We start from the raw sequence: 95520 nt of genomic DNA, 5'->3' as shown, positions 1-95520 counted from the left end.
TGGGTCGACGCGGCCAAGGTGTTACCGGTCATCGAGGGAACGGTCATCCGCCTGGAGGTCGAGCACCTGCCCAGCGGCGCGACCCCGAAGCCGGTGTGGCTGTGGTGGTCCGGCGTCGACGCCACCGCCGACGATGTCGATCGGCTCTGGCAGACGTTCCTGCGCCGCTTCGACATCGAGCACACGTTCCGCCTGTTCAAGCAGACCCTCGGCTGGACCTGCCCGAAGGTCCGCACCCCGCAGGCCGCCGACCGATGGACCTGGCTGATCCTGGCCGCCTACACGCAGCTGCGTCTGGCCCGCGCCCTGGCCGTCGATCTGCGCCGGCCCTGGGAGAAACCAGTACCACCACAGCGTCTGTCACCCGCCCGCGTCCGCCGAGGATTTCGGCACCTCCGCGCCAAAGCCACCTGCCCGGCCAGCGCACCGAAATCATCCCGGCCAGGACCAGGGCGGCCAATCGGCCGCCGCAACAGCCACCCCACCCCACGCCACGACGTCCACACCGCATCCGGCGCGACCAGCACCTCGACAGGCAAGGCGAAAACGAAACCGAAGTTGACCCGCAAACCACGCCCAGGCCAAACAGGTTAAAGATCAAGCTAGCCACCCGTCACGGTCGCGGCCATCGCCAACCCGCTGGTCCAAGGACGACCAAGTCCGTGGTACCGGCCCGGCAGATGCCTCACCTGCTTTGCGTCGCCACCTCCGCCGTCGCGGCCGGCCACCTGGCCCCCAACGGCCGGCGGTCGGACCCGTCTCGCCGGACGTTGGAGGACGTCCTCGCGAGGCCGCACAGTTCGTCCAGGACAATCTGGCTCGCGGCGGTGAGAGCTGGTCGGCTGCGCACGGCCGCATAGACGTGGCGGCTCAACGGTCGGCGCAGCGGGCGGGTGTCGACGTGGTAGCGACGGTCGACGGCAAGCTCGGGCAGGAGCGACACGGACAGGCCGGCTTCGACATGCGCCAGAAGCAGCTCGTAGCTGGCGAAGCGGCCAGCCACCACCGGCTCGAAGCCGACCTGCCGGCAGGTGCTCGTCACCAGGTTCGACAGGTACGTGCCGGGCATGTCGATGGACCACGCAGCATCGGCGAAGTCGGCCAGGTCCGCCGGTTCGTCCGATGCGACCTGCGACCGTGGCAGCACGAGCACAATGGCATCGGTGAGCAGAGGGATGTTGTGCACGTCAGGATGCAGCGGCATGGACCCGTCGATGAAGTCCGCCGTCACGATGATGTCGTAGTCGCCGCGGCGCAGGGCCGGTTGGCTGGCCTGCGGATCGAGTTCGGCGACCTCGAGCTCGATCCTGGGATGTGTCTTCCGGAGCCGGGCGGCGAGCGGAATGACGACGGCCTGTACGGCGCTGGAGAAAGCCGCGAGGCGTACCGGTCCCGTCGGTTGTCCGGAGAGGCCCCGCAAGTCCACCTCGGCGGCCTTGATCTGGTCGAGGATGATGCGGGCGTGTCGGGCGAGCGTGCGCCCGGCAGGCGTGAGCTGTACGCGGCGGCCGGTGCGCCGCAGGAGTTCGGTGTGGGTCTCCGCCTCCAGGACCGCCAGCTGCGCCGACACTGCCGACGGACTCATGTGCAGGGCCGCGGCGACGGCCCGCATGGTGCCGAGGCCGTCCAGCAGGCTGAGCATCTCCAGGCGCGCCGTGTTCAGCCGCATCGGAAACTCCTTGTACGCAATTTCCGCACAGCGTAGCCAGAAACCTCAGCTTTTCGCGTATAACGAACGGCCCTATCGTGAGGCGTATGACGCTGACTACGGAGCGGAGTACCGCCGAACAGTTCTGGTCTGACGTCGACCGCCATCTGGTGCGCTACGGCGGTCCGTTCACTCCCGAGATCATCGAGCGCGCGGCCGGCAGCTTCGTGTACACCGCCGACGGCCGGCAGATCCTGGACTTCACCTCAGGTCAGATGAGCGCCATTCTCGGCCACTGTCATCCCGCGATCGTCCACACGGTGCAGCGGGAAATCGCCAGCCTGGACCATCTGTTCAGCGGCATGCTGTCGCGCCCGGTCGTCGACCTCGCGCGCCGGCTCGCCGAATCCCTCCCCCCGCCACTCGAGAAGGCGCTGCTGCTGACGACCGGCGCCGAGTCGAACGAGGCGGCCATTCGGATGGCGAAGCTCGTGACGGGCAAACACGAGGTCGTCGCCTTCGCCAAGTCGTGGCACGGCATGACGCACGCCGCGGCCGCCGCAACCTACAGCGCCGGCCACCGGGGCTACGGGCCTACACCGCCGGGAAACTTCGCGATCCCCACGCCCAACCCGTACCGCCCCGACTTCACCACCTCCGACGGCGAGTTTGACTGGCAGCGGCAGCTCGACTACGGCTTCGCCCTCGTCGATGCCCAGTCGTCGGGGAGCCTCGCGGCGTGCATCGTCGAGCCGATCCTCAGCTCGGGCGGCATCATCGAGCCACCGCCGGGCTACTTCGCCGCCCTGGCGCGCAAGTGCCACGAGCGTGGCATGCTGCTGATCGTCGACGAGGCGCAGACCGGTCTGTGCCGCACCGGCACGTGGTACGCCTTCCAACGCGACGGCATCGTGCCCGACATCCTCACGCTCTCCAAGACGCTGGGCGCCGGCCTACCGCTCGCCGCGGTGATCACGACCGAAGAGATCGAACAACGGGCACACGAGCGGGGTTACCTCTTCTACACCACACACGTGTCCGACCCCCTCGTCGCCGCCGTCGGCAACACCGTGCTCGACGTCCTCCAACAGGAGCAGATGGACATACGGGCACGGGATCTGGGCGAGTTCCTACGCGCCGGCCTGCTTGACATCAGGGACCGGCACGACGTGGTGGGAGACGTACGGGGGCGCGGCCTGATGCAGGGGATCGAACTCGTCCTCGACCGGGAAACGCGTGAAGGCTCGGACGTCCTCGGTGCCCAGGTCACCCGCCGCTGCCTCGAACTCGGCCTTCACATGAACGTCGTGCAACTACCCGGCATGGGAAGCACCTTCCGGATCGCCCCGCCCCTCACCACGACGCGAGAGGAACTGGCCCTCGGTCTGGAAATCCTGGACCAGGCGATCGGCGAGGCGGCGCCGGCCTGACCGGCCGCGTCACCCGTTCCCGTCGGCGCTGACGGCGTCACCTGGCCGCCGACGCACATCGGATCGAGTGAGGCGTCGGGCGTCAGCACCTACCACGGCATGGATAACGATCATCGATGCTCAATGATCCGCGACGATGCACGACGTCGTTAGAATTATCCGGGTGGGAGCCGCGCCGAATCGCCGCCGACGCCGACTCGTCCTTCCCGCGCTGCTGTTCGTCGTCGGCGCACTGGCCCTCGCCCTCGTCTCCGAGTTGAGCAGTTCGCCGCTGGAGCGGGTGCTCGCGGCATTGCCGGCCTGGGTGTCGGTCGCCGTCGTGTCGGGGCTGCTGGCGGCGGGGACCGCCGCGACAATCGCGTACGAGCGGCTGTCCGGCGATGCCGACGGACATCGGGCGGAGGCGACCCCGCGGGTGCAGAATCGCAGGGCACTGACCAGAACGACGACGGTCGTGGCGATGGTGGCGGCGGGTGCCGGCGGCGGCGCGGTGGCAGGGCCGCCGGTGGTCGCATGGGTGTCGGACTCGATCGCGGCAGCAAGCGGTCCCCAGTGGTCGGCCGAGGTGCTCTACTCGCTGCAGGAAAGGGCGACGCACCCGGTGTCGCTGGGTCGGGACGGAACCACACTCGCGGCGGGCTTCCACGACGGGACCGTCATCGTCTGGGACGTCGGGACGCGGGCCAGGTTCGTCCTGCGCGCCTGCAGTGGGCTGGCCGCCCTGGCCCTGTCGCCGGACGGCGGGACGTTGGCGGTGGTCGGCTACAGCCACTCCCTGGAGTGCCCTGGCAGTCACTTCAGCCTGTGGGACGTTGACGCGCAGGCCAAGCTCGGCGGGTGGCAGGTCCCGACCGTCATCCCGGCCACGGTGGCGTTCAGCTCGGACGGGAGGGTGCTCGCCTTCGGGGGCGAGGAAGCTGCGGCGCGCTGGTCTGCCTCCCGGTTTCCGGTGGAATCGTCGAGGGGCGGGCCCGCGTCATCCTGGACATGTCCGAGGCCGATCTCGCACCAGGCGACATCCTGGTCACCGCCTACACCGACCCGAGCTGGTCACCCCTGTTCGTCGCGGTTGAGGGGTTGGTGACGGAGGCGGGCGGCCTCATGACCCACGGGGCCGTGGTCGCCCGGGAGTACGGCCTGCCCGCCGTCGTCGGTGTGGAGCATGCGACCACGCTGATCCGGGATGGGCAGCGGATTCGCGTGCACGGAACCGACGGGTACGTCGAGATCCTGCCCTGAATCCCGTCGGCCGAGATGGTTGTCCGAGCTTGCCAAAGGCTCCGGCCAGCGACATGAGCGGCATGGACTTCTGACGAACGCTGACTTCGATCACGAGCGCCCGGAGCGGTCGGGCGGCGACCGCCCGTGGACGGGGACGTCACGGACGGTGCCGCGCGAACGGCACCCCCACGTGACCTCCAACGTCCACGGCGGCCGGTGACCGTTGCCGAAGTACGAGTACGGCGAGTCACCCGTGCGGGTCGCCGAGGATCACACCCGGTGCAGGTCAGTGACGGTGGTCGAGCAGCGCGTCGGCGAGCTTTTCGGGGTCGATCCCGTTGACCGCCCGGAGCTGGTCGAACAGGTCCCGGGGGATGGCGGAGAACCCGCTGACCGCGCCGGCCATCCCGGTCGCGATCGCGCCGATGGTGTCGGTGTCCCCGCCGAGGTTCGCCGCCAGCACGGCGCAGCGCACCGGGTCCGCGTCCGAGCGGACCAGCAGACCGACCGCGGCGGGCACCGTCTCGGCGGTCGCCACGCCGCCACCGACCAGGTCGTAGAGGTCCGCGAGGAAGTCGACGTCGTCCCCGGGCTGCCGCGCCAGGTCGGCGGCCCACCGGGCGCGGCGGACCACCGAGGGGCTGACCACCTGCTCGCCCCGGGTCGCGCCGAGCCGGCCCGCCTCGTACCCGACCTCCAGCGCCTCGGCCAGCCGGGTGGGCCGGTCGGCCGAGTCAGGCGCCTCGACAGCGGCGCTGATGGTGCCCGCGACGAGGCTGGCGCCACTGATTGCCACGCTGGTGTGGTGGGACATCAGCGAGGCGGCCACCACTCCGTCGACCAGCGCGTCGAGTCGCTCGCTGCGGTGCAGCAGGCCGACCGGGGCGATCCGCATCGCGGCGCCGTTGGTCTCCCCGCCCTTGCCGGTCTCCGCCGGGTCGGCCCCCTCCCGGAGCCGCCGGATCGCCTGGGCCGAACTGGGGCCGAGGAAGTTACCCTCGCTCGCCCCCACCCGGTCGGCCCACTCGACGAGGTGCCGGGCGACCACGGCGGTGTCCACGGTGCCGCCTGCGGCGAGGATCGCCTCGGCAAGCATGTACGTCTGCTGCGTGTCGTCGGTGACCTGGCCGGCGACGAAGCCGTCCACCACGAAGTGGCCGTCCGGGCCGGGGAGGAAACGGTCGATCCAGCCGAAGGTCGACACGACCCGCTGGCGTGGCCACAGCTCGCCGGGCATGCCCATGGCGTCGCCGAGCGCGACCCCGGCTAGGCAGCCCCGTGCCCGATCCGCCGTGGTCACGGTGTCCAGCGTCGCTCGGTCGGTCATGTCGGGTACTCCATTCATCGGTTCTACAGTGGTCACAACGATCCCCACCCCGTCAGCCGAGCCCAGACGACCACGCCGACCACCACGGCGGTCAGCGCGGTTATGGCGGGATCACGCCAGGTCGGACGCAGGATGGTCAGCGCGGTGGGTTGCCGGGTGATGCCGTAGCCGCGGTTGAGCATCGCGGCGGCCAGCTCCTCGGACATCCGGATGCCGGTGGAGAAGAGCGGCACCATGATGGTGGTGTAGGCGCGAATCGCACCGATCATCCCGCCGTCGATCTTCGCGCCCCGGGCCCGCTGGGCATCCAGTACCTGGTTGGCCCGGTGCTGCATGGTCGGGACGAACCGCAGGGCGGTCATCACGATGAAGACCACCGGAAACGGCAGCCGGGCCATGCGCATCAGGGCGACGAAGTGCTCCACCGGCGTACTGACGATCAGCGCGGCGGTCAGGCACACCATGGTGAGGATCCGCAGTCCCAGATTGGCGCCGTGGGCCAGGCCGCCGACGGTCAACGGCAGGCCGTCACCGAACCAGAGGTGCACCAGCACCCGGGCGGAGGATGACGAGCCGAAGTCACCGGGACCCCGACTGAGCGCCGCGAAGACCAGAATCAGGACGACGACCGGGGCCAGGGGCGCCAGCAGCTTGCCCACCTGCCGCCCCGGCACGCCCAGCGCGGGCAGGAGCAGCAGCGAGCCGACGGCCAGCAGCGCGTTGGGCAGCGGGTGGGCGAACTGGAAGGTCAACACCACCGCGACCACGAAGACGAGGAGTTTGGTGCGGACGTCCATCCGGTGGAAGAAGCTCGTGCCGGGCCGGTACTCGAGGAACATCAGGCCTCCTCCCACAGTTCGACGAACGCTTCCACGGTGGTGACCGGGGGCAGCCCGAGCCGCCGGGCCAGGCGGGTCACCTGGGGGGCGACGAGTTGGGTCCCGGCGAGCAGCTCCTCGTCGGCGAAGAGGTCGGCCACCGGGAGGTCGGCGCGGAGCCGCCCAGCATCGAACACCAGCGCCCGATGCGCGTACTCGGCGACCAGGGGCATGTCGTGAGTGACCATCAGGATGGTCCGGCCGGCCCGGTTCAACTCGCGGACCAGGTCCATGATCGCCCGCGCGCCGCGCCAGTCCTGGCCGGTCGTCGGCTCGTCGACGATGAGGATCCGGGGCTCCAGGGCCAGGACGCTGGCCACCGCCAGCCGCTGCCGCTGCCCCTTACCGAGCCGGAACGGGTGGTGGTCGAGGTGGGCGCGCATGCCCACCAGGTCGAGCACCTCGCGTACCTTCTCCTCGATCCGGTCGTCCGCCCAGCCCGCGTTGCGCAGCCCGAACGCGACCTCGTCGCGGACGGTCGGGGCGAAGATCTGGTGGTCCGGATTCTGGAAGACGTATCCGACGTCGGTGGCCAGGTCGCTGACCGAGCGGTCGCCGGTGGGGCGGCCGTACACCCGCAGCTGGCCGGCAGTGGGACGGAGCAGGCCGTTGAGGTGCCGGGCGAAGGTTGTCTTCCCGGCGCCGTTACGGCCGAGCAGGGCGACGAACTCACCTTCCCGGACCCGGACGTCCACGTCGGACAGGGCCTGGACCCCGGAGGGGTAGCGGTGGCCGAGGCCGGTCGCCTCGATCACGACGGCCGCGTCCGCCGCAACCGCAGGCTGCGGTGCCTGGGCGCTGGTGCGTGCCCGGGCGGTGACCGGCAGCCGGTCCTGGAGCACGGCGACCGCCTCGTCCAGGGTCACCGCCGTCCGGTCGGCGGGCAGCCGGCCGGCCCGCTGGAGCGCGTGGCAGACGGTGGTCACCTGCGGTGGTCGCAGTCCCACCGCCTCGGCCCGTTCCGCGGCGGCGAAGAACTCCGCCGGTGGGCCGTCGTGTACGAGGGCACCGTCGTGCAGGACGATCAGCCGGTCGGCCCACTGCGCCACGAGTTCCGGCTCGTGCTCGACCAGGACCACGGTCCGGTCCCGGTCGGCGGCGGCCTGCTCCACCACCGCGAACACCTGGGCCGTACCGGCCGGGTCCAGTTCGCTGGTCGGCTCGTCGAGCACGAGGATCTCCGGAGCCATGGCCAGGATGCCGGCGATGGCCAGCCGCTGCTGCTGCCCACCGGACATCTGCCCGGTGTCCCGGTCGGCCAGCTCGCCGAGGCCGACCGCGTCGAGGGCCCGGCGGGCCCGGTCGAGCACCTCGGTGCGGGGCAGCCCGAGGTTCGCCGGGCCGACCGCCGCGTCGTCCAGCGCGAGCCGGCCGGTGATCTGCGACTCCGGGTCCTGCATGACCAGGCCGACGTGCCGGACCAGGTCGACCACGTCGTGTTCGACGGTGTCCAGGCCGACCGCGGTCAGGTACCCGTGCATCTCGCCGTCGTGATGGTGCGGGATGAGCCCGTTGAACATCATCAACAGGGTGGTCTTCCCGGCCCCGGTGGCGCCCATGACGGCGACCCGCTCGCCGCGCCGGATCTGGAAGGAGACGTCGGTGAGCTGACGCTCGGTGGCCGACCGGTACCGGAAGCCGACGCCGTCGGCGCGCAGTACGGCGTCCGGGTCGCCGGTGCCCCGCGACTCGCCGCCGGCGGCTCGGGTCAGTCCTCGGGTGGTCATGGTGCCTCCTCGGTCAGGTCGGCGACCACGCTCACCGGCAGCGAATCGGGGAAGGCGGCACGGACCGTGGTCAGGTCGGTCGGGCGGCAGCTCACCAGGACGCACGCCGACGGGCCGGCGGAGCGGTCGACCGGTACGGGATGGTCGGTCCGCCAGTCGACGGTGAGCCCGGCGCTGGCCGCGAGCTGCGGCACCTCCCAGGCCAGGCCCTTGGAGCCCACCGGAAGCGCGTCGTGGACGACGCCGCTGTCGAGCAGGGCCCGCAGGTCGGCGAGGCCGACCAGGTCGGGGTGGCCGGGGACGACCCGGTCCCGGGGCGCCGAGCGGGGCAGGCCCAGGCAGACCACCACGTCCCCCGAGCGGGAGGCCCCGGGGCGCAGCGCCCCGTGAGCCGCCTCGCCGAGGACGGTCACCCCGATACCGGTGGCGACGGTGGGGACGTTGTCCTCGGTCGTACCGGTGACCCGGCCGGCGTCGAGGCCGACCTCGGCGGCGAGCGCGACGACCGCGGCGATCATCTCCCGGCCCTGCGGGTCGGCCTCCACGCAGAGCGTGTTGACCACGAGGGTCGGGGTGGCTCCGGCGCAGAGCACCTCCAGCAACGGCACGCGGGTGGCGAAGTGCGCGGTGGTCGACGCCGGTACGGCCACCGTGTCGTGCGGCTTCGGGCCGATGCCGCCCACGGAGTCGCAGGCGACGACCAGGCAGCTGTCGGTGAGGTCGAGTACGGTGAGGTCCCGGATTCGCCGGACGCCGCGTACCGCGCCGGTCATCTGGTCTCCTCCTCTGCGAGGCCGGCGGAGCGCAGGGCCCGGGTCGCGGCGGCAGCGACCAGGATGTTGATCGCCGACCCGACGGTGAGCGGCAGCACGAGCGCGGCGAAGAGTCCGACGCCGCCGATCGGGATCATGATGGCGGCGCCGCCGACCCCGTTGAGCACGATGCCGACGACGATCGCGAGCCAGATGTTCACCCGGCGGGCCAGCAGGCCGAAGATCGCCACGAAGACGGCCATCTCGGCCGCGACCAGCAGGTGGACGGGGAGGCCGAGCGGGAAACCGGTGGTCAGGGCGGAGAGCAGGTGCCCGAGCGCCCCGACGATGGACCCTTCGAGCGGGCTGAACGCGGCGGCGGCGAGGAAGGCGGGCGCGGAGTCGAGCGCCACCGTGCCGGTCGGGCTGGGCAGCTTGATGAACGCGCCGACGGCGCTGAGCGCGACGAGGATGGCGATGCGGGCGATCCGGCGGGGGGTGAAGAAGCGCGCGGCACCGCGACGGCGTTCGACCCGCCGGGCTTCGGCATTGCTCGGGCCGGTTTCTTTCTGCGCTCGGAGACCGTCACGAGGTTCGTTCGGACCGTGCGTGATGTTTCGCTCGCTGCGCTCGCTCATGGGGGAACCTCCGGTCAGCTTTCGGTGGTGGGGGGTGTGTGCGGAGAACGGGCCGCCTCGAGGTCGAGGTCGGTGCGGATGGTGAACCGATCGGCGCGCAGGACGCTCTTGACGTACTCGACTGCGCGATCGGCGGCGTCGTAGGTGACCCGTTCGACCAGGAAGGCGGGGGCGCCGACCCTCTGGTCGAGGCAGGTCGCCTCGAAGTCGTCGAGGACGGTGGCGGTGAGCTGCTCGTGCCCGCGTACCGGCTGGATGCCGAAGGCGCGCAGCGAGTCGTAGAGCGACCGGTCGTTCAGGTCGACGCCGAGCAGGGGGGCGCACCGGTCGGCGGAGAGCCACACCGTCTCCAGCGACACCGGGCTGCCGTCGAGGGAACGGACCCGGCGCAGCTCGATCACCGTGTCCGGGCCGTCGGCGACCCGGAGGACCTCGCAGAGCCGGGCGGAGGGACGGACGGCGCCCATGGCGAGGACCTTCGAGCGGACCCGGTGCCCGCGCCGGGCCAGCTCGGCGGAGAACCCGTGCAGGAACCGCATGTCGTGCTCGACCCGGGGTTCGGCCACGTACGTGCCGTCGCCCTGCCGCCGGTTGACGAGCCCGTCGCGTTCGAGGCGGGTCAGCGCCTCGCGGACCGTGGCCCGGCTCACGCCCAACTGCTCGGCCATGGCCCGTTCGGTGGGCAGCCGGCTGCCCGGGGGGAGGTCGGAGCCGCCGAGCCGCTGCCGCAACGCCTCGTAGACCTGGTAGTACGCGGGTACCGGCCGGGTCTCGTCGACGACGACATCGCTGATGTCGGCGGGCTCGTACATGATCACCTCGAACATTGGGCGGTTATTGGTCCTGGACGGTAGACCAATAACCGCCCAATGACAATGGCCTGGTCAAGGTGCGTCTGGTGGAGTGACCCCGCGACGGACTCCCCGACTCGTCCGGGTGGCCGATGCGCGGGCCCGGCCGGGGGTTTGCTCCTGGTCGACCGCGCCCGGCGGGTGCGGTTTCGAGGCCGACTGCCGGACCTTCCGGGTCGCACTGCGCGAGCGGTCGCGAAACCGGGTCCGGGTGGCGCCACCGGCGGCCTTGACCCTGGCCACGATCCGGCGAGGTTCGTGAACCAGCCACCCGGAGGCATCCGGGCCTCCCATAGACGTACGCGTTTACGCGAGCGCCAGGCGCAACCGATCCACGGCAATGTCGTTCCAGGAAGCCCAGATGACAGCTCTGACCCGCGAGCAGGGTGTGGCGGCCGGTCTTGACCGGCGCCCTGGTCCCGGCAGGGTTGGCCACAGCCGCGACGCCGGCAAGTGCCGCGAGCACCAACCGGATCTGACTCTGCAACAAGTCGACGACCTGCTCGTCGACCCTGGAGTTCCCCTGTCGTGGCGGGTTCTCCGGCAATCCGGTGGGCCGGGCAGTGTTGGAGCATCACGCTCGCCGCCGGCAGCACCGATGTACGACTACCACCTGGGCGGCAAGGACAAGGCCGCCCCCGGTCGGGTCACCAACCCGGTGGGCGCTCCTGGTCAGGGCACGAGGCGGAGGACAGGAGACCCACCGCGCCCGTCACCGCGAGGTGGCGGGCGGTCTCGGCTCGGATGCCCTCGGCGGCGAGCACTTCCCGCTGCTCCCCCGTGTAGCCGATGCAGTCGAGAAAGACCACGTCGGCTCCGCCCGCGGTGACCCTTCGTCCGGCGGCTGCCACCTCGTCGAGGCCAGCCGTGTAGGGGTCCACGGCTGCCGCGACGACCGGGCGGCCCAGGCGCCCCTCCCACCGCTGCCGGATGTCCGTCAACTGCTCCGGCACGGGGCACAGGACACCCAACCGCCCCTCACCGACGAGCCGCACCATGAGGTCGTGGGCGAGGTCCTCCGCGTGGAGCACCGGCACCGACGCCGGACCGTGCTCGACGCGGCCGGTACACAGCACGAGGACGGCCCCACAGTGATCGGCTACGCAACGCCGGAGAGCGCCGTCAAGCGCCGGGGCGATGCTCGTCGCGCCGAGGCGGACGCGCGAACCGTCCCGCAGGCGGGAGACAAGGGTACGCTCTCCGCCGCGTGGTTCGAGCCGGGCGATGCCTTCCGCGTCGAGGAGGTCCAACGCGCCGTGTTCGACCCAGTCGACGCCGGAGAGGGCGGCCTCGACATCGGGGATCAGGTCGACGCGGGGGGCCTGGCCGATCGTGACGAGACCAAGCGTCGGCCTTACGCTGCGCGCCCCGCCGTCAGCCGGTTCGTGCATCACGCCACCTTCTCGGGCAGGTCGGCAGCCGCGACGCCACGCTCGACGATGCGGCGCCGCACGGCCCGGTCGACCCGCGCGGTGGGGTCGGCGATCGGGATCGCAGCGAGGAGCGCCTTGGTGTAGGGGTGCTGAGGCGCCGTGAAGATCTGCTCGACGCTGCCCTGCTCGACGACGCGGCCCTGGCTCATGACGACGATCTCGTCGGCCATCATCTCGACGACGGACAGATCGTGCGAGATGAAGACGTACGTGAGCCCGAGGTCCCGCTGCAACCGCTTCATGAGGTCGAGCACCTGGGCCTGAACCGACACGTCGAGTGCCGACACGGGCTCGTCGCAGACGACGAGGCTCGGGTTGAGGATGAGGGCCCGTGCGATGCCGATCCGCTGGCGCTGGCCTCCGGAGAACTCGTGCGGGAAGCGGTTGATGTCCTCCTCCCGCAGGCCCACCGTCTCGAGGACCTCGACGATGCGGGCGCGGATCGCCGCGTCGTCAAGGTCCGTGTGCAACCGCAGCGGCTCGGCGAGGGCCCGGTGGATCGTCCACCGTGGGTCGAGCGAGGCGTACGTGTCCTGGAAGACGATCTGCATCTCGGAGCGGAGGCGACGCAGCTCGTCGTCACTCGCCGCGAGGAGGTCGGCCCCGTTGAAGGTCACCGCCCCCGACGTCGGCTCGTGCAGGCGCAGCAGGGCTCGACCGGTCGTCGACTTGCCCGAACCGGACTCGCCCACGATGGCGAGCGTGCGGCCACGGCGGACCCGGAAGGACACGCCGTCGACGGCTTTGATGGCGTCGGCCGTACGTCCCAGACGGCGGCGTCGCCCGGTGAAGATCTTCGTCAGGTCGGTGACCTCGAGCAGCACCGGCGCGTCGTCGTCGGATGCCGTGGGAGCCTCCGTGCCTGCCTCGACGCGAACCGGCCCCGAGCCGTCGGGCGCCGCGCTCTCCTCGGCGAGCGCCTCGACCGCCTCGATGACGTGCTCGTTGGCGGAGGGGATGAAGCTGAGCAGCCGCTTCGTGTAGTCGGCCTGTGGCGCGGCGAAAAGCTGCTCCGTCGTCGCCGTCTCCTGCAGTTCACCGCCGTACATCACGGCGACCCGCTGGCAGGTCTGGGCGACGACGCCGAGGTCGTGCGTGATGAGCAGGACCGCCGTCCCGTGCTGTTCCTGCAGGTCCATGATGAGGTCGAGGATCTGTAGCTGGGTCGTGACGTCGAGCGCGGTCGTCGGCTCGTCGGCGATGAGCAGCTTCGGCTCACACGCCATGGCCATGGCGATCATGACTCGCTGGCGCATTCCACCGGACAGCTCGTGCGGGTACCCGGCGAGGACGCGTGCGGTGTTGCGGATCCCCACCATGTCGAGCAGTTGGCCCGCCCGGTCCGCCGCCTGCCGTCGGCCGAGGCGCATGTGCTGGCGCAACGGTTCGGTGAGCTGGTCGCGGATCGTGAAGACCGGGTTGAGCGCGGTCATCGGCTCCTGGAAGATCGTCGCGATGTCCTTGCCGCGGATCCCGCGCATCTGCCGGTCCGACAGCGCGGCGAGGTCGCGCCCGTCGAAGCGGATGTGCCCGCCGGTGATGTGCGCCTGCCGCGCCGGCAGCAGTCCCGTGATCGACATGGCGGTGACGCTCTTGCCCGAGCCCGACTCGCCGACCAGCCCGACCATCTCGCCGCGCGCGATGGTCAGGTCGAGGCCCCGGACCGGGTGGATCGGGCCGCGGGACGTGTCGATCCGGATCGAGAGGTTCTCGATCGACAGCAGGGTCTCAGCCATGTCCGTGCTCCTTGTTCCGTGTGCCGCTGGGCTCGGTCGCGCGCGCCCGCTCAGGCGTCCGCGGGGACCTTTCCACTCGTCTGCAGGTGGGTGGCCGGGCCGTAGAGGCTCTCGAGGAGCGCCGCCTGGGCCTCGTCGTGGAAGGACACCGCACCCGCGGTGAAGCCCTTGGCGACCTCGACGGCGAAGCGCGCGGCCAGTGCGATGTCGACCTCGTGGCTCGCGCCGGTCGCGCAGCCGGCGACGGGTGTCACCGTGGTGATGGCGACACCGACGACGGGCGCGTCCGTCGCGACGGCCGGCTGGAGGATCGAGTTGAGGTGGTGCAGGCCGTTGCCGTACGGCGTGATGTCCTGCGTCGACAGCGGGAAGACGACGGCGGGCTCCCCCGAGACGGTCTCCAGGACGCTGACGAGGTCGGCGCTCGCGGGGAGGATGTAGCCGGCGCGGACCGTCGGGGAGATCGCGATGCCGCGGTGGTTGATGAGGCGGTTGCCCTTCGTGGTGTCGATGGACAGGACGGCGTCCATCTCCGATGTGACCTCGTGTTCGTTCATCGCGGTGATGTCGACGGGCGAGTCCATGAAGGGCACGGGGTCGTGTGGGCGGGTCGGTGCGTCGGGGCAGATGTGCGTCGAGATGACGACGTCGCCGGGCAGGATGTCGCCGCGGGCGTGCATCGCGAGGAGCTTGGCGGCCGTGGCGACGGCGGCGGTGGCCCCGTCACCGTCGGACACGTAGCCGATGAGTTCCGGGCGGGCGCCGAGGCCGCCGAGGCGCCCGACGACACCGAGCGTCGGGGCGTCGCCGCCGACGGTCCTGCCGCGGCTGCCCGGGACGGTGACGCGGAGGAAGTCGGTCGAGCCACGCTCGCCCGCCACCGTCTCGACGGTGATCGAGCAGGCGTCGTCGCCGAGGGTGCGCAGGTGCCCGGCGACGAGCTTGCCCGACGCGTCGGGACGGTCGAGGAGGTCGAGGGCCGTAAGGACGTGGGACAGCACGGTTATTCGCTTTCGACAGCGGTCTCGGCGACGCCGAGGTACCGGAGGGTGGTCAGGGCATAGGTCTTCGCGGCGAGGACGACGTCGGCGACGGGTGCCTTCTCGTCGAAGCCGTGGATGGTGGCCAGCTCTGCCGGCCCGTACTGGAGCACGGGGATGCCGTGGCTGCGGAAGGTGCGGGCGTCGGAGGACGCCCACTGGAGCACACCCTCGGCGGTGGGGTCCCCGGTCAGTTCGCGTAGGGCCGCGACGAGTTCGGCGACGATGGGGTCGCTCGGCAGCGTCCAGTTCGGCTCGCTGCGGAAGCCGATCGGCTCGATCGTCGCCTCGATGCCCGCCTCGGCGAGCAGCTCGTCGACCCGGGCGAGGACCTCGGCCCGCGACAACCCGATCGGCACACGGGTGTCGACGTCGACGACGCACCGGTCCGCGACGACGTTGGAGGAGGTGCCGCCGTGGATCGTGCCGATGTTGACGGTGACGTGTTCGAAGACGGCACCGATGCCGGGACCGTAGCCCTCGCGTTCCTCGGCGAACGTCTTGGACCTCTCGATGAGGTCGCGCACGTCCTCAGGCGCCGACGGCTTCATGTCCCAGAGCTGCTGCAGGGCGATGACGGCCCTGGCCGCGAGGAGGTTCGCGCTGAGGCCGTGCAGCGGCTGGAGGCTGCCGTGTCCCGGCTTGCCGTCGATCGTCAGACGGAACCAGTTGCTGCCCTTCTGGCCGATCGTCGGGTGCGTGCGTTCGGCGGGCTCGGCGATGATCGCGCCGGTCGCGCCGTCGAGGACCCCCTGGTCGAGGAGCCAGTCCGCCCCGCGCGAGCCGCCCTGCTCCTCGTCGGGGACCGCCGCGAGCGACAGCTTCCCGGCGAGCGGGACGCCGAGGCGGTGGAGGACGACGAGCGTGTGGATGACGCCGGCGAGACCGGCCTTCATGTCGCTCGCCCCGCGACCGCGGAGATAACCGTCGACGATGTCACCCGCGAAGGGGGGAAACGTCCAGCGGTTGAGGTCACCGACGGGGACGACGTCGGTGTGGCCGGCGAGCACCAGGTGGCGCGCCGTCGTGGGATCGCCGTCCACCGCGGCGTTGCTCGCGGCACGGTGGACGACGATGCTGAGGCGACCATCGCCCGCGTCGTGGACCTCGGGGTCGAGGCCCTGGGCGCGCAGGTGGTCGGCGATGAAGGTGCCGACGTCCGTGCAGTCCCCCGGAGGGTTCTCGCTCGGGATCCGGATGAGGTCTCCGGCGAGCGTCAGCAGTTCGTCCCGAGTGCGCTCGATCTCGTCGAGGACCCGGGTCTCCCAGGCGGGGGATGTCGTGGTCAAGTCGGGCTCCAGGTGTCGTGTTCGCCTGCGGGGAGTCGGATTCGCGGTGGTGTGGAGGAGGAGGCGGCCGCCGGCGTCGGGATGGCGGCGGCCCGGCGGCACGCCTCTCCCCGGCGTCAGCCCTTGTTGCTCAGCTGGAAGAAGCGGATGATCCCGTCGGGGTACGACGTGTACCCCTGCACGCCCGCCCGCTGCGCGACGACGATGTTGTACTCGTAGAGGTACGCCCACGGCGCCTGGGTGTTGATGATCTCCTGCGCCTTGCCGTACAGATCGTTCCGGACCTTCTGGTCCGTCTCGGTCGAGGCCTGCTTCCAGAGGTTGTCGACCTCGGGGCTGTTGAAGTTGACGTAGTTGCTCGTGCCGTCACTCGTCAGCAGGAGGCCGAGGTGGTAGCCCGGGTCGTTGACGAAGGAGGTCCAGCGGCTGATGTAGGCCTGCACCTTCTTCGTGGCGAGCGCCTCGAGGAACTGCGGGCGCGCCATCTTGTTGATGTTCATCGTCACGCCGATCTTCGCCAGCTCGGCCTGGATGAGCACGGCGTCGTCCGACCAGTCCTCGAAGCCGCTGCCGAGGGTGAAGTCGAAGCTGAAGCCGTTGGGGTAGCCGGCCTCCGCGAGGAGCGCCTTCGCCTTGCCGAGGTCGTACGAGTAGACATAGCCGGCGTCGGTGAAGCCCGGGGTCGAGCTGGCCACGGACGAGCGCATGGGCGACGCCTGTCCCTTCATGACGTCGCTGATGAGCTTGTCGTACGGAATCGCGTACGAGACGGCCTGACGGACCTTCGGGTTGTCGAACGGCTTGACGGCGTTGTTCATCCCGAAGAAGAGGATCTTGTTGCTGGCCCGGGAGTCGATGGCGACGCCGGACTGCTTCGACAGCGTGTCGACGTCCTTCGCGGGCACCTCGAGTGCGATGTCGACCTCGCCCTTGGTGAGGAGCTGCACGCGGTTGCTCGCCTCGCCGATGAACTTCGTGTTGATCTTGCGCAGGGCCGGCTTCTCACCCCAGTAGGTGTCGTTGCGCTCGAGCACGGCCTCGGTCGCCGGGTCCCACTTCGTCAGCCGGTAGGGGCCGGAGCCCGCGGTGTGCGTGTCGAGCCACTTGCTGCCGCCCTCGGCGTTGACCTTGTCGATGTTGATGATCGAGAACGAGTACATCGGCAGGATCTGGAGGAAGAGGTGGTTCGGCGCCTTGAGGTCGATCTTCACCGTCTGCGAGTCGACCGCGGTCACGGTGTCGATGCCGGCCATGCCGTACAGGAAGCTCGCCGAACTCGACTTCTTGATGAAGTCGAACGTCTTGACGACGTCGTCGGAGTCGAGCGCCGAGCCGTCCTCGAACTTCACGCCCGGCCGCATGGTGAAGGTGTAGCTCTTCGAGTCGGTACTCACCTTCCACGACTCGGCCAGCATCGGCACGATCGTGTCCGTCTTGGCGGTCGGCTTGCCGTCGACCGTCGTGCGGTCGTACGTGACCAGTTGGTCGTAGGCGGCCACGACGAACGTGTCGGAGGTGACGTCGTTGGCCTCGGCGGGGTTGAGGGTCTTGCCGCCTTCGGAGTAGGCGGCGACGAGGGTGTCCTTGGCGGTCCCATCGGCCTGCGAGGAGTCGCCCTGGTTGGCGTTGGCTCCACAGCCGGCTGCGACGAAGATGACGGCGACCGCGGCGGCCAGGGTGGCGCTGCGCTTCACGCTGTTCTCCTTCAGGTCAGGGTGGGGGTTGGGGTGGGCGGATGGGCTGGCGTCCGTGGCAGGTCCGCACCGGGTCATCGGCTCGTCCGCAGGCGTGGGTCGAGGACGTCGCGAAGGCCGTCGCCGATCAGGTTGAAGCCGAGAATCGAGGTGGCGATGGCGATACCGGGGAAGACGGTCATCCACCACTCGCCGCTGATGATGTAGCCACGGCCGTCCGAGATCATGACGCCCCATTCCGGCGTCGGCGGCTGCGCGCCGAGGCCGATGAAGCTGAGCGAGGCGGCCGTGAGGATCGCGTAGCCCATCCCGAGGGTCGCTCGGACGAGGATCGGGGCAACGGTGTTCGGGACGATGTGCCGGATGAGGATCGTCCGGTCACGCAGACCCAGGGCGCGCCCCGCCTCGACGAAGTCACGCTCACGGAGCGAGCGGGTCTGGCTGTAGACGATGCGGGCGAACTCGGGGATGCCGACGACGCCCACGGCGACCATCGCGCTCGCCAGGCCCGGGCCGAGGGCGGCGGCGATCGCCATGGCCAGCACGAGCGACGGGAAGGCGAGGAGCACATCCATCACCCGCATGAGCACCGCGCTCACCGCGCCGCCGACGAAGCCGGAGATGGCACCGATCGGGACACCGACGAGAAGCGAGATCCCGACGGCGATGAGCCCGGTCCAGAGAGAGATGCGCCCGCCGGCGAGAACCCGGGCGAGGATGTCGCGGCCGAAGTTGTCCGTGCCGAAGAGGTGCGCGCCGGAGGGGGGTTCGAGAAGCCCTCCGGCTCCGGTCTCGGTGGGCGAGTACGGCAGCAGGTCGGCCACCAGGGCGCCGATGGTCCAGATCGCGATGAAGACGAGACCGACCATCGCCAGGCGGTTGCGGACCAGGAGGCGCCAGGCGGTGGTGGGCCTGGCGGTCGCCCGGTCGGACGACGCGACCCGGTTGCCCCGCGCGGTCGCGGACACGGTGGTGTCAGGCATTCTCGATCCTCGGGTCCAGGCGGCCGTTGAACAGATCGACGCAGAGGTTGACCGTCAGGTAGATGACCGCGGCGAGCAGGGTGAAGGCCTGGACCGGCGCATAGTCGGTCGCGAGTACGGACTGGACGACATAGGCGCCGATGCCGGGCCAACTGAAGACCGTCTCGGTGATGACCGCGCCACCGAGGAGTTGGCCGAACTGGAGGCCGACGACGGTGACGATGACGGGGGCGGCGTTCTTCAGCGCGTGCTTGAGGATGACCTTGGCCGGCGGCAGGCCCTTGGAGCGAGCGGTCCGTACGTAGTCCTGGTTGATCACCTCGAGCATCTCGGACCGGGTCATCCGGGCGATGATCGCCGTGCTCCCGGTCGCGAGGCACATGGCCGGCCAGATGATGTGGGCCAGCGACGACTTGAGCGCGATGACGTCACCGGTCAGGAGCGAGTCGAGGACGTAGAGCCCCGTGATCGACGTCGGTGGGTTCACGTCCTGGGCGATGCGGCCCAGCGGGGCCGGCTCCCACCCGAGCTTGTTGTAGAAGACGAAGATCACGATGAGGGCGAGCCAGAAGAGCGGCATCGACGCCCCGACCAGCGAAAAGATGCGGCTGGCGTGGTCGATGGGCCGGTCGCGGCGCGTCGCGCTGACGACGCCGATCGGGACCCCCACGAGCAGCGAGATGAGGATCGCCGCGATGGCGAGCTCGACCGTCGCCGGCAGCCGGGAGGCGAAGTCCGCGAGGACCGGCTGCCCGGTGTGCCAGGCGAAGCCGAAGTCTCCGGCGAAGAGGCCGCGCACGTAGGAGAAGAACTGGGCGACCAGGGGCTGGTCGAGGCCCATCTCGGCACGGATCTTCTCGACGGTCGCCGGGTCAGCCTGCTCCCCGGCGAGCGTCCGGGCCGGGTCACCGGGCAGGACGCGCGTGAGAAGGAAGATGCAGAGCACGACACCGAGCAGCGCCGGGATCATCGCGAGGACTCGTCGCACCACGTGGTTCACGGCCACCTCCAATCTGCGCTTTGTTGGGTCTGACCTGGTCTCGGCGCCACCCAGGATTCGTCCGCCCCGCACCCCTGCGCAATACCTTCTCTGTATATGAGAGGGCATCTCGAACTGGATCGGAGTGCGGTAGGTTCACACACGTCCCACCCATCCCGGAGGACCCATGTCAGACAACGGCGCCCGCCCCCGCTCGCCGCTCCAGACCGTGGACCGCGCCCTGGAGGTCCTTCTGTCGTTCACCGAGCGGCGTCGCGACTGGGGCGTCATGGAGCTTGCCGAAGCCTTCGCCATCGACAAGTCGACCGCACAGCGGATCCTTGCCGCGCTCGCCGCGCGCGGCTTCCTCAACGCCGATCCGGTGACCCGGCGCTACAGCCTCGGGCCGACGATGTGGCGAATGGCCGCCGTCTGGGAGCGCACGGGAGGACTGGCCGCCCTGGCCCAACGGGTGGTCGAGCCGCTCGCCTTCCAGACCGATCGCACCGCCATCTTCGCCGTCCCGGACGGGCTCCACGTCCGTTGCGTCGCCGCCGTCAACGGCGGCGAACCGCTGCGCAGTCATCCGCTCGTCGGCGAGTTGTACCCGGCCAACGCGGGAGCCACCTCCCGCGCCTACTTCGCCTTCCTCGACAGCAACGAACGACGCGCCCTCATCTCCGGTCGCGTCTTCGCGACCTTCACGGAGCTGACGAAGGTCGGCGAGCACGAGGTCGAACGGCTCTTCGTCGAGACCGTTGCGCAGGGCTACGCCTACTCGGAGGGCGAATACGACTACGCCACCAGGGCGCTCGCCGTTCCCATCATGCTCAGAGGGCGGCCCGTCGGCTCGCTCAGCCTCGGCGAGAGCAAGTATCCGGCGCGTCCGGACGACATCCGGGACCACCTGCCCGCACTACAGGCCGCCGCGGAGCAACTGTCCGCCCTGCTCGACAACCGGGCGAACTCGGCCGCCGCAGCCCGGCAGACCACGACGGTCCGATCCCACTGAACGCCGCGCCGACCAGCCGGACCGGCCGCATCGAGGAGACACCATGACCCAGGGCCACCAGAGCCTCCTGCTCCTGTCCAATTCGACGGCCCCGGGCCGGGCCTATCTGGAGCATGCGCGCGACGCGATCCTCCAGGCACTCGACGGCCGGCGCTCCATCGTGTTCGTCCCCTTCGCACTGGCGGACCACGACGGCTACACCGACACGGTCCGTCGGGCCATGGAGCCACTCGGCATCACCGTCCGAGGAGCACACGAGGGCACGCCACGCGACGTCGTCGCCGACGCCGAGGCAGTCTTCGTCGGCGGCGGCAACACCTTCCGTCTCGTCAAGGCGATCCACGAGCTCGACCTGATCAGCGTCGTGCGCACCCGGGTGTCCGAGGGCATGCCCTACATCGGGTCGAGTGCCGGCACCAACGTCGCGACGCCGAGCCTGCGTACGACGAACGACATGCCCATCGTCCAACCGCCGTCCTTCGAGACCTTCGGCCTCGTGCCCTTCCAGATCAACCCCCACTACCTCGACCCGGACCCGGCCTCGACGCACCAGGGTGAGACCCGGGAGGAGCGGCTCACACAGTTCCTCGAGGAGAACGACGTCCCGGTACTCGCCATGCGCGAGGGCACCTGGCTGCGGGTGAGCAACAGTTCGATGCGGCTCGACGGCGTGGCCGCGGGAGGGCGGGTCTTCTGCCGCGCATCCGAGCCGGTCGAGGTTGCGAGCGGCGCCGACGTGAGCTGGCTCGCCGAGAGAGTGGCTTCGTTCGACGTCGGCCGCTGAGGGCGAACAGTCGGACCTCCTGGAGATCTACGGGACGCGCCTCCGGTCCGCGCCGTCGGACCTGAGACGGCCGGCACGGCCGGCGTGCGGGGCTGGCGGTGCCTTCGCCGGGGAGTGCGGCATCAGGCGGCCCAGGGCCGCCGCGAAGATCACCAACGACCTCGACGTGCCGCTCGTCGCAGCCGGGGACGGGCTCACACCCCGTCCGGGCCAGCCGGAGTCTGCTGGGCCTTGAGGGCGGACGTGAACGCTTGGACCGTGGGATGGCGCGTTGCTCCCCGCCGCACGGTGGTGAAGATCTGTCTTCTGGGACGGCCGTGGAGCGGGTGCGAGACCACGTTGTGACGCTCACCCGCACCTGACAGGTCGGGAAGCAGGGCGGCTGCGAGGCCGTTCTCGACGAGTCGCAGGTGGATCTGCAGGTCCGTGGAGGTGTAGCGGACGTCGGGCTCGAACCCCGCCTGTCGGCATGCCGCCGTTGCCCATTCCCGGGCGGTGCTGCCGACGGGCTCCATCACGAACGGACGCGACGCCAGTTCGGGCAACGACCGCTCGCTCCACACGGCTGGCGTGATGAGCCGAAGTTCGTCGGTGAGCAGGTCGCGCCGCTCGGTCTCCCGGGCCCGCGGCAGGGGGTGGTCGGGATACTCCTCGCCGAGGACGATGTCGAACTCGCCGGCTACGAGGGCGGGATGAGCGACCTCGGGCTCGAGCTCGGTCACCTCGACCCGCAGCCTCGGGTGTTGCTGCGCGAGCTGGGTGAGGGCGTACGGCACGAGCCTGAGGACTGCGGTCTGGAAGGCGGCGACCCGCAGCGTGCCGACGGTCTCGTTCATGGACTGGGCGAGTGCGGCCTGAGTGCGTTCCATCTCCTCCAGCAGCAGCTCGGTGTGGGCGACGAGGAGGTCGGCCTGGGCGGTCAGCCGGACCCGGCGACCGGCTGGCTCGAGGAGGCGTACCCCGGTCTCCTTCTCCAGCGCGGCGAGCTGCTGGGAGACCGCGGACGGGCTGTAGGACAGCGCCTCCGCGACCGCGGTGATGGTGCCTCGACGGGCGAGCTCGCGCAGCAGTCGTAGGCGTCGAAGGTCAAGCATCGAGCCTCCCGAAGCATCAGGTTTGCTTCACATTATCTTGCTGCTTTCCGCGCTGGACCTGTTGAGTCGTGGTGGGGACGATGGTCCGCATGATGTCGTGGTACCGGTCGCCGGCCGCTCGTGACTGGATCAGCTCGTTCGCGCCGAGTGACGCGTACGCGTTCCACCGGTCGTTGCCGGGGTATACGCCCACGCCGCTGGTTCCGGTCCCCGACCTGGCCGGCGAGCTCGGGGTCGGGCGGGTACTGGTGAAGGACGAGTCGTCGCGACTCGGGCTGCCGGCGTTCAAGGTGCTCGGTGCCTCCTGGGCCTGCCGCCAGGTGCTTCAGCAACGCCCCGGCGCCACGCTGGTGACCGCGACCGATGGCAACCACGGTCGTGCCGTCGCCCGCATGGCGGCTCAGTTCGGTGTCGGGGCGACCGTGTTCGTGCCGGAGGTGATGCTGCCGGAAACCGCCGCCCGCATCACCGCCGAGGGCGCGAAAGTCGTGTGGGTGGACGGCGACTACGACGCCACGGTGCGCCGGGCAGCCGAGTTCGCCGACGAGCATCCCGACCGGGCACTGGTCCAGGACACCGCCTGGGACGGCTACGAGCAGGTGCCTGCCTGGATCGTGGAGGGCTACCAGACGCTGCTGGAAGAGGTCGACGCCCAACTCGAGGGGCCACCGGACCTGGTGGCGGTCCCGGTCGGGGTCGGGTCGCTGGCTGAGGCGGTCGTGCGGCACCACCGACGCCCGGGCACCGCGCATCCGAGCGTGCTCTCGGTCGAACCCGACGCCGCAGCATGCGTGCTGGCCAGCCTGACCGCAGGCCGACCCGTGACGGTGCCGACCGCGGCGACGGTGATGGCCGGCCTGAACTGCGGCACCATGTCTCGCTCCGCCTGGCCGGTGCTGCGCGCAGGCTGCGACGCAGCCGTGGCCGTCGGCGACGACGAGGCGCTCCGCGCCGTCGACGACCTCGGCCGGCTCGGTGTCTCCTCAGGACCGAGCGGCGCGGCCACCCTGGCCGGCGTCCGGGCCGTCCTCACCGACCCGCACCGGCGTGCCGCCCTCGACCTCGGCCACGACGCCGTAGTCGTCCTGCTCAGTACGGAAGGACCCGTTCGATGACCCGTACCGTCCGGATCAACCGCGACCGGCTCTGGGCCTCCCTGATGCAACTGAAGGAGATCGGCGCCTACCACGACGAGGCGACCGGGCTGCGCGGAGTCCGGCGTCTGGCGCTGACCGACGCTGACGCCGAAGCCCGCCGCCGCTGCGTGCAGTGGATGCGCGAGGCCGGGCTCGAGGTGCGGGTCGACCGCATCGGCAACGTCTACGCCACCCGCCCGGGCCGCGACCGGTCCCTGCCGTGCGTGCTGATGGGCTCCCACATCGACACCGTCGCCACCGGCGGAGCCTTTGACGGCACCCTCGGCGTGCTGGGCGGCATCGAGGTGATGCGCACCCTCAACGACGCCGGCGTCGAGACCCTGCGCGACATCGAGGTCGGATTCTTCACCGAGGAGGAAGGCGTCCGGTTCGGCACCGACATGCTCGGCTCGGCCGTGACAGCCGGACGCATCCCGCTCGACCACGCCCACACGCTCACCGACGGGGACGGCAGGACCGTCAAGGAAGAACTCGTTCGCATCGGATTCGACGGCGACGCACACGAACGGCGTGCCATCCCGTACGCCTACCTCGAGTGCCACATTGAGCAAGGCCCCATCCTCGCCGATGCCGGCGTCGACATCGGCATCGTCGAGGGCGTTCAGTCCATCTCCTGGCAGCGGCTCACCATCCGCGGTGAGGCCGCCCACGCCGGCACCACCCCCATCGAGTCCCGGCACGATGCCGGCCTGGTCGCAGCCCATGTCGTGGTCGAGGCCCGACGGATGTGCGACAGCGGCGACTTCGGGCAGCTTCGCGCCACCATCGGGAACTTCGACATCGGCGAAGGCCAGACCAACGTCATCCCGCACCAGGCCACCCTGACCATCGACCTGCGCAACCCCGACAACGACCACATGACCTCCGCCGAGCAGCACCTCGCCGGCTACGTCGACAGGCTCGCCGCCCACCACGGCGTCCAGGTCGGTTGGGAACGGATGGCCAGGACCGCCGTCGTCCCTTTCCACCCCGGCGTCCGGGAGGTGCTCGCCACCACCGCCGACGACCTCGGTCTGCCGTACGTGCGCACCATGTCCGGCGCCGGCCACGACGCCCAGGAGATCTCCGCGATCTGCCCCACCGCCATGGTGTTCGTCGCCGGCGAGAACGGCGGCATCAGCCACACGCCCCGCGAGTACTCCAACCCCACGGCCTGCGGCAACGGCACCGATGTCCTCGCCAACGCCGTACTCCGACTGGCGGACCAGCCATGACCGTCCTGGACCCGCTCGACGCCCTTCTGCGCACCGACCCGGTCAACCCCGGCCTCGACCCGGAAGGGAACCTGGCGGTCCGAGTCAACGACACGTAGCCGGGATCAGCCATGCCGCGAACGTGGTTGGCCTCGCGGTCTCCGCGAGGGGGCCACGGTCCGGCGGGGCGCCGGTGACCCGGCCGGGCCGCCCGCGGTGCGGGAGGCCGGACCGGGTCACCGGACCCACGTCATTTGACGACCGAGCGCAACCGGCCGTACAGCGTCTCCGACATCGAGATCGCCGTGGCCAGGTCCGGTTCGCAGATCTCCAGGTAGTGGCTTCCGCGGGCCACGTAGAGCTGGTACTGCCGCACGGTGAAGTCCCCGGCGGGCTGGTTGACCGCCGTGACGGTTCCCGTGCCCTCGTCGCAGGTCCAGCCGACCGCCACGACGGCCGACGCCGCCGCGATCGAGCAACTGTCCGCGACGAGCTGGTCGAACTGCTGCTGCGTCAGGCCGGTGAACGTGATGGTCGACTGCAGCCCGTACGTCGCGGCCCCGTCCAGCGCCGGCACGGGCACCTCGGCCAGGGTGATCCTGGTGCCGACCTTCAGCGACCGCCAGGTCATGCTGCCGGACGCGCAGGTGCCCGCGGCCTCGCGGAGCCGGGCGAGATCCAGCCCCTCGGGCAGTTCCTCGACGGTCGCGGTGAACCTGCCCGTGGCGCCAATGTCGGCGTCGCGCCGGCTGCCGACCTGGATCCAGCCGCCGGCGGCCCGGCTCTGCTCGCCGATCGCCAGTTGCAGGGAGCCCAGGCAGGCCACCGGCGAAACGGTCACGTCGGGGTCGGGCTCGAACAACTTGCCCGCGTCGGCCAACGACATCTCCACGAGTTCGGTACCCGCGGGGTGGTCGGCCTTGGGCAGCAGGACCTCACGGAGGCGCTCGTCCGACAGCGCCGGCACGGCCGGGCCGGCCGCCGCTGCCGCCAGCGTCGTCCGCTCGGCTTCGGCGGCGCGGTGGTTTCCCACCACGACGATCAGCACAGCCGCCACCAGCAGCAGCGCTGCGCCGGCCGCCGTCAGGGCACGACGAGTTGTCAGCATGGCACGCCTCCGTTTGCTAGGTGTTTCTGCTGTCAAGGAACAGCAGTACCGCACCAGAGGCATCGATCGCTATACATGAGTCAAGTGGATTTTTGCTGACCAGAGCCGCCCGCGACATCTCTGGCCAATCGGCACGTGTCGCAACGACCCGAGTCCGCGACCCCGGTTCCGGCGACACTCCGGCGACGCGGACGATCCCGCCGGTCGGACTCGCCGCACCGCGGCTGGGCTGCGGGATTCCAGGAGGCCCTGGGTTGCCGGCGTCCACCACGACCGGCCTCCCGCACCGGATCGCGGGACCATACGCTCACTCCGCCCATATTCGACATCCGTCGGACGGCCACCGGTCACTGGGCGGCCGGACGGGCAACGCGCGGCCGGAAACGACTAGCGTCGTCCCCTCTGTCCGTGTTGCTCCCCGAGGCCGGGTCGCCGACACCGTGGTGCCGGACTGTCCGCACTCTACGAGTACCTGCCGCAGCGGCACGCCCTCCGGCGGCTGACGCCGGATCCGGGCGCCGACCGGCTGGCCCGGATCGCGCCGCAGTTCACGCCCGCCGGCTCCGCCCGGACCGCCGGCGAGCCCGACGCCGCTCTCGCCTCCGGCGGGCTCGACGTCGAGGCGGTGCCGCTCTGGCTGTTCGTGGTCGCGGAGCTGCGCCGGGCCAGGGCCCGGTACGGGCTGCGCGGGTACCGGTTCTGCGCCATCGAGACCGGCCACCTCGCCCAGAACCTGCTGCTCGCCGCGACGGCCCTGGGCCGCTCCGCCGCCCCGCTCGGCGGATTCTTCGACGACGAGCTCAATCACCTGCTGCTGCTCGACGGGCTGGACTCCAGCGCCTTCTACGCCCTCACCCTCGGGTGAGAGCGGCACCCCACGCGACACGCCGCACCAGCCTACCCGGCCCGGAGGGAGCGTTCCACCAGCTCAGTGGCCTCCCGCGCCGAGGCCCGGGGCGGTGCCGAGACGCGCCACGGCTGCCGCTGCCGGTGGGTCACCGCGCCGGCGCCGTACCCGTTGGTCTGGTCGCGGCCCTGGTGCCGTTCGCCACGAGGCAGGGACCGGTTCTCGACGGGAGGCGGCCGGCCGCGTACGGTGCGGGCGTGGTGGTGCGAGTGCGCGTCGGTGGTGGTGACCGCGAGGTCGGGCGGGACAGGGTCGAGGTGGCGGCCCGGGTCCACGGACGGCTGAGAGGCGGCCGGTGAACACCACCCGCCGGGACCGCACGTGAACCGGCCGCCCCGCGTCGGCCCCGCCGCCGTCGTGTTCGACCTCGACGGCACCCTGGTCGACACGATGACGATCGCTCCCACCGTGTACGCCGACACGATCCGCGCCCTCGGCGGGCCGGACGTCTCGCCGGCCACGGTCGTCTCCACCTGGCACATCGGGGCCACGCCGGTGGTGCTGGCCCATTTCCTGCAACGGCCCGTCACCGCCCCCGACCTCGAGTGCTTCCACCGCCATTTCGAGGCGGTGGTCGCGGACGTACGACCGTTCCCCGGCGTGCTCGACCTGGCCGACGACCTCCACCGGGCCGGCTGCCGGCTCGGCATCTTCACCGCCGCCCCACGGCGGAGCACGGCCCTCGTGCTGGCCCACACGGGGCTCGACCGGCTGTTCCCGGTCGTGGTCTGTGGTGACGAGGTCCCCGCGCCGAAGCCCGCGCCGGACGGGCTGTGGCTGGCCTGCCGCCGCCTGGGCGTCGACGTCGCCGAGACCGCGTACGTCGGCGACGCGGCGGTGGACCTCGCGTGCGCGGAGGCGGCGGGAGCACTGGCGGTGCACGCCCGCTGGTGCGACACCTCCCCGGCTTCGGCGGACGTCCCGGCGGTGGCCCACCGACCCGCCCAGGTCCTCGACCTGCTCGCGGTGACGGCTGGCTGACGCGGGAGGCCACGAGTGCGCGTCAGCATGGCGACCAGCGCCGGCAGGCCCGGCCAGCCGAACGAGGACTTCGTCGGCGCCGTTCCCGGCGCCGCTGTGCTGCTGGACGGCGCCGGCATCCCGGGAACCGAGTCGATCTGTTCCCACGGTGTCGCCTGGTACACGCACCGTCTCGGCGGCGCGCTGCTCGGCCTGCTGTCGCGTGACGACGGGCGAGAACTCGCGGCGATCCTCGCCACCGCGATCGGCGAGACAGCCGCCGATCACCGCGGCACCTGCGACATCACGAACCCCAGCAGCCCGCAGGCGACCGTGGCGATCGTCCGCGCCCACCGGGGCCGCCTGGACCATCTCCTGCTCGCGGACTCCTTCCTCGTCCTCGACCAGGTCCGCGGCGGCCCGCAGGTCATCACCGACGAGCGCGAGGTCACCGCCAGGCGCACCTGCTCGGCGCCCCTGGACGGCGTTCCCGGAGGAACCCCGGAGTACGACCGCATCCGGGACTCCTGCGTCGAGGCACTGCGCGCTCGCCGGAACCAGCCGGGCGGCTACTGGATCGCCAAGGACGATCCGCACGCGGCGGAGGAGGCGGTGACCGGCAGCCGACCGCTTCATGACCTGGGCGGCGTCGCGCTGCTCAGCAACGGCGCCAGCCGCATCGTCAGCCCGTACGGCCTGATCGACTGGCCCGGCGTACTGGGCCTGCTCGGCGCGCACGGGCCGGCCGAGATCATCCGCCGTGTCCGGCAGGCCGAGGCCCGCACCTCCGGAGGCCCCGACGCTCGGGTCCCTGACGACGCCACCGTCGCGCACTGCACCCACCTGCCGCGCTCGGAGGGGGCCGAGGGAACGCCGACGGGACATCCGGACCGGGGCTGAGCGGTCCGGCAGGAGCGCCGCGTTCCATGCTCCGGGCGAACACCTGGTCCGACCATGACCGCAGCGGCTTGAATGGGGACATGTGGGCCAGCAGGGACGGGCGGAACTGGCGGATCGGCACCGCCGCCGACGTGGACTGGATCGCCGGCCACACCACCGACGGTGTCTCGATCACCACCGCCATCCCGCCGGTCTTCGACGCCTACGCCACCACCTACCAGGCCGACGACACCACCACCGCCGCCGCCTACGAGCGCGCCCTCGTCGATGACCTTATCTCGCACACCGCCCGACAGCCCTGGTGGCTGGCGTACCTCGACACCGGCGCCCACGACGTCGTCTTTCCCCTCGCGCCCAGGGTGTCGCTCTACTGGAACTGGCCCTACGTGCTGGTCGAGGCCGGCCCCGAGCAGGCCCTCGGCTGGCGAACCGGTCACATGCGCCACGGCCTCGGATCGCTGCCCGACCTGTTCTTCCCGGCCGACCGGTCGTGGCTGGTCTCCGCACTCTGGGACGACACCTGGACCTGCGTCGGCGGCCCGGATCCGCTGATCGGCAGCCTCCAGCGCAACCCCCTGGCCAACGCCCGCCGCGTCGAACCCGACCAGGACGCGTTACCACCGGGACTCACCCGTGAATGACCCCTGGCCGATCCCGCCTGCCAGCGTTCACGGAACGAGATCCGGCAGCCAGCAACAGTGGGGAGACCCAGCACGGGGAGTCGCCACGGAAACTCGTCCACGGAAACGGCGGCGTTCGCACGAATTGCCTCCCGGACGAAGTCCCGCCAGAATCGCCATGAGCGCGGCGGGAACGTGGTGAACACCCTTCGTCATGTCACAGCGGGCTGTGCCGCCCCGCCGGAGTTCGAGCCCCTGCCCTACGGTGTTGGGGGCGCGTAGCGCGCTGTCCGCAACATGGCACTGCCGGCCGTCGGATGTCGAGCGAAACAGGGGTTCTCAAGTGCCGGCGGAAGGGTGAACACTGCCGGGGGCTGCCGTGTCACGGGGCGTACATCGTTGGTCTACAGGAAGGCTCGGTCGGGTGTTCAGTCGTGTCGCCATCGTCAACCGCGGAGAGGCCGCCATGCGGCTCATCCACGCCGTACGGGACCTGGCCGCGGAGACCGGTGCCCGGATCGAGACCGTCGCCCTGCACACCGACGTCGACCGCACGGCCACCTTCGTCCGCGAGGCGGACCTGTCCTACGACCTCGGTCCCGCGTCCGCGCGCCCGTACCTCGACCTGAAGGCGCTGGAGCGCGCGCTGGTGGAGACCGGGGCCGACGCCGCCTGGGTCGGCTGGGGCTTCGTCGCGGAGGACCCGGCGTTCGCGGAGCTGTGCGAGAAGGTCGGCGTCACCTTCGTCGGCCCGAGCGCGGAGGCCATGCGCAAGCTCGGTGACAAGATCGGCGCGAAGCTGATCGCCGAGGAGGTCGGCGTGCCGGTCGCGCCGTGGAGCCGCGGCGCGGTCGAGACCCTGGACGCGGCCCTGGCGGCGGCGGCCGAGATCGGCTACCCGCTGATGCTGAAGGCGACCGCGGGCGGCGGCGGGCGCGGCATCCGCGTGATCACGAACGAGGCCGAACTCGCCGACGCCTACGAGCGCACCAGCCAGGAGGCCGCGCGGGCGTTCGGCAGCGGCGTCGTGTTCCTGGAGCGCCTGGTCACCGGCGCCCGGCACGTCGAGGTGCAGGTGATCGCGGACGGGGAGGGCACGGCGTGGGCGCTTGGTGTCCGTGACTGCTCGGTGCAGCGGCGCAACCAGAAGGTCATCGAGGAGTCCGCGTCGCCGGTGCTCAGCCCCGCGCAGGCGGCCGAGCTCAAGGCGTCGGCCGAACGGCTGGCCGTCGCCGTCGGCTACCGCGGCGCGGCGACCGTCGAGTTCCTCTACCACCCCGGTGACCGGCTGTTCGCGTTCCTCGAGGTCAACACCCGCCTGCAGGTCGAGCACCCGATCACCGAGGCGACCACTGGGTTCGACCTGGTCAAGGCGCAGCTGCACGTGGCCTCGGGCGGACGGCTCGAAGGCGAGCCGCCGGTGGAGCGCGGACACGCCGTCGAGGCCCGACTGAACGCCGAGGACCCCGACCGCGACTTCGCGCCCTCCCCGGGCCGGATCGCGCGGCTGGACCTGCCCGCCGGGCCCGGCATCCGGGTGGACACCGGCGTCAGCGAGGGCGACACCATCCCCGCCGACTTCGACTCGATGATCGCCAAGATCATCGCGTACGGCCGCGACCGCGACGAGGCGCTCGGCAGGCTGCGCCGGGCGATGGCGCAGACCACGGTGATCATCGAGGGCGGCGCGACCAACAAGAGCTTCGTGCTCGACCTGCTCGACCAGCCCGAGGTGATCGACGCCAGCGCGGACACCGGCTGGATCGACCGCGTCCGCGGCGAGGGCAGGCTCGTCTCGCACCGGCACTCCGCCGTCGCGCTGGCGGCCGCCGCCATCGAGGCGTACGAGGAGGAGGAACGCGCGGAGCGGCAGCGGCTGCTGTCGACGGCGTTCGGTGGGCGCCCACAGGTCCAGCACAAGAGCGGCCGACCGCTGGACCTCAAGCTGCGGGGCGTCGGCTACCGCGTGCGGGTCGCGCGGGTCGGCGCGCACCGGTTCCGCGTCGGCATCGAAGCGGGTGACGACGTCCGTACCGCCGACGTCGAGCTCGACCGCTTCGACCGGCACACCGGGCAGGTCGTCGTCAACGGCACCCGGTACCGCCTGCTCACCGGCACGCACGGGCCGATCCACCTGGTCGAGGTGGACGGGGTGACGCACCGGGTCAGCCGCGACGAGGGCGGCGTGGTGCGCTCCCCGGCGCCGGCGCTGGTCGTCGCCACGCCGCTCGAGGTCGGCGCCGAGGTCGAGGCGGGCGCGCCGGTGCTGGTGCTGGAGAGCATGAAGATGGAGACGGTGCTGCGGGCGCCGTTCCGGGCGCGGCTGAGGGAATGCGCCGTGTCCGTGGGCAGCCAGGTGGAGACCGGCGCCCCGCTGCTGCGGCTGGAGCCGCTCGCCGACGACGCCGACGACGCCGACGACACCTCGGCCGCCGGGTCCGTCGAGCTGGACCTGCCCGCCGTGCCCGGGGAGGTGCCGGCTCGGGAGCGCATCACGCGCGGCCAGGAGGACCTGCGCAGCCTGCTGCTGGGCTTCGACATCGACCCGCACGACGATCGCCGGACGCTCGACGACTACCTCGCCGCGCGCCGGGCGGCCACCGAGGACGGCCACCGGCCGCTGGCCGAGGAGCTCGACCTCGTCGACGTGTTCGCCGACCTCGCCGAGCTGAGCCGCAACCGGCCGGCGGGCGAGGACGTCGGTGGCGAAGGGCACGTGCACAGCGCCCGCGAGTACTTCCACACCTACCTCCAGAGCCTCGACGTCGAGCGGGCCGGGCTGCCGGAGGCGTTCCAGGCCAAGCTCGCCCGGGCGCTCGGGCACTACGGCGTCACCGATCTGGAGCGCTCCCCCGAGCTCGAAGCCGCGGTGTTCCGCATCTTCCTCGCCCAGCAACGCGCGTCCGCCGACGCGACGGTCGTCGCGGCGTTGCTGCGCTCGTGGCTGCGGGAGCCGCCGCCGGACGAGGTGCTGCGTGAGCCGGCCGGCCTCGCGCTGGAGCGGCTGGTGGCCGCGACGCAGGTCCGCTTCCCCGTGGTCGCCGACCTCGCGCGCGGCGTGGTCTTCGCCTGGTTCGGCCAGCCGTTGCTGCGCCGCAACCGCGCCCGCGTCTACGCGAACGTCCGCAAGCACCTGCGCCACCTGGACGCGCACCCGGACGCGCCGGACCGCGCCGAACGCGTCGGCGAGATGGTGCGCAGCACCGAACCGCTGGTGCGGCTGCTCGGCCAGCGGCTCGTCCGCGACTCCCTGGACCACGCGGTCATGCTGGAGGTGCTGACCCGCCGGTACTACGGGAACAAGGATCTGACCAGCGTCCGCACCAGCGAGGTCGCGGGCTGCACCTTCGTGGTCGCCGAGCGCGCGGGCTCGTGCGTGGTCTCCGCCGCGGTGAGATTCGAAGCGCTGGGCAGCGCGCTGCGCGGGCTCGCGGAGCTGGCGGGTGGCGAGGACGCCGTCGACGCCGACATCTATCTCGCCTGGGAGAGGCAGCCGGAGGACTCGGACGCGATGGCGGCGGCGCTGCACGAGGTCGTCAGCGCGCACCCGCTGCCGAGCCGGGTCCGCCGGGTCACCACAACCGTCGCGGGCCGCAGTGGCGCGGTGATGCACCACCACTTCACCTTCCGGCCGTCGACCACGGGGATGACCGAGGAGCGGCTGATCCGGGGCCTGCACCCGTACATCGCGCAGCGGATGCAGCTGGAGCGGCTGCGCAAGTTCGACCTCACCCGGCTGCCGTCGTCGGACGAGGAGGTCTACCTCTTCCGGTGCGTGGCGCAGGAGAACCCGTCGGACGACCGCCTGGTCGCGTTCGCGCAGGTGCGTGACCTGACCGCACTGCGGGAGCACGACGGCAGGCTGGTCGCGCTGCCGACGGCCGAGGACGTCGTCGCCACCTGCCTCGACTCGATCCGCCGTGCGCAGTCGCGGCGACCGTCGAAGAATCGCTTCAACACCAACCGGATCGTGGTCTACGTCTGGCCGCCGAGCGACCTCACCCGCGCGGAGCTGGAGATGATCGCCGGGCGCGTGCTGCCGACGACGGCGGGCGCCGGGCTGGAGGAGATCCTGTTCATCGCGCGGCAGCGTCACCGGACGACCGGCGAGCTGACCAAGATCGCCGTGCGGGTCTCCTTCGACGCCACCGGCGGCACCACGCTGACCGTCGGCCAGCCGTCGGACGAGCCGGTCGAGCCGCTCGACGGCTACCGGCAGAAGGTGCTGCGCGCGAGCAGCCGCAACACGGTGTACCCGTACGAGCTGACCGGCCTGCTCGGCGACTTCGTCGAGCACGACCTCGACGACGACCACGCGCTGGTGCCGGTCGACCGGCCGAAGGGCCGCAACACCGCGGCGATCGTCGCGGGCGTGGTCAGGACGCGTACCCGGCGGCACCCGCAGGGCGTCACCCGGGTCGTGCTGCTCGGCGACCCGACGAAGTCGCTCGGCGCGCTGTCGGAGCCGGAGTGCCGCCGGGTGATCGCCGCGCTGGACCTGGCCGAGCGGATGCGGGTGCCGCTGGAGTGGTACGCGCTGTCCGCCGGCGCCCGGATCTCGATGGAGTCCGGCACGGAGAACATGGACTGGGTGGCCGCGGCGCTCAAGCGGATCGTCGAGTTCACCCAGGACGGCGGCGAGATCAACATCGTGGTCGCGGGCATCACCGTCGGCGCGCAGCCGTACTGGAACGCCGAGGCGACGATGCTCATGCACACCAGGGGCATCCTGGTGATGACGCCGGACTCGGCGATGGTGCTCACCGGCAAGCAGTCGCTCGACTTCTCCGGCGGCGTGTCGGCCGAGGACAACTTCGGCATCGGCGGCTACGACCGGGTGATGGGGCCGAACGGGCAGGCGCAGTACTGGGCGCCGAACCTGACCGCCGCGCGGGACGTGCTGATGTCGTACTACGACCACACGTACGTCGCGCCCGGCGAGGCGGGGCCGCGGCGGGCGAAGACGACGGACCCCGTCGACCGTGACATCTCCGACTTCCCGCACGCCCTGGCGGGTAGCGACTTCACCACCGTCGGCGAGATCTTCTCGGCCGAGGCCAACCCGGACCGCAAGAAGCCGTTCGACATCCGGACCGTGATGCGGGCGCTCTCCGACCAGGACCACCCGGTGCTGGAACGCTGGGCGGGCATGGCCGACGCGGAGACCGTGGCGGTGCAGGACGTGCATCTCGGCGGCATGCCGGTGTGCCTGCTCGGCATCGAGTCACGGGCGGTGCCGCGGCGCGGCTTCCCGCCCACCGACGGCCCGGACACCTACACCGCGGGCACCCTGTTCCCGCGGTCGTCGAAGAAGGCCGCGCGGGCGATCAACGCGGCCAGCGGCAACCGGCCGCTGGTGGTGCTGGCGAACCTGTCGGGCTTCGACGGCTCGCCGGAGTCGATGCGGAAGCTGCAACTGGAGTACGGCGCCGAGATCGGCCGCGCCATCGTGAACTTCCGCGGGCCTATCGTGTTCTGCGTGATCTCCCGGTACCACGGCGGCGCGTTCGTGGTGTTCTCGAAGGCGCTGAACCCGAACATGACCGTCCTCGCGCTGGAGGGCTCGTTCGCCTCGGTGCTCGGCGGCGCCCCGGCCGCCGCGGTGGTGTTCTCCGGTGACGTCAACGCCCGCACCGCGGCCGACCCGCGCGTGCGGGACCTGGAGGCCCGCGTCGCGGCCGCCTCCGGCGCCGACCGCGCCGCGTTGACCGCGGAGCTCGACGAGCTCCGCGCGTCGGTCCGCGCGGAGAAGCTCGGCGAGGTGGCCACGGAGTTCGACCGCGTGCACAACATCCAGCGCGCCGTGGAGGTCGGCTCCGTCGACGCCGTCATCCGCGCCGCGGAACTGCGCCCACGGATCATCGAGGCCATCGAGTCCCGTTCGCGCTGACCCCATCCGTCGCCGGCCGTGGCGTTCGGCCCCGGCCGGCGCGTCCGCCAGGCGAGCGCACCGGTGCGCGGAAACCTCCGCGCACCGGTGCCCTCGCCGCCGTGGCCGAGGGACGTCGACACCCTGCGGCTGACCCGTCTCCACCGCTGGGCCGAGGTCGACATCGTCGAGATCGCACAGGCCGTCGGCGGGCTGATGTGCACCGGCCGAGCCCTGGGGCCCGTCCGGCAGCCTGCCGCAGCCAGAACCATCACGAGCCATCTTCATATTCCTATCGATCTCGATTAGGCTCTGACCCGTCCCGTAATGATCCACAATGGAGGCACCCGTGAGGAAGATGACCGTCCGCCGCAAGAGCTCGCTGCGCCTGCTGTCCGGTGCCCGTCGGCTCTGGATCGAGTGGTGCTGGTAGCAGCCGACACGGCGGGCGCTCCCGAGCGCCCGCCCCTGCGGCGATCGGCCCGGCCTTGACCGACGAGCCGGGCGGCTACGACTGCCACCGCGACCACGGGCCGTACGCCGGGGTCGCGGCCTTCCTCGGCCGAGTCGCCGCCGACCGCCCCCGCCTGGCGTCCCGCCACAGGGTCGAGCTGCACGCCATCGCCCCCGGGCTGGACGGCGCGGCACGACCGGCCGCCGAGGAGGAGCCGATCCGGTTCCATCCCGCCCGACGCACCGCCTACCTGGCCTACGGCGCGGCCGAGTTCGTGGCGTCCTGGGCAGACCGGCTCCGCCGCCCGGTCACGGTGCGGTTCACGCACGTCGGGAGCGCCGACGAAACCACCCGCGAGCTGCTGGAGACGCTGACCCGCCGACTCGGGCCGTCCCCCGTACGCCTCCACCTGCACGACGGTGGCCCCCGTCCGCCGGTGACGGCCGCCCCGACGCCGGAGACGATGCGCACGGCCCTGGGCGACAGCCTGGCCCGCGGCTTCTACCACCACGCGGCCCGAACCGCCCGACGCGGACGCGCCGCGGTGACCCCCGACGGCGACCTGCGGCACTGGTGGGCGTTCACCACCGGCCTGGCCACCGCCCTGGCGGCGCTGGACCGCGCCACCGAAGCCCTCGACCTCTACCACGAAGCGCGCGCCGCCACCGACAACCCCAAGATCGCCATGTCGGCCGCGTACGCCACCGCCATGCTGTACGCCCGGCACCTGCCGGCCGCCGACCAGGACCCGGCGCAGGCGCGGCACTGGCTGGAGAAGGCGCTCCACCTCGCCGCCGGGCTGGACGACCCGCGGCAGCGGGTGCTGTCCACCGTCTTCTACGAGCAGGGCCTGGCCCTGCTGGACAGCAGGGAAGGCGATCCCGCCGCCGCGCTACGGCTGATCGACGACGGGCTGGCCCGGTTGACCGAGGTGCTCGCCCCCGGCGAGCGCCCACAGGACCTGGCCCGGCTACGCCACAACCGGGCGCAGGTGCACCTCGCCCTGGGCGATCCGGCGCAGGCCCTGGCGGACCTCGACACCGTGATCGCCCACGACCCCGACAACTGCGAGTACTACGTGGACCGGGCCGCCCTGCACCGGGCGGCGGGGCGGCCACGGGCCGCGATCAGGGACTACGACACCGCGATCCGCCTGGGACCGCACCTGCCGGAGGCGTACTACAACCGGGCCGTGCTCCACCAGGAGCGGGGCCGTTCCGGGCGGGCGCGTGACGACCTGGAGCGCGTGCTGACGATCGACCCCGGGCATCTCGACGCCCGGATCGCCCTGGTCAACCTGCACGTCCGACGCGACGCGTTCGCACAGGCCGAGACGGACGCGCGAGCCGGGCTGGCGCTGGCCCCGCAGGAGCCCGCGCTGCTGTGCACCCTGGGGCTGATCCGCTCGGAGCGGGGCAGCCTCGCCGAGGCCGACCACCTGCTCAGCCAGGCGCTGGCCGGGGATCCGGAGCTGGTCGAGGCGTGGACGAACCGTGCCGCGATCCGGTTCGAACGCGGTGACGTGCCCGCCGCCCTGGCCGACCTGGACCGGGCGGTGGCGCTGTCGGCGGCACCTGTCCCCCGCTACAACCGAGGCACGGCGCTGATGCGGCTGGGACGGTGGGAAGAAGCCGCCCGGGACTTCACCCACGCGCTCACCCAGCCCGACCTGGACCGGTCGCTGCGACGCGACCTACGCGCGGAACTGGCCCGCTGCCATCGGGCCATGCCCCGATGACCGCCGGCCGGGGCGGAATCGGCGGAATCGACGAGCCCGTCGACCATGCGGCCTGATCGGGCACTATTGTCCCGGGATGACCCCGGTAACGCCGACGCCGCCCGCGACCACCGCGCTGCTCCACTACTACCTGCTGCAAGCGACCGGCGGGGATGACGCGACGGGGGCGGGGCTCCTGGTCGAGGAGTTCGTGCTGGACGACGACCTGTCGGCCGTACGGCTGCGCAGCGCCTGCTGGACGGCGGCGGACGCCGGCTGGTGGAGCTCGGCCGCGTTCGTGCGGGCAGTCCGCGCGGACCCGCGCCTGCGCTCCCGGTTGACGGCCGTGAACCGCCCCGGGGCGGAAGCGGCGTACGCCCGGCTCGGCGGCGGGGCGCTGCCGGACGAGGACGCGCTGCGCCGGCACTTCGGCGACGACGTCCCGTTGGGGGTCGGTGCACCGCTGCGGCTGGGCACCGGCCCGGCGGTTCACCGGGTGCTCTTCGCCGGTGAACCGGACGGCGACGCGATCGCCCGCCTGTCGGCGCTGCTGCGGCTCGGCGGCGCCTCGGGCACGGAGGCGACCGAGCCTGGCGTGGTCGGCACCGGCCGGCTGCGGGTCAACGACACGAACCACCTCTGGCAGCTCCGCCGGGTCGGCGGTGTCGCGTGGAGCATCGACGTGACGTCCGACCCGGCCGGTGGTGACGGGCTGCGCTGGGTGCTGCGCCAGGTCACCGACGTGGCCCGTTGCCACGGTCTGGTCCCCGCGACGATCGAGCGCCTCTCCTGACTACCCGAGGCCGCGGACTCGACCGGGAGACGCGCCCGGCGGGAGGTTGGCGCAGCGGAGGCCCTGGAAGGGTGTACGGGCCTCCGCTGCGTCGCGCGGCACCGTCAGTCGGCCAGGTTGACCCACACGTCGGTGACCCACAGGGGGTGGTTGCAGTTGGCCTGCGACCAGGTCGGGCCCGGCTGCAGCCACGGCCCGGTCCGGTAGGTGCCGTCGTTGCACCGCACGAGCACCTGGAACGCGGGCATGCCGTAGTTGCACCGGGCGATGCCGTAGTACCAGCCCATCTCGGCGAAGCAGCCCGCCGGCGGTTGGTGGACGCCGGCGGAGGCCGGGCTCGCGACGCCGACGAGGCCGCCCACGGCCATCGACGTGGTGGCCGCGCCGAGGGCGACGCGGCGGATGATCTTGGAAATGCTCATGTGGATGAACGTATCGATCGGCGCTGTCGCGCCGCTGTCACGCCGCTGTCGCGTCCGGTCGGCCCGCGTCGTCCGGCCGAGGAGGAGCCGGTGACGCGGTCCCGGGGTCGAACTGGTATCCACACCGTGGCGGGTCGAGTCGGGCCGCGGGCTTCGACGTCGTGTACGGGGTTCTCGACGGCGACCGGCGAGGGGAGGTCGAGTGGCGGGTCGGGTGTTGAGTCGACGCCTGGCGCCGGGCGGGGTCGATGGCACGTCCGACGTGGCCGGGCGCGGGTGGTCGCCGTGGCGGGTTGTCGTCGGGTTCGGGGTGGTCAGCCTCGCCGCGGACATGGTGTACGAGGGTGCCCGGTCGGTGTACGGGCCGCTGCTGGCCTCGTTGGGCGCCTCGGCGGTCGCGGTCGGGCTGGTTACCGGGGCCGGTGAGGCTGCGGCGTTGCTGCTGCGTCTGGTGTCCGGGCCGCTGGCGGACCGGACCCGCCGCTACTGGTCGTTGACGATCCTCGGGTACGCGTTGACCGCGCTCTGCGTGCCGCTGCTCGCCGTCACCCCGTTGCTGGGTGGCGCCGGCATGGCCGTGGCCGCGGCACTGATCGTCGCCGAACGGCTGGGCAAGGCGATTCGCAGCCCGGCCAAGTCGGCCCTGCTCGCCGACGCCGCCGCTCGCGTGGGACTGGGTCGGGGTCTGGGCGTGCACAAGGCACTGGACCAGGTCGGCGCCTTCGCGGGTCCGCTGCTCGTCGCAGGCGTCGTCGCGCTGGCCGCGGGGGCGCTGTGGCCGGGACTGGCCGCACTTGCCGTACCCGGGGCCGTCACCATGCTGCTGCTGGTCGTCGTGCGGGCCCGGGTGGCTGCCCCCGCAGCGGCCGATGCGCCCCAGGGCGATGCCGTACCGCGCCCGCCCGCCCGTCCAGCGGGCCGGGTGTCGCTGCCGGCCCGCTTCCACTGGTTCGCGGCGGCGATGGCGCTGTGCACCGCGGGTCTGGTGACGTTCGGGCTGATCGGTTTCCACCTCGTACGCGCCGGTGTCGTCGCGACCGCCACGGTGCCGCTGCTGTACGCGGCGGCGATGGGCGCGGGTGCGCTCGCCGCGCTGGTGACTGGCCTGGTCTACGACCGGGCCGGCCCGTGGGTGCTGGTGGTGCTTCCCGCGCTGATCGCTGCCGTGCCCGTTCTGACGTTCGGCGGAGGCCCACTGCTGGCGGCGGCCGGGGTGCTGGTCTGGGGCGCCGCCGTGGGTGTGCAGGACTCCACCGTCAAGGCTCTCGTGGCCGATCTCGTGCCCGCTGCGCGGCGAGCCACCGCGTACGGGGTGTTCGCCGCCGTGCAGGGTGCGGGCGCCCTGGCCGGTGGCGCTGCCGCGGGAGGACTGTACGAACACTCCGCGGCGAGCCTGGTGGTGGCCGTGGCGGTCTCGCAGGCCGCCGCGGCGACGGCACTCGTGGGCATCCTGGCAGGGATCCGCACCGCGCGCCGGGGCTGAGGGGCGCCTCGCCCTCGGAGCGTGGCACGCGGTGCACCGTGACGTCTCATTCCTCGACCCACTCGAGCAGGTCACCGGGCTGGCAGTCCAGCACCCGGCACATGGCTTCCAGGGTGCTGAAACGGACGGCCTTGGCACGACCGTTCTTCAGCACGGCAACGTTCGCCGGTGTGAGCCCGACGCGCTCGGCGAACTCACCGACGCTCATCTTGCGTTTCGCCAGTTCGACGTCGATGCGGACGACGATGGGCATCAGATCACCGCTTCCATGTCGGTGCGCAGCGTCGTGGCCTGCCGCAGCAGGGCGCGCATCACCACCATCAGGAGCCCCAGCACGGCGACACCCACCAGCATCAGGAACAGCAGGAGGGGCAGCCCGGGATCTGTCGCTCTGAAACCGACGTAGAGAAACACACCCAGTAGCACCACCCAGGCGGCGACGATCGCCCACACGATCGCGTTCACCCACCCCATGGAGGCGTCACTGAAGATGCGGTCGTTCCTGACCAGAGTGAGCAACTTCCAGGTGGACACGATCACGACCTGGATGCACAGCACCCAGAACACCGTGATGGCGGTCATCGGCCACCTGAGGTAGGCGAGGTCCGGGGATTCCTTGGCCATGTGCGCGAACTGGCCGGGCAGCGACATGGTCTGGAACAGGACCAGGATCCCGAACAGCAACACGAGGAAGACTCTGAGCGGGGCCACCGCTCGATGCTCGGTGAACATGCATCGACTATCGCTCGCAACCTATCGATTGTCAATCGGTTCGGCAGCCTCCAGCAGGAGACCCGCCGCAGCGGCGGCGGCCGGCACGGCGCCCGCGCGGCCCGGCGCGCATGCGGACAGGAGCCTCACCCCACTCGACGGGGAGACGCTCGACCATGTCGCCCGAAACCCGTTGAGGGGAAACAGAAATTGGCCACCACGAGAACATTGATCCACCCTCCCGCCCGACCGCTGGCACACTTCTTCGGGACAACGCCAGCGCGGTCGCGGCGAACTCCGTGACGTTGCCACCACGCTTCGTGCAACCATTTTGAATACGCGCACCCGCCCGGATCACGCCGAGCCCACCTCGGTTCACGTAGCGCAAACCCGCCCCGCCACGTCACGATCGATGTGACTGTGTCGACTCCCCCGGCTACTCTCGGTCGCACTGTTCAGGGTCTTGACAGGCCCTTATGCTCTAGCGGTGTTGATCTTTCGTCTCCGACCCGGGCGGCGGCCGTCACCCGGGTTCCCCACCACGGGAGCCCGGACCGTTGCCTGATGAATCTGCCCGCCGTCGAACATCGACGGGCGCCACCGGGTCGGACACGGCGCGGCTCGGCGGCGACAGACGGCGCCCGCACCGTCGGTCGGTACGTTTCCAGATCTGGTCGCTGCTGGTGGTGGCGTTCGCGACGCTCCTTCCGCTGTGGGCATTCGGCATGTACCTCACCGTCCCGGGTGCCGTGTCGACCAGCCAGAGCCAGCAACGGAATCTGGAGATCGGCGTGCCCACCGACGCGCTGGATTCTGCGCTGAGTGCGGAACGCAAAGCGTCGGTGGTGTATCTGGCAAACCGCGGCACGGGCCGATCCGCACTCGACAAAGCGCGCGCCGTCACGGACCAGGCCGCCGAGAAATTCCGCAGCGGCGCGATGGATGTGATTGGCAGGATCGGCGAGGGATCCGCCAATCAGTTGGCGCAGGAAATGGTTACCCGACTCGGGCAGTTGTCCGGTCAGCGATCGGCGATTGACAGTGGTACGGCAGCACCGGCGCAGGTCTTTTCCTACTACAACGCCGCCATCGACAACGGCATTCGCATCCTGAACTCCCTCACGGGTGTCGACGACAGGACGGTGCACAGTTCTGGTGAGGCGTTGTCCCGCCTCACCCGCTCCCGGGCGCTGCTGGAGGAAGTGGACGCCCGGGTGTCCGCCGCGATCGCCGCCGGCGTCCTCACCCGCGACGACTGGTACGCCCTGGTCACCAACATCGGCGCGGTCAACGGTTCGTACGCCACGGCGCTGCCCAACCTGCCTGCCGACGTTGCGGCGGAGTACAACAAGATCGCAAGCAGCGAGGCCATGAGTCGGCTGCGCACGCTGGAAGAGACCGTTGCGCAGACGCGGCCCGGCACCCGCATCAAGGTGACCGCGGCGGAATGGGACGCCGCGGCGAAGGCCGTGCTCGACGAGGTGCACGCCTTCGAACTCAGGACCGCCACGGTGTTGGGCACCAGCGCCGAGCCGATCGCCCGCCGGGTCCTGCTGCGGGCCGCCATCGCCACGGGGTTCGGTCTGCTCGGCGTCATCGCGCTGGTGAGCGTGTCGATTCGCATCGGCCGGACCCTGATCAGGGAGAGCACCCTGCTCCGCAACCGGATGGACGACGTCGCGACCGTACGGTTGCCGGAACTGGTACAGCGCCTTCGTGCCGGCACGGCCGCCGACCCCGACGAGTTCGCCGAGGGCCGAGCCTTCGATCGGCCCCGCACCAGGGAACTCGACGACCTGAGCGGCTCGTTCGACCGGGTCCATCGGGTTGCCATCGAGGCGGCCAGCGGCGAGGCGCAGCTCCGACAGGGCGTGTCCCGGGTGTTCGTCAATCTGGCGCGACGGAACCAGACGCTGCTGCACCGCCAGCTCAAGCTGCTGGATCAGATCGAGCGGCAGAGCAACGATCCCGACCAGCTTGCCCAGTTGTTCTCCCTGGACCACCTGGCCACCAGGATGCGCCGCCACGCCGAAAGCCTGATCATCCTGTCCGGTGAGGCGCCGGGCCGGGGATGGAGCAGCCCGGTGCCGCTGCAGGACGTGGTGCGCGCGGCGGTTACCGAGGTGGAGGACTACCCGCGGGTCACCGTTCACATGCCGCCGTCGGTGGGCATCGTCGGCCCGGTGGTTGCCGACCTCATCCACCTGCTCGCCGAGCTCATCGAGAACGCCGCACTGTACTCGCCCGCCGACACGCAGGTGCAGGTGCGGGGCATGAGGGCGGCCAACGGCTTCGTGGTCGAGGTCGAGGATGCCGGTGTGAGCATGAGCGACACCGTGATGGCGGAGCTGAACTCGCAGCTCGCGGACCCGCCGGAGTTCGACCTGACGGACGGAAGCCAGCTCGGGCTGTTCGTCGTCGGTCAGCTCGCCGCGCGGCAGGGCATCCGCGTCTCGCTGCGCGGCTCGCCCTACGGCGGCACCACGGCGATCGTGTTGCTGCCTCCCACCCTGCTCGCCGATGTCGACGCCGACAGCCCTGTCGAGCGGGTGCCGGTCGGGCGGCTCGCCGGAACCGACCCGCATCCCCCGCGACGGGGCGCGAACGCCACCAACCGCGCGTCCGAGGCGACGCGCCATCGCGGCGCGCCGGTGGCAGGCACGTCCGAGCTGCAAACGCCAGCGAGACCGGTGCTGGACCTGCCCGCGCTGAGCTTGCCGCCGGCCCCGCGCAATCCGGTGGAGGTCATTCCCGACATCGACCGGCCGGTGCTGCCCCGACGTTCCCGCCAGGCAGCAGCCGCCCCGCAGCCTCGGGCCGGTACCCGCCGCGCGGGGGCCACGCCCGCACGGCCCGAACCTGCGCACGACCGGAACCCCGAGGAGGTCCGGTCGCTGATGTCCGCCATCCAGCTGGGCTGGGACGGGATGCACCCCTCAACATCCAGAACCGATAATGACGCCGGCGTGAGTTTCGGTGCGCCGTCGTCCACACCCGCACGGGAGAGTGATCAGAATGACTGAGACGGCTGCGGACGCTGGCGGCCTCGCCTGGCTGCTGGACAGCTTCGCGGACCGCGCCCCCGCCGTCCGGCACGCAGTCATCCTGTCCGGTGACGGTCTCCTCGTGGCGCGTACCAGAAATCTGGATCGCAACGACGCCGACCACCTCAGTGCCGTCGCGGCTGGTTTCCACAGCCTCGCCAACGGGGCGGGCGACCACTTCGACTGCGGTGAGGTTCGCCGGACGGTGGTGGATCTGACTCGTGGCTTCCTGTTCGTGACGGCCGCCGGCGCCGGCGCCCGGTTGGCCGTCGTGGCTGAGCCCGACGCGGACGCGGGCCTGATCGCCTATGAGATGTCGATGCTGGTACGTCGGATGGGTGAGCACATGGCGATCCTTCCGAGGTACGAGAACGCCGCGTACGAGACCAGGTGACCTCTGATGGCGGCATGGCGGAGGTCGTCTGGAGGCAACGAGTGGCTCGACGACGAGGCAGGGCCCTTGGTGCGACTCTACGGCGTGACCTCTGGCAGGACCCACGCTGCGAAGATCTCTCTGGATCTGCTCAGTGTGATCGCCGCCGCCAGCGTCCATCCCGCCAGCACCCAGTATCTCGGCCCGGAGCATCTCGCGATCCTGCGGTTGTGCGCGCGGCCGACCGCCGTGGTCGAGGTCGGCGCCGATCTCGACCTGCCCCTGGGCGTGCTCCGCGTCCTGCTCGCCGATCTCCACGAGTTGGAACTGATCACCATTCGCCCGCCGAACCACGGCGCACTGCACGCCAGTGTGCACCTTCTGGAGGAACTGCTCGATGGTCTTCAGAGACTCTGAAACCCAGGCATCGGCGCAGGAGCCGGCCTCGCTGAAGATTCTCATCGCCGGCGGGTTCGGCAGTGGCAAGACCACGCTGGTCGGCTCGGTCAGCGAGGTGCGCCCGTTCCGTACGGAGGAGAGTCTCAGCGACCGGTCGGTCGGGGTCGATTCGACCGCGGGCGTCGAAGCCAAGCGAACCACCACCGTCGCCATGGACTTCGGGCGGATCACGCTCAGTCCGCGACTTGCCCTGTACCTGTTCGGCACCCCGGGTCAGGACCGGTTCTGGTTCATGTGGGACGAGCTGACGCGCGGCGCGCTGGGTGCCGTCGTCCTGGCAGACACCCGCCGGCTGCCCGACTCGTTTCCCGTCATCGACCACTTCGAACAGCGCGGCACACCCTTCGTGGTCGCCGTGAACTGTTTCGACGGCGCACCCAGGTATCTGCCGGAAGAGGTGTCCGACGCGCTGGAGCTACCGCCCTCGGTCCCGGTCGTCCTCTGTGACGCGCGGGACCGGGAGTCGACCAAGTACGTTCTCACCACCCTGGTCACCCACGTGCTCACCGCCAAGGCCCACGCCCACTGACCACCGTCCGCAGGGGCCCCGGCGCTGTGGGACCCACCTGCAACGGTGGCCGGGGTGGGCTGGGCGACCCTGTTCGGGAGGTGCCACCCCGGCCAGGAACCGGATCGGTAACACCGGCCCCTTCTCAGGGCGGCACCGAGCCGGATTCCGTTACCACCGGTCCACATCCCGGGAACCCAGGCCGCGGATCCGGCTCCCCGCCGGACCCGACGGCCGCCCCGCCCCGGCGCCCCCAAGGCTGCGGAGCCCCGCTCGGGCCGCCGATGCCACGTTGCCCGCTGGCCGGGGTGGGTCAGGCGCGGGCGGCTGGCTCGGCGGGCGTGGCGGTGGGGCCGTCACCCGATCCGCCGCCGGATGACTCGGGGTGTGGAGCCCGCGATGTCGTACGGGTGGACGCGCGCAGCCGGCGACCGATCACGGCGGCGTCCCGGCCGACCCAGCCGAGCAACGCGGATCCCCTGTTGCGCTGGAACGGCAGGCCGACGTAACACAGACCGGGCACCGGGCTCACGCCCTCGACGTGGACGGGCAGCCCGTCGGCCGGGTCGACGGCGCCGGGCACCCGCAGCCAGCCGAAGTCGGCGCGAAAGCCCGTCGCCCAGAGCACGACGGAAGGCGTCAGCTCCTGTCCGTCGGCCGTCCGCAGTGCTCGGCCCTGCGCGCCGGTCACGCGGCCGACGACCCGGACACCCCGTCGGCGCAGGGCGCGCGGACCGGTCCCGATCAGCGGGTCCCGCGCCCGGATCCGCCGCCCCAGCCAGCCCTCGGCGGGGGCCCGTACCAGCCCGAGGACGTCCAGCCAGGTGAAGATGTCGACGCCGAAGGGGCGCTGCGGAAGGACCGGCTGCCGCGTCCCGAGCGACAACGTGACGGACCGCGATGCCGCCAGCTCGGCGGCGATCTGCATGCCGGAGTTGCCGCCCCCCACCACCAGGACGGGGCCGTCGGGGAGGTCGGCGGGGCGCCGGTACTGGACGCTGTGCAACTGGACCAGTTCCGCGGCCAGGCCATCGCTCAGCGCCGGGACGTGGGGGACCTGGAAGGGGCCGGTCGCCACGACCACGGCACGCGCCGTGCGGACTCCGTCGGCCGTGACGGCCTCGAAGGCGCCCTCGGAGGTCCGACGCAGCAGCCGTACGGCCGCGCCGTGCTCGACGGGCAGGGCATGGTGTTCGGCATAGGCCGCCAGGTAGTCCGCCACCTCGTCCTTGCTGGGATAGTGGCCGGGCGGAGCGGGGAAGGGCAGGCCGGGCAGGGCGCTGTGCCGCGCCGGGGTGAACAGCCGCAGCGAGTCCCAACGGTTTCGCCACGCGTCCCCGACCCGCGTGCCCGCGTCCAGCAGACGGACGTCGAATCCGGCGCGGCGCAACTCGTACCCTGCGGCGAGACCGGCCTGGCCCGCACCGATGATGAGAATTTCTGTCACGGCACCCACGATTCCCCGGCGCCGGGCCCAGGGCTTGGACGAACCTGCTGACCCTCCCACCGCAGCCCCCGCAGCAGCTCGGACGGCGCCAGTCCGAACATGCTCCGGAACACCCTGGTCAGGTGGGAGGAGTCGGCGAAGCCGGCCTCGTGTGCGGCCTGCGTCAGGGACCCGCCCGACGACAACAGCAGCAGGGCCGTACGCAGCCGTTCCCACCGCACGTAGGCACGGAACGGCAGCCCCAGTTCCTGCCGGAACAGGTGCGACAGCCTGCTCTGCGACAGGTGCACGGCTCGCGCCACCTCGCTGAGCCCCACCCTGCCGGGCAGCAGGGTAGGGACAAGACTCACCGCCTCGGCCACGGCGGCGTGTCGCGGGCGCGCGGTCGGGATCTCGCCCCTCACCACGGACCGGATCACGGCGTCGATCGCCTCCGCCGACGAGACGTCGCCGGCCGGGGGTGGTGGATGCGGATCCAGCCGCCACCGCGCGGCCGAAGCGGATCGCGATTCGCCGCGGTCGAGCAGACGGCCGAGACTGGACACCGGGTCGATCAACGCGAGCAGGCCGTCCGCCGCGCCCCGGACGACGGCGTGCGCGGTGTTCGCCGGAATCAGCGCCGCACGGCAGGAATGGTCGGTGCCGTCGGCGCCCCGGAGCACCAGGACGGTGTCGCGGGCGACGAGCAGCTGCACCGCGTGGTGCGAATGCATCCCTGCCGCACCGATCTCGCCGCGGTAGTAGATCCGGCCCGGCGCCAGCCCCACCCACCCCCGCCACGTGGCGTTCAACTCACCTGCTCCTTGCGCGTCGCCGGCACGGGACCACGGTTGCCGGCGCCTCGTCGACGCAGCGAGCGTACGCTCGGCCGCCGACCGCTGACGGTCACGTTCATCGGACGGGACGGCAGAACCGGCGTGGCGTGAAGGGGGCTGCCAGGTGGCGGCGATCCTGGCCACGGGAAGCGGGCCGGTCAGGGCGCCGGATCGAGCTGTTCGAACCGGATACTGCGCAGGATCGAGACCATCGCCCGGCAGTACTCCGCCCAGTCGGCGAGGCTCGGGGTGGTGAGGCGTAGGACCAGGAGGTACGGCGCGTCGGGCAGGGGCACGACCGCCTGGGCGTAGGCGACCGGGACGACGGCCGGTTCCGGCCGCGCGCCGAGCCGCGTGGGGATCGGCGTGCCGGAACCGGCCAGCACGACCACCGCCGGACCACACGGCAGGTCACGTCGCTCCACCCGGTGGTACGGGCCCGCCTCGCGCTCGAACCGCGCGGCCAACTGCTCCGCGGCGAGGTTCGCGTCCAGCTGCTCCGTGGGTTCCAGGGCGGCCAGCAGGGAAGACACGCTTGCCTTGCCGTCAACCGCCACGCAGCTGAACCCGTAGTAGAGCAGCGGGTAGCGGCTCAACTCGACGACCTGCCGGTCGTACAGTGCGGCCAGCAACAGACGTTGGTCGGGGTCGCCGTGTGGCAGGACCCGGGCGGCGAGCTCGAACAGGGCCTGCCGGCGTTCGTCCGGGTCGGGGTGCATGGGCACCGCGTGGAACCAGGAGGGTACGGCGAATCTGACGCGGGGCAGCGCGGGCGGCGCCGTCTCGGTGGGCGTGCGCACTAGTGGGCCACCGCCTTCTTCGCCTCCTGCAACTGTTCCGCCTTTTCCTGCTGTGCGGCGTCGTCCTCGCCCGCGCCCAGGCTCCACGCCCGCTCCATGGCGGCCGGGATGTCGTACCAGCCGTCCTGCCAGTAGTCGTCGACGTGGTTGGCGATGTCCTCCTGCTGCATCGAGTTCGCGCTCGACTGCCAGCTTCCGTCGAAGAACGCCTCGGTCACGCCGCGACTGACGTCGTCGAGTCCCTCGAGGGCCGGCTGCATCAGCCTTCCGAGGCCGATGGTGACGGCTCCGGCGATGTCGAAGGTCAGATCCTGGGCGGACACGTCGCCGCCGCCGAACCAGGCGGTGCCGTGCAGAACGAGGGCGCCGACCCCGAGGATCGTGCTGGCACCCAGGCCGCTGCCGCCGATCATGATGAGCGCCCCGCCCAGCGGGGCGCCGATCACCGTCCCGGAGAGCAGGGTGCCGGCGCCGATCATGAGCAGCGACAGGATGCCGCTGCCCATGGCGATGTCGCCGAAGACGTCGCCCAGGTTGGCGATCCGGTTCGCGTTGTTCGTGATCCAGTCCCCGAGCGCGTCGAACGGCGCGCTCAGGTCGTCCAGGAGTTCCGTGAGCAGTCCAGGATCGCTGGCGGACTCGGCGAGCCGGCCGAGCTTCCTCGCGACCTCCGCCGACAACTCCTCGTGGTACCCCTTCAGGGTCTCGGCGCTCGCGACGATGTCGTCGTACTCGCCCTGTGCCGTCTCGAGCCGCCGGGTGGCGGCGTTGACCTTGGCTTGGGCGGCGGCGAGGTCCAGGTCGTTGTGGAAGAGCTGACCGACGAGGCTGAGCGCCGGGTCGTCCTCGGCCGCCTCCACCTTCTTCTTGGCCGCTGCGGCGTCCTGCTCGTAGGCGCGGGCCTTCGTCTGCAGCGTGACGAGGTCCTGCTTCCACTGCTGCAGCAGGTTCGCGGCACTGGTCATCGTGCTGGCGGCCTCGTCCAGCTTCTTCGGGAATCCGTGGAGGCGGTGGCGGAAACCCTCGGCCGCCTGGCCTTCCCAGCCGCCGACGTCACGAGCCACCGCGTCGATCTCACCCCTGGCCTCCTGCATCCTGCCGGCGGCGTACGTCAGGACGGCGGTGAAGGCCGCGACGTTCTCGGGGCTTCCGGGCGCAGGGTCGAAACCCAGGGCGGGGTAGTTCCCGGGTGCGAAGCCGAACCACTCGAGCATGCGTCAGCTCCCCTTCGGAGCCAGATCAGGCTCCGGCACGCCCTTGAAGTACTGGGCGTTGCCGAGGTCGGTCTGCGAGTACCGGTCGGCGGACAGCGTCAGTCTGTTCTGCATGCCCTGCATTCCCGCGGCCATCTTGTCGAGCGTGCTGCCCCAGCGGTCGACGAAGTCCTCGGCGGCGGCGTCCAGGTCCCCCGATCCGAGGTCGCCAGGGTCTCCCGACTTGAGTCGCTGCTCGGCTGCGTTGATGTCGCCCCTGATGCCCTCGATCCGCGTCCCCACGGACCGTAACGCGTCCACCTCGACCTTGAACCCGTCCAAACCGTCCATCCTCGCTCGACTGCCGCCATATGGTACGGCCACCGCTACGCCGGCCCGTTTCCGGATCATGACCGGCGCGCGAGGTCGGGACGCCGCCAACAGCGAAGCTCGAGCGGTGGTGCGGTGGCGAACTCGCAAGATCAGTGCAATATGATCTTGGGCCTGGTTCACGCCGGTGGACGCGCGCCCGGCATGCCTGCGTCCCCGCACCGTCAAGCATTCGAAGGAGAACCCTCTTGCGTCTTCGCGTGGCAAAGGTCGCGCTGCCGCTGGTCGCCGTCGCGCTGCTGTCCGCCTGCGGCGGTGGCCAGGACGACACCGGCGGCGACAGTGACACCGGCATCCCGAAGTCCCCGGAAGAGTCGTACGCGGCGATCATGAAGGCCATCTACGCCGGAGACTCGCAGCGGGTGTGCTCGCTGATGACTCCCGACGCCGCGGACAGGTTCATCGGGGAGATGAGGCGGTGGAAGGACGCCGAGGGCAGGACCTGCGAGGGAGTGGTGGACTCCTTCGCCAGCCGGCAGTCGGGTCCGCCGCCCACCGAGTGGGGCCCCACGATGTACGGCCAGGTCGAGTACCCCAACCAGTTCTTCGCGATGCTGGAGAACTGCCCGAAGGACGCGAACGGCGACTTCCAGCCGAACTTCGCCGCGGTGACCTGGAAGAAGCAGGACGGCGGCTGGATCGTCACAGAGTTCGACATCAGCACCGGCTGCGGAGGCTGAGGCCGCCGGCCGCCGGTGTCTGGGCCGCCGCACACGCGGGGACGCTGCCGGCCTGGACCTGTCCGGGGCCGACCGGGACGTCGGGCAGGAGCGCCGGCCTTCTCTCGTGCGAGCGGGCCGGTGCTCCTACCGTCCCTGGACGCGCTCGTCCATCATCCGGCGGGCGCGCAGGCCGGGGCCGGTGATGCCGCACGGCTCCCCCGGCACATCACCATGCCGGCCGGCGCCGACCGTCCCATCGCGGTCACGCCGCATGACAACCCGATCCGCCGCCCTCCCCGGCCGCAGGCGGGGCGGGGGATGGCGGGCGAATGGTCTGGACGGCCCGGCAGGGTCAGGGCAATACTGGCTGGCCGGTCCTTACGTGGCCGGCGCCCGGAGGGCAGGGGCGGGAAGTGGGATGAGAATGCTGCGTGGGCTCGGGATCGGCGAGAAGGACGAAGCGGTCTACGTGGAGCTGCTGCGCCGCCGCCGGGCGACCGTCGCGGATCTCACGGAGGCGTTGCAGATGGCGGCGCCGGCGGTGACAGCCGCGATGGCGCGACTGGTCGCGCTCGGCCTGGTCACCGGTGACGACGGCGGCCTGCACACCGTCGTACCACCCGACGTCGGGCTCGGCACCCTCATCGTCCAGCGTCAGGCCGCACTGCAACAGGTCCAGGGCAGGCTGGGGGAACTGGTGCAGGTGTACCGGACCGGGGCGACCTCCACCGTGGGTGAGGTGGAGGCGCTCACCACCCCGGAGGAGCTCGCCACCTGGATCGACAACATGGAGCGGGGCGCCAAACGGGAGATAATGGCGTTCTTCCGGCCTCCGTACGTGCTGGACGGCGACCTCGATGTCTCCACCGACGTGCCCGCCTACCGTTACGTCTACGAGCGCGCCGCCCTCGACGATCCGCGTACCCCCGCCGAGATCGGCAGGTTCCTCAAGAGCGGGTACGAGATCAGGATCGCTGCCGAGCTGCCCAGCAAGATGATCATCGTGGACCGGGAGACGGTGCTGCTGCCGATGCTGCCCGACCAGACGAGCGTCCATCCCGGGTTCCTCCTGGTACGGGGTCAGGCGCTGGTGCACCTGCTGGTGGCGCTCTTCGAGCGGGTCTGGCAGGCGGCCACGCCGTTGCGGCTCACCGCCACGGGTCTCGCCGAGGGGTCTCCCGCGTGGGACGACGTCGACGTCGCGCTGCTGACGTACCTGCTCTCCGGGATGCCGGACAAGACGGTGGCCAGCCGGCTCGGGACCAGCGAACGCACGGTGCAGCGCCGGATCCAGCGGCTGATGAAGCTGGCCGGGACCGACAGCCGCATGCAGTTGGCCTGGTACGCCGCCCGGTCGGGGCTCATCTCGCCCTGACCGGGAATGCCGGTCGTCCCCGCCCGCGGCGCGGGCGGGGACGACCGTGGGACGGTTATCCCCGCAGCTTGTAGGCGCGGGTCACGGTCTGCTCGACGGTGTTGCCGTCGGCGTCGGTGGCCTGCACCCGCAGGGAGACGAAACCGTTGGTGTCGGCCAGCGCCGGGCTCTTGACGGTGCCCTTGACGGTGGCACCACCCCCGGCGGTGACGGTCACCTGCTGCCAGGTGGCGCCGTCGTCGTAGGAGGCCCACAGCTTCGCCTCGCGGATCCGCGGGCCGGCCAGGCCCTTCGGGTACCAGAAGTCGAGGCTGATGTCGGCCGTCGACTGCGCCTGCACGCTGTTGTCGAGAGCGACGTCGAGGTCGTAACCGACCGACAGCACCGGCAGAAGCGCCCGGTCGCCGATCGGCTGGGAGTGGAACGTCCAGGCGGTGTTCACCTTGGTGGAGGTCGTCCACCACGGCTGGTCCCGCCGCACGTCCGTCACCACGCGGTACTCGGCACGCTCCGGCGTCATCGGGAAGGCCACCGCCGCGGCCGGAACGGACCCGAGCAACTGGCCGTCGCGGTACACGGCGGTCAGTTCCTTGTCGGTGTTGTTCGGCATCGTCCAGAACTGACCGGTCGCCGCGTCCAGGAGGCCGGTGGCGAGCACGACGCCCACGTCGCCGATCCGGACGGCTCCCTCCGGGTGGCCGGCGGGTATGGCGGACCGGACGACGGGCTTGTTCCATGCCCGGGTCAGCCGCTGCCCGGGCTGCAGCACCGACTGGGCCGTCTGCTGGAAGCCGGGCATCGACTCCCACACGCCGGCCGGTGCCATGAGCTCCCACGTCGGCCGGCCGGCGGTGACGTACTCGGTGAGGGACCTCGGCATGGTCGTCCGGATGAGGGTCATGACGATGAAGGACTGCAGCGGCGAGGTGAGGAACCGGGAGTAGCCCGCCTCGGTGCCGGGCGTCGAGGCGTGGAACGACGTGTCGACCGTGGCCAGTTCCTCGGCGCGGACCTGGTAGCGCTGGTCGGCAGAGATGCCGTGCTGGTACTTGAGCAGCTCGTAGGAGTACGGGCTCACCGCCGTCCCCTTGAGCTGGATCATGACGTCGCCGCGGCGGGCGAGACCGGCCAGTCGAGCGCCCTGCTCGCCGGAGAGGGTCATGGCCGGGATGGCGGTCGGCGTCTTCTGGTAGACGTCGGTACCCCACAGGGCGGGGATGTCGTTGTAGATGATGATCATGCCGGCGCCGGCCGCCACCGCGTTGTCGATCTGCTGCCGCGGAGAAAGCGAGTCGCTGCGCCGTACCAGCGCCAGCGCGCCCTTGACGGCCTTGCCCGCGTAGTCCTGCGGTCGTCCGATGCCGACGTCCACCACGCGCAGGACCTGGGTGCCGTCGAGGCGTGCGGAGCCGACCCAGCCGCCGACGTACTCCGGCGTGATCGGGAAGGCTCCGGGACTGACGAGTCGCGCCTCCAACGACGGCGCCGTCAGCGTCCAGGCCAGCCGGTGCTCGATGTTCTCGTCCTTGAGCTGCGACGGGATGGCGTGCAGCTTCGTGTGGCCGTTGAATTCGGTCTGAAGCCCGTACATGAGCGACTTGTCGTCCTTCAGCAGCGACATCCCCAGCCGGACGCGCTGCGGCTGGCTCGGCTTGGGCGTCTGGATGCCGACCTGGCTCGACTTGCTGCCGTCGAAGGTGATGGTGCGGTCGGAGTCGACGAGCACGCCTGATTCCGCGCCGTAGACGTGGTCCCGGAGCTGCAAATAGTCAGGGGTGAACCGGTAGGTACCCGATGCGAAGGCGTACTCGCCGCGGGGCAGCCTCAGCTCCAGGGTGCCCTCGGCGCCGAGGATGAAGTGGATGTCGGCGGGCCCGGGATTGTCGAGATCAAAGACCCAGATGCTGCTGTAGGTGGACGCCGGCGCCTTGCCGTCCAGGTCCGTCAGCTTCACGCTCACGTTGAAGCGCTCCGGGTCCCGGACGAAGCCGACCGCCGTCGTCACGACCGTCCCGCCGTCGGCGGAGGTGGCAGTGACGTGCGCGCCGTACGTCCCGACCGGCACCACGCCGCTGTTGGCGGTGACCGTCACGTCGGCCGTGCCACGGGCCGGAACGGTCACCGTGTCGGTGCCCAACGTCAGCGCCCCGGCCGGCAACTGCCCGTCGGAGCCCTTGGTCGCCAGCGCGAGGGTGACCGGCTGGTCGCCGTCGTTGAGGTAGGTGATCTGCTTGGCGACCGGGGCGGTCGACTCCCACGCCTGCAGGCCGAAGTCGACCACGCCGGGCCCGGACACCGGCTGCCGCACGGCGCGGCACACGTCGGTGCGGCCGGCGCCCTGGGCGTACACCGAGGTGTCCACCGTGGTCTTCGCCGTGCTGACGAGCTGGCCCTTCAGCCGCGCCGGAGTCCAGTCCGGGTGCTGCTGGGCCAGGATCGCGGCCGCACCCGCCACGTGCGGGGTGGCCATGGAGGTGCCGCTGGCGGCGGTGTAGTGGTCGCCCGCGGGGGTGCCCATGCTGGTGCCGGCCGCCCGGGCGGCGACGATGTTCGCGCCGGGGGCGGTGATCTCCGGCTTGAGTGCGCCGCTGGCGAGCGGGCCACGGCTGGAGAAGGAGGTGACCGCGTCGGCGCGGTCCACGGCGCCGACCGTCAGCGCCGACGCGGCGATGCCGGGCGAGCCGACAGTCGTCGCCCCGGGCCCGGAGTTCCCGGACGCGATGGTGAACAGCACGCCCGTCTCGGCCGTCAGCTGGTCGACCGCCTCGGACATCGGGTCGGCTCCGTCGCCGGCCGTGCCGCCCAGGCTCATCGAGACGACCTTCGCGCCCGAGTGGGCCGCCCAGTCCATCCCGGCGATGATCCACGACTCCTCGCCGCCACCCGCGTCGCTCAGCACCTTGCCGACGAGGAGTTGCGCGCCGGGCGCGACGCCCTTGTACCTGCCGCCGGAGGCCGCGCCCGTGCCGGCGATCGTGGCGGCGACGTGGGTGCCGTGCCCGTGGCCGTCCTGGACAGACTCACCCGGCACGAAGCTCTGGCTCTCAGCGATCTTGCCGGCCAGGTCCGGGTGGTTCAGGTCCGCGCCGGTGTCCAGCACGGCGACCTTCACGCCGGTGCCGTCGTATCCGGCGGCCCACGCGGCCGGCGCGCCGATCTGCGGCACGCTCTCGTCGAGCAGGGCGTTCACCTTGCCGTCCAGCCAGATCCGCTCGATGCCCCCGGCGAGCCGGGCCTTGGGGGTACGGGCCCTGGCGGTGTCGTCGTCGACGGCCTCCCAGAACGTGGCGGCCTGCTTCTTGTCAGCGGCGATGGCGGCGCCCCGGACGCTGGGCAGGCTCCGCTTCATCCGGCTGCCGGCGGGGGCGGCCGGTGCGGCCTTGCCCGCCGCCCGGGCCGGGTACTTCACGATCAGCGGGATCGACGTGGCGTGCGCGTCGTCGTAGCCCTGCGCGATCAGGCCCGTGACGTTGAACAGCCGCCTGTCCACCTGGCCGGACGCGATGAGCGGCTCGACAGCCAACGGCACGACGTACACGTCGGTGCCGACCGAGTAGGTGCGGAAGTTGCCGACCGGGCCGTCGTGCGGGGTGACGGTGATCGCCGGCTTGCCGCCCTGCGTCGTCACCGTGACCACGTCACCGGTCACGAGGGTGACCCGTGCCGCCTTCGACGGCGGTGGTACGGCGGCGGTTACCTCGCCGGCAGGCGCCGGCGGCTTGCCGTGCGCGCTCGCGCCGACGGTCGCGACGAGTGTCGCGGCGAGCGCGACGCCGAGCAGCGTCGATCTTCTTGTTCGCATTGACCTGGCCCTCCTTCTGCCGGTACCTGAGCTCCGTACCGGTGGGGCAAAGCTTCGTGAAGACGGGGGCGGCCGCGCTACGGCTGCGCCTGGCGAACACTGGACATGTCAGGTCGCCGCCACAGCCGATCGGAGGGTGCGCATACATCGCTACCGACCCGTGACCACCGTCGGCGGGCGCGCGGCGGCCGACGCGGCGGGGCGCTAGGGGCGTGGTTCTCGCCCGCGGGGCGGCGGTGGCGGGGTCGGTTCGCTGGGACGGACCCTCCAGGAGACGGCGTCCGTCGCGGCGATCCCGCCGAGGATGACGACGGCCACCACGGCGATCAGGATTGGCGGAAGGAACGCGACCACGGGCGCCAGCGCGACCAGCAGGAGCAGTCCGATCACCCGGGACAGGGCGACCCGGCTGAAGGACAGGTAGTCGAGTCGGGCCCGGCCGGCCAGGTAGATCGCCGGTCCGCAGAGGATGACGGCGGACCAGGCGAGGTTGGGCCCGGCGAACGGGTGGGTGATGATGATTTCGTCGCCGACCGAGCTGAGCACGATGCCGCCGGCCATGAGCAGGTGGGCGTACGAGGCGGACCGGCTGAACACCGCCGGCGTGGTGCTCGCCGCGATCACGGCCGGGAGCAGCAGCCCGGCCCGGTAGAAGTAGATCCGCCACAGCAGCGTGGTGATGGCGAACGTCAGCAGGAACGCGATCACCCGGTCCCGCTCGAAGCCGAGCGCGGCGAACTGTCCGCCGGCCGCCAGGATCGACTCACCGAACGCGACGATCATGATCTGCTGGTAGCGCTCGGCGAGATGCTCCGCGGAGACCGCCTGCGTGGTGATCCGGGCCGGACCGAGCCTGGGCAGCCGGAAGTCCAGCCGACTCATGACGTACCCGAGGACGGCGGCGACGAGCCAGATCACCACCCGGGTGTTGCCGTCGGTCAGCGCGCCCGCGATCCACAGCACTCCGGAGATGCAGGACCAGATGAACTGCTGCAGGGAGCCGATCGTCACCTCCTGGCCGTGCATCGCGACCGTGACGAACAGGGCGCGGCCGACCTGGATGAGGACGTAGGCGGCGGCGAAGATCATGCCGTCCTCGGCGAACGCCTTGGGCACCGCGCCCGCCATGATCAGGGTGCCGAGCATGATCGGGATGATCACGAGTTGGATCGCGGGCTGGGCGGGGTTGAGGCGGTTGGTGGTCCAGGCGGTGAAGACCCAGACCCACCAGAACGCGGCGAGCAGGATCCCGGTGTGCAGCGCGCCGAGCCAGGTGAGGTCGCTGAACAGGGTGTGGGACAGCCGGGTCAGCGCGAAGACGAAGATCACGTCGAAGAAGAGTTCGACGTAGGTGGCGCGCTGGGGCTCGGCGTGATCCCTCAGGAGGTCGCGCGGGTCGCCGGCGGTCATCGGCACGCCCGTTCCGTCGGTCCTGGCATACCTGCCATCAGTCGTACCGTGCGCCGCGCCGCCGTCGGCCTGGCTCACGCCGACGCATGTCGAACACCCGCGCCTCCCGCTCTCCGCAACCACTGCGGCGACCTGCATGCCGGGTGGGGTTGGCCTGTCCGGTCCTGTGCCGCGCGTCGACGGCCAGGTCCGGCGCGCCGGTGGAGGGGAAGTGCAGGCCACCCGGTGCAGGTCAGAAGGGTGTGACGTCCGACCGGAGGGCCTGCCGGTCAGGGTACATCGGACGGATCGGCCGGCACGGCGCGATTGACAGCATCCGATGGCTCGGCGTCGGGGAGGGTGGGAGCGTCGGTGGGGTAGAGGCCGGCGACGAAGCCGTACACCTGGTCGCCGGACCGGGGGATCTGGGCGAACCGGCGGGCGAGCTCCTGGACCTGCGCCCAGAAGTTGCGTACCTCCTCGACGGGAATACGGGCGTGCACGAGTGTGCACCGCAGGTCGTCGGCCGCGTGGGCGGCAGCCGACTCGGCGGTCGCCTGCGCGAGCCCGTTGATGGCGGCCACGACCTGCTTGTCCTCGCTGTGGCTGAGCACGCCGACGTAGAACGTACGGGCGGCCCGGCCGTAGTACCGCTCCTCGATCGCCCGAACACGGCGGGTACGGACCACGCGCAGGAGACCGACGTCGACGAGAAGGTTCACGTGGTAGGCGATGCTGCTCTTGGGGCGGTCGACCGCCTGGGCCATCTCGGTGACCGTGGCGGCCCGTTCGAGGAGCAGCTCCAGGAGCGTGGCGCGCAGCGGGTCGGCCAGCGCCCGCAGCTGCTCGGGCGCGGTGACCACGAGCATCTCTTCGAGGTCGTAGTCCGGGATCCGCTCATTGACCGACATTTCTCGACCGTTCTAAAATTGTGGATCGTTTGATCCTCGCCGTCCGATGTCAGGAGTGTAGAGATGGCCGAAGTCGTGCTGTTCCACCACGTGCAGGGGCTCACCGACGGGATGCGCGCGTTCGCCGAGCAGCTACGCGCCGGCGGACACACGGTGCACACGCCGGACCTGTTCGACGGCGAACGACCGGCGACCCTCGAGGACGGGCTCGCGCTCACCCGGCGCATCGGAGGTGAGGTGCTCGACGAGCGCGCCGACCGAGCCGTGGCCGACCTCCCCGGAGAGCTGGTCTATGCCGGCTTCTCCTTCGGTGCCGGCACGGCCCAGCGGATGGCCCAGACCCGGCCCGGCGCGCGCGGCGCGCTGCTCTACGAAGCCTGCCTTCCGATCACCGGTGAGTGGGCCGTCGGGCCGTGGCCCACCGGGGTCCCGGTGCAGATCCACGGCATGGACAAGGACCCGTTCTTCGCGCTGGAGGGCGACATCGACGCCGCACGCGAGCTGGTCGCGACGGTCGGAGCCGACCTGGGCGAGCTGTGCGTCTACCCGGGCGACCAGCACCTGTTCGCCGACAGCTCGCTGCCGTCGTACGACGCGGAGGCGACGGCGCTGGTGGTGCGGCGATCGCGGCAGTTCCTCGACCGGGTGGGCTGACCCGCGACGGGCTCAGCCCTGCCCGCCCCGGCACAGCGTCGACGGGCCGTCGGGCGCGCTGTCCCGGTACGCCTCCGAGTCCAGGACCGGCGCGTAACCCAGGTCGCGCCGGGCCGCGTCGAGGTCGAAGACCGCCCGGGTGTTCGCCGAGGTGATGGTGTACGCCCCGAAGCGGACGTCGGCCCGCAGCGCGCGGCGTACCGCCTGGCCCAGGTCCGCCGGGCCGAGCCAGGCGTCGAACCAGCCGTGCGTCGGCGGCACGGGACGGCAGCCGCCGAGGCGCAGACAGACCACGGAGAGGGCACCCGAGTCCGCGTACACCCGGGCGGCGGCCTCGCCGAAGACCTTGGTGGCGCCGTAGCGGCAGCACGGGTGGGGTGGCCACGAGTCGCGTATCGGACCGGGCGCGGGCCGGGCGGCCGGTGGGTGGTAGCCGCCGAGGACGTGGACGGAGCTGGCGAGCACCACCCGGCGTACGCCCGCCTCCGCGGCCGCCGCCAGGAGCCGGGTCGGCACCTCGACGTTGGGGCCGTGCAGCCGGTCCCAGCCCTCGTTCGGCCGCGGGTTCCCGGCCAGGTGCACGACCGCGTCCACCCCGGCGCAGAGCCGCTCGGCGAACCCCCGGTCGGCGAGGTCGCCGGGCACCACCTCCGCCGGCCCGACCGGCTGCGGGGCGCGCAGGTCGGTCAGCCGCAGCTGGCCGGCTCGTGCCGGGTCGGCGTCGGCAGCGTGCGTACCCCCACCGAGGTGACCGCGGCCCGGGACGCCGGCGCGCAGTTCCTCGTCACGCCCACCACCCGGGTCGAGGTGCTCGCGCAGGCGAAGGCGGCCGGGCTGCCGGTGGTCTGCGGCGCGTTCACCCCCACCGAGGTCGACGTCGCCTGGTCGTCCGGCGCCGCCATGGTCAAGCTCTTCCCGGCCGGCGTCGCCGGCCCGCCGTACCTCCGAGAACTGCTCGCCCCGCTGCCCGACGTGCCGCTCGCGCCGACCGGCGGCGTGCGGCCGGAGTCGGTGGCCGAGTGGGCGGCGGCCGGAGCGGTCGCCGTCGGTGCGGGCGGCGTCCTGGTCGACGCCGCCGAGGTCGCCGTCGGCGACTGGGCGGCGCTGCGGCGCCGCGCCCGGGCGTTCCTCTCGGCCGCCGCAGCCGCGCACTGGCCCGACAGGCAGGGCGACGGCCGTCGAAGGTGATCAGGCGGTGGGCGGGGCGACCGCGGGGTAGCCGTACAGGTCGAGCACCCGACCCCGGGCCGCGTGCAGCCGGTCCACCACCACGCTCATAAAGCGGGTGGTGAGCTGCCGGCCGAACGCGTCGTCGGACTCCATCAGCCGGCGCACCCCCGGGGCGGTGAACTCCACCGCCGTGCTGCGCTGCGCCGCCACCGCCCCAAACTGCCAGCGGTACGGCGGGAACAGCCACGACCACCCGAGCACCCCGCCCGGACCGATCGTCTCGATCTCCACGTCGCCCCGGCCGGGCACCGGAAAGTCGAGCGCCACCTGGCCGGCACGGACCAGCCAGAACCGCTCCGCCGGTTGGTCGGCCCGGAACAGCCGGTGCCCGGGGTGCCACACCACCGGCCGGGCGTATCCGGCCAGCCGGGGCAGCCACGGCTCGGGCAGGCCGGCGAGGAACGGGTGCGCGCGGAGCACGTCGAGTGTCGTCATGCGGGTGCCCCCTTCGTCGGGAGGACGCGGCGGTGGCGCGGGCCCTGCGACGGTCGGTCGTCCTACCTCCCAGTACACCGCGCCGTGACCGTAGGCGACAGGGCCGTTGGTCCCGGGCCGCGCGGGCGAACTGCCCTGGTCGGCCCGTCACCGGCGGAGCCAGGGTGGAACCGGGACGAAGCGCCGGAACGGCGCCGCGGCAGGGCGGAGGGTGACGTGGGAACGTCCGGGGAACGGCGAGGACGGGGGCCCAGCCGTGCCCGTTGACACCTCGACCAGGCCGGCGACCGGGCTCGGTTCGGCGGAGGCCGCCGCCCGCCTGCGCACCGACGGCCCGAACGCGGCGGTCGCGCCGCCCCGCCGGCACCTGGCCACCCGGGTCCTGCACCAGCTCACCGACCCGCTGGTGGCGCTGCTGCTGGCCGCCGCCGTGGTCACCGCCGTGCTGCGGGACTACCCGGACACCGCCGTGATCGTGCTGGTCGTGCTGGTGAACACCGCCATCGGTGTGGTGCAGGAGGTCCGCGCCGACCGCGCGATCGCCGCGCTGGACCAGCTCGCGGCGCCCACCGCCCGGGTCGTCCGCGACGGGCGGGACCTGGTCCTGCCCGCCGCCGACCTGGTTCGGGGCGACCTGGTGCGGGTCGAGGCCGGCGACGTGGTCCCCGCCGACCTGCTCCTGGCCGAGGCCGCCCGGCTGACCCTCGACGAGTCGGCGTTGACCGGCGAGTCGGTGCCCGTGGGCCGGGCCGCCGGCGAGGAGGCCAGCGCGGGCACGGTGGTCACCACCGGCCGGGCCACCGGCACGGTGGTGCGCACCGGCGCGGCGAGCGCGCTCGGCCGGATCACGGCCCTGGTGGCGTCCACCCGGCCCGCCGCCACCCCGTTGCAGCGCCGTCTCGCCGGGCTCGGCCGGATCCTCGGCTTCGCCGCGGTGGTGCTCTCCGGGCTGGTGTTCGTCGTGGGCGTGGTCGGCGGGCGGCCGGTCGTCGACATGGCGGTCACCGCGGTGAGCCTCGTGGTGGCGGCCGTGCCCGAGTCGCTGCCGGCGGTCGTCACCCTCGCCCTGGCCCTCGGCGCCCGCCGGATGGCCGGGGCGCGGGCGATCCCCCGGCGGCTGCACGCGGTGGAGACGCTCGGCTCCGTCACCGTGATCGCCTCCGACAAGACCGGCACCCTCACCGAGGGCCGGATGTCGGTGCAGCACGCCGTCACCGCCGACGGCTCCCGCTACGGCGTCACCGGCACCGGCTACACGCCGCGGGGGACCGTGCACCACGGGGGCGAGCCGGTGGCCGTACCGGACGAGCTGCGCCGCCTGGCGCGGGCCGGGCTGCTCTGCAACGACGCCACGCTGGCGCCGCCCACCGACGAGCGGCCGGAGTGGGCCGCGGTGGGCGACCCGCTGGAGGCGGCGCTGGTCGCGTTCGCCGCCCGCTGCGGGCTGGAGCCGGAGACCACCCGCGCCGCCTGGCCCCGGGTCGCCGAGCACCCCTTCGACCAGGAGCTGCGCCGGATGACCACGGTGCACCGCTCCTGCGACCGCCGGTACCTGGTGGTGTGCAAGGGCGCGCCGGAGAACGTGCTGGTCGCGCCGCTGGTCGACGCCTCCGACGAGGAGATCGCCGAGCTGTCGGCCGCCGCGCACCGGCTGGCCGCCGAGGGGCTGCGGGTGCTCGCGGTCGCGTCCGCCGTGGCCGACGCGCCGCCGGCGGACCCCGCCCGGCCGACCGGGCTGCGGCCGGTGGGGCTGGTCGCCGTCGGCGACCCGCTGCGCGCGGGCGCGGCCGACATCGCGGGCAGCTTCGACGACGCCGGGGTCCGGCTGGTCCTGGTCACCGGCGACCACCCCGCGACCGCCGCGGCCATCGGGGGCCAGCTCGGGCTGTGGCACGAGGGCGACCCGCTGGTACGCGGGGACGACGGCGACCCTGCGCGGGCGCACCCGCAGGCGCGGGTGTTCGCGCGTACGCAGCCGGACCAGAAGCTCGACATCATCGCCGGGCTGCAGTCCCGGGGCCACGTGGTGGCGATGACCGGCGACGGGGTGAACGACGCTCCGGCACTGCGCCGCGCCGACATCGGCGTGGCGATGGGCGGCGGCACGGAGGTCGCCCGGCAGGCCGCCGACCTGGTGCTCGTCGACGACGACCTGTCCACCGTGGCCGCGGCGATCGGCGAGGGCCGCCGCATCTACGACAACATCCGGCGGTTCCTGCGCTACGCCCTCTCCGGGGGCGTCGCCGAGATCGCGGTAATGCTGCTCGGGCCGCTGTTCGGGCTGGCCGTGCCGCTGCTGCCGGCCCAGATCCTCTGGGTGAACCTGCTCACCCACGGCGTGCCGGGCGTGGCGCTGGGCGCGGAGCCGGCGGAGCCGGGCACGCTGCGCCGGGCGCCCCGCTCCCCCACCGAGTCGGTGCTCGGCGCGGGCCTGGGCCGGGACGTGCTGGTCACCGGCGCCCTGATCGCCGCCGTGGTGCTCGGCGCCGGCGTGCTCGCCGCGCACTGGGACCGGCCCTGGCAGTCGGTGGTCTTCGTGGTGCTCGGCCTGGCCCAGCTCGGGGTGGCGCTCGCGGTCCGCGCGCCGCGACCGCGCGGCGTCCGGCAGGGCAACCGCGCGCTGCCGGTCGCGGTGGCGGTCTCGGCGCTGCTCCAGATCGCCGGGGTGCTGCTGCCCCCGCTGCGGGAACTGCTCGGCACGGAGCCGCTCGGCGCGGTGGAGCTGCTGGCCTGCGCCGCTGTCAGCGTGCTGCCCGGGCTGGTGCTGCGGCTGGCCCGTCGACCGGTCGACCCCGCCACCGGGTCGTCGGGCACCGAGCCGCACGACGCGGTGACGCCAGCCCCGGTCGGCGGGCCCGGCCAGGGAGCGCGGGCGGCGGGCGGCCCGGCCGTGACCGTCGGAGCGGCGGATCGGGACCAAGGTCCCGACGGCCGGGACGAGCGCCTCTGACCGGTAGCGTTCGGGCAGAGCAGGATGAAGGGGAACAAGGAGGAATCATGGCCATCAACACCGGTGCCCCCGTCGTGGTGGGTGTGGACGGTTCGGCCGCCGCACTGGACGCGGTCCGGGTGGCGGCGCGGGAGGCGGCGCAGCGACAGCGTCCGCTGCGGGTGGTGCACGCCTTCATCTGGCCGTTGACCCGCGTCCCGGTCGACCCGGCGCCGGGCGCGCCGGCCGGCGCGGGCCTGCGCAACCAGGCCGAGCGGTACGTCGCCGAGGCGGTCGCCGAGGCCGGCAAGGCCGCCCCCGAGGTGGCGGTCACCGGCGTGGTGGTCGACGGCGCGGCGACCCCCGTCCTGCTCGACGAGTCCCGGGACGCCGCGCTGGTGGTGCTCGGGCACCGCGGTCTGGGTGGCTTCGCCGGGCTGCTGATCGGCTCGGTGACCGTGCAGGTCTCCGCCCGCGCGCTGTGCCCGGTCCTCGTGGTGCGCGGCGAGCCGCGCGCCGACGGTCCGGTGGTGGTGGGCGTCGACGGCTCCGCGAACTCCACCGAGGCCGTCGCGTTCGCCTTCGAGGAGGCGTCCCACCGGGGTGCCCCGCTGCTCGCGGTGCAGGCCTGGCTCTACCCCTCGCCGGTCGGTCCGGGCGACATCCTGCCCCTGGTGTACGACCTGGACGCCTACGCCGCGGAGGAGGAGCGCGCGCTCGCCGAGTCCGTCGCCGGCTTCGCCGAGCGCTACCCGGACGTGCCGGTGCGGCACCGGCTGGTCCGGGGCTCCCCGGCCCGGGTGCTGGTCGACGAGTCGAAGGCGGCCCAGCTGGTGGTCGTCGGGGCGCGCGGACGGGGCCCACTGAGCGGGCTGCTGCTCGGCTCCGTCAGCCACGCCGTGCTGCACCACGCGCACTCCCCGCTGGCGATCGTGCGGCACCCGTAGCGGGCCGACGCGTCCTGACCTTCCCGGCCACCACCCTTCCCGTCGCGTCGGCCGCTCCCCCGGCCGACCCGACGGGACCCGGTGGAAGGCCGGTGCGCGGGCACAGCGTGGACAGCCGCCGCACCGGGCCCCGCCGGGTGGCCGGCGGGCGCGGTGACAGGTCCGGTTCGGTGGGTGGCGCGTCGGGGAAATCCGGGTGCGCCGGTGGAGCCGCGTCGACAATGACCTGATCGACCTCTGGGAGAGCTGATGAATCGACCCGTCGTGGTGGGTGTGGACGGATCGCCGTCGAGCCTGGTGGCGGCGGAGCACGCCGCGCGGGCCGCCGCGCTGCGGTCCTGCCCCCTGCACCTGGTGCACGGCTACCTGCATCCGCTCGGCTACGGCGTGCCGGTCAACCCGTACGACCTGGGGTTGCCGGCGCCGACCGAGCAGGGGCAGAAGATGCTGGAGCAGACGGCCGCCGACCTGGTGGACCGCTGGCCGGGGCTGGCCGTGGAGGTGCGCCAGGTCGCCGGCGGGCCGGGCGCGACGCTCGTCGAGGAGTCCCGGCGGGCGGAGCTGGTGGTGGTGGGCAGCCGCGGCCTGGGCGGTTTCGCGGGGCTGCTGCTCGGCTCGGTCGGTACGCAGGTGGCCGCGCACGCGCACTGCCCGGTGCTGGTGGTCCGCCCGGCCGAGGAACCGGCCCCGGTCGACGGGCCGGTGCTGGTCGGGGTGGACGGCTCGGAGCCCGCGGAACTGGCCGTCGGGTACGCCGCCGACGAGGCGACCCGGCGCGGGGTCGGGCTGGTGCTGGCGCACGTCCGGCCGCCGGGCGGGGAGCACCGGGTGCCGGACGTGGTGGCCGGGACGCCGGCCGCCGCGCACGCGGAGTCCGCCGAGCTGCTGGCCACCGCCGGGGCGGCGGTGCGCGGCAGCCACCCCGGGCTGGCCGTCGAGGAGCGGGTGCTCCGGGCGGAGAAGCCGGAGCAGGCGCTGATCGAGGCGAGCGGCGAGGCGGCGCTGGTGGTGGTCGGCTCGCGGGGCCGGGGCGGGTTCGCCGGGATGCTGCTCGGCTCGGTCAGCCAGGCCCTGGTGCAGCACGCGCGCTGCCCGGTGCTGGTCGCCCACCCGTACGGCCACGCCCGCTGAGCCGGCGCGGACCCGCCGGCCCACGAAAGGGCCAGCGGGTCGGCGGCGGTCAGTGGTCCCGGCCCCCGAGCAGTTCCTCGAAGCTGGTGGTGAGGGCGAACGGGTCGGCGGGGCCGACGGCCGGCGGGCGCCGGTGGATCTGGTCGGCCAGCTCGCCCCCGGCGCGGGCGATCCGCGCGCGCAGCGCACCGTCGGCGCCGCCGTCGGACCAGTCCTCGGGCGCGGCGAAGACCGCCGTGGGCACCACGACCGACCGCAGGTAGGCGAACATCGGCCGCAGGGCGTGCTCCAGGGCGAGCGAGTGCCGGGCGGTGCCGCCGGTCGCGCCGACCAGCACCGGCCGGTCCGCCAGCGCGCCCGAGTCGACCAGGTCGAAGAAGGACTTGAACAGCCCGTTGTACGACGCGTTGAAGATCGGCGTGACGGCGATCAGCCCGTCCGCGCCGGTGACCGTGTCGAGCACCTCCCGCAGGGCGGGCGGCGCGAAGCCGGTGAGCAGGTGGTTGACGATGTCGTGGGCGTGCTCGCGCAGCTCGACGGGGCGCACGTCCACGTCGTCGCCCCGCCGGGCCAGCTCGTCGCGGGTGGCCGCGGCGAGCTGGTCGGCGAGCAGTCGCGTCGACGAGGGCTGACCGAGCCCGGCCGACACCACGGCGAGGGTGCGGCGGGTCATCGGCCGGCCTCCGTGCCCGCCCCGGCCTGCTCGGCGGCGGCCCGCAGCGACGCGTGCGTGGGCGCCTCGGGCACGTGCGCCGGGCGCAGCGAATCGAACTCCTTGCGCAGCACCGGGACGACCTCCTCGCCGAGCAGGTCGAGCTGCTCCAGCACGGTCTTCAGCGGCAGGCCGGCGTGGTCCATGAGGAACAGCTGGCGCTGGTAGTCGCCGACGTAGTCGCGGAAGCCCAGCGTACGGTCGATGACCTGCTGCGGGCTGCCCACGGTCAGCGGGGTCTGCGCGCTGAACTCCTCGAGCGACGGGCCGTGCCCGTAGACGGGGGCGTTGTCGAAGTACGGCCGGAACTCCCGCACGGCGTCCTGCGAGTTGCGCCGCATGAACACCTGCCCGCCCAGCCCGACGATGGCCTGGTCGGCGGAGCCGTGGCCGTAGTGCGCGAACCGCTCCCGGTAGAGCCCGACCATCCGCTGGGTGTGCTCCTTAGGCCAGAAGATGTGGTTGGCGAAGAAGCCGTCGCCGTAGTAGGCCGCCTGCTCGGCGATCTCCGGGCTGCGGATCGAGCCGTGCCAGACGAACGGCGGCACGCCGTCGAGCGGGCGCGGCGTCGAGGTGAACGACTGCAGCGGGGTGCGGAAGCGGCCCTTCCAGTCGACCACGTCCTCGCGCCAGAGCCGGCGCAGCAGGTCGTAGTTCTCGATGGCGAGCGGGATGCCGTTGCGGATGTCCTGGCCGAACCACGGGTAGACGGGCCCGGTGTTGCCGCGCCCCATCATCAGGTCCACCCGGCCGTCGGCGAGATGCTGGAGCATCGCGTAGTCCTCGGCGATCTTCACCGGGTCGTTGGTGGTGATCAGCGTGGTCGAGGTGGACAGCAGCAGGCGCTCGGTGCGGGCCGCGATGTATCCCAGCATGGTGGTGGGCGACGACGGCACGAACGGCGGGTTGTGGTGCTCGCCGGTGGCGAAGACGTCCAGGCCGACCTCCTCGGCCTTCAGCGCGATGGTGACCATCGCCTTGATCCGCTCATGCTCGGTCGGCTCGCGACCGTTGGTCGGGTCGACCGTGACGTCGCCGACGGTGAAGACTCCGAACTGCATGACCAGCTCCTCGCGTTGTCCGGCCGGGGCCGGCGTGGTTCCCGTATCGCACCGCACAACATATTTGACGAGTCAACTATTCCACGCGCGGAGGCGACCGTGGTGGGCGCCGTCACGCCGGCGGACGGGGGCTCAGCGGCTGCGCGGGACGTGCCGGCGGTAGGCGCTCACCGTGGGGTCGCCGGCGATCCAGAACCGCCAGGGGACGTCGTGCGCCCCCGTCACGCCCACCCTCGGACCGGCGGCCACCGAGTCCGCCGGCACCGGCCGGTCGGGCGGGCGCAGCCGGACGGGGCCGTCGCCGAGCAGGTAGCGGCCGTAGACGCCCTTGTCGATCCCCAGCGCCGCGCAGAGCCGGGCGGGCCCCCGCGCGAGGTCGACGTCCCGGCGTACGGCGGTGCGCCGGGCCCGGGCGACGTCGAGCCCGTCGACCACCTCGCCGGCGCGCAGCAGCACGGCCGACGCCTCCCCGTCCGGCCCGGTGACCACGTTCATGCACCAGTGCATGCCGTAGGTGAAGTAGACGTAGGCGTGCCCGGCCGGCCCGAACATCACCGCGTTGCGCGGGGTGCGGCCCCGGTGGGCGTGCGACGCGGGGTCGCCGGCCGTGCCGGCGTACGCCTCGACCTCGGTGATCCGGACGGTGACGCCGCCGGCGGCGAGCCGGCAGCCGAGCAGGCCGCGCGCGGCCGGCACCACGGGCCCGGAGAGCAGGTCGGCCAGCCCCGCCAGGTCGGCGGGACGGCGGTCGGAGGACGCCACCACGGACCCGACCCTATCCGGCCCCGGCACCGCCTCGTTCCGGCGCCCGGCGCTCGGCACATCAACAATCCGTTGACAACCAATCGTTGACATGATGGGGTCGGGCCATGACCGACTCCTTCACCACGCCCGACGCCGGCCGGGCCCGGGCGCACCGCACGTACGACGCGCTGCACCGGATCACCGAGCGGCACGCCGGCACCGAGACGCGCCGCCGCCGCCACACCAACCCCTACGTCCCGGACACCTACGAGGCGGTCGCGCTGGTCACGGCACTCGCCGCCGGCGGGGCGGAGATGGAGCCCGGGGAGGAGCGGGTCGACGACGCGGACCTCGTCGCGGCCCTCACCCTCGTGCCGCACCTGCGCGCCGAGGTCGACGCCATGGAGGCGGGGCTGCTGACGCTGGCCCGTGGCCGCGGGCTGACCTGGCAGCAGATCGCGTACGGGCTCGGGCTGGGCAGCGCGCAGGCCGCCAAGCAGCGCTTCGAGCGCCTCTCCGCCCGCACCGCCGCCACCGACTGACGCCCCCGATGGGCCAGACTGGGCGCGGGACCGTTGCCGAGGAGGACGCGATGACGCGCGAGGAGATGCTGGCGTACTGCCTGGGCAAGCCGGGCGCCTGGCTGGACCAGCCGTGGGAGGGCGACGAGGTGGTGAAGGTCGGCAGCCGGATCTTCGCCTTCCTCGGCTCCGCCGGCGGCGACGACCCGACGGTCGGGGTGAAGTGCGGCCCGAGCCGGGAGATCGCCGACGAGTGGCTGCACCGGCACCCGGGCGATGCGCGAGCCTCGCCGTACATCGGACGCTCCGGCTGGAACACGCTGCGCCTTGCCGGCGGGATCGACGACGAGGAGCTGACCGAGGCGGTCGACGGGTCGTACGACGCGGTGGTGGCGAAGCTGCCGAAGCGGGAGCGGCCGACGGCCTGACCCCGCGCGGCGCATGTCGCGCCGCGCGGGGTCACGCACTCAGCGCGGCACGACCCGCTCGGCGGCCCACTCCCGCCAGCCGGCCAGCTTGTCCGCGGCGGCGGCGAGCTGGTCGGCGACCGGGCCGGGGCCGGTCGAGCCGGGGGTGGTCCGGGCGGCGAGCGCCGACCGGACCGAGAGCACGTCCCGCACGGACGGGTCGAGGTGCTCGCTGACCGCCGCGAGGTCGGCGTCGGAGACCTCGTCGAGGGCGCAGTCCCGGGCCACGCAGAGCGCGACCAGCTTCCCGGTGATCTCGTGCGCGTCGCGGAACGGCACGCCCCGGCGGACGAGCCAGTCGGCCACCTCGGTGGCCAGCGAGAAGCCCACCGGCGCGGCGGCGACGAGGCGGTCCACCCGGACGGTCATCGTGGAGATCATCCCGGCCAGGGCCGGCAGCAGCAGCTCCAGGGTGTCGACCGCGTCGAAGGCCGGCTCCTTGTCCTCCTGCATGTCCCGGTCGTAGGTCATCGGCAGGCCCTTGAGCATGGTGAGCACGCTCATCAGCCCGCCGACGAGGCGGCCGGACTTGCCCCGGGCCAGCTCGGCGATGTCCGCGTTCTTCTTCTGCGGCATGATCGACGAGCCGGTGGCGAAGGCGTCGTCCAGCTCCACCCAGCCGAACTCCTGCGACGTCCAGAGCACCACCTCCTCGCCGAGGCGGGACAGGTGCACCCCGACCATCGCGGTGACGAAGAGGAACTCGGCGACGAAGTCCCGGTCGGCCACGGCGTCCATGGAGTTGGCGAAGGACGTGCGGAAGCCCAACTCCTTGGAGACGGCCACCGGGTCCAGCGGCAGGCCGGAGCCGGCCAGCGCGCCCGCGCCGAGCGGGCTGACCGCCGTGCGGTGGTCCCAGTCGCGCAGCCGTTCCAGGTCGCGCAGCAGCGGCTGCACGTGGGCGAGCAGCCAGTGCCCGAAGGTGACCGGCTGGGCGTGCTGGAGGTGGGTCATCCCCGGCGCGGCGGTGTCCACGTGCCGCCCGGCCTGCTCGACCAGCGCCTCGGCCAGCTCGACCAGCCGCGACGCCACGCCACGGGCGTGGTCGCGCAGGTAGAGCCGCAGGTCGGTGGCGACCTGGTCGTTGCGGGACCGGCCGGCGCGCAGCTTGCCGCCGAGGCTGCCGAGGCGCTCCAGCAGCCCGCGCTCCAGCGCGGTGTGCACGTCCTCGTCGTCGACGGTGGGGCGGAACTGCCCGGAGGCGCAGGCGGCCTCCAGGTCGTCCAGGGCGGCGAGGATGCGGCCCAGCTCCTCCGGGTCGAGCAGGCCCGCGCCCGCGAGGACCCGGGCGTGCGCCCGGGAACCCGCGATGTCGTACGGGGCGAGGCGCCAGTCGAACTGCACGCTCACCGACAGCCGTGCCAGGGCCTCTGCGGGGCCGCCGGCGAACCGGCCGCCCCAGAGGCTGGTGCGGTTGGTGGCGGCGCTGTTCTCGGTCAGGCTCTTGTCGTCCACGCCGCCCATTGTGGTGCCCACGATCTTCAGCCGCCCAGCCGGGCGTCCCGCGCGGCGGCCATCTTGCTCGGCAGGCCCCAGAGCTGGACGAAGCCCTTGGCCAGGGACTGGTCGAACGTGTCGCCGGTGTCGTAGGTGGCCATGCCGAAGTCGTAGAGGCTGGCCTCGGAGCGCCGGCCGGTGACGGTGGCCCGGCCGCCGTGCAGGACGAGCCGCACCTCGCCGCTGACGTGCCGCTGCGCGTCGTCGATGAACGCGTCCAGGCTGTTCTTCAGCGGGGAGAACCAGAGGCCGTCGTAGACCAGCTCGCCCCAGCGCTGGTCGACGCCGCGCTTGAACCGGGCCAGGTCCCGCTCCACGGTCACCGCCTCCAGCTCCTGGTGGGCGGTGATCAGCGCGATCGCGCCGGGCGCCTCGTACACCTCGCGGCTCTTGATGCCGACGAGGCGGTCCTCGACCATGTCGAGCCGGCCCACGCCCTGGGCGCCGGCGCGCCGGTTGAGCTCCAGGATCGCCTGGTACGGGGTGACGGTCTCGCCGTCGATCGCCACCGGGACGCCGGCGTCGAAGGTGATCACGACCTCGTCGGCGTCGCGCTCCTGCGCCGGGTCGGCGGTGTACGAGTACAGGTCCTCGATCGGGCTGTTCCAGATGTCCTCCAGGAAGCCCGTCTCGACGGCGCGCCCGAACAGGTTCTGGTCGATGGAGTACGGCGACTTCGCCGACACGTCGATCGGCAGCCCCTTCTCCTCGGCGAAGGCGATCGCCTTGTCCCGCGTCCAGGCGAAGTCCCGGGCCGGCGCGATGATCTTCAGGTCGGGCGCGAGCGCGCCCAGGCCGACCTCGAAGCGGACCTGGTCGTTGCCCTTGCCGGTGCAGCCGTGCGACACGATGGTGCCGCCGTGCTTGCGGGCCGCGGCCACCAGGTGCTTGACGATCAGCGGCCGGGACAGCGCGGAGACCAGCGGGTAGCGGTCCATGTAGAGCGCGTTGGCGCGGATGGCCGGCAGGCAGTACTCGGCGGCGAACTCGTCGCGCGCGTCGACCACCTCGGACTCGACCGCGCCGCAGTCCAGGGCGCGCTGCCGGATGGCGTCGAGGTCCTCGCCGCCCTGCCCGACGTCGACCGCGACCGCGATCACCTCGGCGCCGGTCTGCTCGGCGAGGTACGGGATGGCGACGGAGGTGTCGAGCCCTCCGGAGTAGGCAAGAACGACCCGCTCGGTCATGGTGTGGTGCTCCCTTCAACGTTCTCTTCCCGGCGGGCCCAGCCGGCGAGCTTGTCGCCGAGCGCGGCCCCGCCGACGGCCTCGCGGGCCACGACGAGGATGGTGTCGTCGCCGGCGATGGTGCCGACGACCTCGGGCAGGCCCGCTCGGTCCAACGCGCTGGCCAGGTAGTGGGCTGCGCCCGGCGGGGTGCGCAGCACGGCGATGTTGCCGCTGGAGTCGACCCCGTTGAGCAGCTCCCGCAGCAGCCGGACCAGCCGGGCCGGCGCCGCCTCGGCGTCGCGCAGCGGCCGGTGGCCGTCCTCGGGGATCAGGTAGACGGCCCGCCCGTCGCCGCCGCGCACGGTCACCGCGCCCAACTCCTTGAGGTCGCGGGACAGGGTCGCCTGGGTGACCTGGATGCCGTCGCCGGCGAGCAGGTCGGCCAGCTCGGTCTGCGAGTGGATCGCCTTGTCGCGGATCAGCTCGACGAGGCGGGCGTGGCGGGCGGCGCGGGTCAGCGGGGCGGTCATGGATTCTCCCTGGTCGCGGCGGCGCCCGGCGCCGCCGCGTCCGGGGCGGCGGGCGCGGCCCCGAGGAGGAACGTCAGCAGCGCCTTCTGGGCGTGCAGCCGATTCTCCGCCTGGTCGAACACGGCGCTGTGCGGGCCGTCGAGCACCTCGTCGGTGATCTCCTCGCCCCGGTGCGCGGGCAGGCAGTGCAGCACGATCGCGTCGGGCGCGGCGTGGTCCAGCAGCGCGGCGTTGACCTGGTACGGCAGGAACGGGGTGATCCGGTCCAGGCCGTCCGACTCCTGACCCATCGAGGTCCAGGTGTCGGTGGCGACCACGTCGGCCCCGGCCACCGCCGCGACGGGGTCGGTCAGCGCCTGCACGGAGCCGCCGGTGCCGGCGGCGATCTTCTCGGCCCGGGCGAGCACCTCCGGGTCGGGGCCGAAGTTGGCTGGCCCGGCGACCCGCACGTGCATCCCGGCGGTCGCCCCGGCCAGCAGGTACGAGTGGGACAGGTTGTTGGCGGCGTCGCCGACGTACGCCAGGGTCCGGCCGGCGGTGCCGCCGCAGTGCTCGCGGATCGTGAGCAGGTCGGCCAGGAGCTGGCAGGGGTGGAACCCGTCGGTGAGCGCGTTGACGACCGGCACGGTCGCGGCGTCGGCGACCTCGGCGATCCGGTCGTCGCCGTGCGTGCGCAGCACGATCGCCGCGACGTAGCGGGAGAGGACCCGCCCGGCGTCGCCGAGGGTCTCGCCCCGCCCGAAGTGGGTGACCTGGGTGTCCACCACAAGGGGGTGCCCGCCGAGTTCGGCGATGCCGACGTCGAACGAGAACCGGGTGCGCAGGCTCTGCTTGTCGAACAGCACCGCCACCGACCGGGGGCCGGCCAGCGGCCGGTGGCCGAACCGGTCGGCCTTCATCCGCGCCGCGAGGTCGAGCACGGCCGACTGCTCGGCGGGGGTCAGGTCGTCGTCCCGCAGGAAGTGCCGGGTCATGCGCTCGTCTCCGTCGTGGTCGCGGTGGTCGCGGCGGCCGGGCTCTCGGCGGCGGCGGCCGGGGAGGTGCCAGCCGCGGCCGGGGTGGTGCCGGCGGCGGCCGGGGAGGCCGCGTCGAGGGCCGCGGGAAGAGCGGCCAGGAAGGCGTCGGCCTGGGCGGCGGTCAGGATCAGCGGCGGGGCGAGCCGTACCACGCCGGGCTGCACCGGGTTGACCAGGAAACCGGTCTCCCGCAGCGCCTCGGCGAGCACCTTCGCCACGGGCGCGGCGAGCACCACGCCGAGCAGCAGGCCCGCGCCGCGTACGCCGTCGACCAGCGGGTGGCCGAGCGCCTCGATGCCCCGGCGCAGCCGCTCGCCGATCCGCTTGACGTGGTCGAGCAGCCCCTCGTGCGCGATGGTGCCCACCACCGCCAGGGCGGCGGCGCAGCTGATCGGGTTGCCGCCGAACGTGGTGCCGTGCATGCCGGGGCCGAGCAGGTCGGCGGCCCGGCCGAAGGCCAGGCAGGCGCCGAGCGGCAGCCCGCCGCCGAGCCCCTTGGCCAGGGTCACCACGTCGGGCTCGACGCCCTCGGCCTGGTGGGCGAACCAGTGCCCGGTGCGGCCGATGCCGGTCTGCACCTCGTCGAGCACCAGCAACGCGCCGTGCCGGGCGGTGATCCGCCGGGCGGCGGCCAGATAGCCGGCCGGCGGGACCACGACGCCGTTCTCGCCCTGCACCGGCTCCAGAATCACCATGGCCGTGGCGTCGGTGACGGCCGCCTCCAGCGCGGCGACGTCGCCGTAGTCGACGTGGCTGACGTCGCCGGGCAGCGGGCGGAACGGGTCGGCCTTGGCCGGCTGGCCGGTCAGCGCCAGCGCGCCCATGGTCCGCCCGTGGAAGCCGCCCCGGGTGGCGACCACGTGGGTGCGGCCGGTGAGCCGGGACAGCTTGAACGCCGCCTCGTTGGCCTCCGCGCCCGAGTTGGCGAAGAAGACCCGGCCGGACCGGCCGGCCAGGGCCAGCAACAGCTCGGCCAGGGCCACCGGCGGCTCGGCGACGTAGAGGTTGGAGACGTGCCCGAGGGTGGCGACCTGCTTCGACACGGCGGCCACCACGGCCGGGTGGGCGTGGCCGAGGGCGTTGACCGCGATCCCGCCGACCAGGTCGACGTACTCCCGGCCGGCCTCGTCGACCACGACGGCGCCGGAGCCGGAGACGAGGGCCAGCGGCGGCGTGCCGTAGTTGTCCATCATCGACTGCGACCAGCGCTCGACGAGCGTGCTCATGACGGGATCACCATTGTTCCGAACCCTTCCGAGGTGAAGACCTCCAGCAACGTGGAGTGGGCGACCCGGCCGTCGACCACGTGCGCGGCGGGCACCCCCTGCCGTACGGCCCGCAGGCAGGCCTCCATCTTGGGCACCATGCCGCTGGACAGCGACGGCAGCAGCTTCGCCAACTCGTCGGCGGTGATCTCGCTGACCAGGCTGCCGGTGTCCGGCCAGTCGGCGTAGAGGCCGGGCACGTCGGTGAGGACGACCAGCTTGCGGGCGTCGAGGGCGACGGCGAGCGCGGCGGCGGCGGTGTCGGCGTTCAGGTTGTGCAGCACGCCGTCGGCGTCCGGCGCGACGGTGGAGATCACCGGGATCCGCCCGGCCGCGATCAGGTCGGTGACCGCCGAGACGTCGACCGACTCGACGTCGCCGACCTGCCCGACGTCGACCGGCTCCCCGTCCACGTACGCGGGCCGCCGCACGGCGGTGAACAGGCCCGCGTCCTCGCCGGAGAGGCCGACCGCGAACGGGCCGTGCGCGTTGATCAACCCGACCAACTCCCGGCCCACCTGGCCGACGAGCACCATCCGGACCACGTCCATCGCCTCCGGGGTGGTGACCCGCAGGCCGCCCCGGAACTCGCTGGCGATGCCGAGCCGGCCGAGCATGGCGGAGATCTGCGGGCCGCCGCCGTGCACCACGACCGGCTTCAGGCCGGCGTAGCGCAGGAAGACCATGTCGGCGGCGAAGGCCCGTTGCAGTTCGGGGTCGACCATGGCGTTGCCGCCGTACTTGACCACGACGGTCGAGCCGGAGAAGCGGGCCAGCCAGGGCAGGGCCTCGATCAGCGTGGCGGCCTTGGCCTGGGCGCGGGTGAGGTCGGTGGTGAGGCTCATGTCGAGTAGGCCGAGTTCTCGTGTACGTACGCGTGGGAGAGGTCGTTGGTCCAGATCGTGGCCTCGGCGTCGCCGGCGTGCAGGTCGATCCGGATGGTGACGTCCCGCCCGGTCAGGTCGACCTTCGACCGGTCCTCGGCGGCGGCGCCGGAGCGGCACACCCAGACGCCGTTGACCGCGACGTCGACCGCGTCCGGCTCGAAGGCGGCGGCGGTGGTGCCGACCGCGGCGAGGATCCGGCCCCAGTTCGGGTCGTTGCCGAACAGCGCGGTCTTGACCAGGTTGTTGCGGGCCACCGACCGCCCCACCTCGACCGCGTCGTCCTCGCTCGCCGCGCCGACCACGTCGACGGCGATCTGCTTGGTGGCGCCCTCGGCGTCGGCGACGAGCTGCTGGGCCAGGTCGTGCGCGGCGGCGGTGACCGCGGCGGTCAGCTCGGCCGGCGTCGGCGCGATGCCGCTCGCGCCGCTGGCCAGCAGCAGCACCGTGTCGTTGGTCGACATGCAGCCGTCGGAGTCGACCCGGTCGAAGGTGACCCGGCACGCCTCGCGCAGCGCGGCGTCGAGGGCCTCCGGCCCGGCCACCGCGTCGGTGGTCAGCACGCAGAGCATGGTGGCCATCGCCGGGGCGAGCATGCCGGCGCCCTTGGCCATGCCGCCGACGGTCCAGCCGCTGCCCCGCGCCACCGTGGTCTTGGGGCGGGTGTCCGTGGTCATGATGGCCTCGGCGGCCGCCGGGCCGCCGTCGCGGGACAGGCCACGGATCGCGGCGCGTACGCCGGGGAGCAGCTTCTGCATCGGCAACCGCTCGCCGATCAGGCCGGTCGAGCAGACCGCCACGTCGCCGGCCCCGAGCATCAGCCGGGGGCTGGCCGAGGTGAGCGCGGCGGCGGCGTGCTCGGCGGTGGCGTGGGTGTCCTGGAAGCCGGCCGGGCCGGTGCACGCGTTGGCCCCGCCCGAGTTGAGCACCACGGCGCGGACGACGCCGCCGCGGACCACCTGCTGGGTCCAGAGCACCGGCGCGGCCTTGACCCGGTTGGCGGTGAACACGGCGGCGACCCCGGCGTCCGGGCCGTCGTTGACGACCAGCGCGACGTCGCTCGCGCCGCTGGACTTGAGCCCGGCGGCCACCCCGGCCGCCCGGAACCCCCGCGGAGTCGTGACGCTCATGGTGCGATCCCCCAGACGGACAGGCCCGTCGTCTCCGGCAGGCCGAACATGAGGTTGGCGTTCTGCACGGCCTGGCCGGCGGCGCCCTTGCCGAGGTTGTCCAGCGCGCTGAGCACGATGGTCCGGCGGGTGTCGACGTCGACGGTGGCCTGCAGGTGGCAGGAGTTGGAGCCGAGGGTGGCGGCGGTGTGCGGCCAGGTCCCCTCGGGCAGCACGTGCACGAAGGGCGCGTCCGCGTACGCCTCGGCGAGCACCGCCCGGGGGTCCACGCCCCGGGCCGGCACGGCGGTCACGGTGGCCAGGATGCCCCGGGGCATCGGCGCGAGCACCGGGGTGAGCGACAGGCCGGTCGCCCCGGTGGCCTGCTTGATCTCCGGCACGTGCTGGTGGGTGCCGACGCGGTAGGGCGACAGGTCCCCCATCACCTCGCTGCCGAGCAGGTGCGGCTTGGCCGCCTTGCCCGCGCCGGAGGTGCCGGAGGCCGCGACGACCACCACGTCGGCCGGGGCGGCGGCGCCGGCGGCGATCAGCGGGGCGAGCGCGAGGGTGATGGCGGCGGCGTAGCAGCCGGTGTTGGCGACCCGGGTGGCGCCGGCGATCAGCTCCCGCTGGCCGGGCAGCTCGGGCAGGCCGTAGGTCCACTGCCCGGCGTGCGGGCCGCCGTAGTAGTTGGCCCAGGCGTAGGGGTCGGCGAGCCGGTGGTCGGCGCCGAGGTCGACGACGCGGACCTCGGGCGGGAGCTGGGCCGCCAGGGCCGCCGACTGGCCGTGCGGCAGGGCCAGGAAGACCAGGTCCGCGTCGGCCAGCGCCGTCGCGTCCGTCTCGCCGAGGACCAGGTCCAGGCCGGCGAGCTGCGGGTGTACGACGTCGAGCCGGTGCCCGGCCTGGCTGTGCGCGGTAGCGGCGACCAGGTCGAACTCCGGGTGCCCGGCGACCAGGCGGATCAGCTCGCCCCCGGCGTAGCCGCTCGCCCCCGCTACCGCGACTCGGATACCCATACTCACCTCCGCATGACTATGCAGCGAAGGCTAGCAGCGATGATCGGCCTCTGCAAGTTCATACAGACTTCTGTATGTGCATGATGAGCGTCGCGTCCGGGCGCGGGAGGCCGGGACGGAGCCGGACATCGGAAACGGCCCCCGCCCGGCGAAACCGGACGGGGGCCGTCGACATCCAGGCGTCAGGCGCCGCGCAGGGTGGCGCCGAAGCGTTCCGCGGCCCGGGCGACCGCCGCGTCCCGCGCGGCCACCGCCTCCTCCACGGTCAGCGTCCGGTCGGGAGCCCGGAAGGTGAGCTTGTACGCCAGCGACTTCCGGCCCGCCCCGAGCTGCTCGGAGGCGTACACGTCGAACAGGCGCACCCCCTCCAGCAACTCGCCGGCGCCCTCGACCAGGGCGCGCTGCACCTGGGCCGCCGGAACCGACTCGTCGACCACCAGCGCCACGTCGATCAGCGCCGGCGGGAAGCCCGAGACGGCCGGCCCGGACGCCACCGGGGCCGCCGGCAGCGCGTCCAGGTCCAGCTCCAGGGCGCTGGTCCGCCGGGGCAGCTCCAGCGCCGCCACGACCGCCGGGTGCAGCTCGCCGGCGTGCCCGACCACCGTGCCGTCGACCAGCAGCTCCGCGCAGCGGCCGGGGTGCCACGGCGCGTACTCGGCGGCCCGGACCTCGACCCGGTGCGCGGGGATGTCGGCGGCGGCGAGCACGTCCCGGCCGGCCTCCACAGCGTCCGCCCAGCCGGCCGCCCGGCCGCCGCCCCACCAGCCGGCCGGCTCGATGTCGCCGGTCAGCACGACGGCGACGTGCCGGGGTTGGTCGGGCACCACGGCGTCGGCGGCGGCGAACTCCTCGTCGCTGGGTCGCCGGTCCACGCCCATCGCCGGCGGGCGGCCGGCGCCGGGACGCGGGTGGAAGACCGCGCCGATCTCGTACAGGGCGAGGTCGCGCTGGCCCCGGCCGAGATTGCGCTTCACGATGCCGAGCAGCGGGCCGAGCAGCGTGGTGCGCAGCAGCGGCTCCTCCTCCGACAGCGGGTTGGCCAGCCGTACCGCCTGCCGGCGCGGGTCGCCCTCGGGCAGGCCGAGCTGGTCGGCCAACTCCGGGGCGACGAACGGGTGCGCCAGCACCTCCACGTACCCGCGCTCGGCGAGCGACCGGGCCACGGCCCGGCGGCGACGCTGCTGCCAGGTCAGGCCGCGGCCGGGCGGCGCCGTCGGCAGCACCGACGGCACCCGGTCGTACCCGTCGAGGCGGACCACCTCCTCGACCAGGTCCGCAGGGTCGGTCAGGTCGGGCCGCCAGGTCGGCGGGGTGACGGTGAGCGCCGCGCCGTCGCCGGCGGCGACGCCGACCTCGCCCGGGTCCTCGCCGAGCCGGTCGGCGCCGTGGGCGACCGTGCAGCCGACCTGCTCCAGCACGGCCACCACCCGCGCCGGCGGGTAGGTCACGCCGATCCGCCGGGTCGGCAGGTCGACCGGCAGGACCACCGGGGTACGCGGCCGGACGTGGTCGATGTCGAGGATCTCGTCCCCGGCGGTGCCGCCGGCGTGCTCGGTGAGCAGCCGGACCGCCCGCGCGATGGCGACCAGCGGCAGGGCCGGGTCCACGCCCCGCTCCCACCGCTTCGCGGCCTCGCTGAACAGCTTGTGCCGGCGGGCGGTGCGCCCCACCATCACCGGATCCCAGTGGGCGGCCTCGAAGAGCACGTTCGTCGTCCCCGCGACGACCTCGCTGGTCTCGCCGCCCATCACGGCGGCGAGCGAGATCGGGCCGGTGTCGTCGCAGATCACCATGTCCTCGGGCGCGAGCGCGCGGGTCACCCCGTCCAGCGTGGTCAGCTTCTCCCCCGCCTCGGCGCGGCGGACCACCAGCGGCCCGGCGATCCGGTCGGCGTCGAAGGCGTGCATCGGCTGGCCGAGTTCCAGCATCACGTAGTTGGTGATGTCGACCGGCAGCGAGATGCTGCGGATGCCGGCGACGGTGAGCCGCCGCTGCATCCAGCCGGGGGTGGCCGCCGTCGGGTCGACGCCGCGCACGAGGCGGGCGGCGAACCGGTCGCAGCCGACCGTGTCCCGCACCTCGACCGGGTACGCCGGGGCCTCCGTGCCGCCGGGAGCGGGCGCCAGGCCCGGGTCACGGAACGGCACGCCGAGGGTGTGCGACAGCTCGCGGGCGAGGCCGCGCAGGCTCATCGCGTACCCCCGGTCGGGGGTGATCTCCAGCTCGACCACGACGTCGTCGAGCCCGACGACCGGCCGCGCGTCGTCGCCCGGCTTGGCCGGGGTGTCCTCGGGCAGCACGATGATGCCCGAGTGGTCGTCGCCGAGGCCCAGCTCCTTGGCGGAGCAGATCATGCCGTTGGAGTTGCGCCCGTAGGTCTTGCGCGCGCCGATGGCGAAGCCGCCGGGCAGCACGCCGCCGGGCAGGATGACCACGACCCGGTCGCCCGGGGCGAAGTTGCGCGCCCCGCAGACGATCTCCTGCGGCTCGCCGGTGCCGTTGGCGTCCCCGACGTCGACCCGGCAGAACCGGATCGGCTTCTTGAATCCGGTCAGCTCCTCGATCTCCCGGACCTCACCGACCACCAGCTGACCGGTGACGGTCTCCCGCAGGTCCACGACGGACTCGACCTCGATGCCGAGGCCGACCAGGGCCTGCTCCAGGTCGCCGGCGGGCAGGTCGGCGGGGAGGTCGACGTACTCCCGCAGCCAACTGACAGAAACTCGCATGACTCAGACCACCGTCTCCGTAACTCGTACCCGCATCGCCTACGCCCCGACCCCGAACGCGCGGGTGAACCGCACGTCGCCCTCGGCCATGTCCCGCATGTCGCTGACCCCGTGCCGGAACATCACGGTCCGGTCGATACCCATGCCGAACGCGAATCCCGAGTAGACCTCGGGGTCGATGCCGCAGGCGCGCAGCACCCGCGGGTTGACCATGCCGCAGCCGCCCCACTCGACCCAGCGCGGGCCGTCGCGGTGCTCCGGGAACCAGACGTCGAACTCCGCCGACGGCTCCGTGAACGGGAAGTAGTGCGGCCGGAAGCGGGTCTTCGCGCCCTCGCCGAACATCGCCCGGGCGAAGTGGTCCAGGGTGCCGCGCAGGTGCGCCATCGTGATGCCCTTGTCCACCACCAGGCCCTCCACCTGGTGGAAGACCGGGGCGTGGGTGGCGTCCAGCTCGTCGGTGCGGTAGACCCGGCCGGGCACGATCACGTAGATCGGCGGCTTGCGGGTCAGCATGGTGCGCGCCTGCACCGGCGAGGTGTGGGTACGCAGGACGAGGCCGGAACCCGCCGGCTCGCCGGCCGTCCCGGCGGAGCCGTCGGCGGGTGCGATGTGGAAGGTGTCCATCAGGCCGCGGGCCGGGTGGTCGGCCGGGATGTTGAGCGCGTCGAAGTTGGTCCACTCCAGCTCAACCTCGGGCCCCTCGGCCACCTCGTAGCCCATCCCGAGGAACAGGTCGCTGATCTGCTCCATCAGGGTGCTGATCGGGTGCCGGGCACCCCGGGGCCGCCGGTCGTGGGGCAGCGTCACGTCGACGCGCTCCTCCACCAGCACCCGTTCCGCCTGCTCCCGCTCCAGGACCTCCTGGCGGGCGGCGTAGGCGGCCTCGACGGCACGGCGGGCCTCGTTGACCCGTTTGCCGGCGTCGGACTTCGCGGCCGGCGGCAGCGCGCCGATCTCCCGGCGGGCCAGCGACACCGGGGACCGGTCGCCGAGGTGCGCCGGGCGCAGCGCGGTCAGCGCGTCCGGGTCACCGGCCTCGGCGAACGCCTTCTCGGCGGCGGCGACGGCCTCGGCCAGGGCGGCCGGGTCGAGCAGGGCGACCTGCTTCGGGTCGTACGGATCGTTGCGGTAGCTCATGGCGTACGGGCACTCCCTCACGGCGGCGCCAGCCCTCACGGGGCGGCGAAGCGAGTCTACGGACGCGCGGCTGTGCCGCAGCCCGCCGGTGGGAGTTGCGCGGAAAGCAGGTCAGGCCCGCCGCCCGCCGACACCGGCGGGCTGGCTAAACGAACGCCGTGGCGCGTTCACGGGCGAATGCTCTCCTCTGCTGGGTGCCTCGCGGGACCGGTGCCCGGTCACCGCTGCGCTCTCGCTGAAGCGTACAGGCAGACGGCGGCGGCCGCAGCCAGGTTCAGGCTCTCGGCGCGCCCGTGCAGCGGCACCCGGACGCGGGCGTCGGCGGCGGCGGTGAGCGCCTCCGGCAGGCCGTGCGCCTCGGAGCCGAACAGCCAGGCGGTGGGGGCGGCGAGCCGGCCGGCGTCGGCGAGGTCGTCGAGGTCGTCCTCGCCGTAGCCGGTGGTGGCGAGCACGGCGAGGCCGGCGGCGCGCAGCGCGGCGACCACGTCCAGCGGGTCGGGCGCGCGGACCACGTCGACGTGGAAGAGGCTGCCGGCCGAGGCCCGGACGCACTTGCCGTTGTACGGGTCCACGGCGTCGCCGGCGAAGACGACCGCGCCGGCCCCGGCGGCGTCGGCGGTGCGCAGCACGGTGCCAGCGTTGCCCGGGTCGCGGATCTCGGCGAGCACCGCGACGAGGCGGGGCCCGCCGGCCAGGGCCCGCTCCAGGGGCACGTCGAGGTGCCGGCAGACGGCGACCAGGCCCTGCGGGGCGACGGTCTCGGCGAGGGCGGCCAGGGCCTCGTCGGTCACCTCGGAGACCGGAACGTCGGCGCGGGCGGCGTCGGCGGCCAGGTCGACGTGCCGGTCCAGGGCGGCGGGCGTACCGAAGAGTTCGGTGACCACCCCCGGGCGGGCCAGGGCCTCGCGGACCGCCTGCGGCCCCTCGGCGAGGAACCGGCCGGTGGCCTCGCGCTCCCGGCGGCGCTGGAGCCGGCGGGCGGCGACCACCCTGGGGGTACGCGGGGTGAAGGGGCCGGAGACAGCGTCGAGGCGTCCCCCGCGCGATGGTGACTGCATGGGAGACGCCTCGATCTGCTGGTGCGCGGGAATCAGGCGGCCTGGGCCGCCGCGCCGCCGGTGCCCTCGGCCGTGACCGCGGCCCGGGCCAGCTCGACGATCGCCGCGAACGCGGCGGCGTCGTTGACGGCCAGGTCGGCCAGGATCTTGCGATCGACCTCGATGCCGGCCAGGCGCAGGCCCTGGATCAGGCGGTTGTAGGTCATCCCGTTGGCGCGGGCGCCCGCGTTGATCCGCTGGATCCACAGCTGCCGGAAGTCGCCCTTGCGGTCGCGACGGTCCCGGTAGGCGTACTGCATCGAGTGCAGCACCTGCTCCTTGGCCTTGCGGTAGAGGCGGGAGCGCTGACCGCGGTAGCCGCTCGCGGTCTCCAGCAGGGTACGGCGCTTCTTCTGGGCGTTCACAGCCCGCTTGACGCGTGCCATCTCAACTCCTTCTTACGTCAGGTGGCGCGCGTCAGCGGCCGAGCAGCTTCTTGATGCGCTTGACATCGGCCTTGGCCAGCACGACGGTGCCGGTCAGCCGACGGGTCTGGGTGGAGGGCTTCTTCTCCAGGTTGTGCCGGAGGCCGGCCTGCTGGGCAACGATCTTGCCCTTGCCGGTCACCTTGACCCGCTTGCCCATCCCCGTGTGGCTCTTCATCTTCGGCATGTGGAACGTCTCTCCCCTGTTACTCGCCGCTGGTTTCGGCGACTGTGCCGGTGTCACCGGCCGCTGCGGTCTCGCCGGCCGGGGCGGCGCCCTCGGCTTCCCGCTCCCGCGGCCCGCCCCGGGCGGCCGTCGCGGCGACCGCGGCGGCCTTCGTGGCGCGGTGCGGCGCAAGCACCATGATCATGTTTCGGCCGTCCTGCTTCGGCGCGGCCTCGACGTACCCCAGCTCCGAGATCTCCGACTCGAGCCGGCGCAGGAGCCGGTAACCCAGCTCCGGGCGGCTCTGCTCGCGACCGCGGAACATGATCGTCACCTTGACCTTGTCGCCGGCCTTGAGGAACCGCACCACGTGACCCTTCTTGGTCTCGTAGTCGTGCGGGTCGATCTTCGGCCGGAGCTTCATCTCCTTGATGACGGTCTGCTGCTGGTTACGCCGCGCTTCGCGCGCCTTCAGTGCGCTCTCGTACTTGAACTTGCCGAAGTCCATGAGCTTGCACACCGGAGGGCGCGCCATCGGCGCAACCTCGACCAGGTCCAGGTCTACGTCCGCGGCCAGCTGAAGGGCGCGCTCCAGCGGGACGATGCCCACCTGCTCACCCTCGGGGCCGACCAGTCGGACCTCACGTGCCCGGATCTGCTCGTTCACGCGTGGTTCGACGCTGATGGGGCCTCCTCGAGTCAAAGTCTCCTGCGTGGCCGACCCCGCGGCTCCCGGGTGGGAGCCGACCGGAAAGCAGAAGGCCCCGGCGCATGCCAGGGCCCGCTCGACCGGTCGGCACAATCACATGATCGCGCATCCGGCGCCGGGACGTGCCCGGAACCGGTGACCGGACCCGGCCACCGTGGCGGCGACTCGGGTGGGAGCAGGCGCTCCTCTTTCATGGCTGTCCGGTCACGGGCGACTTGCTCGCACGCGGAGACAGCCTGGTCGACTCGACAACACTACACCCTCGCCCGAGCGCCCCCAAACCGGGCACCCCGGGGGCCGGGCCGAGCCATTGGACTCGCCGGCGCGGCGGCCGGTCGCGCCCTCGGCGAGGCGGCTCAGCGGCCGGTCGCGCCCTCGGCGAGGCGGGCCTGGTGCGCCTGGTGCAGCCGGCGCAGCGCGCGGACCCCCTCGACGGCCAGCTCCTTGTCGGCGGCCTGCAGGGCGACCATCGGCAGGAGGTCGTCGTCGTGCAGCTCCAGGCTCGCCCAGGGCGCGCCCCGGTCGAAGCGGACCCCGCGGACGACCTCCCACGGCAGCTCGTACGAGCCGAGGACGTTGCGCACGCGCACACCGCGCCCGTCCGCCACCACCCGGGGCCGGGTGAAGAGCAGGAAGCCGAGGGCGCCGAACACGCCGAGACCGACCATCGCGATCTGGTCGCCCCGCTGGAAGCTGCCGTAGCCGTTGCCGGTCGCACCGGTCAGCGAGGTGGCCACCAGGGTGAACACCACGAGGAGCACGGCCGCCGAGGCCCAGCAGACCACCCGGATGCGGCGCGGGCGGAGGCGGACCGTCTCGGTTTCACTCACCCCACCAGTTTGCCACCCGCTCCGGGCCGCTCGTCCGTCGCCACACGGGCGGACGGCACCGCGGCGCGGGTACGCGGCCGGGCGGAGCCCCGACCGGCGATCACCGCGGCCAGCAGGGTCAGCAGCGCGCCGGCGAGCACCGGCAGCCGCACGCCCGGCCCGCCCGGCACCAGCGCGTCCAGCAGCAGGGCGCCACCCAGTTGCCCGGCGACCAACGCCAGGCCGGTACGCAGCACCCCGATCGCGGGCACCCCGACCACCAGGCTCGCCACGATGACCACGCCGAGCAAGCCGCCCGTGTAGAGGTACCAGGCGTCCGGCCAGGTCGGGGCCGGGCCGGCCAGGGCTCCGGCCAGCGCCGCGACGAGCAGCACCACCGGCGTGGCGGTGGCGAAGTTGACCGCGACCCCGGCGGTGGCCGAGCCGGCGGCGGAGACCCGCGCGTTCAGCGCGGACTGGAGCGCGACGGCCACCCCGCCGGCCACGGCCAGCAGCACCAGCCCGAGGGCGAGGTCGCCGACGGGCCGGCCGAGCTGGGCCAGCGCCACGGCGGCCACGCCCAACAGGGCGCCGGCCACCCGCGCCGGGGTGAGCGCCAGCCGCCCGACCGGCGCCAGCCCCGCCCGGTCCACGGCCAGCCCGCCGAGGCTGCCGCCGGCCACCTGCGCGATGGTGAAGACCGCCACCCCGAGCACCGGGACGATGTACGCGCCGAGCAGCACGATGGCCGCCCCGCCGAGCCCGCCCAGGTACGCCCACCAGGGCAGCCGGGCCCGGCGCAGCGCGACCAGGCCGGCGCGTGCCGAGGGCAGGGCCAGCACCCCGACGCCGATCAGCAGCGTCCCGCCGAGGTTGTTGACCACCGCGCCCAGGGTGGCGTTGCCGGCCCGCTCGCCCAGCTCGGCGTTGGCCGCGCCCTGCGCCGCCGAGGCGAACCCGGCGAGGGTGACCACCACCATGGCCGCCCACGGCGGCAGGACGCGCGGCACCGGCCGGGCCGGGATACCCGCCGCCGCGGGCGGGCCGCTCACAGCCGGCAGGCGTGGATGTTGGTGACGAGGATCGCGCGGGCGCCGAGCTCGTAGAGCTCGTCCATGATCCGGTGCACGTCGTCGCTGAGCACCATCGCCTGCACGGCCACCCAGCCCTCGCGGTGCAGCGGGGAGACGGTCGGCGACTCGATGCCCGGGGTCAGCGAGCTGGCCCGGTCCAGCAGGCCGGCCGGCACGTCGTACGCGAGCATCACGTAGCGGCGGGCCACCAGGACGCCGTGCAGGCGGCGCAGCAGCTGCTCCGACTGCGGGTGCGCCGGCGCGCCGGTGCGGCGGACGAGCACCGCCGCGGAGCGCAGCAGCGGCTCGCCGAAGACCACCAGGCCGGCCTGGCGCAGCGTGGTGCCGGTCTCCACCACGTCGGCGACCACGTCGGCGACGCCGAGCCGGATGGCGTTCTCCACGGCCCCGTCCAGGCGGATCACGTCGGCCTTCACGCCCAGCTCGGCCAGGTGCCGCTCGACCAGGCCCGGGTACGCGGTGGCGATCCGGTGCCCGCCCAGCTCCCGTACGTCGTCGACGTCCTCGGGGCGGGCGGCGAAGCGGAAGGTGGCCCGGCCGAAGTCGAGGTCCACCACCTCCTCGGCCGGCGCGCCGGAGTCGATCAGCAGGTCGCGGCCGGTGATCCCGACGTCGAGGTCCCCGGAGCCGACGTAGGTGGCGATGTCCTTGGGCCGCAGGTAGAAGAACTCGATGTCGTTGGGCTCGTCCCGGCAGACGAGGTCCTTGGGGTCGGTGCGCTGGCGGTAGCCCGCCTCGCGCAGCATCTGGGCGGCCTTCTCGGCCAGGGTGCCCTTGTTCGGTACGGCGACACGCAGCATGACGGAGTGCTCCTTCGATCGGATCTGATCAACGGCGGGGCGCACTCACAAATGTCGGTAGACGTCCTTCAGGTCGAGGCCGCTGGCGAGCATCAGCACCTGGACCTGGTAGATCAGCTGGGAGATCTCCTCGGCGGTCCGCTCCGGCCCCTCGTGCTCGGCGGCCATCCACGACTCGGCCGCCTCCTCGACGACCTTCTTGCCGATGAAGTGCACGCCCTTCTCGAGCGCGGCGACCGTGCCCGAGCCAGGGGTGCCGGCGGCGGCCTTGGCCTGCAGCTCGGCGAACAACTCCTCGAACGTCTTCACGACGTGCCATTGTCGCAGGCCCGCCCGGCGAACACGCCGGGCGGGTCGCGCCTCATTTCGCCGGCGGCGCTGGCGGCCGTCCCAGCCCGGCCGCCCGGGCGCGGGCGACCGCCTCGCTGCGGTCGACGGCGTGCAGCTTGCCGAGGATGGTCGACACGCTGTTGCGGACCGTTTTCGGCGCGACGGACAGCTTGCGGGCGATCACCTGGTTGCCGAGCCCCTGGGCCACCAGGTCGAGGATCTGCACCTCCCGCGGGGTGAGTTCGGGAAACGGCCGGTTCTGCGGCGACCGGGGCCCCTCGGCGAAGTGGCGCAGGACCCGCTGGGCGATCTCAGTGCCGAAAACCGCCTCGCCGGCCGCGACGGCGGACACGGCCCGCGTCACGTCGCCGCGCGCGGCGCCCTTGAGCAGGTACCCGGCGGCACCGGCGCGAATGGCGGCGTACACCGAGTCGTCGTCGGCGTGCATGGTCAGCACGAGCACGGCGACATCGCCCCGGGCCGTGATCCGCCGGGTGGCCTCGACGCCGCCGATGCCCGGCATGGCGAGGTCCATCAGCACGACGTCCGGCCGCAGCCGTTCGGCCGCGACGAGGGCCGCCTCGCCGTCGGTGGCGGTGCCGACGATCTCGATCTCGGGTACGCCGTCGAGCGCCGTACGCAGTCCGTCCAGGAAGATGGGGTGGTCGTCCACCAGCAGCACCCGCACCGGATCCGGCATCGTCAGCTCCTTCCCGCCGCGGCGGGCACCGGCAGTTCGGCGCGGACCCTCGTGCCCCCGCCGGGTCGAGGGCCGACGGTGACCGTGCCGCCCAGCTCGTCGGCTCGTTCCCGCATCGAGGACAGGCCGACGCCGTCCCGGTGCGGCACGAGCAGCCCGCACCCGTCGTCGGTGACCTCCAGCCGCAGCCGGCCATCCTCCAGGCTCATGGCGACCCGGCACCGGCTGGCGCGGGCGTGCCGTACGACGTTGGTCATCGCCTCGGTGACGATGCGGTACGCGGCGACCTCCACGGCCGCACTGGTGAGGCGCAGGTCCTCCCGGCAGTCCACCTCGACGTCCAGCCCGGCGGCGCGCAGCGCGGCGGCGTGCTCGCGGACCACGCCCGGCAGGCCGAGATCGTCGAGAGACGGCGGCCGCAGCCCGTGCACGACCTCCCGCACGTCGGAGACGGACTGGCTGATCACGCCCTTGATCTTCGTCGCCAGCGGGTGTGCCCGGGGATCGTCGGCGACCCGTTCGGCGAGCACGTCGATCTGGAGGCTGGCCGCCGCGAGCAGGGGCCCGAGCCCGTCGTGCAGGTCCCGCCGCACCCGGCGCCGCTCCTCCTCCCGAGCCCGCACGATGCGCTCCCGCGACTCCCGCAGGTCCTCCTCCAGCCGGGCGGCCCGGACGGCCATGGCGATCTGGCCGGCGAGGTCGGCGAGCAGGTCCAGCTCGCGGGGCTCGAAGGGGGCGCTGCCGCCGCGCCGCCCGACCAGCAGGGTGCCCTCCTGCCGGCCGTTGCTGACCAACGGGAACGGGTACGCGTCCGCCGGCGGGTCGACCATCTCGCCGGTGACCACCCGGGCGTACGGCACGCGCAGCATGCTCGTCAGCGTCTCGGTCACCGTGTGCAGCAACTCCTCCAGCGCCACGGTCCGCGACAGCCGTTCGGCGAGGCCGGTGACGACCTCGTAGGGCCGGTCCCGGTCGCCGAAGAGCAGCCGGTCGACGCCCCGCAGCAGGCGGTCCTTGACCGGGTTGAGCGAGACGGCGACCGCGGCCGTGGCCACCAGCGACGCGCCCCGGCTCCGGTCGGGGGCGAGCAGTGCGGACGATGCGGCGAGGGAGCCCAGATAGGTGACGACGACGACGGCGGACAGGGCCGCGTAGGTGATCGAGCGGTCGAGCACCGCCGCGATGTCGAACAGGTCGGCGCGGAGGATGGCCATCCCGGTGGCCAGCGGAAGCGCCGCGATGCCCACGCCCTCCAGCAGGGCGCCCACCCACGGCGGCGTCCACTGGTCGGTGAGCAGGCCGACCAGGGTCGTGCCGATGAAGACCAGGGCGGCGAGCGCCAGCCAGGCGAGGCGCCGCCGGTCCGGGCCGCCCGCCCGGCGCCAGCGGACGACGAACGACGCCATCGCGGCCACCGTCAGGGCCAGCAGCGCGAACAGCGTCACGGTGGTGGTCAGCGGCGCGAGCCCCGCCAGCGCGGGTACGCCGAACGGGTTGACCGCCGGGTCGTCCGCCGCGACCCGGCCCGGGGTGACGACGACCGAGGCGACCAGCACGACCAGCGTCGCCGTGGTGGCCGGGAGGATCCACCGCCAGCGGGGGGACGGCGGGCGGCCGTCCGGGAAGAGCAGCAGCGGGTACGTGGTGGCGCAGACCCAGGCGACGGCGAACAGCGTGTTCTGCGCGAGCACCAGCACCGGGCCGGTGGCGCAGGTGGGACAGGTCGCCAGAAGATGCTGGCCGAGCCCGTCCAGGACGGCGGCGCCGAACTGGAGCACGCCGACGGCGAGGAAGAGCCAGCCGACGCCGTTCGCCGGGCGGTGCACCGCGATCACCGCGCCGACCAGGGGGAAGGCCAGGAAGCCGGTGAACCAGACGAGGTCCGCCACGGTCGGCGGCGTCACCCCGGGCACGAAGGCCGCGCCGACGGCCGTGGCGGCGTAGCAGGCCAGCGACAGAGCGAGCGCGGCGACGGCGACAACCCGGGACGGCCCCCTGACGGCCACTGACCTCTCCTCGCTCTCGGCGTGCCGGATGACAGTAGCCGCGGCCGCGTCCCGCTGTCGCGGGACGTTCGTCCCCTCCACGGCGTGCGGTCGGCCGGGCGTGACGGGGACGCCCGACCGTCCCGGCCGGGGCGCGGGCGGACGCAGAGTCTTCGGGCAGGAAGAACCCTCACCACGTTGGAGATCACATGTCCACGACCACCATCGCCGGAGCCGACGTCGCGCCGGTCGCACCGACGGCGCCCGCCCGGGCCGGGCTCGGCGTCGCCGCCGGCGCCGCGCTCGCCCTGTTCGTGTCGATGTTCGGCACCTGGACGCCGCAGTCGCCGGAGGTGGGCAACACGGACGCGGCCGCCATCCGGGACTGGGCGGTGGGCGCCGCGTCGACCCTGCAACTGAACGCGTTCGCCGGGGGCCTGTCCCTCGTCGCGCTGCTCGTGCTCACCTCGGCGCTGGCCGGGCTGGTGCGGCAGGCGGCGCCGAACTCGGTGCTCGGCGGCCTCACCCTGCTCGGCGGCGGCCTGCTGGCCACGGTCAACACCGTCGTCACCGGCTTCACCCTGCTCTGGGTGCTGCCCGACCTGAAAACGCTCGACGACGCCACGGTCCAGACCTGGTACGCCGCCGCGCACCTCGGGCAGATGCTGGGCGAGGTCGCGGTCCTGGCCCAGTCGCTGCTGATGGGGGCGTTCTCCCTCGCCGCCCTGCGGGGACGGATCGTGGCCCGCTGGCTGTGCTGGCTCGGCATCGTCCTCGCCGCTGTCGGCTTCAGCAGCGTGCTGGCGCTGGTCGTCCCGTCGCCGGTGTTCGACACCGCCTGGCTCGTCGGCCTCTACGGCTGGATGCTGTGGCCGCTGCTCGCGTCGGTCACCTTCGCGGTGCGCCTGCGGAGGCTGCAGCGCTGAGGCGCTGACGGGCGACGCGCCCGTCCGCTGGCGGGCCGACCCGGTGGGGCGGCCCGCCAGCGACGCAGGTTCACGCCGCGTGCCGGACGTCGGCGGCTGTGTCGCAATTCCTGCCAGCGTGGTGGGACGCCCTCACGACCACCAACAACGCCCCGCCCTCCGGCGGGAAGGACGCGGGGGTCAGCCGCCGAAGCCGACCCGGTGGCCGCTGGTGGTGATGCCCCGGATGGCGAGGGCGGCGTCGAGCGCGGCGACCGTGGCCGCCCAGCCCTTGTCCTCCGCCGAGCCGGGCAGCCCGGCCCGGTCCCGGGCCTGCTCGATCGTGTCGACGGTGAGGACGCCGTGCGCCACCGGCTTGCCCTCGTCCAGCGCGACCCGGGTCAGCCCGTCGGTCACCGAACGGCAGACGTAGTCGAAGTGGGCGGTGGCGCCCCGGACCACCACGCCGAGCGCGACCACCACGTCGCAGCGGCGAGCGAGGGCCTGGGCCACCACGGGCAGCTCGACCGAGCCGGCCACCCGGGCGGTCACCGCGCGGGCCCCGCACGCCTCGGCGGCGGCGACCGCCCGGTCGAGCATGTGGTCGGTCAGCTCGCCGTGCCACCGCGCGGCCACCACGCCGACCGTCATCCCGGCGGCGTCCACCGCCGTCACGCCCGGCTCCCCGAAACCCGCCATGTCTACGCTCCGATCTCGTCGCCGGGTACCGGCCGGCCCATCGGGGCCTCGGTGACCTCGTCCAGCTCGTCCAGCAGGTGCCCCATCCGGTCCCGCTTGGTGCGCAGGTAGCGCACGTTCTCCGGGTGCGGCCGCACCGGCAGCCCCTCGCGGCCGGTGACGGTCAGCCCGTAGCCCTCCAGGCCGGCCCGCTTGGCCGGGTTGTTGGTGAGCAGCCGCATCGAGCGCACCCCGATGTCGTAGAGGACCTGCGCGCCGGTGCCGTAGTCGCGGGCGTCGGCCGGCAGGCCCAGGTCGAGGTTGGCGTCCACGGTGTCCCGGCCCTGGTCCTGGAGCTGGTACGCCTGGAGCTTGTGCAGCAGGCCGATGCCGCGCCCCTCGTGGCCGCGCACGTAGAGCACCACGCCGCGCCCCTCCCCGGCGACCCGGTCCAGGGCCGCGTCGAGCTGGGGGCCGCAGTCGCAACGCACCGAGCCGAAGACGTCGCCGGTGAGGCACTCGGAGTGCACCCGCACCAGCACGTCCCGCCCGTCGCCGATCTCGCCCATGACCAGGGCGACGTGCTCGGCCGAGTCGTGCTCGCTGCGGTAGCCCAGCGCCCGGAACACCCCGTGCCGGGTCGGCATCCGGGCCTCGGCGACCAGCTCGACCTGCTTCTCGGTGCGCCGCCGGTACGCGACCAGGTCGGCGATGGTGACCAGGGTCAGCGCGTGCTCGGCGCAGAACTTCTCCAGGTCCGGCAGCCGCATCATGGTGCCGTCGTCGTTGACCAGCTCGCAGAGCACGCCGGCGGGGCGCAGCCCGGCCAGCCGGGTCAGGTCGACGGCGGCCTCGGTGTGCCCGGGCCGGCGCAGCACGCCGCCCTCCCGGGCGCGCAGCGGCACCACGTGCCCGGGGCGGGCCAGGTCGGTCGGGCCGGTGCCGGGGTCGGCGAGCAGCCGGATGGTGTGCGACCGGTCGGCGGCGGAGATGCCGGTGCTGACCCCCTCCCGGGCGTCCACGGTCACCGTGTAGGCGGTGCCCCGCCGGTCCTGGTTGGTGTGGTGCATCGGCGGGAGGTCCAGCCGGTCGCACTCGCTCTCGGTCAGCGGCACGCAGATGTAGCCGGACGTCCACCGCACCATGAACGCGAGCAGCTCCGGTGTCGCCAACTCGGCGGCGAAGATCAGGTCGCCCTCGTTCTCCCGGTCGGCGTCGTCGACCACGACGACGGGCCGGCCGGCGGCGATGTCCGCCACCGCCTGCTCGATACTCCCAAAGGTGGTCATGCCACGGCCTCCGAATAGGTCTGCGGGATCGGGGCGGGCGCCGGGCGGGCGACCCGCGAGGTGCGCCACCAGGCGACGACGCCCCAGGCGCAGAAGGCGCCGTAGACGAGGTACATGGCCGCCGAGGGGTAGAACCCGCCGCGCAGCAGCAGCGGCACGCCGACGGCGTCGACGGCGATCCAGACCAGCCAGAAGTCCACCCAGCCGCGGGCCATGCCGTAGGTCGCCAGCAGGCTGCCGGTGAGGATCCAGGCGTCCGGCAGCGGGCCCCAGGAGCCCAGCGCGGCGAGCACCGGATAGAACGCGGCGGTGCCGAGGACGGCGGCGGCCAGCAGGCCCAGCCGCTCCCGGCCGGTCGCCCAGCGGGGCGCCACGGCGGCCTGGTCGTCGTCGCCGCCGTGGCGGCGGTTGCGCGACCAGCGCCACCAGCCGTAGAGGCTGACCGCGAAGAAGAAGACCTGCCGGCCGGCCTGCCCGTAGAGGTCGTGCGCCTGCGGCGTGGCGAAGACCCCGCCCAGGAACACGGTGAACAGCAGCGCGTTGCCGATCATGCCGACAGGCCAGGCCCAGACCACCCGGCGCAGGCCGAACAGGGCCGAGGCCAGCCCGAAGCCGTTGCCGACGATCTCCCGGACCAGCACCGGCGAGCCGCCGATGCTCAGCTGCGCGTCGAGCAGCCACCCGAGCGGGCCCATCAGGCCACCCCGCCCGTCGCGGCGGCGCCCGGCAGGCCGGCGACCGGGGCGTCCGTGCCCGGGAGCCCGCCGGTCGGGCCGGCCTCGGGGCGGCCGGGGTCGGCCAGCCGGGCGCCGAGCAGCCGCTCGACGTACTTGGCGAGGACGTCCACCTCGAGGTTGACCGGGTCGCCGACGCCCCGCGCGCCGAGGGTGGTCAGCTTCAGCGTGGTCGGGATCAGCCCGACGGCGAACCAGTCCGCGCCGACGTCGGCCACGGTCAGCGAGACGCCGTCGACGGTGATCGAGCCCTTCTCCACCACGTACCGGGCCAGGGCGGCGGGCAGGCGGAACCGGACGGTCTCCCACTGCGCGGCCGGCTCCCGGGCGAGCACCTCGCCGACGCCGTCGACGTGGCCCTGCACCAGGTGCCCGCCGAGGCGGCTGCCGAGCGCGGCGGCCCGCTCCAGGTTGACCGGGTCGCCGGCCCGCAGCGCGCCCAGCGCGGAGCGGCGCAGCGTCTCCCCCATCACGTCCGCCGTGAAGACCCCGTCGGCGGCGTCCACCACGGTCAGACAGACGCCGTTGACCGCGATCGAGTCGCCGTGCCGGGCGTCGGAGGTGACCAGCGGGCCGCGGACCGCGACCAGCGCCGAGTCACCCGCCGTCGGAGTGATCCGGACGACCTCACCCAACTCCTCGACGATGCCGGTGAACATGTCAGCCCTCCCTCTTCCGGGGCAGCGCGGTGATCCGCAGGTCCGGTCCGACCTGCGTAACGTCGACGTACTCCAGGTCGATCGCCTCGGCGATGGTGGTCACACCGGCGTCCACCAGGGCGGTCGGGCCGGCGCCGAGCAGCCGGGGCGCGACGTAGCCGACGATCTTGTCGACCAGGCCGGCGGCGAGAAAGGCGCCGGCCAGCGTGGGACCCCCCTCCAGCAGCGCCGCCCGGACCCCGCGCCCGTGCAGCGCGGCGAGCAGCGCCGGCAGGTCGACCCGACCGTCGGGCCCGACGCCGACCTCCGCGGCGGTGGCGACCCACGTCCGGGCCGCGCCGTCGCGGACCCGGGCGTCGACCGGCGTACGCCCCGCCGAGTCCACCACCACCCGCAGCGGCTGCCGGATGCTGAGGGTGCCGTCGCGCAGGTTGCGGGCGGTGAGCCGGGGATCGTCGGTGAGCACCGTGCCCACCCCGGCGATCACCGCGTCGACGGTGCCGCGCAGCGCGTGCACGTCCATCCGGGCCGCCTCGGAGGTGATCCACATGCTGGTGCCGTCGGCCGCCGCCGACCGGCCGTCCAGCGTGGCGGCGAACTTCCAGATCACGTACGGCCAGCCGCGGCGCATCGAGGTGAGCCAGGCGATGTTGCCGGCCTCGGCCTCCGCCTCGCGTACCCCCAGGTCCACCTGGACCCCGGCGGCGCGCAGCGTGGCGGCCCCGCCGGAGGCGACCGGGTTGGGGTCGGGCACGGCGATGACCACCCGGGCGACGCCGGCCTGGACCAGCGCGGTGCTGCAGGGACCGGTGCGGCCGGTGTGGTCGCAGGGTTCGAGGGTGACCACGGCGGTGCCGCCGCGGGCGCGCTCCCCCGCCTGGGCGAGCGCGACGATCTCGGCGTGCGGCCCGCCGGCGTAGGCGTGGAACCCCTCGCCGACGACCTGGCCGTCGGCGTCCAGCAGCACGCAGCCGACCACGGGGTTGGGGCTGGTCGTGCCGAGACCGCGTGCGGCGAGTTCGACCGCGCGACGCATCGCCTCGTCGACGGAGACGCCCCCCATTGCCCTGCCCTCTCACTCACCGATCGGCGCGCGGGCGGGTCACGGGAGGCAACGGCACGGGCCGCGGGCGTGCGGCGGCGGAGGTCCGGGTACGGCGGGGCCGACCCGGGGGGCGCGCACGGCACGCTGAGGTCAGCGGCCGGGCAGGGCCCGTCCGTCCCGCGCGCTGTCTCCCATCCGGACTGTCTGGGCGCGGTTTCCCGCCCCCAACCGTCGGCCCCGGATTCTCACCAGGTCCACCGGGCGGCACGAGGCCGACCGGGTCGCGGGCTTACCACGGTCACGCCGTGGATCACCGCCGGTTCGGAATTACACCGAGTCCCGCCAGCGCGTGGTGGGTACACCGGCAGTCTTACACGCCCGACGGGGGGTGGCGCCACCGAGGCGAGCTACTTCACAGCGGGAATAAGCGGGTCACGTCACCCCGCGTCGCCGATCCACCGCCACGTACGAGCCGGGCTGGCTCTTGGCCACCGTCTTCATCTCGGAGGCGACCGCGATCGCCTCGAGGGGGTTGGTGAACCGCTTGTTGGCGTCGGAGATGGAGACGCCGATGGAGAGGGTGACCAGGGCCGCGCGCCGGATGTTGCCCCGCCGGTCCTTCAGCTCCACGTAGCCGCGGGCGGCGTCGGCGGGGTCGTAGAGCGAGTCGGCGGCCTTCTCGAAGTCGGCGGACACCCGCGAGGTGAGCGGACGCACCTGCTCCGGCGTGCAGACGATGACGAAGTCGTCGCCGCCGACGTGGCCGAGGAAGGCCGGCGGCAGCCCCACCGAGACCACCGCCCGGTGCAGGCTTCGCGCCAGGGCCGAGATGAAGTCGTCGCCGCGCACGAAGCCGTACCGGTCGTTGACGCTCTTGAACCGGTCGATGTCGATGTAGCCGACGGCGTAGTCGACGCCGCTGCGGACC

86 protein-coding genes and 2 pseudogenes (1 of these 88 cut by a window edge) are annotated in these 95520 nt (G+C 72.8%); 29 read left to right on the top strand and 59 right to left on the bottom strand.

All coding sequences use genetic code 11. The annotated features are described in order from the left end of the window. Window positions 1-594, top strand: a pseudogene (locus ABZ793_RS17210) (transposase); the annotation flags it as partial. Window positions 595-685: 91 nt separating this feature from the next. Here the strand turns inward: ABZ793_RS17210 and ABZ793_RS17205 are convergent. Continuing rightward, on the bottom strand, window positions 686-1669 hold the full coding sequence (locus tag ABZ793_RS17205) for a LysR family transcriptional regulator (RefSeq protein ID WP_357457875.1): 984 nt from the start codon (window positions 1667-1669) through the stop codon (window positions 686-688). An 86-nt stretch (window positions 1670-1755) separates the two neighbouring features. On the opposite strand from ABZ793_RS17205, the gene ABZ793_RS17200 reads away from it, so the two are divergent. Continuing rightward, on the top strand, window positions 1756-3078 hold the full coding sequence (locus ABZ793_RS17200; protein ID WP_357457873.1) for an aspartate aminotransferase family protein: 1323 nt from the start codon (window positions 1756-1758) through the stop codon (window positions 3076-3078). A gap of 921 nt (window positions 3079-3999) precedes the next feature. Beyond that, window positions 4000-4317, top strand: a pseudogene (locus tag ABZ793_RS17195) (PEP-utilizing enzyme); the annotation flags it as partial. Between the two features lie 268 nt (window positions 4318-4585). Here ABZ793_RS17195 and ABZ793_RS17190 read toward each other — a convergent pair. From ABZ793_RS17190 to ABZ793_RS17130, 13 genes are all read right to left on the bottom strand, one after another. Then, on the bottom strand, window positions 4586-5626 hold the full coding sequence (locus ABZ793_RS17190) for an ADP-ribosylglycohydrolase family protein (RefSeq protein WP_357457871.1): 1041 nt from the start codon (window positions 5624-5626) through the stop codon (window positions 4586-4588). Window positions 5627-5658: 32 nt separating this feature from the next. Further along, entirely contained in the window at window positions 5659-6465 is an 807-nt protein-coding gene (locus ABZ793_RS17185) for an energy-coupling factor transporter transmembrane component T (RefSeq protein WP_357457868.1), read from the bottom strand. Continuing rightward, entirely contained in the window at window positions 6465-8231 is a 1767-nt protein-coding gene (locus tag ABZ793_RS17180; protein ID WP_357457865.1) for an energy-coupling factor transporter ATPase, read from the bottom strand. The genes ABZ793_RS17185 and ABZ793_RS17180 overlap by 1 nt, the downstream gene beginning before the upstream one ends. Further along, window positions 8228-9004 carry a hypothetical protein gene (locus tag ABZ793_RS17175; protein ID WP_357457862.1) on the bottom strand — a complete coding sequence of 259 codons (777 nt, stop codon included), beginning with the start codon at window positions 9002-9004 and terminating at the stop codon, window positions 8228-8230. Before ABZ793_RS17175 ends, ABZ793_RS17180 begins: the two co-directional genes overlap by 4 nt. Continuing rightward, on the bottom strand, window positions 9001-9621 hold the full coding sequence (locus ABZ793_RS17170) for an ECF transporter S component (RefSeq protein ID WP_357457860.1): 621 nt from the start codon (window positions 9619-9621) through the stop codon (window positions 9001-9003). Before ABZ793_RS17170 ends, ABZ793_RS17175 begins: the two co-directional genes overlap by 4 nt. 14 nt (window positions 9622-9635) lie before the next feature. After that, window positions 9636-10448 (bottom strand): GntR family transcriptional regulator, encoded by an 813-nt coding sequence (locus tag ABZ793_RS17165; RefSeq protein WP_357457857.1) that lies wholly within the window; start codon window positions 10446-10448, stop codon window positions 9636-9638. A gap of 671 nt (window positions 10449-11119) precedes the next feature. Then, complete coding sequence (locus ABZ793_RS17160; RefSeq protein ID WP_357457854.1) at window positions 11120-11863, bottom strand: AroM family protein; 744 nt, start codon at window positions 11861-11863, stop codon at window positions 11120-11122. Beyond that, a complete protein-coding gene (locus ABZ793_RS17155) occupies window positions 11863-13641 on the bottom strand; it encodes an ABC transporter ATP-binding protein (RefSeq protein ID WP_357457852.1) in 1779 nt (592 codons plus the stop codon). Before ABZ793_RS17155 ends, ABZ793_RS17160 begins: the two co-directional genes overlap by 1 nt. A gap of 50 nt (window positions 13642-13691) precedes the next feature. Then, window positions 13692-14642 carry a DUF1177 domain-containing protein gene (locus tag ABZ793_RS17150; protein ID WP_357457850.1) on the bottom strand — a complete coding sequence of 317 codons (951 nt, stop codon included), beginning with the start codon at window positions 14640-14642 and terminating at the stop codon, window positions 13692-13694. 2 nt (window positions 14643-14644) lie between these two features. Continuing rightward, window positions 14645-15970 (bottom strand): M20 family metallopeptidase, encoded by a 1326-nt coding sequence (locus ABZ793_RS17145; RefSeq protein WP_357457848.1) that lies wholly within the window; start codon window positions 15968-15970, stop codon window positions 14645-14647. Between the two features lie 116 nt (window positions 15971-16086). Continuing rightward, window positions 16087-17664 (bottom strand): ABC transporter substrate-binding protein, encoded by a 1578-nt coding sequence (locus ABZ793_RS17140; protein ID WP_357457845.1) that lies wholly within the window; start codon window positions 17662-17664, stop codon window positions 16087-16089. A 74-nt stretch (window positions 17665-17738) separates the two neighbouring features. Further along, window positions 17739-18647: an ABC transporter permease gene (locus tag ABZ793_RS17135; protein WP_357457842.1), complete on the bottom strand. Its 909-nt coding sequence runs from the start codon at window positions 18645-18647 to the stop codon at window positions 17739-17741. Then, the gene (locus tag ABZ793_RS17130; RefSeq protein ID WP_357457840.1) at window positions 18640-19647 is read right to left on the bottom strand and encodes an ABC transporter permease; all 1008 of its coding nucleotides are present in this window, start codon (window positions 19645-19647) and stop codon (window positions 18640-18642) included. The genes ABZ793_RS17135 and ABZ793_RS17130 overlap by 8 nt, the downstream gene beginning before the upstream one ends. 166 nt (window positions 19648-19813) lie before the next feature. Here ABZ793_RS17130 and ABZ793_RS17125 point away from each other — a divergent pair, with 166 nt between their 5' ends. Together ABZ793_RS17125 and pepE are read left to right on the top strand one after the other, a co-directional pair. Continuing rightward, a complete protein-coding gene (locus ABZ793_RS17125) occupies window positions 19814-20638 on the top strand; it encodes an IclR family transcriptional regulator (protein WP_357457838.1) in 825 nt (274 codons plus the stop codon). 43 nt (window positions 20639-20681) lie between these two features. Further along, window positions 20682-21422, top strand: a complete 741-nt coding sequence (gene pepE / locus ABZ793_RS17120; RefSeq protein ID WP_357457835.1) for a dipeptidase PepE — start codon at window positions 20682-20684, stop codon at window positions 21420-21422. 194 nt (window positions 21423-21616) lie between these two features. Here the strand turns inward: pepE and ABZ793_RS17115 are convergent, their stop codons facing one another. After that, window positions 21617-22516 (bottom strand): LysR family transcriptional regulator, encoded by a 900-nt coding sequence (locus ABZ793_RS17115; RefSeq protein ID WP_357457831.1) that lies wholly within the window; start codon window positions 22514-22516, stop codon window positions 21617-21619. Between the two features lie 89 nt (window positions 22517-22605). Between ABZ793_RS17115 and ABZ793_RS17110 the strand changes: the two genes are divergently transcribed. Then, window positions 22606-23631: a pyridoxal-phosphate dependent enzyme gene (locus tag ABZ793_RS17110; protein WP_357457828.1), complete on the top strand. Its 1026-nt coding sequence runs from the start codon at window positions 22606-22608 to the stop codon at window positions 23629-23631. Continuing rightward, window positions 23628-24887: a M20 family metallo-hydrolase gene (locus ABZ793_RS17105; RefSeq protein ID WP_357457825.1), complete on the top strand. Its 1260-nt coding sequence runs from the start codon at window positions 23628-23630 to the stop codon at window positions 24885-24887. Before ABZ793_RS17110 ends, ABZ793_RS17105 begins: the two co-directional genes overlap by 4 nt. Window positions 24888-25116: 229 nt before the next feature. On the opposite strand, the gene ABZ793_RS17100 is transcribed toward ABZ793_RS17105, so the two are convergent. Beyond that, the gene (locus tag ABZ793_RS17100; protein ID WP_357457822.1) at window positions 25117-25974 is read right to left on the bottom strand and encodes a hypothetical protein; all 858 of its coding nucleotides are present in this window, start codon (window positions 25972-25974) and stop codon (window positions 25117-25119) included. 625 nt (window positions 25975-26599) lie between these two features. Here ABZ793_RS17100 and ABZ793_RS17095 point away from each other — a divergent pair. Beyond that, complete coding sequence (locus ABZ793_RS17095) at window positions 26600-26839, top strand: nitroreductase family protein (protein WP_357457820.1); 240 nt, start codon at window positions 26600-26602, stop codon at window positions 26837-26839. Window positions 26840-26871: 32 nt separating this feature from the next. Here the strand turns inward: ABZ793_RS17095 and ABZ793_RS17090 are convergent, their stop codons facing one another. Then, on the bottom strand, window positions 26872-27156 hold the full coding sequence (locus tag ABZ793_RS17090) for a hypothetical protein (protein WP_357457817.1): 285 nt from the start codon (window positions 27154-27156) through the stop codon (window positions 26872-26874). 46 nt (window positions 27157-27202) lie between these two features. On the opposite strand from ABZ793_RS17090, the gene ABZ793_RS17085 reads away from it, so the two are divergent. The 6 genes from ABZ793_RS17085 to ABZ793_RS17060 all read left to right on the top strand — a co-directional run bounded on the left by ABZ793_RS17085 (window position 27203) and on the right by ABZ793_RS17060 (window position 38194). Then, a complete protein-coding gene (locus tag ABZ793_RS17085; RefSeq protein WP_357457815.1) occupies window positions 27203-27862 on the top strand; it encodes an HAD-IA family hydrolase in 660 nt (219 codons plus the stop codon). A 15-nt stretch (window positions 27863-27877) separates the two neighbouring features. Further along, window positions 27878-28741, top strand: a complete 864-nt coding sequence (locus ABZ793_RS17080) for a hypothetical protein (RefSeq protein ID WP_357457813.1) — start codon at window positions 27878-27880, stop codon at window positions 28739-28741. A gap of 80 nt (window positions 28742-28821) precedes the next feature. Beyond that, the gene (locus ABZ793_RS17075; RefSeq protein WP_357457811.1) at window positions 28822-29382 is read left to right on the top strand and encodes a hypothetical protein; all 561 of its coding nucleotides are present in this window, start codon (window positions 28822-28824) and stop codon (window positions 29380-29382) included. Between the two features lie 403 nt (window positions 29383-29785). Continuing rightward, window positions 29786-35251: a carboxyl transferase domain-containing protein gene (locus tag ABZ793_RS17070; RefSeq protein WP_357457809.1), complete on the top strand. Its 5466-nt coding sequence runs from the start codon at window positions 29786-29788 to the stop codon at window positions 35249-35251. A gap of 467 nt (window positions 35252-35718) precedes the next feature. Beyond that, complete coding sequence (locus ABZ793_RS17065) at window positions 35719-37422, top strand: tetratricopeptide repeat protein (RefSeq protein ID WP_357457806.1); 1704 nt, start codon at window positions 35719-35721, stop codon at window positions 37420-37422. Between the two features lie 76 nt (window positions 37423-37498). Continuing rightward, on the top strand, window positions 37499-38194 hold the full coding sequence (locus ABZ793_RS17060; RefSeq protein WP_357457804.1) for a hypothetical protein: 696 nt from the start codon (window positions 37499-37501) through the stop codon (window positions 38192-38194). Between the two features lie 104 nt (window positions 38195-38298). On the opposite strand, the gene ABZ793_RS17055 is transcribed toward ABZ793_RS17060, so the two are convergent. Continuing rightward, window positions 38299-38616 (bottom strand): hypothetical protein, encoded by a 318-nt coding sequence (locus ABZ793_RS17055; protein ID WP_357457801.1) that lies wholly within the window; start codon window positions 38614-38616, stop codon window positions 38299-38301. A gap of 217 nt (window positions 38617-38833) precedes the next feature. Here ABZ793_RS17055 and ABZ793_RS17050 point away from each other — a divergent pair, with 217 nt between their 5' ends. Then, window positions 38834-40099 (top strand): MFS transporter, encoded by a 1266-nt coding sequence (locus tag ABZ793_RS17050; RefSeq protein ID WP_357457798.1) that lies wholly within the window; start codon window positions 38834-38836, stop codon window positions 40097-40099. Between the two features lie 46 nt (window positions 40100-40145). Here ABZ793_RS17050 and ABZ793_RS17045 read toward each other — a convergent pair whose 3' ends face one another. Both ABZ793_RS17045 and ABZ793_RS17040 read right to left on the bottom strand, forming a co-directional pair. Further along, window positions 40146-40352 (bottom strand): helix-turn-helix transcriptional regulator, encoded by a 207-nt coding sequence (locus tag ABZ793_RS17045; RefSeq protein WP_091094605.1) that lies wholly within the window; start codon window positions 40350-40352, stop codon window positions 40146-40148. Continuing rightward, the gene (locus ABZ793_RS17040; RefSeq protein WP_357457796.1) at window positions 40352-40831 is read right to left on the bottom strand and encodes a DUF2975 domain-containing protein; all 480 of its coding nucleotides are present in this window, start codon (window positions 40829-40831) and stop codon (window positions 40352-40354) included. The genes ABZ793_RS17045 and ABZ793_RS17040 overlap by 1 nt, the downstream gene beginning before the upstream one ends. A gap of 662 nt (window positions 40832-41493) precedes the next feature. Here ABZ793_RS17040 and ABZ793_RS17035 point away from each other — a divergent pair. The 4 genes from ABZ793_RS17035 to ABZ793_RS17020 all read left to right on the top strand — a co-directional run bounded on the left by ABZ793_RS17035 (window position 41494) and on the right by ABZ793_RS17020 (window position 45215). After that, a complete protein-coding gene (locus tag ABZ793_RS17035; RefSeq protein ID WP_357457793.1) occupies window positions 41494-43833 on the top strand; it encodes a nitrate- and nitrite sensing domain-containing protein in 2340 nt (779 codons plus the stop codon). Beyond that, on the top strand, window positions 43826-44248 hold the full coding sequence (locus ABZ793_RS17030) for a roadblock/LC7 domain-containing protein (protein WP_350708814.1): 423 nt from the start codon (window positions 43826-43828) through the stop codon (window positions 44246-44248). Before ABZ793_RS17035 ends, ABZ793_RS17030 begins: the two co-directional genes overlap by 8 nt. Before the next feature lie 69 nt (window positions 44249-44317). Continuing rightward, on the top strand, window positions 44318-44644 hold the full coding sequence (locus ABZ793_RS17025) for a DUF742 domain-containing protein (protein ID WP_357457789.1): 327 nt from the start codon (window positions 44318-44320) through the stop codon (window positions 44642-44644). After that, window positions 44625-45215 (top strand): ATP/GTP-binding protein, encoded by a 591-nt coding sequence (locus tag ABZ793_RS17020; RefSeq protein ID WP_357457786.1) that lies wholly within the window; start codon window positions 44625-44627, stop codon window positions 45213-45215. Before ABZ793_RS17025 ends, ABZ793_RS17020 begins: the two co-directional genes overlap by 20 nt. A 292-nt stretch (window positions 45216-45507) precedes the next feature. Here the strand turns inward: ABZ793_RS17020 and ABZ793_RS17015 are convergent, their stop codons facing one another. The 5 genes from ABZ793_RS17015 to ABZ793_RS16995 form a co-directional block, all read right to left on the bottom strand. After that, window positions 45508-46641 (bottom strand): NAD(P)/FAD-dependent oxidoreductase, encoded by a 1134-nt coding sequence (locus tag ABZ793_RS17015; RefSeq protein WP_357457783.1) that lies wholly within the window; start codon window positions 46639-46641, stop codon window positions 45508-45510. Beyond that, complete coding sequence (locus tag ABZ793_RS17010; RefSeq protein WP_357457780.1) at window positions 46638-47432, bottom strand: helix-turn-helix transcriptional regulator; 795 nt, start codon at window positions 47430-47432, stop codon at window positions 46638-46640. Before ABZ793_RS17010 ends, ABZ793_RS17015 begins: the two co-directional genes overlap by 4 nt. Before the next feature lie 182 nt (window positions 47433-47614). Beyond that, complete coding sequence (locus ABZ793_RS17005; RefSeq protein WP_357457777.1) at window positions 47615-48256, bottom strand: hypothetical protein; 642 nt, start codon at window positions 48254-48256, stop codon at window positions 47615-47617. Next, entirely contained in the window at window positions 48256-49470 is a 1215-nt protein-coding gene (locus ABZ793_RS17000; protein ID WP_357457774.1) for a hypothetical protein, read from the bottom strand. The genes ABZ793_RS17005 and ABZ793_RS17000 overlap by 1 nt, the downstream gene beginning before the upstream one ends. 3 nt (window positions 49471-49473) lie before the next feature. Then, on the bottom strand, window positions 49474-49800 hold the full coding sequence (locus ABZ793_RS16995) for a WXG100 family type VII secretion target (RefSeq protein WP_357457771.1): 327 nt from the start codon (window positions 49798-49800) through the stop codon (window positions 49474-49476). Between the two features lie 227 nt (window positions 49801-50027). Between ABZ793_RS16995 and ABZ793_RS16990 the strand changes: the two genes are divergently transcribed. Both ABZ793_RS16990 and ABZ793_RS16985 read left to right on the top strand, forming a co-directional pair. Next, entirely contained in the window at window positions 50028-50519 is a 492-nt protein-coding gene (locus tag ABZ793_RS16990) for a hypothetical protein (protein WP_357457768.1), read from the top strand. 400 nt (window positions 50520-50919) lie between these two features. Next, window positions 50920-51876: a helix-turn-helix domain-containing protein gene (locus ABZ793_RS16985; protein WP_357457765.1), complete on the top strand. Its 957-nt coding sequence runs from the start codon at window positions 50920-50922 to the stop codon at window positions 51874-51876. A 55-nt stretch (window positions 51877-51931) separates the two neighbouring features. On the opposite strand, the gene ABZ793_RS16980 is transcribed toward ABZ793_RS16985, so the two are convergent. The 3 genes from ABZ793_RS16980 to ABZ793_RS16970 form a co-directional block, all read right to left on the bottom strand. Next, a complete protein-coding gene (locus ABZ793_RS16980; protein WP_357457762.1) occupies window positions 51932-55678 on the bottom strand; it encodes a S8 family serine peptidase in 3747 nt (1248 codons plus the stop codon). Window positions 55679-55882: 204 nt separating this feature from the next. Beyond that, complete coding sequence (locus ABZ793_RS16975; protein ID WP_357457903.1) at window positions 55883-57088, bottom strand: low temperature requirement protein A; 1206 nt, start codon at window positions 57086-57088, stop codon at window positions 55883-55885. A 269-nt stretch (window positions 57089-57357) separates the two neighbouring features. After that, window positions 57358-57978, bottom strand: a complete 621-nt coding sequence (locus tag ABZ793_RS16970) for a helix-turn-helix domain-containing protein (RefSeq protein ID WP_357457759.1) — start codon at window positions 57976-57978, stop codon at window positions 57358-57360. 63 nt (window positions 57979-58041) lie between these two features. Between ABZ793_RS16970 and ABZ793_RS16965 the strand changes: the two genes are divergently transcribed. Continuing rightward, on the top strand, window positions 58042-58632 hold the full coding sequence (locus ABZ793_RS16965; RefSeq protein ID WP_357457756.1) for a dienelactone hydrolase family protein: 591 nt from the start codon (window positions 58042-58044) through the stop codon (window positions 58630-58632). 12 nt (window positions 58633-58644) lie between these two features. On the opposite strand, the gene ABZ793_RS16960 is transcribed toward ABZ793_RS16965, so the two are convergent. Beyond that, window positions 58645-59313, bottom strand: a complete 669-nt coding sequence (locus ABZ793_RS16960; RefSeq protein ID WP_357457901.1) for an NAD(P)-dependent oxidoreductase — start codon at window positions 59311-59313, stop codon at window positions 58645-58647. Between ABZ793_RS16960 and ABZ793_RS16955 the strand changes: the two genes are divergently transcribed. Beyond that, complete coding sequence (locus tag ABZ793_RS16955; RefSeq protein WP_357457898.1) at window positions 59209-59820, top strand: bifunctional 4-hydroxy-2-oxoglutarate aldolase/2-dehydro-3-deoxy-phosphogluconate aldolase; 612 nt, start codon at window positions 59209-59211, stop codon at window positions 59818-59820. The genes ABZ793_RS16960 and ABZ793_RS16955 overlap by 105 nt on opposite strands. On the opposite strand, the gene ABZ793_RS16950 is transcribed toward ABZ793_RS16955, so the two are convergent. Next, window positions 59821-60297, bottom strand: coding sequence for a cyclic nucleotide-binding domain-containing protein (locus ABZ793_RS16950; RefSeq protein ID WP_357457753.1), 477 nt, complete (start codon window positions 60295-60297; stop codon window positions 59821-59823). A gap of 256 nt (window positions 60298-60553) precedes the next feature. Between ABZ793_RS16950 and ABZ793_RS16945 the strand changes: the two genes are divergently transcribed. The 3 genes from ABZ793_RS16945 to ABZ793_RS16935 all read left to right on the top strand — a co-directional run bounded on the left by ABZ793_RS16945 (window position 60554) and on the right by ABZ793_RS16935 (window position 65304). Continuing rightward, window positions 60554-63247: a cation-transporting P-type ATPase gene (locus ABZ793_RS16945; protein ID WP_357457750.1), complete on the top strand. Its 2694-nt coding sequence runs from the start codon at window positions 60554-60556 to the stop codon at window positions 63245-63247. 47 nt (window positions 63248-63294) lie between these two features. Continuing rightward, a complete protein-coding gene (locus ABZ793_RS16940) occupies window positions 63295-64173 on the top strand; it encodes a universal stress protein (RefSeq protein WP_357457747.1) in 879 nt (292 codons plus the stop codon). 249 nt (window positions 64174-64422) lie between these two features. Beyond that, entirely contained in the window at window positions 64423-65304 is an 882-nt protein-coding gene (locus ABZ793_RS16935; protein WP_357457744.1) for a universal stress protein, read from the top strand. Between the two features lie 49 nt (window positions 65305-65353). On the opposite strand, the gene ABZ793_RS16930 is transcribed toward ABZ793_RS16935, so the two are convergent. The 3 genes from ABZ793_RS16930 to ABZ793_RS16920 form a co-directional block, all read right to left on the bottom strand. After that, the gene (locus ABZ793_RS16930; protein ID WP_357457741.1) at window positions 65354-65977 is read right to left on the bottom strand and encodes an FMN reductase; all 624 of its coding nucleotides are present in this window, start codon (window positions 65975-65977) and stop codon (window positions 65354-65356) included. Continuing rightward, window positions 65974-67077 carry an LLM class flavin-dependent oxidoreductase gene (locus ABZ793_RS16925; RefSeq protein ID WP_357457738.1) on the bottom strand — a complete coding sequence of 368 codons (1104 nt, stop codon included), beginning with the start codon at window positions 67075-67077 and terminating at the stop codon, window positions 65974-65976. Before ABZ793_RS16925 ends, ABZ793_RS16930 begins: the two co-directional genes overlap by 4 nt. 132 nt (window positions 67078-67209) lie before the next feature. Then, complete coding sequence (locus ABZ793_RS16920) at window positions 67210-67839, bottom strand: DNA-3-methyladenine glycosylase (protein WP_357457896.1); 630 nt, start codon at window positions 67837-67839, stop codon at window positions 67210-67212. A gap of 107 nt (window positions 67840-67946) precedes the next feature. Here ABZ793_RS16920 and ABZ793_RS16915 point away from each other — a divergent pair, with 107 nt between their 5' ends. Next, entirely contained in the window at window positions 67947-68363 is a 417-nt protein-coding gene (locus ABZ793_RS16915) for a DNA-binding protein (protein ID WP_357457735.1), read from the top strand. A 50-nt stretch (window positions 68364-68413) separates the two neighbouring features. Further along, the gene (locus ABZ793_RS16910; protein WP_357457732.1) at window positions 68414-68770 is read left to right on the top strand and encodes an MmcQ/YjbR family DNA-binding protein; all 357 of its coding nucleotides are present in this window, start codon (window positions 68414-68416) and stop codon (window positions 68768-68770) included. 39 nt (window positions 68771-68809) lie between these two features. Here ABZ793_RS16910 and argH read toward each other — a convergent pair whose 3' ends face one another. From argH to ABZ793_RS16810, 20 genes are all read right to left on the bottom strand, one after another. Next, the gene (gene argH / locus ABZ793_RS16905; RefSeq protein WP_357457893.1) at window positions 68810-70273 is read right to left on the bottom strand and encodes an argininosuccinate lyase; all 1464 of its coding nucleotides are present in this window, start codon (window positions 70271-70273) and stop codon (window positions 68810-68812) included. A gap of 17 nt (window positions 70274-70290) precedes the next feature. Continuing rightward, a complete protein-coding gene (locus ABZ793_RS16900; RefSeq protein WP_350681736.1) occupies window positions 70291-71493 on the bottom strand; it encodes an argininosuccinate synthase in 1203 nt (400 codons plus the stop codon). After that, the gene (locus ABZ793_RS16895; RefSeq protein WP_350708881.1) at window positions 71490-72005 is read right to left on the bottom strand and encodes an arginine repressor; all 516 of its coding nucleotides are present in this window, start codon (window positions 72003-72005) and stop codon (window positions 71490-71492) included. Before ABZ793_RS16895 ends, ABZ793_RS16900 begins: the two co-directional genes overlap by 4 nt. Further along, window positions 72002-72979: an ornithine carbamoyltransferase gene (argF, locus tag ABZ793_RS16890; protein ID WP_357457729.1), complete on the bottom strand. Its 978-nt coding sequence runs from the start codon at window positions 72977-72979 to the stop codon at window positions 72002-72004. The genes ABZ793_RS16895 and argF overlap by 4 nt, the downstream gene beginning before the upstream one ends. Further along, a complete protein-coding gene (locus ABZ793_RS16885) occupies window positions 72976-74247 on the bottom strand; it encodes an acetylornithine transaminase (protein WP_357457726.1) in 1272 nt (423 codons plus the stop codon). Before ABZ793_RS16885 ends, argF begins: the two co-directional genes overlap by 4 nt. Beyond that, window positions 74244-75131, bottom strand: coding sequence for an acetylglutamate kinase (gene argB / locus ABZ793_RS16880; protein ID WP_357457723.1), 888 nt, complete (start codon window positions 75129-75131; stop codon window positions 74244-74246). Before argB ends, ABZ793_RS16885 begins: the two co-directional genes overlap by 4 nt. After that, window positions 75128-76300, bottom strand: coding sequence for a bifunctional glutamate N-acetyltransferase/amino-acid acetyltransferase ArgJ (argJ, locus tag ABZ793_RS16875; RefSeq protein WP_357457720.1), 1173 nt, complete (start codon window positions 76298-76300; stop codon window positions 75128-75130). The genes argB and argJ overlap by 4 nt, the downstream gene beginning before the upstream one ends. After that, window positions 76297-77298: an N-acetyl-gamma-glutamyl-phosphate reductase gene (gene argC / locus ABZ793_RS16870; protein WP_357457717.1), complete on the bottom strand. Its 1002-nt coding sequence runs from the start codon at window positions 77296-77298 to the stop codon at window positions 76297-76299. The genes argJ and argC overlap by 4 nt, the downstream gene beginning before the upstream one ends. Window positions 77299-77480: 182 nt before the next feature. Then, window positions 77481-80027, bottom strand: coding sequence for a phenylalanine--tRNA ligase subunit beta (pheT, locus tag ABZ793_RS16865; protein ID WP_357457714.1), 2547 nt, complete (start codon window positions 80025-80027; stop codon window positions 77481-77483). A gap of 39 nt (window positions 80028-80066) precedes the next feature. Next, on the bottom strand, window positions 80067-81167 hold the full coding sequence (gene pheS / locus ABZ793_RS16860; protein WP_357457712.1) for a phenylalanine--tRNA ligase subunit alpha: 1101 nt from the start codon (window positions 81165-81167) through the stop codon (window positions 80067-80069). A gap of 218 nt (window positions 81168-81385) precedes the next feature. Next, complete coding sequence (locus ABZ793_RS16855) at window positions 81386-82225, bottom strand: RNA methyltransferase (RefSeq protein ID WP_357457710.1); 840 nt, start codon at window positions 82223-82225, stop codon at window positions 81386-81388. Window positions 82226-82257: 32 nt separating this feature from the next. After that, on the bottom strand, window positions 82258-82650 hold the full coding sequence (rplT, locus tag ABZ793_RS16850; protein WP_184184750.1) for a 50S ribosomal protein L20: 393 nt from the start codon (window positions 82648-82650) through the stop codon (window positions 82258-82260). A gap of 31 nt (window positions 82651-82681) precedes the next feature. Beyond that, a complete protein-coding gene (gene rpmI, locus ABZ793_RS16845; protein ID WP_007458415.1) occupies window positions 82682-82876 on the bottom strand; it encodes a 50S ribosomal protein L35 in 195 nt (64 codons plus the stop codon). 19 nt (window positions 82877-82895) lie between these two features. After that, window positions 82896-83522, bottom strand: coding sequence for a translation initiation factor IF-3 (gene infC / locus ABZ793_RS16840; RefSeq protein ID WP_357457708.1), 627 nt, complete (start codon window positions 83520-83522; stop codon window positions 82896-82898). Between the two features lie 398 nt (window positions 83523-83920). Further along, a complete protein-coding gene (locus ABZ793_RS16835; RefSeq protein WP_357457704.1) occupies window positions 83921-84394 on the bottom strand; it encodes a PH domain-containing protein in 474 nt (157 codons plus the stop codon). Then, window positions 84391-85425, bottom strand: a complete 1035-nt coding sequence (locus ABZ793_RS16830; protein ID WP_357457702.1) for a DMT family transporter — start codon at window positions 85423-85425, stop codon at window positions 84391-84393. The genes ABZ793_RS16835 and ABZ793_RS16830 overlap by 4 nt, the downstream gene beginning before the upstream one ends. Next, window positions 85422-86267, bottom strand: a complete 846-nt coding sequence (gene hisG / locus ABZ793_RS16825) for an ATP phosphoribosyltransferase (RefSeq protein ID WP_357457700.1) — start codon at window positions 86265-86267, stop codon at window positions 85422-85424. The genes ABZ793_RS16830 and hisG overlap by 4 nt, the downstream gene beginning before the upstream one ends. 45 nt (window positions 86268-86312) lie before the next feature. Further along, the gene (locus ABZ793_RS16820; RefSeq protein WP_357457698.1) at window positions 86313-86576 is read right to left on the bottom strand and encodes a phosphoribosyl-ATP diphosphatase; all 264 of its coding nucleotides are present in this window, start codon (window positions 86574-86576) and stop codon (window positions 86313-86315) included. A 52-nt stretch (window positions 86577-86628) separates the two neighbouring features. Further along, window positions 86629-87297 carry a response regulator transcription factor gene (locus tag ABZ793_RS16815; protein ID WP_357457696.1) on the bottom strand — a complete coding sequence of 223 codons (669 nt, stop codon included), beginning with the start codon at window positions 87295-87297 and terminating at the stop codon, window positions 86629-86631. A 2-nt stretch (window positions 87298-87299) separates the two neighbouring features. Further along, window positions 87300-89303: a GAF domain-containing sensor histidine kinase gene (locus ABZ793_RS16810; RefSeq protein WP_357457694.1), complete on the bottom strand. Its 2004-nt coding sequence runs from the start codon at window positions 89301-89303 to the stop codon at window positions 87300-87302. A gap of 188 nt (window positions 89304-89491) precedes the next feature. Here ABZ793_RS16810 and ABZ793_RS16805 point away from each other — a divergent pair, with 188 nt between their 5' ends. Then, window positions 89492-90208: a hypothetical protein gene (locus ABZ793_RS16805; protein WP_357457691.1), complete on the top strand. Its 717-nt coding sequence runs from the start codon at window positions 89492-89494 to the stop codon at window positions 90206-90208. Between the two features lie 180 nt (window positions 90209-90388). Here the strand turns inward: ABZ793_RS16805 and ribH are convergent, their stop codons facing one another. From ribH to ABZ793_RS16775, 6 genes are all read right to left on the bottom strand, one after another. After that, complete coding sequence (ribH, locus tag ABZ793_RS16800) at window positions 90389-90886, bottom strand: 6,7-dimethyl-8-ribityllumazine synthase (protein ID WP_357457689.1); 498 nt, start codon at window positions 90884-90886, stop codon at window positions 90389-90391. Window positions 90887-90888: 2 nt separating this feature from the next. After that, window positions 90889-92154, bottom strand: a complete 1266-nt coding sequence (locus ABZ793_RS16795; RefSeq protein ID WP_350708917.1) for a bifunctional 3,4-dihydroxy-2-butanone-4-phosphate synthase/GTP cyclohydrolase II — start codon at window positions 92152-92154, stop codon at window positions 90889-90891. Continuing rightward, on the bottom strand, window positions 92151-92849 hold the full coding sequence (pnuC, locus tag ABZ793_RS16790; protein ID WP_357457685.1) for a nicotinamide riboside transporter PnuC: 699 nt from the start codon (window positions 92847-92849) through the stop codon (window positions 92151-92153). Before pnuC ends, ABZ793_RS16795 begins: the two co-directional genes overlap by 4 nt. Then, window positions 92849-93547, bottom strand: a complete 699-nt coding sequence (locus tag ABZ793_RS16785) for a riboflavin synthase (RefSeq protein WP_357457684.1) — start codon at window positions 93545-93547, stop codon at window positions 92849-92851. Before ABZ793_RS16785 ends, pnuC begins: the two co-directional genes overlap by 1 nt. Before the next feature lies 1 nt (window position 93548). Further along, window positions 93549-94610 carry a bifunctional diaminohydroxyphosphoribosylaminopyrimidine deaminase/5-amino-6-(5-phosphoribosylamino)uracil reductase RibD gene (gene ribD, locus ABZ793_RS16780; protein WP_350708923.1) on the bottom strand — a complete coding sequence of 354 codons (1062 nt, stop codon included), beginning with the start codon at window positions 94608-94610 and terminating at the stop codon, window positions 93549-93551. Window positions 94611-95024: 414 nt separating this feature from the next. After that, a protein-coding gene (locus tag ABZ793_RS16775; RefSeq protein WP_357457682.1) for a response regulator crosses the window boundary here: on the bottom strand, window positions 95025-95520 show its 3' portion. 461 nt of this gene lie beyond the right edge of the window; the window shows 496 of its 957 coding nt (coding positions 462-957); its start codon lies beyond the right edge, outside the window; its stop codon occupies window positions 95025-95027.

It is taken from the genome of Micromonospora sp. NPDC047465 (genome assembly GCF_040643125.1).
GTDB lineage: Bacteria > Actinomycetota > Actinomycetes > Mycobacteriales > Micromonosporaceae > Micromonospora.
This window is presented reverse-complemented; position numbering and strand designations above follow the sequence as displayed.

Bases quoted from the DNA above. Each gene is read 5' to 3' on its own strand.
- ABZ793_RS17205 (WP_357457875.1), bottom strand. From the start codon at position 1,669: ATGCGGCTGAACACGGCGCGCCTGGAGATGCTCAGCCTGCTGGACGGC.
- ABZ793_RS17200 (WP_357457873.1), top strand. From the start codon at position 1,756: ATGACGCTGACTACGGAGCGGAGTACCGCCGAACAGTTCTGGTCTGAC.
- ABZ793_RS17190 (WP_357457871.1), bottom strand. From the start codon at position 5,626: ATGACCGACCGAGCGACGCTGGACACCGTGACCACGGCGGATCGGGCA.
- ABZ793_RS17185 (WP_357457868.1), bottom strand. From the start codon at position 6,465: ATGTTCCTCGAGTACCGGCCCGGCACGAGCTTCTTCCACCGGATGGAC.
- ABZ793_RS17180 (WP_357457865.1), bottom strand. From the start codon at position 8,231: ATGACCACCCGAGGACTGACCCGAGCCGCCGGCGGCGAGTCGCGGGGC.
- ABZ793_RS17175 (WP_357457862.1), bottom strand. From the start codon at position 9,004: ATGACCGGCGCGGTACGCGGCGTCCGGCGAATCCGGGACCTCACCGTA.
- ABZ793_RS17170 (WP_357457860.1), bottom strand. From the start codon at position 9,621: ATGAGCGAGCGCAGCGAGCGAAACATCACGCACGGTCCGAACGAACCT.
- ABZ793_RS17165 (WP_357457857.1), bottom strand. From the start codon at position 10,448: ATGTTCGAGGTGATCATGTACGAGCCCGCCGACATCAGCGATGTCGTC.
- ABZ793_RS17160 (WP_357457854.1), bottom strand. From the start codon at position 11,863: ATGCACGAACCGGCTGACGGCGGGGCGCGCAGCGTAAGGCCGACGCTT.
- ABZ793_RS17155 (WP_357457852.1), bottom strand. From the start codon at position 13,641: ATGGCTGAGACCCTGCTGTCGATCGAGAACCTCTCGATCCGGATCGAC.
- ABZ793_RS17135 (WP_357457842.1), bottom strand. From the start codon at position 18,647: ATGCCTGACACCACCGTGTCCGCGACCGCGCGGGGCAACCGGGTCGCG.
- ABZ793_RS17125 (WP_357457838.1), top strand. From the start codon at position 19,814: ATGTCAGACAACGGCGCCCGCCCCCGCTCGCCGCTCCAGACCGTGGAC.
- pepE (WP_357457835.1), top strand. From the start codon at position 20,682: ATGACCCAGGGCCACCAGAGCCTCCTGCTCCTGTCCAATTCGACGGCC.
- ABZ793_RS17115 (WP_357457831.1), bottom strand. From the start codon at position 22,516: ATGCTTGACCTTCGACGCCTACGACTGCTGCGCGAGCTCGCCCGTCGA.
- ABZ793_RS17110 (WP_357457828.1), top strand. From the start codon at position 22,606: ATGATGTCGTGGTACCGGTCGCCGGCCGCTCGTGACTGGATCAGCTCG.
- ABZ793_RS17105 (WP_357457825.1), top strand. From the start codon at position 23,628: ATGACCCGTACCGTCCGGATCAACCGCGACCGGCTCTGGGCCTCCCTG.
- ABZ793_RS17100 (WP_357457822.1), bottom strand. From the start codon at position 25,974: ATGCTGACAACTCGTCGTGCCCTGACGGCGGCCGGCGCAGCGCTGCTG.
- ABZ793_RS17075 (WP_357457811.1), top strand. From the start codon at position 28,822: ATGTGGGCCAGCAGGGACGGGCGGAACTGGCGGATCGGCACCGCCGCC.
- ABZ793_RS17060 (WP_357457804.1), top strand. From the start codon at position 37,499: ATGACCCCGGTAACGCCGACGCCGCCCGCGACCACCGCGCTGCTCCAC.
- ABZ793_RS17055 (WP_357457801.1), bottom strand. From the start codon at position 38,616: ATGAGCATTTCCAAGATCATCCGCCGCGTCGCCCTCGGCGCGGCCACC.
- ABZ793_RS17045 (WP_091094605.1), bottom strand. From the start codon at position 40,352: ATGCCCATCGTCGTCCGCATCGACGTCGAACTGGCGAAACGCAAGATG.
- ABZ793_RS17040 (WP_357457796.1), bottom strand. From the start codon at position 40,831: ATGTTCACCGAGCATCGAGCGGTGGCCCCGCTCAGAGTCTTCCTCGTG.
- ABZ793_RS17030 (WP_350708814.1), top strand. From the start codon at position 43,826: ATGACTGAGACGGCTGCGGACGCTGGCGGCCTCGCCTGGCTGCTGGAC.
- ABZ793_RS17020 (WP_357457786.1), top strand. From the start codon at position 44,625: ATGGTCTTCAGAGACTCTGAAACCCAGGCATCGGCGCAGGAGCCGGCC.
- ABZ793_RS17000 (WP_357457774.1), bottom strand. From the start codon at position 49,470: ATGCTCGAGTGGTTCGGCTTCGCACCCGGGAACTACCCCGCCCTGGGT.
- ABZ793_RS16995 (WP_357457771.1), bottom strand. From the start codon at position 49,800: ATGGACGGTTTGGACGGGTTCAAGGTCGAGGTGGACGCGTTACGGTCC.
- ABZ793_RS16985 (WP_357457765.1), top strand. From the start codon at position 50,920: ATGAGAATGCTGCGTGGGCTCGGGATCGGCGAGAAGGACGAAGCGGTC.
- ABZ793_RS16980 (WP_357457762.1), bottom strand. From the start codon at position 55,678: ATGCGAACAAGAAGATCGACGCTGCTCGGCGTCGCGCTCGCCGCGACA.
- ABZ793_RS16975 (WP_357457903.1), bottom strand. From the start codon at position 57,088: ATGACCGCCGGCGACCCGCGCGACCTCCTGAGGGATCACGCCGAGCCC.
- ABZ793_RS16970 (WP_357457759.1), bottom strand. From the start codon at position 57,978: ATGTCGGTCAATGAGCGGATCCCGGACTACGACCTCGAAGAGATGCTC.
- ABZ793_RS16965 (WP_357457756.1), top strand. From the start codon at position 58,042: ATGGCCGAAGTCGTGCTGTTCCACCACGTGCAGGGGCTCACCGACGGG.
- ABZ793_RS16950 (WP_357457753.1), bottom strand. From the start codon at position 60,297: ATGACGACACTCGACGTGCTCCGCGCGCACCCGTTCCTCGCCGGCCTG.
- ABZ793_RS16940 (WP_357457747.1), top strand. From the start codon at position 63,295: ATGGCCATCAACACCGGTGCCCCCGTCGTGGTGGGTGTGGACGGTTCG.
- ABZ793_RS16935 (WP_357457744.1), top strand. From the start codon at position 64,423: ATGAATCGACCCGTCGTGGTGGGTGTGGACGGATCGCCGTCGAGCCTG.
- ABZ793_RS16930 (WP_357457741.1), bottom strand. From the start codon at position 65,977: ATGACCCGCCGCACCCTCGCCGTGGTGTCGGCCGGGCTCGGTCAGCCC.
- ABZ793_RS16925 (WP_357457738.1), bottom strand. From the start codon at position 67,077: ATGCAGTTCGGAGTCTTCACCGTCGGCGACGTCACGGTCGACCCGACC.
- ABZ793_RS16915 (WP_357457735.1), top strand. From the start codon at position 67,947: ATGACCGACTCCTTCACCACGCCCGACGCCGGCCGGGCCCGGGCGCAC.
- ABZ793_RS16910 (WP_357457732.1), top strand. From the start codon at position 68,414: ATGACGCGCGAGGAGATGCTGGCGTACTGCCTGGGCAAGCCGGGCGCC.
- argH (WP_357457893.1), bottom strand. From the start codon at position 70,273: ATGGGCGGCGTGGACGACAAGAGCCTGACCGAGAACAGCGCCGCCACC.
- ABZ793_RS16900 (WP_350681736.1), bottom strand. From the start codon at position 71,493: ATGACCGAGCGGGTCGTTCTTGCCTACTCCGGAGGGCTCGACACCTCC.
- ABZ793_RS16895 (WP_350708881.1), bottom strand. From the start codon at position 72,005: ATGACCGCCCCGCTGACCCGCGCCGCCCGCCACGCCCGCCTCGTCGAG.
- argF (WP_357457729.1), bottom strand. From the start codon at position 72,979: ATGACCCGGCACTTCCTGCGGGACGACGACCTGACCCCCGCCGAGCAG.
- ABZ793_RS16885 (WP_357457726.1), bottom strand. From the start codon at position 74,247: ATGAGCACGCTCGTCGAGCGCTGGTCGCAGTCGATGATGGACAACTAC.
- argB (WP_357457723.1), bottom strand. From the start codon at position 75,131: ATGAGCCTCACCACCGACCTCACCCGCGCCCAGGCCAAGGCCGCCACG.
- argJ (WP_357457720.1), bottom strand. From the start codon at position 76,300: ATGAGCGTCACGACTCCGCGGGGGTTCCGGGCGGCCGGGGTGGCCGCC.
- argC (WP_357457717.1), bottom strand. From the start codon at position 77,298: ATGGGTATCCGAGTCGCGGTAGCGGGGGCGAGCGGCTACGCCGGGGGC.
- pheT (WP_357457714.1), bottom strand. From the start codon at position 80,027: ATGCGAGTTTCTGTCAGTTGGCTGCGGGAGTACGTCGACCTCCCCGCC.
- pheS (WP_357457712.1), bottom strand. From the start codon at position 81,167: ATGAGCTACCGCAACGATCCGTACGACCCGAAGCAGGTCGCCCTGCTC.
- ABZ793_RS16855 (WP_357457710.1), bottom strand. From the start codon at position 82,225: ATGCAGTCACCATCGCGCGGGGGACGCCTCGACGCTGTCTCCGGCCCC.
- rplT (WP_184184750.1), bottom strand. From the start codon at position 82,650: ATGGCACGCGTCAAGCGGGCTGTGAACGCCCAGAAGAAGCGCCGTACC.
- rpmI (WP_007458415.1), bottom strand. From the start codon at position 82,876: ATGCCGAAGATGAAGAGCCACACGGGGATGGGCAAGCGGGTCAAGGTG.
- hisG (WP_357457700.1), bottom strand. From the start codon at position 86,267: ATGCTGCGTGTCGCCGTACCGAACAAGGGCACCCTGGCCGAGAAGGCC.
- ABZ793_RS16815 (WP_357457696.1), bottom strand. From the start codon at position 87,297: ATGCCGGATCCGGTGCGGGTGCTGCTGGTGGACGACCACCCCATCTTC.
- ABZ793_RS16805 (WP_357457691.1), top strand. From the start codon at position 89,492: ATGTCCACGACCACCATCGCCGGAGCCGACGTCGCGCCGGTCGCACCG.
- ribH (WP_357457689.1), bottom strand. From the start codon at position 90,886: ATGGCGGGTTTCGGGGAGCCGGGCGTGACGGCGGTGGACGCCGCCGGG.
- ABZ793_RS16795 (WP_350708917.1), bottom strand. From the start codon at position 92,154: ATGACCACCTTTGGGAGTATCGAGCAGGCGGTGGCGGACATCGCCGCC.
- pnuC (WP_357457685.1), bottom strand. From the start codon at position 92,849: ATGGGCCCGCTCGGGTGGCTGCTCGACGCGCAGCTGAGCATCGGCGGC.
- ABZ793_RS16785 (WP_357457684.1), bottom strand. From the start codon at position 93,547: ATGTTCACCGGCATCGTCGAGGAGTTGGGTGAGGTCGTCCGGATCACT.
- ribD (WP_350708923.1), bottom strand. From the start codon at position 94,610: ATGGGGGGCGTCTCCGTCGACGAGGCGATGCGTCGCGCGGTCGAACTC.